The 112,628-nt window shown below is 67.9% G+C and carries 99 protein-coding genes and 1 pseudogene (1 of these 100 running past the window's edge); 44 read left to right on the top strand and 56 right to left on the bottom strand.

Going from position 1 to position 112,628, the window contains the following annotated elements:
• Positions 1-73 carry the beginning of an arsenical resistance protein ArsH gene (gene arsH, locus AC5P5X_RS11950; RefSeq protein WP_111189276.1) on the bottom strand. It extends 656 nt beyond the left edge of the window, so the window shows 73 of its 729 coding nt (coding positions 1-73); it begins with the start codon at positions 71-73; its stop codon lies off the left edge, out of view.
• 17 nt (positions 74-90) lie between these two features.
• Here arsH and AC5P5X_RS11945 point away from each other — a divergent pair, with 17 nt between their 5' ends.
• The 5 genes and pseudogenes from AC5P5X_RS11945 to AC5P5X_RS11925 all read left to right on the top strand — a co-directional run bounded on the left by AC5P5X_RS11945 (position 91) and on the right by AC5P5X_RS11925 (position 3,291).
• Entirely contained in the window at positions 91-420 is a 330-nt protein-coding gene (locus AC5P5X_RS11945; protein WP_111189277.1) for an ArsR/SmtB family transcription factor, read from the top strand.
• A gap of 1 nt (position 421) precedes the next feature.
• Positions 422-841, top strand: a pseudogene (locus AC5P5X_RS11940) (GNAT family N-acetyltransferase); the annotation flags it as partial.
• A 36-nt stretch (positions 842-877) separates the two neighbouring features.
• Positions 878-1,381 carry an arsenate reductase ArsC gene (locus AC5P5X_RS11935; protein ID WP_239502340.1) on the top strand — a complete coding sequence of 168 codons (504 nt, stop codon included), beginning with the start codon at positions 878-880 and terminating at the stop codon, positions 1,379-1,381.
• Between the two features lie 13 nt (positions 1,382-1,394).
• Positions 1,395-2,426: an ACR3 family arsenite efflux transporter gene (arsB, locus tag AC5P5X_RS11930; protein ID WP_111189279.1), complete on the top strand. Its 1,032-nt coding sequence runs from the start codon at positions 1,395-1,397 to the stop codon at positions 2,424-2,426.
• Positions 2,427-2,916: 490 nt separating this feature from the next.
• Positions 2,917-3,291, top strand: a complete 375-nt coding sequence (locus AC5P5X_RS11925; RefSeq protein ID WP_081113750.1) for a hypothetical protein — start codon at positions 2,917-2,919, stop codon at positions 3,289-3,291.
• Between the two features lie 60 nt (positions 3,292-3,351).
• On the opposite strand, the gene AC5P5X_RS11920 is transcribed toward AC5P5X_RS11925, so the two are convergent.
• Positions 3,352-4,026 carry an Ivy family c-type lysozyme inhibitor gene (locus AC5P5X_RS11920; protein WP_062606380.1) on the bottom strand — a complete coding sequence of 225 codons (675 nt, stop codon included), beginning with the start codon at positions 4,024-4,026 and terminating at the stop codon, positions 3,352-3,354.
• 136 nt (positions 4,027-4,162) lie between these two features.
• On the opposite strand from AC5P5X_RS11920, the gene AC5P5X_RS11915 reads away from it, so the two are divergent.
• Entirely contained in the window at positions 4,163-4,618 is a 456-nt protein-coding gene (locus AC5P5X_RS11915; protein ID WP_043034939.1) for a YybH family protein, read from the top strand.
• 149 nt (positions 4,619-4,767) lie between these two features.
• Here AC5P5X_RS11915 and AC5P5X_RS11910 read toward each other — a convergent pair whose 3' ends face one another.
• The 5 genes from AC5P5X_RS11910 to AC5P5X_RS11890 form a co-directional block, all read right to left on the bottom strand.
• The gene (locus AC5P5X_RS11910) at positions 4,768-5,793 is read right to left on the bottom strand and encodes an NAD(P)H-dependent glycerol-3-phosphate dehydrogenase (protein WP_005407597.1); all 1,026 of its coding nucleotides are present in this window, start codon (positions 5,791-5,793) and stop codon (positions 4,768-4,770) included.
• 20 nt (positions 5,794-5,813) lie between these two features.
• On the bottom strand, positions 5,814-6,332 hold the full coding sequence (gene secB / locus AC5P5X_RS11905) for a protein-export chaperone SecB (RefSeq protein WP_005407596.1): 519 nt from the start codon (positions 6,330-6,332) through the stop codon (positions 5,814-5,816).
• A 99-nt stretch (positions 6,333-6,431) separates the two neighbouring features.
• A complete protein-coding gene (locus AC5P5X_RS11900) occupies positions 6,432-6,869 on the bottom strand; it encodes a rhodanese-like domain-containing protein (protein ID WP_004153552.1) in 438 nt (145 codons plus the stop codon).
• 57 nt (positions 6,870-6,926) lie between these two features.
• Positions 6,927-7,352, bottom strand: a complete 426-nt coding sequence (locus AC5P5X_RS11895) for a hypothetical protein (RefSeq protein ID WP_005407594.1) — start codon at positions 7,350-7,352, stop codon at positions 6,927-6,929.
• A gap of 32 nt (positions 7,353-7,384) precedes the next feature.
• Entirely contained in the window at positions 7,385-7,852 is a 468-nt protein-coding gene (locus tag AC5P5X_RS11890; RefSeq protein WP_111189280.1) for a YiiD C-terminal domain-containing protein, read from the bottom strand.
• Between the two features lie 35 nt (positions 7,853-7,887).
• On the opposite strand from AC5P5X_RS11890, the gene AC5P5X_RS11885 reads away from it, so the two are divergent.
• From AC5P5X_RS11885 to AC5P5X_RS11875, 3 genes are all read left to right on the top strand, one after another.
• Positions 7,888-8,697: a uroporphyrinogen-III synthase gene (locus AC5P5X_RS11885; RefSeq protein ID WP_133050869.1), complete on the top strand. Its 810-nt coding sequence runs from the start codon at positions 7,888-7,890 to the stop codon at positions 8,695-8,697.
• Between the two features lie 104 nt (positions 8,698-8,801).
• On the top strand, positions 8,802-9,779 hold the full coding sequence (locus AC5P5X_RS11880) for a uroporphyrinogen-III C-methyltransferase (protein ID WP_111189282.1): 978 nt from the start codon (positions 8,802-8,804) through the stop codon (positions 9,777-9,779).
• Between the two features lie 6 nt (positions 9,780-9,785).
• The gene (locus tag AC5P5X_RS11875; RefSeq protein WP_012478739.1) at positions 9,786-11,081 is read left to right on the top strand and encodes a heme biosynthesis HemY N-terminal domain-containing protein; all 1,296 of its coding nucleotides are present in this window, start codon (positions 9,786-9,788) and stop codon (positions 11,079-11,081) included.
• A gap of 109 nt (positions 11,082-11,190) precedes the next feature.
• Here AC5P5X_RS11875 and AC5P5X_RS11870 read toward each other — a convergent pair whose 3' ends face one another.
• Positions 11,191-12,486, bottom strand: coding sequence for an acetyl-CoA C-acetyltransferase (locus AC5P5X_RS11870; RefSeq protein ID WP_111193964.1), 1,296 nt, complete (start codon positions 12,484-12,486; stop codon positions 11,191-11,193).
• Between the two features lie 93 nt (positions 12,487-12,579).
• Between AC5P5X_RS11870 and AC5P5X_RS11865 the strand changes: the two genes are divergently transcribed.
• Complete coding sequence (locus AC5P5X_RS11865) at positions 12,580-13,467, top strand: hypothetical protein (RefSeq protein ID WP_005407588.1); 888 nt, start codon at positions 12,580-12,582, stop codon at positions 13,465-13,467.
• A gap of 98 nt (positions 13,468-13,565) precedes the next feature.
• Positions 13,566-14,633, top strand: coding sequence for a TonB family protein (locus AC5P5X_RS11860; protein ID WP_231098212.1), 1,068 nt, complete (start codon positions 13,566-13,568; stop codon positions 14,631-14,633).
• A 100-nt stretch (positions 14,634-14,733) separates the two neighbouring features.
• Here the strand turns inward: AC5P5X_RS11860 and AC5P5X_RS11855 are convergent, their stop codons facing one another.
• The 12 genes from AC5P5X_RS11855 to glnA all read right to left on the bottom strand — a co-directional run bounded on the left by AC5P5X_RS11855 (position 14,734) and on the right by glnA (position 27,588).
• Positions 14,734-15,360, bottom strand: coding sequence for a superoxide dismutase family protein (locus AC5P5X_RS11855; RefSeq protein WP_005411864.1), 627 nt, complete (start codon positions 15,358-15,360; stop codon positions 14,734-14,736).
• Positions 15,361-15,391: 31 nt separating this feature from the next.
• Positions 15,392-15,961 (bottom strand): superoxide dismutase family protein, encoded by a 570-nt coding sequence (locus AC5P5X_RS11850; RefSeq protein WP_062606388.1) that lies wholly within the window; start codon positions 15,959-15,961, stop codon positions 15,392-15,394.
• Positions 15,962-16,054: 93 nt separating this feature from the next.
• Complete coding sequence (gene ntrC / locus AC5P5X_RS11845) at positions 16,055-17,503, bottom strand: nitrogen regulation protein NR(I) (RefSeq protein ID WP_012478733.1); 1,449 nt, start codon at positions 17,501-17,503, stop codon at positions 16,055-16,057.
• Positions 17,496-18,557, bottom strand: coding sequence for a two-component system sensor histidine kinase NtrB (locus tag AC5P5X_RS11840; protein ID WP_005411862.1), 1,062 nt, complete (start codon positions 18,555-18,557; stop codon positions 17,496-17,498). The genes ntrC and AC5P5X_RS11840 overlap by 8 nt, the downstream gene beginning before the upstream one ends.
• Before the next feature lie 114 nt (positions 18,558-18,671).
• Positions 18,672-20,717, bottom strand: coding sequence for a TonB-dependent receptor (locus AC5P5X_RS11835; RefSeq protein WP_111189284.1), 2,046 nt, complete (start codon positions 20,715-20,717; stop codon positions 18,672-18,674).
• 107 nt (positions 20,718-20,824) lie between these two features.
• Positions 20,825-21,139 carry a hypothetical protein gene (locus tag AC5P5X_RS11830; protein WP_005407555.1) on the bottom strand — a complete coding sequence of 105 codons (315 nt, stop codon included), beginning with the start codon at positions 21,137-21,139 and terminating at the stop codon, positions 20,825-20,827.
• Positions 21,140-21,248: 109 nt separating this feature from the next.
• On the bottom strand, positions 21,249-22,415 hold the full coding sequence (gene mltA, locus AC5P5X_RS11825) for a murein transglycosylase A (protein ID WP_111189285.1): 1,167 nt from the start codon (positions 22,413-22,415) through the stop codon (positions 21,249-21,251).
• A 58-nt stretch (positions 22,416-22,473) separates the two neighbouring features.
• Entirely contained in the window at positions 22,474-22,962 is a 489-nt protein-coding gene (locus AC5P5X_RS11820; protein ID WP_049459772.1) for a cytochrome b, read from the bottom strand.
• Between the two features lie 125 nt (positions 22,963-23,087).
• Positions 23,088-23,834: an N-acetylmuramoyl-L-alanine amidase gene (locus tag AC5P5X_RS11815; RefSeq protein WP_005407552.1), complete on the bottom strand. Its 747-nt coding sequence runs from the start codon at positions 23,832-23,834 to the stop codon at positions 23,088-23,090.
• A 230-nt stretch (positions 23,835-24,064) separates the two neighbouring features.
• The gene (locus tag AC5P5X_RS11810) at positions 24,065-25,495 is read right to left on the bottom strand and encodes an ammonium transporter (protein WP_099561715.1); all 1,431 of its coding nucleotides are present in this window, start codon (positions 25,493-25,495) and stop codon (positions 24,065-24,067) included.
• 21 nt (positions 25,496-25,516) lie between these two features.
• On the bottom strand, positions 25,517-25,855 hold the full coding sequence (locus AC5P5X_RS11805; RefSeq protein ID WP_004134334.1) for a P-II family nitrogen regulator: 339 nt from the start codon (positions 25,853-25,855) through the stop codon (positions 25,517-25,519).
• A 323-nt stretch (positions 25,856-26,178) separates the two neighbouring features.
• On the bottom strand, positions 26,179-27,588 hold the full coding sequence (gene glnA / locus AC5P5X_RS11800; protein ID WP_005407550.1) for a type I glutamate--ammonia ligase: 1,410 nt from the start codon (positions 27,586-27,588) through the stop codon (positions 26,179-26,181).
• Between the two features lie 223 nt (positions 27,589-27,811).
• Between glnA and AC5P5X_RS11795 the strand changes: the two genes are divergently transcribed.
• The 3 genes from AC5P5X_RS11795 (at position 27,812) to AC5P5X_RS11785 (ending at position 30,180) form a co-directional block, all read left to right on the top strand.
• Positions 27,812-28,606: an undecaprenyl-diphosphate phosphatase gene (locus AC5P5X_RS11795; RefSeq protein ID WP_111189286.1), complete on the top strand. Its 795-nt coding sequence runs from the start codon at positions 27,812-27,814 to the stop codon at positions 28,604-28,606.
• 73 nt (positions 28,607-28,679) lie between these two features.
• A complete protein-coding gene (locus AC5P5X_RS11790; protein ID WP_111189287.1) occupies positions 28,680-29,507 on the top strand; it encodes an META and DUF4377 domain-containing protein in 828 nt (275 codons plus the stop codon).
• A gap of 142 nt (positions 29,508-29,649) precedes the next feature.
• Entirely contained in the window at positions 29,650-30,180 is a 531-nt protein-coding gene (locus AC5P5X_RS11785; RefSeq protein WP_495215987.1) for an META domain-containing protein, read from the top strand.
• Positions 30,181-30,265: 85 nt separating this feature from the next.
• Here AC5P5X_RS11785 and AC5P5X_RS11780 read toward each other — a convergent pair whose 3' ends face one another.
• The 9 genes from AC5P5X_RS11780 to AC5P5X_RS11740 form a co-directional block, all read right to left on the bottom strand.
• A complete protein-coding gene (locus tag AC5P5X_RS11780) occupies positions 30,266-30,877 on the bottom strand; it encodes a YbhB/YbcL family Raf kinase inhibitor-like protein (RefSeq protein ID WP_005407546.1) in 612 nt (203 codons plus the stop codon).
• A gap of 10 nt (positions 30,878-30,887) precedes the next feature.
• Positions 30,888-32,957: a tetratricopeptide repeat protein gene (locus tag AC5P5X_RS11775; RefSeq protein ID WP_012478722.1), complete on the bottom strand. Its 2,070-nt coding sequence runs from the start codon at positions 32,955-32,957 to the stop codon at positions 30,888-30,890.
• Between the two features lie 56 nt (positions 32,958-33,013).
• Positions 33,014-34,003, bottom strand: coding sequence for a YheT family hydrolase (locus AC5P5X_RS11770; RefSeq protein WP_032965474.1), 990 nt, complete (start codon positions 34,001-34,003; stop codon positions 33,014-33,016).
• 52 nt (positions 34,004-34,055) lie between these two features.
• Positions 34,056-34,847 carry a lysophospholipid acyltransferase family protein gene (locus AC5P5X_RS11765; protein WP_024956258.1) on the bottom strand — a complete coding sequence of 264 codons (792 nt, stop codon included), beginning with the start codon at positions 34,845-34,847 and terminating at the stop codon, positions 34,056-34,058.
• 120 nt (positions 34,848-34,967) lie between these two features.
• Complete coding sequence (locus AC5P5X_RS11760) at positions 34,968-35,402, bottom strand: hotdog fold thioesterase (RefSeq protein WP_005407542.1); 435 nt, start codon at positions 35,400-35,402, stop codon at positions 34,968-34,970.
• A gap of 10 nt (positions 35,403-35,412) precedes the next feature.
• Positions 35,413-37,461: a phospholipase D family protein gene (locus AC5P5X_RS11755; RefSeq protein WP_099472833.1), complete on the bottom strand. Its 2,049-nt coding sequence runs from the start codon at positions 37,459-37,461 to the stop codon at positions 35,413-35,415.
• Entirely contained in the window at positions 37,458-38,075 is a 618-nt protein-coding gene (locus tag AC5P5X_RS11750) for a YceI family protein (protein WP_005407540.1), read from the bottom strand. The genes AC5P5X_RS11755 and AC5P5X_RS11750 overlap by 4 nt, the downstream gene beginning before the upstream one ends.
• Positions 38,076-38,079: 4 nt before the next feature.
• Entirely contained in the window at positions 38,080-38,556 is a 477-nt protein-coding gene (locus AC5P5X_RS11745) for a SixA phosphatase family protein (RefSeq protein ID WP_005407539.1), read from the bottom strand.
• A gap of 49 nt (positions 38,557-38,605) precedes the next feature.
• Positions 38,606-39,235 (bottom strand): nucleotide-binding protein, encoded by a 630-nt coding sequence (locus tag AC5P5X_RS11740; protein ID WP_005407538.1) that lies wholly within the window; start codon positions 39,233-39,235, stop codon positions 38,606-38,608.
• 123 nt (positions 39,236-39,358) lie between these two features.
• Here AC5P5X_RS11740 and AC5P5X_RS11735 point away from each other — a divergent pair, with 123 nt between their 5' ends.
• Positions 39,359-40,843, top strand: coding sequence for an AAA family ATPase (locus AC5P5X_RS11735; protein ID WP_005411847.1), 1,485 nt, complete (start codon positions 39,359-39,361; stop codon positions 40,841-40,843).
• 122 nt (positions 40,844-40,965) lie between these two features.
• Here AC5P5X_RS11735 and AC5P5X_RS11730 read toward each other — a convergent pair whose 3' ends face one another.
• Positions 40,966-41,601 (bottom strand): tetratricopeptide repeat protein, encoded by a 636-nt coding sequence (locus AC5P5X_RS11730; RefSeq protein ID WP_005407536.1) that lies wholly within the window; start codon positions 41,599-41,601, stop codon positions 40,966-40,968.
• Between the two features lie 171 nt (positions 41,602-41,772).
• Here AC5P5X_RS11730 and AC5P5X_RS11725 point away from each other — a divergent pair, with 171 nt between their 5' ends.
• The 3 genes from AC5P5X_RS11725 (at position 41,773) to AC5P5X_RS11715 (ending at position 47,204) form a co-directional block, all read left to right on the top strand.
• The gene (locus AC5P5X_RS11725) at positions 41,773-45,459 is read left to right on the top strand and encodes an indolepyruvate ferredoxin oxidoreductase family protein (RefSeq protein WP_111189289.1); all 3,687 of its coding nucleotides are present in this window, start codon (positions 41,773-41,775) and stop codon (positions 45,457-45,459) included.
• Positions 45,460-45,620: 161 nt separating this feature from the next.
• Entirely contained in the window at positions 45,621-45,878 is a 258-nt protein-coding gene (locus tag AC5P5X_RS11720; RefSeq protein WP_005407534.1) for a helix-turn-helix domain-containing protein, read from the top strand.
• Between the two features lie 3 nt (positions 45,879-45,881).
• Positions 45,882-47,204, top strand: a complete 1,323-nt coding sequence (locus tag AC5P5X_RS11715) for a type II toxin-antitoxin system HipA family toxin (protein WP_111189290.1) — start codon at positions 45,882-45,884, stop codon at positions 47,202-47,204.
• Here AC5P5X_RS11715 and AC5P5X_RS11710 read toward each other — a convergent pair whose 3' ends face one another.
• On the bottom strand, positions 47,205-47,819 hold the full coding sequence (locus tag AC5P5X_RS11710; protein ID WP_049397989.1) for a DUF938 domain-containing protein: 615 nt from the start codon (positions 47,817-47,819) through the stop codon (positions 47,205-47,207).
• Positions 47,820-48,507: 688 nt separating this feature from the next.
• Here AC5P5X_RS11710 and AC5P5X_RS11705 point away from each other — a divergent pair.
• From AC5P5X_RS11705 to AC5P5X_RS11665, 9 genes are read left to right on the top strand one after another with little or no spacing between them, the layout of a single operon-like run.
• A complete protein-coding gene (locus AC5P5X_RS11705; RefSeq protein ID WP_181453874.1) occupies positions 48,508-50,139 on the top strand; it encodes a TldD/PmbA family protein in 1,632 nt (543 codons plus the stop codon).
• Positions 50,140-50,169: 30 nt separating this feature from the next.
• Positions 50,170-51,804 carry a TldD/PmbA family protein gene (locus AC5P5X_RS11700; protein ID WP_005407530.1) on the top strand — a complete coding sequence of 545 codons (1,635 nt, stop codon included), beginning with the start codon at positions 50,170-50,172 and terminating at the stop codon, positions 51,802-51,804.
• A gap of 21 nt (positions 51,805-51,825) precedes the next feature.
• Positions 51,826-53,160 (top strand): TldD/PmbA family protein, encoded by a 1,335-nt coding sequence (locus tag AC5P5X_RS11695; RefSeq protein ID WP_049460822.1) that lies wholly within the window; start codon positions 51,826-51,828, stop codon positions 53,158-53,160.
• Positions 53,160-53,867 carry a DUF4159 domain-containing protein gene (locus AC5P5X_RS11690; protein WP_005411842.1) on the top strand — a complete coding sequence of 236 codons (708 nt, stop codon included), beginning with the start codon at positions 53,160-53,162 and terminating at the stop codon, positions 53,865-53,867. The genes AC5P5X_RS11695 and AC5P5X_RS11690 overlap by 1 nt, the downstream gene beginning before the upstream one ends.
• A gap of 16 nt (positions 53,868-53,883) precedes the next feature.
• Positions 53,884-54,867, top strand: a complete 984-nt coding sequence (locus AC5P5X_RS11685) for an AAA family ATPase (protein WP_005407527.1) — start codon at positions 53,884-53,886, stop codon at positions 54,865-54,867.
• A 7-nt stretch (positions 54,868-54,874) separates the two neighbouring features.
• Positions 54,875-55,771, top strand: a complete 897-nt coding sequence (locus AC5P5X_RS11680) for a DUF58 domain-containing protein (protein WP_111174262.1) — start codon at positions 54,875-54,877, stop codon at positions 55,769-55,771.
• Positions 55,768-56,889 (top strand): BatA domain-containing protein, encoded by a 1,122-nt coding sequence (locus AC5P5X_RS11675; protein ID WP_099479081.1) that lies wholly within the window; start codon positions 55,768-55,770, stop codon positions 56,887-56,889. The genes AC5P5X_RS11680 and AC5P5X_RS11675 overlap by 4 nt, the downstream gene beginning before the upstream one ends.
• The gene (locus AC5P5X_RS11670; RefSeq protein ID WP_111189531.1) at positions 56,886-59,051 is read left to right on the top strand and encodes a hypothetical protein; all 2,166 of its coding nucleotides are present in this window, start codon (positions 56,886-56,888) and stop codon (positions 59,049-59,051) included. Before AC5P5X_RS11675 ends, AC5P5X_RS11670 begins: the two co-directional genes overlap by 4 nt.
• Positions 59,048-60,856: a hypothetical protein gene (locus tag AC5P5X_RS11665; RefSeq protein WP_111189532.1), complete on the top strand. Its 1,809-nt coding sequence runs from the start codon at positions 59,048-59,050 to the stop codon at positions 60,854-60,856. The genes AC5P5X_RS11670 and AC5P5X_RS11665 overlap by 4 nt, the downstream gene beginning before the upstream one ends.
• Before the next feature lie 60 nt (positions 60,857-60,916).
• On the opposite strand, the gene AC5P5X_RS11660 is transcribed toward AC5P5X_RS11665, so the two are convergent.
• Positions 60,917-61,591 carry a hypothetical protein gene (locus tag AC5P5X_RS11660; RefSeq protein WP_111189533.1) on the bottom strand — a complete coding sequence of 225 codons (675 nt, stop codon included), beginning with the start codon at positions 61,589-61,591 and terminating at the stop codon, positions 60,917-60,919.
• Between the two features lie 40 nt (positions 61,592-61,631).
• Positions 61,632-62,150 carry a hypothetical protein gene (locus tag AC5P5X_RS11655; protein WP_062606887.1) on the bottom strand — a complete coding sequence of 173 codons (519 nt, stop codon included), beginning with the start codon at positions 62,148-62,150 and terminating at the stop codon, positions 61,632-61,634.
• Positions 62,151-62,361: 211 nt separating this feature from the next.
• Between AC5P5X_RS11655 and AC5P5X_RS11650 the strand changes: the two genes are divergently transcribed.
• The 3 genes from AC5P5X_RS11650 to AC5P5X_RS11640 all read left to right on the top strand — a co-directional run bounded on the left by AC5P5X_RS11650 (position 62,362) and on the right by AC5P5X_RS11640 (position 66,251).
• The gene (locus tag AC5P5X_RS11650; protein WP_111189534.1) at positions 62,362-64,851 is read left to right on the top strand and encodes a DEAD/DEAH box helicase; all 2,490 of its coding nucleotides are present in this window, start codon (positions 62,362-62,364) and stop codon (positions 64,849-64,851) included.
• A complete protein-coding gene (locus tag AC5P5X_RS11645; RefSeq protein WP_049460837.1) occupies positions 64,848-65,870 on the top strand; it encodes a ribonuclease H-like domain-containing protein in 1,023 nt (340 codons plus the stop codon). Before AC5P5X_RS11650 ends, AC5P5X_RS11645 begins: the two co-directional genes overlap by 4 nt.
• A gap of 66 nt (positions 65,871-65,936) precedes the next feature.
• Positions 65,937-66,251 carry an I78 family peptidase inhibitor gene (locus tag AC5P5X_RS11640; protein WP_065183486.1) on the top strand — a complete coding sequence of 105 codons (315 nt, stop codon included), beginning with the start codon at positions 65,937-65,939 and terminating at the stop codon, positions 66,249-66,251.
• Positions 66,252-66,317: 66 nt separating this feature from the next.
• Here the strand turns inward: AC5P5X_RS11640 and AC5P5X_RS11635 are convergent, their stop codons facing one another.
• Together AC5P5X_RS11635 and AC5P5X_RS11630 are read right to left on the bottom strand one after the other, a co-directional pair.
• Positions 66,318-68,306 carry a M56 family metallopeptidase gene (locus tag AC5P5X_RS11635; protein WP_111189535.1) on the bottom strand — a complete coding sequence of 663 codons (1,989 nt, stop codon included), beginning with the start codon at positions 68,304-68,306 and terminating at the stop codon, positions 66,318-66,320.
• A 3-nt stretch (positions 68,307-68,309) separates the two neighbouring features.
• Positions 68,310-68,696 (bottom strand): BlaI/MecI/CopY family transcriptional regulator, encoded by a 387-nt coding sequence (locus tag AC5P5X_RS11630; protein WP_005407516.1) that lies wholly within the window; start codon positions 68,694-68,696, stop codon positions 68,310-68,312.
• 191 nt (positions 68,697-68,887) lie between these two features.
• Between AC5P5X_RS11630 and AC5P5X_RS11625 the strand changes: the two genes are divergently transcribed.
• Positions 68,888-69,985 (top strand): serine hydrolase domain-containing protein, encoded by a 1,098-nt coding sequence (locus AC5P5X_RS11625; protein WP_111117922.1) that lies wholly within the window; start codon positions 68,888-68,890, stop codon positions 69,983-69,985.
• On the opposite strand, the gene AC5P5X_RS11620 is transcribed toward AC5P5X_RS11625, so the two are convergent.
• The 3 genes from AC5P5X_RS11620 to AC5P5X_RS11610 all read right to left on the bottom strand — a co-directional run bounded on the left by AC5P5X_RS11620 (position 69,944) and on the right by AC5P5X_RS11610 (position 73,417).
• Positions 69,944-70,594 carry a hypothetical protein gene (locus AC5P5X_RS11620; RefSeq protein WP_258391104.1) on the bottom strand — a complete coding sequence of 217 codons (651 nt, stop codon included), beginning with the start codon at positions 70,592-70,594 and terminating at the stop codon, positions 69,944-69,946. The genes AC5P5X_RS11625 and AC5P5X_RS11620 overlap by 42 nt on opposite strands.
• Positions 70,595-70,759: 165 nt before the next feature.
• Positions 70,760-72,175, bottom strand: coding sequence for an XVIPCD domain-containing protein (locus tag AC5P5X_RS11615; RefSeq protein ID WP_060380427.1), 1,416 nt, complete (start codon positions 72,173-72,175; stop codon positions 70,760-70,762).
• A gap of 123 nt (positions 72,176-72,298) precedes the next feature.
• On the bottom strand, positions 72,299-73,417 hold the full coding sequence (locus tag AC5P5X_RS11610; RefSeq protein WP_005411829.1) for an SDR family oxidoreductase: 1,119 nt from the start codon (positions 73,415-73,417) through the stop codon (positions 72,299-72,301).
• A gap of 215 nt (positions 73,418-73,632) precedes the next feature.
• Here AC5P5X_RS11610 and AC5P5X_RS11605 point away from each other — a divergent pair, with 215 nt between their 5' ends.
• Entirely contained in the window at positions 73,633-73,941 is a 309-nt protein-coding gene (locus AC5P5X_RS11605; protein ID WP_005407511.1) for a putative periplasmic lipoprotein, read from the top strand.
• Here the strand turns inward: AC5P5X_RS11605 and AC5P5X_RS11600 are convergent.
• On the bottom strand, positions 73,919-74,974 hold the full coding sequence (locus AC5P5X_RS11600; protein ID WP_005407510.1) for a DNA topoisomerase IB: 1,056 nt from the start codon (positions 74,972-74,974) through the stop codon (positions 73,919-73,921). The genes AC5P5X_RS11605 and AC5P5X_RS11600 overlap by 23 nt on opposite strands.
• A gap of 111 nt (positions 74,975-75,085) precedes the next feature.
• Here AC5P5X_RS11600 and AC5P5X_RS11595 point away from each other — a divergent pair, with 111 nt between their 5' ends.
• The 3 genes from AC5P5X_RS11595 (at position 75,086) to AC5P5X_RS11585 (ending at position 81,634) form a co-directional block, all read left to right on the top strand.
• Positions 75,086-75,475 (top strand): I78 family peptidase inhibitor, encoded by a 390-nt coding sequence (locus AC5P5X_RS11595; protein ID WP_005407509.1) that lies wholly within the window; start codon positions 75,086-75,088, stop codon positions 75,473-75,475.
• A 174-nt stretch (positions 75,476-75,649) separates the two neighbouring features.
• Positions 75,650-80,104: a glutamate synthase large subunit gene (gltB, locus tag AC5P5X_RS11590; protein ID WP_111189537.1), complete on the top strand. Its 4,455-nt coding sequence runs from the start codon at positions 75,650-75,652 to the stop codon at positions 80,102-80,104.
• Positions 80,105-80,188: 84 nt separating this feature from the next.
• Positions 80,189-81,634 (top strand): FAD-dependent oxidoreductase, encoded by a 1,446-nt coding sequence (locus tag AC5P5X_RS11585; protein ID WP_012478696.1) that lies wholly within the window; start codon positions 80,189-80,191, stop codon positions 81,632-81,634.
• Here the strand turns inward: AC5P5X_RS11585 and AC5P5X_RS11580 are convergent.
• Positions 81,620-84,028, bottom strand: coding sequence for an ATP-binding protein (locus AC5P5X_RS11580; RefSeq protein ID WP_044571112.1), 2,409 nt, complete (start codon positions 84,026-84,028; stop codon positions 81,620-81,622). The two genes, AC5P5X_RS11585 and AC5P5X_RS11580, sit on opposite strands and share 15 nt — an antisense overlap.
• 167 nt (positions 84,029-84,195) lie before the next feature.
• On the opposite strand from AC5P5X_RS11580, the gene AC5P5X_RS11575 reads away from it, so the two are divergent.
• The gene (locus AC5P5X_RS11575; RefSeq protein WP_049449746.1) at positions 84,196-85,062 is read left to right on the top strand and encodes a methylglyoxal synthase; all 867 of its coding nucleotides are present in this window, start codon (positions 84,196-84,198) and stop codon (positions 85,060-85,062) included.
• Between the two features lie 412 nt (positions 85,063-85,474).
• Here the strand turns inward: AC5P5X_RS11575 and AC5P5X_RS11570 are convergent, their stop codons facing one another.
• The 3 genes from AC5P5X_RS11570 to ttcA are packed head-to-tail and all read right to left on the bottom strand — an operon-like array spanning position 85,475 to position 88,176.
• Complete coding sequence (locus AC5P5X_RS11570; protein WP_032128692.1) at positions 85,475-86,254, bottom strand: M48 family metallopeptidase; 780 nt, start codon at positions 86,252-86,254, stop codon at positions 85,475-85,477.
• 59 nt (positions 86,255-86,313) lie between these two features.
• Entirely contained in the window at positions 86,314-87,219 is a 906-nt protein-coding gene (locus AC5P5X_RS11565; protein ID WP_005411825.1) for a recombination-associated protein RdgC, read from the bottom strand.
• A 36-nt stretch (positions 87,220-87,255) separates the two neighbouring features.
• Positions 87,256-88,176 (bottom strand): tRNA 2-thiocytidine(32) synthetase TtcA, encoded by a 921-nt coding sequence (gene ttcA / locus AC5P5X_RS11560; protein WP_171956739.1) that lies wholly within the window; start codon positions 88,174-88,176, stop codon positions 87,256-87,258.
• A 90-nt stretch (positions 88,177-88,266) separates the two neighbouring features.
• Between ttcA and AC5P5X_RS11555 the strand changes: the two genes are divergently transcribed.
• Positions 88,267-88,470 carry a YdcH family protein gene (locus AC5P5X_RS11555; RefSeq protein ID WP_005407501.1) on the top strand — a complete coding sequence of 68 codons (204 nt, stop codon included), beginning with the start codon at positions 88,267-88,269 and terminating at the stop codon, positions 88,468-88,470.
• Positions 88,471-88,558: 88 nt separating this feature from the next.
• On the opposite strand, the gene plsB is transcribed toward AC5P5X_RS11555, so the two are convergent.
• The 4 genes from plsB to AC5P5X_RS11535 form a co-directional block, all read right to left on the bottom strand.
• Positions 88,559-91,195, bottom strand: coding sequence for a glycerol-3-phosphate 1-O-acyltransferase PlsB (gene plsB, locus AC5P5X_RS11550; protein WP_044569309.1), 2,637 nt, complete (start codon positions 91,193-91,195; stop codon positions 88,559-88,561).
• The gene (locus tag AC5P5X_RS11545) at positions 91,195-92,148 is read right to left on the bottom strand and encodes a hypothetical protein (protein ID WP_012478691.1); all 954 of its coding nucleotides are present in this window, start codon (positions 92,146-92,148) and stop codon (positions 91,195-91,197) included. Before AC5P5X_RS11545 ends, plsB begins: the two co-directional genes overlap by 1 nt.
• A gap of 424 nt (positions 92,149-92,572) precedes the next feature.
• Positions 92,573-93,298 carry an orotidine-5'-phosphate decarboxylase gene (gene pyrF, locus AC5P5X_RS11540; protein ID WP_005411820.1) on the bottom strand — a complete coding sequence of 242 codons (726 nt, stop codon included), beginning with the start codon at positions 93,296-93,298 and terminating at the stop codon, positions 92,573-92,575.
• Positions 93,295-94,218, bottom strand: a complete 924-nt coding sequence (locus tag AC5P5X_RS11535) for a 5'-nucleotidase, lipoprotein e(P4) family (RefSeq protein WP_021202272.1) — start codon at positions 94,216-94,218, stop codon at positions 93,295-93,297. Before AC5P5X_RS11535 ends, pyrF begins: the two co-directional genes overlap by 4 nt.
• Before the next feature lie 101 nt (positions 94,219-94,319).
• Here AC5P5X_RS11535 and AC5P5X_RS11530 point away from each other — a divergent pair, with 101 nt between their 5' ends.
• Complete coding sequence (locus tag AC5P5X_RS11530) at positions 94,320-94,973, top strand: YceH family protein (protein ID WP_012478689.1); 654 nt, start codon at positions 94,320-94,322, stop codon at positions 94,971-94,973.
• Positions 94,974-95,050: 77 nt separating this feature from the next.
• On the opposite strand, the gene AC5P5X_RS11525 is transcribed toward AC5P5X_RS11530, so the two are convergent.
• Together AC5P5X_RS11525 and AC5P5X_RS11520 are read right to left on the bottom strand one after the other, a co-directional pair.
• A complete protein-coding gene (locus AC5P5X_RS11525) occupies positions 95,051-95,575 on the bottom strand; it encodes a GNAT family N-acetyltransferase (RefSeq protein WP_099526870.1) in 525 nt (174 codons plus the stop codon).
• A gap of 260 nt (positions 95,576-95,835) precedes the next feature.
• Positions 95,836-97,812, bottom strand: a complete 1,977-nt coding sequence (locus AC5P5X_RS11520) for a UvrD-helicase domain-containing protein (protein ID WP_012478687.1) — start codon at positions 97,810-97,812, stop codon at positions 95,836-95,838.
• A 99-nt stretch (positions 97,813-97,911) separates the two neighbouring features.
• Between AC5P5X_RS11520 and AC5P5X_RS11515 the strand changes: the two genes are divergently transcribed.
• The 3 genes from AC5P5X_RS11515 to AC5P5X_RS11505 are packed head-to-tail and all read left to right on the top strand — an operon-like array spanning position 97,912 to position 99,626.
• On the top strand, positions 97,912-98,640 hold the full coding sequence (locus tag AC5P5X_RS11515) for an SEL1-like repeat protein (RefSeq protein WP_049418736.1): 729 nt from the start codon (positions 97,912-97,914) through the stop codon (positions 98,638-98,640).
• A 38-nt stretch (positions 98,641-98,678) separates the two neighbouring features.
• Complete coding sequence (locus tag AC5P5X_RS11510) at positions 98,679-98,996, top strand: hypothetical protein (protein ID WP_043035300.1); 318 nt, start codon at positions 98,679-98,681, stop codon at positions 98,994-98,996.
• A gap of 9 nt (positions 98,997-99,005) precedes the next feature.
• Positions 99,006-99,626: a thymidine kinase gene (locus tag AC5P5X_RS11505; protein ID WP_005411814.1), complete on the top strand. Its 621-nt coding sequence runs from the start codon at positions 99,006-99,008 to the stop codon at positions 99,624-99,626.
• A 542-nt stretch (positions 99,627-100,168) separates the two neighbouring features.
• Here the strand turns inward: AC5P5X_RS11505 and AC5P5X_RS11500 are convergent.
• The 4 genes from AC5P5X_RS11500 to AC5P5X_RS11485 all read right to left on the bottom strand — a co-directional run bounded on the left by AC5P5X_RS11500 (position 100,169) and on the right by AC5P5X_RS11485 (position 104,243).
• Positions 100,169-101,773, bottom strand: coding sequence for an OpgD/OpgG family glucan biosynthesis protein (locus tag AC5P5X_RS11500; protein ID WP_032965460.1), 1,605 nt, complete (start codon positions 101,771-101,773; stop codon positions 100,169-100,171).
• A 106-nt stretch (positions 101,774-101,879) separates the two neighbouring features.
• Positions 101,880-102,692, bottom strand: a complete 813-nt coding sequence (mutM, locus tag AC5P5X_RS11495; protein WP_005407488.1) for a bifunctional DNA-formamidopyrimidine glycosylase/DNA-(apurinic or apyrimidinic site) lyase — start codon at positions 102,690-102,692, stop codon at positions 101,880-101,882.
• Positions 102,693-102,711: 19 nt separating this feature from the next.
• The gene (locus tag AC5P5X_RS11490; protein WP_005407487.1) at positions 102,712-103,044 is read right to left on the bottom strand and encodes an EF-hand domain-containing protein; all 333 of its coding nucleotides are present in this window, start codon (positions 103,042-103,044) and stop codon (positions 102,712-102,714) included.
• On the bottom strand, positions 103,041-104,243 hold the full coding sequence (locus AC5P5X_RS11485; protein ID WP_044569304.1) for a DesA family fatty acid desaturase: 1,203 nt from the start codon (positions 104,241-104,243) through the stop codon (positions 103,041-103,043). Before AC5P5X_RS11485 ends, AC5P5X_RS11490 begins: the two co-directional genes overlap by 4 nt.
• Before the next feature lie 151 nt (positions 104,244-104,394).
• On the opposite strand from AC5P5X_RS11485, the gene AC5P5X_RS11480 reads away from it, so the two are divergent.
• Positions 104,395-105,216 carry an ABC transporter ATP-binding protein gene (locus tag AC5P5X_RS11480; RefSeq protein WP_012478682.1) on the top strand — a complete coding sequence of 274 codons (822 nt, stop codon included), beginning with the start codon at positions 104,395-104,397 and terminating at the stop codon, positions 105,214-105,216.
• A 183-nt stretch (positions 105,217-105,399) separates the two neighbouring features.
• Here the strand turns inward: AC5P5X_RS11480 and AC5P5X_RS11475 are convergent, their stop codons facing one another.
• Both AC5P5X_RS11475 and AC5P5X_RS11470 read right to left on the bottom strand, forming a co-directional pair.
• Positions 105,400-106,602 (bottom strand): DUF4785 domain-containing protein, encoded by a 1,203-nt coding sequence (locus tag AC5P5X_RS11475; protein WP_012478681.1) that lies wholly within the window; start codon positions 106,600-106,602, stop codon positions 105,400-105,402.
• Between the two features lie 11 nt (positions 106,603-106,613).
• Complete coding sequence (locus AC5P5X_RS11470; protein ID WP_005407483.1) at positions 106,614-107,492, bottom strand: lipase family protein; 879 nt, start codon at positions 107,490-107,492, stop codon at positions 106,614-106,616.
• A 263-nt stretch (positions 107,493-107,755) separates the two neighbouring features.
• Here AC5P5X_RS11470 and AC5P5X_RS11465 point away from each other — a divergent pair, with 263 nt between their 5' ends.
• Entirely contained in the window at positions 107,756-108,595 is an 840-nt protein-coding gene (locus tag AC5P5X_RS11465) for an acid phosphatase (RefSeq protein ID WP_005411807.1), read from the top strand.
• Between the two features lie 111 nt (positions 108,596-108,706).
• Here AC5P5X_RS11465 and AC5P5X_RS11460 read toward each other — a convergent pair whose 3' ends face one another.
• Positions 108,707-110,977, bottom strand: coding sequence for a TonB-dependent receptor (locus AC5P5X_RS11460; protein WP_111189809.1), 2,271 nt, complete (start codon positions 110,975-110,977; stop codon positions 108,707-108,709).
• Between the two features lie 158 nt (positions 110,978-111,135).
• Here AC5P5X_RS11460 and AC5P5X_RS11455 point away from each other — a divergent pair, with 158 nt between their 5' ends.
• Entirely contained in the window at positions 111,136-112,152 is a 1,017-nt protein-coding gene (locus AC5P5X_RS11455; protein ID WP_111189810.1) for a TIGR00266 family protein, read from the top strand.
• The last annotated feature ends 476 nt before the right edge of the window (positions 112,153-112,628 follow it).

Here is a 112,628-nt window from a genome sequence, read left to right as displayed (position 1 = left end):
GGTGATGATTGGGCTGGGGCAATGACGATTCCACCAGATTGGGCAGGTCAGGGCTTGTGATTGGCTTATTCATTCGATTATTCTAGAAATATGGAAACGTTAAATGCAATCACCGCCCTCACCGCGCTCGGTCATGCCACCCGCCTGGCTGCCTTCCGCCTGCTGGTGGAGGCTGGCCCGGCAGGGCGCATGGCGGGCGACATCGCCACGGCCCTGCAGGTGCCCCCAGCCACGCTCAGCTTCCACCTGAAGGAGCTGGTGCAGGCCGGGCTGGTGGAGAGCGAAAGCCAAGGCCGCCACGTCTGCTACCGCGCCAACTTCGATGCGATGAACAGCTTGATCCAGTACCTGACGCACAACTGCTGCGCGGGCTCCCCGGATGAGCGGTGCGCGGTGAGCGAACCGGCATGCGGGTGCTGAGATGAAACCCGACCCTGTGATTCGTGCCGGCACGCGCGACGACCTGGACTCCATCCGAGACCTTCTGCAGCAGGGGCAGTTGCCCGTGGCCGACCTGGAAAGCAGCGAGGTGGTGTTTCTCGTCGCAGACCTCGATGGCGTTCCCGTGGGCGCCGTTGGATTGCAGATCTTCGGCGCCTCGGCCCTGCTGCGCTCTCTGGTGGTGTCCGATGACCGGCGCAGTAACGGCCTTGGGCGCGCACTGCTGTCAGCGGCCGAAAACATGGCCCGCCGCATGCAGGTCAGGGAACTGGTGCTGCTGACAACGTCGGCAGGTCCGTGGTTAGCGCGGCACGGTTATGCCGGATGCGATCGCGCCCACGTTGCGGCGCCGATCCGCAGCTCTGCCGAGTTCACCCGTCTCTGCCCGGCCAGCGCGCTTTGCATGTCCAAGCCGCTCACTGATCATGGAAGCCACATGAAGCGCAATGTCCTGTTCCTCTGCACCGGCAACAGCGCCCGCAGCGTGCTTGCCGAAGCCACTTTGCGTGCCTGGGACAGTGATCGCTTCACCGCGTTCAGTGCCGGCAGCCAGCCTACCGGCCAGGTCAATCCGTTCGCGCTGGTGCAACTGCAGGCCGAAGGCATGCCGATCGATGGGCTGCACAGCAAATCGTGGGATGAGTTCGTGGACGCGGCCCCGATGGACCTGGTCATCACCGTATGCGATTCGGCGGCCGCCGAAGCTTGCCCAGTGGTGTTCGGTGACTTCATCCGCAGCCACTGGGGTCTGCCCGATCCGGCGGCCGTCGCGGGTAGCGATGCCGACAAGGCCGCAGCATTCGCGCAGGCCCATGCCATCGTGAAGCTGCGACTGCGTGCATTGCTCGCGCTGCCCGAATCGTTGTGGTCCGACCGCACGGCGCTGCAGCACGCGCTGGACCGGATCGGCCGGCTGCTGCCGACCGACGGCGCGCAGTGACGGTGCCACTGCCATGAGCCTGTTCGAGCGACACCTGACGCTGTGGGTTGTGCTGTGCATTGCGATGGGCACGCTGCTGGGCCATCTCCTGCCCGATGCCTTCGCGGTGCTGGCCTCCGCCGAAGTGGCCAAGGTCAACCTGCCGGTTGCACTGCTGATCTGGCTGATGATCATCCCGATGCTGCTGAAGGTCGACTTCACTGCGATGCGCCAGTTGCAGCAGCACTGGAAGGGCATCGGCGTAACGCTGTTCATCAACTGGGCGGTGAAGCCATTCTCGATGGCACTGCTGGGCTGGCTGTTCCTGCGCCACGCCTTCGGCGACTGGTTGCCCGCAGCACAGATCGACAGCTACATCGCCGGGCTGATCCTGCTGGCGGCCGCGCCCTGCACCGCCATGGTGTTCGTGTGGAGCAACCTGTGCCGTGGCGATGCCAACTTCACCCTGAGCCAGGTGGCGTTGAACGACGCGATCATGGTGGTTGCCTACGCGCCGGTGGTTGCACTGCTGCTGGGCCTGTCGGCGATCACCGTGCCCTGGGATACGCTGCTGCTGTCGGTGGGCCTCTACATCGTGGTGCCGGTGCTGGTGGCGGCGTTGCTGCGGCACTGGATCCTGTTGCATCGTGGCGAGGCGGCGTTGCAGCGGGTGCTTCGCAAGCTGGCGCCCGTCTCGCTGTGCGCGCTGCTGCTCACACTGGTCCTGCTGTTCGGCTTCCAGGGCCGACAGATCGTGGAGCAGCCGCTGGTGATCGCACTGATTGCGGTGCCGATCCTGATCCAGGTCTATTTCACTTCCGGCCTGGCCTACCTGCTCAATCGTCGCCTGGGTGTGGCGCATTGCGTGGCCGGCCCTTCGGCGTTGATTGGTGCCAGCAATTTCTTCGAACTGGCGGTAGCCACCGCGGTGGGACTGTTCGGCGTGCATTCGGGGGCTGCGCTGGCGACGGTGGTGGGTGTACTGATCGAGGTGCCGGTCATGTTGTCTGTGGTGCGGATCGTGAACCGTACTCAAGCCTGGTACGAGAGACGCGAAGAGCACTGACACACCGGAGTGCGCCGAAGTCGATTTACGTTCTTCGCCCCGCACTGTCGTCATCGGCCTGGTGGAGTGCCCGTACGCCACGTCATCAACTTCGACCCATGTCGCATATTCCCCATGCCGCTACGGACGTTGCGGCGCCTGCGTCTGCCACGGCTTAACAGCATGCAAAAATGCCAAAAGCGTCTTTGATCCAGCGTTGAATGCAACTCTTCTGATTGGCGTTGCGCAGCGACGGCGGTACAGATGGTGGGCCGCCGGAAAATGGGTGGCCGGGCCTCGAAAACCCGTTAGATCACGAACGTTGTTTGCGCTTGCCAGCCGGCGTCACCCCGCGTGGCGCCGGCTGGCATTCCGTCTGCCGGCTATGGCGGGCGGAGCGTGGAGGCCTTGCGCCTGCCGGTCTTGTTCGTGATCTCCCGGTTTTCGAGCCACGTCTCCGCCCGCCACCTCTATGTGGCGGTTACCGTCTGTCCTGCACGGAGCCCTTGCCATGAGCACACCCGAATCCTCCCGCCTGCGCGCGCAGTACGTGCCCGCCAACGCGGACGCACCCTCGGAAGCACTGCACCCGCACGATCCGCACGGTTTCATCGCCACGCTCGACCGCATCGGCAAGGGCGCCGCCGCCGACGGCCAGCCCTGGCCGGAACGTCATCAGATGCCCGGCCGCCGCATGGCCTTGGCCGACGCGGATTGCGCATTGACCGGCCTGCGAGTGGCGCTGGAAATGCTGCTGGCTGCCGAGCGCGTGCGCCAGAACGGACCCGACGAGGAGTACGTGGGCGACCGGGTGATGGAGGGCCTGATGATGGTCAGTCTGTCGCTGACAGCACAGGTCAGCGCACGCATGCGGCCGGAAGGGTGATACGGGGAACAACGCTCACTGCAACGCCGGGCACGGCCCGGCGCTGCGGCGCGCGCCACATCACTCGCAGAGTGCGCTGTCTTCCTTCAACGCGGCATCCTGCAGTGGCTGGCGCTGTTCGATCTGCGCACGTTGTTCCGCCGTCGGCTCGCCCAGCCACCATACACGGCAGCGCGCGGTAAGACGGCCAACTATCTTCGACTGATCGGGCGAATACAGCATCGCCAACGCGGTGCCGGGGCAGTCGTGGGCCTGGCAGGCGGTATAGAACCACCACGGCTCACCCTGCAGCACTACCAGTTCGCCAGGACCGCTGGGCCCGCTCAACAGGCGTTCGCGCAGCGATGGAATCTCCTTGTCAGCGGATTCGGCTGCGGCCGTGTTCTTCATCAGGGCGTTGAACGCGGCCAGCACCTTCGGATCCTTGCGGCCGCAGTCGTCCACGGTATTGCCGCCCACCAGGGTGAAGAAATGCGTCGCCAGCGGGTTGTCCGCGCAGGTGAGTTCCCCGCCGGCGCTCGGGTCTTCCGGTTCGCCTTCGTTGTCCCACACCGAGGGGTCCACACCGTCTTCGGCGGACGGTTCCTTCTCGACCACCGTCGCTACGGCGGCCGGTGCTTCGGTGGTCGGCGCTGGCGCCACAGCAGGTGCAGTCTCGCCAGTCTTTTCCGGTGCCTGTCCGCAGGCTGCCAGCAGCGCGGCCATCATCGCCATCCCTGTGATTCGCATCTTCATTCCGTGTCCTTGTCTAATCTGCGCTGCATCCACCAAATCGGCGGCCGCGTGATTCTAACCAGCGGCGCGCTAGGATGCGTCTGAAGCCTTCCCATCATCGCCAGGGCCTGGACGCATGCGCCGCACACGACTCGCCATGATCTTCTGCAGTGCCCTGCTGATGGCATCGCCGGCAATTGCCCACGATGCCGAAGGCGCGAAGCCCGCACAGCCGCTTCCCGATATCGCGCTGCCCGCACCGCTGGACCGTGTACTGCGCGACTACGAGCAGGCGTGGCGCACGGGTGATGCCAAGGCATTGGGTGCGCTGTTCGCCGAGGATGGCTTTGTGCTGCAGAGCAACCAGCCGCCGGTGCGCGGCCGCAGTGCGATCGAGGCCGCGTATGCCGGCCAGGGCAGCAGTCCGTTGCGGCTGCGTGCCTTGGCGTATGCGGTGGAGGGGAATACGGGCTACATCATTGGTGCGTACAGCTACGGCAACAACGTGGGCGATACCGGCAAGTTCACGCTCACGTTGAAGCGCGTGGGGGATGGGCCGTGGCTGATCTTTTCGGACATGGACAACACCAGCGCGCCGCCGCGGGCGCGGTGATCGGCGTTGCAGTAGATCCACGCCATGCGTGGATATGCAGCGCGCGTGATGCCAAGCAAGCTTGGCACCCACCAAAGCCTGTCTCCCGTCCGGCACCCGCGTGTACTCCCTGATGAAAAAACCCCGGCACGTAGCCGGGGTTTTTCGATTCACTTGAACAGCGTGTCCGGGTATTCCGGTTTCTGTTCCCGCGCCAGCAATGCGCGCAGGCCTTCTTCCGGCGTCTGCTCGCCATGCAGCACGGCACGCACGCGGTCGGAGATCGGCAGGTCGATGCCATGGCGGCGCGCCTGTCGCATCACTTCGTCGGCGGTCTGCACCGATTCGACCACCTGGCCGATTTCGCGCACGGCATCCTGCAGCGTCTGGCCACGGCCCAGGGCCAGGCCCAGGCGGCGGTTGCGCGACAGGTCGCCGGTACAGGTCAGCACCAGATCGCCCAGGCCCGCCAGGCCCATCAGCGTTTCCGGCTTGGCACCGATGGCAGCGGCCAGGCGCAGCATCTCGTTGAGGCCACGGGTGATCAGGCCGGCACGGGCGTTGAGGCCCAGCTGCATGCCATCGGCCACGCCGGTGGCCACGGCCAGCACGTTCTTCATCGCACCGCCCAGCTCGGCACCGACCATGTCGTCGCCGGTGTAGGCGCGGAACGCCGGGCCATGCATCGCCTCGGCCACCGTCTGCGCGAACTCGGGCACGTCGCCGTGCACGGTGATCGCGGTCGGCAGGCCCTGGGTCACTTCCTTGGCGAACGACGGCCCGGTGACAACGGCCAGCGGCACGTCCTCACCCAGCACTTCGCGCGCCACTTCATGCAGGAAGCGGCCCGAACCGGGTTCGAAGCCCTTGGTGGCCCAGGCCACGCCGGCACCGGCAGGACGCAGCGGCGCCAGCGCACGCACGGTTTCGCCGAAGGCATGCGAGGGGGTCACCACCAGGATCCAGGCCGCGCCCTCCACCGCCGACGCCAGATCGGTGGTGGCACGCAGGCTGTCCGGCAGCGGGATGCCCGGCAGGTAACGCGGGTTCTCGTGGCGCTGGTCGATGGCTTCGACCACGGCAGCATCGCGCCCCCACAGCACGGTCGGATGACCGTGCCGTGCGAGCAGGCTGGCCAGCGCGGTTCCCCAGGAACCGGCGCCAAGCACGGCGATCTTGTCAGCGGTAGTGCTCATCCGTGACGTCGCGGCAGGAATCAGGCGTTGCCAGCCGGCTCGGAGTCAGCCAGCGACGGTGCGTCGCCCTGCTCCTGGCGCTGGCGCAGGGTTTCTGCGTACAGGCCTTCGAAGTTGATCGGCTGCAGGAAGAACGGCGGGAAGCCGCCGGCCTGGATCAGGTCGCTGATCAGCTGGCGCACGTACGGGAACAGGATATTCGGGCACTGGGTGCCGAGCAGCACGTCGATCGACTGCGGGTCCAGGCCGACCAGGCCGAACACGCCGGCCTGCTTCACTTCGGCCACGTAGGCGGTGCGCTCACCGGCCTGGCAGGTCAGGGTCACGGCCAGCACGACTTCGAAGGCGTTCTCACCCAGGCGCTGCACCTGCTGGTTCAGGTTCAGCTGCAGCTCCGGCTGCACCTGGTCATTGAAGATGGTCGGGGCGTTCGGCGACTCGAAGGAGACGTCCTTGACGTAGATCTTCTCGACGGTGAAAGCGGGGCCGGTGGCGGCATCGACCGGCGCAGCAGCGCCGTTGGTGATCTCTTCGGACATTTCCAGTAACTCCAATGAATGCAATGAAAACGATGGTCGAATTACTGCGATGGGGGCGGGATCAGGCCCATACAAGGCCGGATCCGCCACCTGCGGCAATCAGTTGCGGCCCTTGACCAGCGGCAGCTCGGCCTGCTGCCAGGCGGGAATGCCGCCGTCGAGCACGTAGACCTTCTCGAAGCCGGCCTTCTTCAGCGCCTTGGCGGCGGTTTCCGAGGCGTTGCCGCTGCGGCACACCAGCACCACCGGCGACTGCTTGGCGTTGGCCACCAGCTTGTTGTCCGGGCCGAAGGCACTGGCCTGGGCGTTGCGGCTGCCGGCAATGTGGCCCTTCTCGAAGTCACCGCTGGCCGACAGGTCGACCACCACCGTGCCGCCCGCGTTCATCAGCTGGGTCAGTTCGGCGGGCTTGATGCCCTTGAAGCCCCGGAACAGGCGGCGGATCTCGGTGACGATGATGGCCACGGTCAGGCCGACCAGGGCCGCGGACAGCATCGGGTTTCGGCCTGCAAAGGCCAGCAACTCTTCGTAATTCACTCAGGTCACGGGTCGATTAAGCGGGCGCCGATTGTCGCACAAGCCGGACGCGGCCCGTCACTGCCCCTTCCACAGGTCCGGCAGGCCGGCGGTCTGCCACCAGCGCTTGGCCTCCGGATCCCAGCGCCAGCGCTCGACCACCATCACGGTGCGTTCGGCCTGCGTGTTCTGGTTGATCACCCCGATTTCGACCCGGCGCTCGACCAGGCCGCCTTCCAGCGCCGCGCTGCTGCGCTCGCGGTAGGACGACACGCGCAGCTGCGCGTAGCGGTTGAGCTCGAACTCGGTGGGCGGCTTCTCCTTGCGCAGCTTGGGGTCCAGATAGCCGATGGCATCGTCCATGCTGCCCCAGCGGATGGTGGCGCCGTAGGCGATCTGGGTCTCTTCCAGCAGCTTGCGCTGCTTGCGGCTCAGGTCGTCGGCCGAAGCCACGGCGCTGACCAGCAGCAGGGAACACATCAGGAACTGGATGAGGCGGCGCATCGGTGGTTTCCCCAGAACGTCAGCCTGCCATCCTACCCTTTGGCGAAGGCAACAAAGCGACCGCTGAACTCGGCGGCCGGCTTGCCATCGGTGCCGGGCTGGGTGGCGATGATGCTGATGCGGGCCTTGCGGCGCTGGCGGAAGGTATTCAGGAAGGCATCCCAGCCGCTGGCTTCGGCCGCTTCGGCATGGGCATGCAGGTCTTCGTAGACCGGGGCCAGGTAGCGCAGGTTACTGTCGGCCACGTAGACCTCGGCATCGTGGCCGGCCAGGCGCAGGCGCAGGCTGACCAGTGCCCAGCCCGACAGGGTCAGCACCGAGGCCAGGCTGCCACCGAAGGCGTTGCCCTTGTCGTTGACGTTGGCGGCCAGCGGCGCGGTGATGCGCAGCACGCCGTCGGCATAGCCGTCGAGCTGGATCTGCATGGCGCGGACCGCCGGCATGCAGTCCAGCACATCCTGCAGGGCGGCCAACGAGGAAGTCAGGGCATCAACGGACATCGGAGCAGCGACCACGACAACGAAGGGCCCGCATAATGCAGGCAATGGCCGACCATACGATACCCACTGGCGCTGCCGGTTCCGAGGCGGGCTGGACCTTCATTTCGCTGCGCCCACGAGGCCAGAATGCGGCGCTGCGCCGCGCCGTCGCTGGGCTGGGCGGGCATGTCGTGGCCCTGCCGCCCTGGCGCTTGCAACGCCTGCAGGGCACGCCAGTGGTGCGCCAGCTGCAACGCGCGCTGAACTGCGATCGGGTGGTGTTCACCAGCCCGGCCGCCGTGACCGCGGCCGCCACCCTGCTGCCACTGGCCGAGGTGCAACGCAGCCCGTGGCTGACCGTGGGCGAAGGCACCGCGCGCGCGCTGCGGGCGCAGGGCGTCGGCGAGGTGCATGCACCGCAGCGGATGGACAGCGAGGGCCTGCTGGCGCTGCCGGTGCTGGCCGAGGCGCGGGGCCTGCGCATCGGCCTGGTCACCGCGCCCGGCGGACGCGGGCTGATTACTGCACACCTGCAGGCCGCAGGCGCCACGATCGAACGTGCCGATGTCTATCAGCGCCGCCTGCTGCGCCTGTCGCCCCGCACGCTGGCTCGATTGGCGCATTCAGCGCAGCCGTGGGTGTTGGCGGTGAGCAGTGGTGAGGCGTTGCTGCATTTCTGGCAGCAGCTTCCGCCGGCATTGCAGCAACGCCTGCAGGCCCAGGCCACCGTCGTCGTGGCCAGCGAACGGCTGGGCGATCAGGCGCATGCACTGGGGCTGCAGCGCGTGGTGCGCGCGGCCGGGCCCACCACGGCGCAGCTGGTGGCCGCTGCACACGCCACGCTCACCGTCCCGGCAGCGACCTGAACAGGGACGTGGGTCACGCTTGCCGCTGTGGTCGGCAACAGTGATGCTGTGCACAACGCGGCCTGCCGGATCCTGACCGGCGACGTTGCCGACAAGGAAGCCCCATGAACGAGACTCCGCCCGTTTCCCCGCCCCGTCGACCCGTGCGCTGGCTGCTGCCGCTGGCCGGGGTGGTCGTGCTTGGCGTGGGCGGCTATGCCGGCTGGTACGTCTGGCAGCAGCAACAGCACGAACAGGAAGCGAAGGCACAGACCATGGCCGTGCAGCTGCAGGGCCTGGAGGCGACGCTGGATGCACTGCGCCGCGACCAGCGCGCGACCAGCCAGCGGCTGCAGGATGCGGCGACCACCAACCGCGTGCTGCGCGACGAGATGCTGGGCCTTTCGCAGCGCAGTGCGCTGCTGGAAGAGAACCTGGCCAAGCTGGCCGACAGCGCCAACCAGGGCCGCCAGGCGGTACAGCGCGATGAGGCCGAACTGCTGCTGACCCAGGCGGCGCAGCGGCTGAATTATGCCGACGATGTGGAAGGCGCGCGCCGCCTGTATGCACAGGCCGCCACCGCGCTGGCCGATCTGCCCGACAGCGATGGCCTGAACCTGCGCCAGGCATTGGTGCAGGAGCGCGATGCACTCGATGCGCTGGGCGCCGGCCCGCGCGTGCAGTCGCTGCAGCGGCTGGATGCCTTGGCCAGGGCACTGCAGGGGCTGCCGTCGCAAGTGACTGGCAACGCTGCGACCGACACCGCAAAACCGTGGTGGCAATCGACGCTGGCCCCGTTCGTGGACATCACCCCGAGCCGCCAGAATGGCCCGCTGACCGCCGCGGAACGTCGCAATGCCGACGACGCCCTGCAGCTGGAACTGACCCTGGCGCGCGCCGCGATCGAACGCGGCGACCGCACGGGCCGAGATACCGCACTGGAACGCGTGGAGCACTGGGCACAGCGGCGCTGGCCGGATTCACCGGCCCTGCGCGCGCAACGTGCTGAACTGAAGGCCTTGCGCGAGCTTCCGCTGCAGGCCAGCAACACCGTGCTTGGCAGCACCCTGCAGCAACTGCGCACCCAGACCGACCGGAGGTAGTCCCGCATGAAACCCCTGCAATCCCTGGTTGTGCTGTTGCTGGCGGTGGCCATCGGCGTGGTGGCCGCGCAATGGCTGGGCGCCGATGACCTCAACCGTTTCGGTGAAGTAACCCTGCGCTACGGCGGTTACGACTACCACAGCAACCTGCCGAAGGTGGCGCTGCTGTCGGTGATCGCAGTGCTGGTGCTGTGGCTGCTGTGGAGCCTGATTGCCGCACCGTTCCGCGCCTGGGGCCGCTACCGCCGCAAGCAGGGCCGGGTGCGCCTGATCGACGGCCTGCAGGCCTACGAGCACGGCCAGTGGCAGCGTGCCGAGAAGCTGCTGGATGGCGCTGCCAAGGACCCGGAAGTGAGCGCGGTGGCGCTGGCCAATGCCGTGCGCAGCGCACAGGCACGTGCCGACGGCCCCGCCGGTGAAGCGCTGCTGCAGCGTCTTGGCGAGAGCGATGCCACCCTGCAGGCGCTGCTGCGCGCCGAACAGCTGCTGGCGCGCGATCTGCCGGTGGATGCGATCAACGCATTGGACGTGGCGGCGATCCAGCCGCTGCCGCCGCGCGGCCTGTGGCTGCGTACCGAAGCGCTGGCGCGTGCCGGCCGCGCACACGAGGCCTATGGCCAGCTGGGTGCGCTGCGCCAGAGCAAGGTACTGCCGGCCGAATCAAACAGCGAACTGGAAGCCCGCCTGGCCGCACAGGCGCTGCTGGAAGCGGCCGACGTCAACGCATTGGCCGCACAGTGGGAAGCCACGCCGAAGGCGCTGCGGCCGACCCCGGACGTGGTGGGCGCCTATGCCAGCCGTGCGGTGGCCCTGAACTGGGATGAGCCGGCGCTGCTGGCGCTGGAACAGGCGCTGGACCAGCGCTGGGACGACGAACTGGTGGCGCTGTACGGCCGCCTGCCGGCCGAGCGCCTGGCCACCCGCCAGGCCAACCTGGCGCGCTGGCGCAATGTGCATGATGGCTCGGCCGCACTGCATCTGGCGCAGGGCCGCGTGGCCCTGGCCCAGCAGCAGTGGGATGCCGCCGATACGTTCCTGCACGAGGCCATCGCCGCCGGCGCCGGTGCCCCGGCGTGGGAGGCACTGGGTGAACTGTTCGCGCAGCGTGGCGAGCACGCGCTGGCCGCGCAGTGCCTGGCCAATGCGCTGCGACTGCAGCGCGGCGAGGACAGCGTGGCGCTGGTGCGCGGCAGCGAGGCGCCACTGCGTGCCACGGTGGAAGAGCAGCCGATCGCGGTGCAGCCCCCGGTATATGACGCCAATGAAGAGCGCGACGAGTTCGGCAACCCGCGGTTGCCGTGAGGCGTGCCGACCAACGGTCGGCACCCACCGGAGCAACAAAAAAACGCCGCCCAATGGGCGGCGTTTTCGTACCAGCGCTGCCGGCCAGCGGCCGGCACTACCGTGATGCTCAGCGTTCGACGATCGCCACCACGCCCATGCCGCCGGCGGTGCAGATCGACACCAGCGCGCGGCCGCCGCCACGTTCGGCCAGCTGCTTGGCTGCGGTAGCGATCACGCGGGCGCCGGTGGCGGCGAACGGGTGGCCGGTAGCCAGCGACGAGCCCAGCAGGTTGATCCTGTCCGGGTCGATACGGCCCATCGGCGCATCCAGGCCTAGGCGGTTGCGGCAGTAATCCTCGCTCTCCCACGCACGCAGGGTGCACAGCACCTGTGCAGCGAAGGCCTCGTGGATCTCGTAGATGTCGAAGTCCTGCAGGGTCAGGCCGTTGCGCTTGAGCATCTCCGGCACGGCCACGGTCGGTGCCATCAGCAGGCCTTCGCCATGCACGAAGTCCACCGCAGAGACGTGCGCATCGCGCAGGTACGCCTGCGGCTCATGGCCGTGCGCACGCGCCCACTCTTCACTGGCCAGCAGCACCGCGGCGGCGCCATCGGTCAGCGGCGTGGAGTTGGCGGCGGTCAGGGTGCCACGGCCGGAGACCTTGTCGAAGGCCGGCTTCAGCGTGGCCAGCTTTTCCAGCGAGGTATCCGGACGCAGGATGTTGTCGCGCTCGACGCCACGGAACGGTGCGATCAGATCGTTGAAGAAACCGCGCTCATAGGCAGCGGCCAGCTTCTTGTGCGAGGACACCGCCCACTCGTCCTGCGAGTCGCGCGAGATGTTCCATTCCTTGGCCATGTCCTCGCAGTGGTCGCCCATGCTCTTGCCGGTGCGCGGCTCGGCCACGCCCGGGAACTCGGGCTTGAGCTCGGAGAACTTGAAGCCGGAAGTGAGCGCGCGGATCTTGTCGCCAGTGCTCTTGGCACGGTTGGCGGCCAGCAGGCGCGCGCGCAGCTTCTTGCCGTAGACGATCGGCACATCGGAGGTGGTGTCCGAACCGCCGCCGATGCCCGATTCAATCTGGCCCAGCGCGATCTTGTTGGCGACAGTGATGATGCTGTCCAGCGAGGTGCCACAGGCGCGCTGCAGGGTGATGCCCGGGGTCAGCGGCGACAGGCCGGACGACAGCGTGGCTTCACGGCCCAGGTTCCAGTCGCTGGAGTGCTTGATCACCGCACCCATCGCCACTTCACCCAGCTGCTGGCCGTGCAGGCCGAACCGTTCGACCAGCGCGCCCAGCGTACGGACCGACATGCCGAGGTTGCCGACATCCGAATACGCGGTGTTCTGGCGGCAGAACGGAATGCGGACGCCACCGAGGATGGCGACGGGACGAGCGTTGGGCATGGAGATACCTGGCATGGATGAGGGTGTCTGCAACATGGCCTGCACGGCGGAGCAGGCATAATGGAGCCAAGTGTAGCTGCCGCCCTGTGATGGGCCAACCGTGGAACCATGAGCAAACCCGACCCCGCGATGAATGCCCTTGGCGTGCTGGCCCTGGAACTGGCCGGCGGTGAAATCCCCCGCCAGGCGGTACTCAGCGCCGAACAGGCCGGTGAACTGGCCGATCGCGTCGGCCGCGACCTGTCCAAGCTGGTGCCGCAGGTGGCCGAGCTGGACCTGGTGTTCGCCGCCGCCCATTTCGACCCGGCCGAAGTGCTGCGCCCGGGCTGGCCGATCCACCGCCGCCTGGAAGAACTGCAGATGCGTGCCCCGGGCCGCAACCAGGGCCCGCGCCTGCTGGCCTTTGGTACCGACGCCCAGGGCGACGTGCCGCTACCGTTCCAGGCCGACGCCAGCCTGGTGGGCGGCGGCCTGCGCGTGGTGCCGTTCCTGCTGACCGGCAGCGACGTGGCGACGACCAATGCGGTGGCCGAGGCGCTGGAAGACACGCTGCTGGCCAACGGCATGGCCCATGCCGACACCGCGTTGATGGCGCAGAACACCTTCGGTGCCCGCATCGAGCACGCGCGGTATTTCACTGTGAATGATCTGGCCGCGATGATGTCGATGCAGTACGACAACCAGGGCCTGGCCGCACTGTGGCCGCTGATCGAGACCGCGATCATGGCCCCCGGTGAAGACGAATGGCTCAACGCCGCGCCCGAGCCGCTGCTGCGTTACACGCATGGCGAAGCACGCATGGCGCTGTTCGATCCGGCCGGCTGGTGCGCGCACTACGATCACGGCAAGAACGATTGCGACCGCCTGAAGGGCATCTACGAGCAGTTCCTGATGCGCCAGCGGCAGATGGCCGCGGTGCTGGAAGCACATGGCGTGCCGGTACTGTTCGTGCACTGCGAGGCCGGCCAGGACGCGCGCGAACTGCTGGCGCGCTGATCAAGCCGCACCACGCGCCGCCAACCGGTTCGGCGGCGCGATGTGCCACCATTGCGGGCTAGTGCATGGATACTCATGCGCGATCAAGGACGAACTGCATGCTGTGTAGACTTCAATGCGCAGGGCTGACCCTGCTTGCCGCAGCCGTCTGTGGCCTTCCGATCATGGCCCAAGCAGCGGTACCGGTTGCCGCGACACCCACCTGCACAGTTGCGCCGGCCTTCGCTGCTGCCGTGGCGGAGCCCGAGGTCTATGACAGCCATATCAGCTTCAGCAACACGGTCAAGGTGCAGGTCAACGTCGATGCGCAGGGCCGCGCCCACGATGCGCGCGTGCTGAACGGCTCCCGCAACCGGGTGCTGGATGATGCAGCCCGGCAGGCGGCCCTCAGCTGGAAGTATCAGTGCACGGGCCCGGGCGGCATCGCGCAACCGGTCGTGCCTGTTCCGGAACCGGCTTGCCGGCTGGACCGCCTGAGCTGGGCGGACAACGAACCCAGGTTCTCCAGCGCAGTGCGGTCCAGCGGTTTGCGCGGCTCGGCGGAAGTCTGGTTGCGCCCGGTGGCCGGCGATCCGGCAAAAACGGAGGTGAAGATCGGCCGGAGCAGCGGGGATGCACGCATTGATGACACGCTGCTCAACGCCGCACGGAACTGGCGGCTGACCTGCCCTCCGGACGCGCCCGTGAAGCACCCCTGGATCAGCTTCACCCAGTCATTCAACTTCGAACCGCGGCGCCAGCCAGCGGCCACGGAGGCATCAGAGCCGGAGCCAGATGATGTGGTGATTGCAAATGATGCCCTGCTGGAATTCGGCACCGTCGCCGGCTTCGTCGAAGCGCTGCCGAAGATGAAGGGTGTAGATCTTGCGCCGGATCAGTCGAGTCAGCCGGGGATGACGCTCTACAACACCAGTCTTGGCGCGATCATGCGGGAAATCGAGATGACCGAGGGACGGTTGAAGCCGGTGACCATGACCCACTGGCTGGTGATGGTGCCGCCCCACCGCACGGCACCGGCCGTGGTGCGCACCTTCAAGCGCGAAGTGATCGATGCCAAGACGGGCAAGGCCCACATGCAGACCGATATCTCGATCCTGTGTGAAAGCGGCCCTGCCGAATGCGCTGAACTGCGGCAGCGACGCGACACATTGCTGCGATCCCCCTGACCGCAGCAAAGGCAGCCGAGCATTGGCTCGGCTCTACAGGAAGGGATGCAAGAAAAACGCCGGCTTGCGCCGGCGTTTTCCATTTCCAGCAGGAGCGCGCTTACGGCGCCTTCTGGATCACCGCACACGCCAGGCGCGCGCCGGCATTGCCGGTCGGCTGGGTCTTGTAGTCATCCGCATCGGCGTGGACGATCAGGCCACGGCCGATGATGTCGAAGTCATCACCCTTGCCGATGTTGACGTTGCTCGACACCGGGCCGTCGATGGTGGCCACGCCCTTGTCGTCGGCCTTGATGTTGGGCATGTCGCCGCCGTGGTGCGGATCGGTGGCGACATTGCCGTGATCCTGCTTGCCCGGGTTGAAGTGGCCACCGGCACTCATGCCGTCCGGGGCGCTGCAGTCGCCCTTCTCGTGAATGTGGAAGCCGTGCTCGCTGCCCGGCTTCAGGCCGCTGATCTGGCCGGTCACGTGGACCTTGCCATCGACCACCTTGAAGGTGACGCTGCCCTTGGTCTCGTTGCCCTGGGTCGGTGCCAGCTCGGCGCTGGCCGTAGCATCGGCAGCCGGTGCAGCCGCCGGGGCCGGCGTTGCAGCCGGTTCGGTGGTGGCACCGTCGGCCGGCGCGGCCGGAGGGGTTTCAGCCTGCGGCGCGGCCGGCTGCTGGTTGCAGGCCGCCAGGCCCAGCGCAGCAATGGCTGCGAACAGCGAAGTGTGGATCAAGCGCATGGAATCTCTCCCTGGATGATGCCTGCAGTGATCAGCGGACAACCCGGATCACGCCACAGGCGATGCGGACGCCGGCATTGCCGGCGGGCTGGCTGCGATAGTCGTCGGCGTTGGCATGCACGACCAGTGCACGTCCGGCGATATCGGTGGCGGCGCCTCCGCCAAGGGTAACGCCCTTGAGGTGGATATCGACGTTGGCGCGGCCCTGGGCGTCGGCACGCAGATTGTCCATGTCGCCCAGGTGGTGCTTGCCGGTGCCGGCGCGGCCATGCGCGGCGCCACTGGGGTTGAAGTGGTTGCCGGCACTGCTGGCATCCACCGCACTGCAGTCGCCGCGCTCGTGGATGTGGAAGCCCGCCTGCTGCATCGGCTGCAGGCCACCGATCAGGCCGGTGATGTGGATACCGCCGGGCTCCACCATCAGTGCGATGCGGCCACTGACAATGCTGGCCGAGGCCGGCGCAAGATTGGCCTCGCCCTGCTTCGCTGCGCTGACCACGGTCGGCGGTGGCGGAGTAGGTTCGGTCTTTTTCGGCGCACTGCCGCAGGCAGACAGCAGCACGGCGGCGGACAACGGCAGGATGGCATAGGACAGACGCATCAAAGACTCCTTGCAGATGACACTAAGCGTTGCATCGTCCATGAACGATCAACAGTTCGGCAAGCGGGCGCGAGGATCGCGTGCAGGGGCCGTTCAATGGCCCCCGCGGCGGCGTCCGGCGCCCAGCTTGCGGGTAAGGGTATTGCGGCCAAGGCCGAGGCGGGCAGCGGCTTCGGCACGGCGGCCGTGGGTGATCTGCAGCGCGGCCTCCAGCAGGGCATGGTCGACCCGCTCGCGCACCTGCGCGTGCAGCCCTTCCACGCCTTCGGCCAGCTGACGGCGTGCCCATTCGGCCAGCAGCGCTTCCCACTGCCCCGGATCGGCGCTGGTGGTGCTGCTGCGACGACCGCGCGTACGGTTGAGCGCGGTATCGACGTCGGCCACGCCGATGGTGTCGGCGGCCGCCAACGCCGCCATCCGCCAGCACACGTTTTCCAGTTCGCGCACGTTGCCCGGCCAGTCGTGTTCGCGCAGCGCCTGCAGTGCGGCCGCGGTCAGGCGCTTCGGCGGTGTATCCAGCTTGCGCGCGGCGGCGGCCAGGAACGTACTGGCCAGCTGTGCGATGTCCTCGCGGCGCTCGCGCAGCGGTGGCAGCTGCAGGCGCACCACGTCCAGGCGGTGCAGCAGGTCGGCGCGGAACTTTCCTTGTGCAACCAGCCCTTCCAGGTCCTGGTGGGTGGCGGCAACCACCCGCACGTCGACGCGGATCAGTTCACGGCCACCGACGCGGAAGAACTCGCCCTGCGCCAGCACGCGCAGCAGCCGGGTCTGCAACGGCAGCGGCATGTCGCCGATCTCATCCAGGAAAAGTGTGCCGCCATCGGCCTGCTCGAAGCGGCCGATATGGCGGCGCTGCGCGCCGGTGAAGGCGCCGGCTTCGTGGCCGAACAACTCGCTTTCCAGCAGCTCGGACGGGATCGCAGCGGTATTGAGCGCGACGAAGGGCCCCTGCGCGCGCGGCGATTCGCGATGCAGCGCATTGGCCACCAGCTCCTTGCCGGTGCCGGTCTCGCCGGTGATCAGCACCGCCAGCGGTGCCTGCGCCAGGCGACCGATGGCGCGGAACAGCGCGCGCATCGGCGGGGTATCGCCCACCAGTTGCGGCGGTTGGTCGCTATGCGCTTCGGCCGCAGGTGTGGCCGCCGCCAATGCCGGTGCGACGGCCGGCAGCACCCGTTGCGCCAGTGCCACCGCATCGTCCAGATCGAACGGCTTGGACAGGAATTCATGCGCGCCACCGCGGAACGCGCCGGCCGTGCTGGCTACATCGGTATAGGCCGACATCACCACCACCGGCAGCTGCGGCAGCGCGGCCTTGAGCTTGTCCAGCAGCACCAGGCCATCGTCGCCGGGCATGCGCACATCGGTGAACAGCAGCGCCGGTGGCGGGCCTTCGCTCAACGCCTGCAGGGCGGGTGCGGCGCTGTCGAAATCGACGACCTGGTAGCCCGCCTCGCGCAGCGCGGTGCACAGCACGAAGCGCACGGCCCGATCGTCATCGACCACCCAGATGCGCTGCGGGGACGAAGAGGACTCAGACATCGCGCGGGGCCTCCTCGGCCGGGGCAGCGCCGCTGACGATCGGCAGCAGCAGAGTGAACACGGTATGGCCCGGGCGCGAGCGGTAGGTCAGCGTGCCGCGATGCTCGCGCGCCACCTGCTGGGCCAGCGCCAGGCCCAGGCCAGTGCCTTCGGCACGGCCACTGACCAAGGGCAGGAACAGGTGTTCAGCCAGTTCCTCGGGAACGCCACGGCCGTCGTCGGCGATTTCCAGGCGCAACGCCAGCGTGTGCAGCTGCTCGGCAATGCGCACGCCATGCTCCACGCGGGTACGCAGGGTGATGTTGCCGGCGCCGGCCTGGATCGCGTTGCGCACCAGGTTCCAGACCGCCTGGGTGAGGCGGTCGGCGTCACCATGGAATTCGGGGATGCTGGGGTCGTAGTCACGCTGCAGGCGCACCGCCCAGCCGGCTTCGCTCTCGGCCAGGCGCAGCACGCGTTCCAGCGCGGCATGGATGTTCAGTTCGGCATGCGGCGCGGCCGGGGCCGGCGACAGCAGCTGGTCGAGCAGGCCGTTGAGGCGCTCGATCTCCGAGCCGATCAGTTCGATCAGCTCACGTTCGCTGGCGTCGCGCTGCGCCGCACGCCGGGCAAGCAGCTGGGCCGCGCCCTTCAGTCCGGCCAGCGGGTTGCGCAGCTCGTGGGCCAGGCCCTTCAGCGCCGCACTGAGCGCGCTGGGCAGCGCCTGGGTGGGATCGAGTCCTGGGAACTCATCGACCGGATGCGCCTCCAGCAGCCAGCCGCCATCGTCGCGGCGGCTCATCCAGCCCTCGGCGAAGCGCGGCGCCTCGCCGGGCACCGCCAGCGCCAGCCGGTTCAGGCGCAGGCTGTCGCGCTCGTCGCGGGCCAGGAAATGGGCCAACGCCTCGCCCTGCACTTCCAGGGCGGCCAATGGCCGACCCAGCAGGCGCCGGACGCTGACGCCCAGCCAGCGGGCGAAGGCCGGATTGCAGCCGGCAATGCAGCCATCGGCCCCGGCCCAGGCCAGCGGCGTGCCCAGGGCATCGAGGGACGGCGGGGGTGCGGGGTCGGACATTGCACCAATGTAGTGCAAAACGGGGGTCCGGGGTCGGATCCCTTTCCGTGAGGAAAGGGCTCTGACCCCTGCCGCAGGTCGAGCAAGCTCGACCACTACCAGATGCGTGGCCGGTTACAGCTTCATGTTCAGGCCGACGAACACGCTGCGGCCCGGGGCCGGCGAGAACATCGGGCGGGCGCTGTTCCAGAAGAAGCTGTCGTACCAGACGTAGGCGTACTGGCGGCCGGTGACGTTCTTCAGCTGCAGGTCCACGCTGAAACGCGGGGTGAGCTGATAGGCAGCACTGAGGTCGAGCACGGCGAAGCCACCGAACTTGCCGGCCACGTTGCGTTCTTCCAGATAGTAATCGCCCTGTGCACGCGCCTGCAGGCCGAGGCGCAGCGCGTCGCTGGCGCGGTAATCCACACCCAGATTGCTGATATGGCGCGGGGTGGCAGCCACTTCGCGGCCCTGCAGGGAAATGCCGGCATCGCGGTCGTCGCGGGTGATCTTCGCTTCCTGGTAGGCGTGCGAAGCCCATACCGTCCAGTCGTCGCCCAGTTGCAGGCTCAACTGCGCATCCACGCCTCGTCGGCGGGTCTTGCCCAGGGTGACCGTGGTGCCAGTGGCCGGCATGTTGGATACCTCGTTTTCCGCGTCCTGCTGCCACACCGCCAGGCGCGCCTGGGCGCCCTGGAACGGCTGGAACTTCAGGCCCAGCTCCATGCCGGTGTTGGTGGACGGCTGCATCGGTGCCTGCCCGGGGGTGAGGTAGGCCGGCGCGGTGGACCCGGTCAGTACCTGGAAGGTGCGGCCCCAGTTCGCGTAGACGTGGGTGGTCTGGCCCAGGCTGTGGATGATGCTCAGCTTGGGCTGACCGATGCTGCCGTAATCCTGCAGCCGAGCGGTGATGCCGTTCATCAGGTGCGTGCGGCCACTGAAACGGTCCACGCGGTAGGCCGGCACGATCTTCCAGGCCTCGACCGGCTGGTAGACGGCCTGCACGTAGGCACCCCAGTTGTCGAAGCTGTGGCGATCGTTGTTCTGCACCCGCGCCGGCGGCTGGCTGAAATCGGTGGGTTCGGCGTAGGCGTAGCGCTCGCGGATGTAGCCGTTGTCCTGCTGCTCGTAGTTCAGGCCGCCCTCGACAGTAAGCGCGGGGCTGGCCTGCCAGGTCAGCGTGCTGAGCAGGCCATGCTGCCGCTCGTCCCACACGCGGCGCTGGCGCGGCAGGTTGCCGGTGGGCAGGTTGCTGAAGGTCACGCGGCGGTCGTCTTCGTAGCGGTTGTAGTACAGCCGCGTGCCGAAGGTGAGTGCGTCGGACAGCTTCATATCCAGGTGCGCGGCAAGCTGGCGCATGTCGCGGTCATCACCGTCGTTGCCGTTGCGCAGCTCGCTGCCACGGCGGTGCGTGCGCAGTTCCTCGGCGGTCATGAAGCCCGGTTCGTCGGCCTCATGGTGGTAGGCGCGCGCGGTCAGGCCCACGCGCAGCCCTTCGTCCAGCGTGCCGAAGAACCACTTGCCACCCAGCGAGTACTTCCTGGAGGTGTCGTGGTCGCGATAACCATCGCTGGCCTGGGTGCCGACGAAATAGTTCTGCGCGAAGCCATTGGCTTCGCGGCCAACCGCCAGCTGTGCATCACGGGTGTTGTAGCTGCCGTAGGCCAGGCGCGCATCGGTGTAGCTGCCACCCTGGCGCGTACCGAAGTTCACGTTGCCGCCGATGTTGTGCAGGCCATAGCGCGGATCGTTGGTACCGCGCACTACTTCGATGTAGCTGATGTCCAGCGGAAACAGCATGTCGATGAAGCGCTGGTTGCCGCTGTTGACGTTGCTGGGGATGCCATCGATCAGCGTCTTGATGGCATTGAGGTAGCCCTCGCCGTTGAAGGCGCGGAAGCTGACCTTGCCCGATTCGGCACCCTGCCGCGTTTCGGTGAGCTGGATGCCGGGCATCTGCCCCAGCAGCTCCCAGCTGTGCGAGACGTTGCGGTCTTCGATCTGGTCCGCGCCGAGCACGTCCACCGAAGTCAGCACCTGGTGCGCGCTGAGCTGGCCTTCGCCATGCTGGTGCACCTGCACCTTGCCGAGGGTGAGCGCGGCATCGGCGGACTGTGCGAAAGCTTCAGGGGCGAGCGGCGCGGCCGCCAGGGCGGCCACAAGGGTGGGAGTCTTCATGGGAAGGGGCGGCTGCGGTGAAACGTAATCATATAACATTTCACATGCCCGCTTTTGCAGCGTCGAGCAAGGCTCGGCGCTACAAGGGCGGGTGCCGGGGGCTGGGATTACACCGGGTAGCCGGTGGCTTCCCGTGCCTTCTTCCAGGCGGCTTCGAATTCACGCGCGGAGATTTCGTCGTCCTCGTCGAAATCCAGGAACGACACTGGCTGGTCGGCCAGCAGGAAGCGGTCGTCGCTGTGGGCATGCTCGTCGGCCCAGACCATCTTGGTGCCGTAGATTTCCACCTGGCGCACGATCTTCTCGCCACGGGCTTCCATCAGCACGTTGCCCTTGCCCAGGCCCGATTCGGCCCAGTGCTTGTAGTACTTCTTTGCGGCGGATTTCGCGCCGGGTTTTGCGTTGTGCTTTGCGTAGGTCATTGCAGGGGTCCTGGCCGCAGGCGCGGCCGGAAAGTTCGGAATGGCGCCATTATCAGGCATCCGGGGTCAGAGCCCTTCCCTTTGGAAAGGGATCCGACCCCCTGCTGGTTCAGTTCGGCAGGGGCACGCCCTTCGGCCACAGCATCCAGATATTGCCCTTCTGCTTCATGTCGCCGGCCAGCTTGCCGGCGGCATCCCCGCTGCCCCAGTACAGGTCGGCGCGCACCTCACCGGCGATGGCGCCGCCGGTGTCCTGCGCGGCCACCGGGCGCACCACCGGGGTGCCGTCCGGGCGCGTGGTGGAGAGCCACAGCAGGCTGCCCAGCGGCACCACGCTGCGGTCCACCGCCACGCTGTAGCCGGCGGTAAGCGGCACGTTCAGCGAACCACGCGGGCCTTCCGGGCTGTCCGGGTTGCGCACGAAGAACACGTAGCTGGGGTTGCTGCGCAGCAGTTCCGGCACGCGCGCGGGATTGGCCCGTGCCCAGGCGCGGATGGCGTCCATGGTGACGTCTTCCTTCTTCAGCTGGCCCTGGTCCACCAGCCAGCGCCCGATGGCGCGGTAGGGGTGGCCATTCTGTTCCGCATAGGCCAGCCGCACCTGCTTGCCATCGGCCAGGCGCACGCGGCCGGACCCCTGGATCTGCAGCAGCTGCAGGTCCATCGGGTCGGTCAGCCAGGCCAGCACCGGGGCGTTGGCGCCCTTGGACGCGATGGTGCCGGCGTCGTCATAGGGCTTGAGCACCTTGCCTTCGACGCGACCGCGCAGGCGCCTGCCCTTCAATTCCGGGTAGAGGCTCTCCAGCTGCACCACCACCAGATCATCCGGCGTACCGTAGACCGGCACCGTCGCCTTGTCGGTGCGGGTCAGGCTGCCGGCATAGATCGGCTCGTAGTAGCCGGTAATCAGTCCGTCGGCCTGGTGGCCACCGGCACGCAGCGCGTAGACATCAAGGTCGCGCTGCAGGAACTGGCGGATCGCGGCCGGGTCCTTGTCTGACACCGCTGCGGCCGTGGCGCAGGGTTTGGCCCAGACGGCATCGTTCTTCAGGCGGGTGCAGCTGCTGCGCCAGGCAACGAAGCCCGCCTGCAGATCGGTATCGGAGACCGGGGGCAATGCGCTCCATGCAGCCTTGGCATAGGTGGCCGCGGGCGGCGTGACCGGCGTCGGCACTTCAGATCCGGTGCGGGGGGCGGTGGTGGCGCAACCGGCGAGCACGGCCGCTGCCAGCAGGATGCAGTGCCTGCGCTTGAAGAAGGTGGCGGAATCGATCATGCCGCCATGGTGGCGGGCCGGCCGCTGGCGAGCAAGCCATGCCAGGAGTCCGCGTTCATCACCAACGCATCCGGCCCAGCACCGGATTGCCCGCCAGGTGATGCCGGGCGACGGCCGCCACGTGCAGTGCAACCAGGCCCGCCAGCACCATGCAGGCGTATTTGTGGGTGGCGTTGAATGCAGCGGTGGCCACGGGTTCGGAGAGCGGCGCGGGGATCACGACAAGATGGAACACGTCGATGTCCCGTTCCATCATCAGCACACCGGTTACCAACACGACGGTGGTTACCGCGTAGAGGGCCCAGTGCGCGATTCGTGCCACCGCCTCGCCAGGATTGTGGCGACGGCCGCCGGCGATCGCCAGGCACAGGCGCAGCACGAAGAACGGAATCAGCACCGTGGTGAGCGAGACATTGATGAAGCCGATGCCCTGCTTGAGGCCGGCCGGGGCATCGGCGAATGCCACGTAGAAGCCACTGAACGTAGCCCACAGGATAATGGCGGCAGAAAACCAGTGCAGCAGCACCTGTGTTCTGGAATAAGGCATGGCGTGTCGCTCCGGCAATCAAGCGCAGCGACCTTAGACGTTTGCCGACGCGTACTGAATCAGACACCTTGCAAATGCAGGCCGCACCGCTGCAATTCCCAACGCAGGTCACGCCCTGCCGGCGATCACGGCGTCTGCAGCAGAAGCGAATGCAGGATGCGGGCGTCCTCTGCGTCCAGCGTCATCGGCAGGTCGTCGCGGCCACGGAAGCGGCGGTGGAAGGCGGCGACGGTGGCTTCGCGGTTGTCCAGTGGATAGCCGAAGCGGGCCAGCGCATTCCACGCGTCGAAGCCTTCCGGTGCCGCGCCGTCGGCGGCGCGCGGCCACACCCCGAAGCCGGCCTCGGCCAGCTGCTGCCAAGGGAAGAAGCGGCTCGGATCCTGCTTGCGCGTCGGCGCCAGGTCGGCATGGGCGATGACCTGACGCGGCGGGATGTTCAGGCGGGTGGTGAGATCGCGCAGCAGCAAGATCAATGATTCGATCTGCGCCTGGCTGAACGGGCTGCGGCCATCGTTGTCGAGCTCGATGCCGATCGAGGCCGAGTTGAGATCGGTGATGGTGCCCCAGCGCCCGGCACCGGCGTGCCATGCACGGCGCTCATCGGCGACCAGCTGGTAACGTCGGCCATCGGCGCCGATCAGGTAGTGCGCACTGACCGGCCCACCGCTGTTGGCGGTACGCAGCGTATGCAGGCTCTGCTGCACCGACTTCTGCTCGGTGTGGTGGATGACGATGATGACCGGCGTGCGCGCGTTCTGGTTGGGTGATGGCACCCAGGTGGCGAGCGGGTTGCGGGTTTCCTGCGGCGCGGAGGCACAGGCAGCCAGCAGCAGGCAGGCCGAGAGCATCAGGACAGTGCGGATCGGGTGCATGGCCTGATTGTGCGCGATCAGGCGCGATGATGCATGTCACAAGGAAGATTCTGTAGGTCCACGCCAGGCGTGGATGCGCCACTCCGGCTGTGCCGACCAACGGTCGGCACCCACCAGAGCAGACCCAGACCCCGTGCCAAGCAAGCTTGGCACCTACCAGAACGAGGACAGTGGAAGTGCCGACCAACGGTCGGCACCCACAACATCAATGCAATAGCTCTGCCGCTACTTCAGGCCTCGTAGGCGGATTCGCCGTGCGAAGTCACATCCAGGCCGGTGCGTTCGGCCTCTTCGGTCACGCGCAGGCCGACCACGACCTTGACCACCAACAAGATGACCGCGGTCACCACCGCCGACCACACCACGGTGAGGCCGACGCTGACCACCTGCACCCAGACCTGGTGCGCGATATCCAGATCCGCCTTGGTACCACCCAGCGACTGTGCACTGAACACACCGGTAAGGATCGCGCCGACGATGCCGCCGACACCATGCACACCGAACACGTCGGCGGTGTCGTCCACTTTCAGCAGGCGCTTGAGGCCCGTGACGCCCCAGACGCAGACCACGCCGGCCACGAAACCAATCAAGATCGCGCCGAGCGGACCGACGGTACCGCAGGCCGGGGTGATGCCGACCAGGCCGGCCACCGCACCCGAAGCAGCGCCCAGTGCCGATGGCTTGCCCTTGCTGATTGCTTCCACCAGCGTCCAGCCGAGCACCGCTGCGGCGGTGGCCAGCACGGTATTGAGGAAGGCCAGCGAAGCCACGGTGTCGGCGGCGGCGGCGGAACCGGCATTGAAGCCGAACCAGCCCACCCACAGCAGCATCGCGCCGATGTAGGTGAACGGCACGTTGTGCGGCTTCAGCGCGGTCTGGCCATAGCCCAGCCGCTTGCCGACGAACCACGCGGCGACCAGGCCGGCGACGCCCGCATTGATGTGGACCACGGTGCCGCCGGCGAAATCGATCGCGCCCAGCTCGCCCAGGTAACCGCCACCCCAGACGATGTGGGCCATCGGGATGTAGCTGAGGGTGAACCACAGCGCCGAGAACAGCAGCACCGCGCGGAACTTGATGCGCTCGGCGAAGGCACCGACGATCAGCGCGGTGGTGATGCCGGCAAAGGTCGACTGGAACGCGACGAACAGATAGTCCGGCAGGCCCTTGATCGGTGTGTTGCCGACCGACTCGGGGGTGAAGCCCTTGAGGAAGGCGAACTCGGTGAACGACCCGAAGAACGGATTGCCCGCGCTGAACACCGCGCTGTAGCCGTAGGCCACCCACAGCAGCAGCACCAGCGAGAACACCACCAGGATCTGGCTGAGTACCGACAGCACGTTCTTCGAACGCACCAGGCCACCGTAGAACAGGGCCAGGCCCGGCACAACCATCAGCAGCACCAGCAGGGTGGAGGTGAGCATCCAGGCCACGTCGCCATGATCATAGGCGGCGGCCGCTTCGGCCACGGCCGGCGCAGCGGCTGCAGCTGCAGGGTCCTGCAGCGGTTCAACGGCCACGCTTTCGCTCGGCAGCGGCGACACCTGCGCCTGGGCGTGGGCATTGCCTGGCCAGGCACCCGCGGCCAGCGCACTCAGCAGCATCAACAGGCACACGATATGGAACCGGGCTTGCCACCCGGTGAGAAGGCGCATCTTCATGGGGGAGTCTCCGGAAGGGGGTTACAGCGCGTCGGCACCGATTTCGCCGGTGCGGATGCGGATGACCTGTTCGACGGCGGTGACGAAGATCTTGCCGTCACCGATCTTGCCGGTGCCTGCCGACGATTGGATCGCTTCGATCACCGCATCGGCACGCTCGTCGGTGACTACGGTTTCGATCTTGATCTTGGGCAGGAAATCGACGACGTACTCGGCGCCGCGATACAGCTCGGTGTGGCCCTTCTGGCGGCCGAAGCCTTTCACTTCGGTCACGGTAATGCCCGACACGCCTGCGTCGGACAAGGCCTCGCGGACCTCGTCGAGCTTGAACGGCCGGATGATGGCGGAGATCAGTTTCATGCGCATGTCCCGATGGTGGATGGGGCCAGCGCGCCAGCGCGCGTTGGCATCAGGCAACCACGGGTCATCAGGATGATGACCGTGGCTGTTGCACCGGACACGTACAGGGCCGGGACGGCCGTGCCTCTCTCCTTGCACGACCGACGCGGGAGGGAGGGCGGCCCTGGTCGCGTATCCGGTCTCTCTCTTGCCCCTGGATCAGGGGTCAGAGCCCATTCGTAAACGAACGGGATCCGACCCCGATCTGACCGCGGCTCCCCAGCCGCGAAAACGGAAGCGATGGCGGCAGGTGGGAGGGGGAAGCCCACCGCCATCGCATCCGGTCAGCTGGCGTAGTACAGCTGGTATTCCAGCGGGTGGGTGGCCGCGCGGAACTTGGTCACTTCCTGCATCTTCAGCGCGATGTAGCCGTCGATGAAGTCATCGCTCATCACGCCACCGGCCTTCAGGAACTCGCGGTCCTTGTCCAGCGCTTCCAGCGCCTGGTCCAGCGAGGAGCAGACCTGCGGGATCAGCTTCTCTTCTTCCGGCGGCAGGTCGTACAGGTCCTTGTCGCTCGGTGCGCCCGGGTCGATCTGGTTCTTGATGCCGTCCAGGCCGGCCATCATCAGCGCAGTGAAGGTGAGGTAGCCGGACTGGATCGGGTCCGGGAAGCGCATTTCGATACGGCGCGCCTTCGGGTTGGAGACCCACGGAATGCGGCACGATGCCGAACGGTTGCGGGCCGAATAGGCCAGCATCACCGGCGCTTCGAAGCCCGGCACCAGGCGCTTGTAGCTGTTGGTGCCCGAGTTGGCGAAGGCATTGATGGCCTTGGCGTGCTTGAAGATGCCGCCGATGTACCACAGCGCCAGCTGGCTCAGGCCGCCGTAGCCGTCACCGGAGAACAGGTTGGTGCCGCCCTTGGACAGCGACTGGTGCACGTGCATGCCGCTGCCGTTGTCGCCGACGATCGGCTTGGGCATGAAGGTGACGGTCTTGCCGTTGCGGTGCGCGACGTTCTTGATCACGTACTTCATGCGCAGCAGTTCGTCGGCCTTCTGCACCAGGGTGCTGAACTTGGTGCCGATCTCGCACTGGCCGGCGGTGGCCACTTCGTGGTGCTGCACTTCCACTTCGATGCCGACCTGTTCCAGGGTCTTGCACATCTCGGCGCGCAGGTCGTGCAGGGTGTCGGTCGGCGGAACCGGGAAATAGCCGCCCTTCACGCCCGGACGGTAACCGCTGTTGGCGCCGTCGTACTTGGCGCCGCTGTTCCAGGCGGCTTCTTCGGAATCGACCTTGAAGAAAGTGTTGCCCATTTCATTGGCGAAACGGACCGAGTCGAAGATGAAGAATTCCGGCTCCGGGCCGAAGAACGCGGTTTCGGCAATGCCGGAGGACTTCAGGTAGGCCTCGGCGCGCTTGGCGATGCCGCGCGGGCAACGGCCATACGGCTGCATGGTGGCCGGGTCGAGGATGTCGCAGCTGATCACGATGGTCGGATCGGCGTAGAACGGGTCGACGTAGGCGCTGGCGGTATCCGGCAGCAGCACCATGTCCGACTCGTTGATGCCCTTCCAGCCGGCGATCGAGCTGCCATCGAACATCTTGCCTTCTTCGAACAGCGACGGTTCGACGATGCTGACCGGGAAGGTCACGTGCTGCTCGACACCACGCATGTCGACAAAGCGCAGATCGACGAATTCGATCTGGTTGTCCTTGATCAGCTTCTCAACGTTTTCCACGGACATCGGTACGACCTCGGATGGGGATGAATGCCTGCTGAGGTAGAGCAACGACCGTGCCAACTTTTCAGATGCCGCAAGTCATTGATTTCATGAAGGCCGCCCCGTGCGGGTGCAGAACGCGGCGCACCAAACGAGTGCACCGACCACCAGACGCACCCGTTTGGTGCAGCGCGGATCGTCTATCCTCTCGCCCTTCTTCCTTCCGCCGCGCGTGCACGCACCGTCCATGTCCGACCTGCTCTCCGCCCTGCTGCTGGGCATCCTCGAAGGCTTGACCGAGTTCCTGCCGATCTCCAGCACCGGCCACCTGCTCATCGCCCAGCACTGGCTGGGTGCCCGTTCGGACTTCTTCAACATCGTCATCCAGGCCGGCGCCATCGTGGCCGTGGTACTGGTGTTCCGCCAGCGCCTGCTGCAGCTGGCCACCGGCTTCAACCAGCGCGGGAACCGCGAGTACGTGTTCAAGCTGGGCGCGGCGTTCCTGGTCACCGCGGTGGTCGGCCTGGTGGTACGCAAGGCCGGCTGGTCGCTGCCGGAAACGGTCAGCCCGGTGGCCTGGGCGCTGATCATCGGTGGCGTCTGGATGCTGCTGGTGGAGGCCTACACCGCGCGCCTGCCCGACCGCGACCAGGTGACCTGGACGGTGGCGATCGGCGTCGGCCTGGCGCAGGTCGTGGCCGGCGTGTTCCCCGGCACCTCGCGCTCGGCCTCGGCCATCTTCCTGGCCATGCTGCTGGGCCTGAGCCGCCGCGCGGCCGCCGCCGAGTTCGTGTTCCTGGTCGGCATTCCCACCATGTTCGCCGCCAGCGCCTACACCTTCCTGGAAATGGCCAAGGCTGGGCAGCTGGGCAGCGAGAACTGGACCGACGTGGGCGTGGCCTTCCTTGCCGCGGCCATCACCGGCTTCGTCGTAGTGAAGTGGCTGATGGGCTACATCAAGTCGCACAGGTTCACCGCCTTCGCCATCTACCGCATCGCGCTGGGCGCGGCGCTGCTGCTGTGGCTGCCGTCCGGCAGCTGAACAGCACCGGGGCATGGCAACCCCGTTGCCGGCCCTACCCCGTTTCCCCCACGGTTCCCCAAGGAGAATCACCATGAACCGCAAGCTCACCCTGCTCCTCCCGCTGGCCCTGATGGCCGCCTGCAGCCAGACCCCGGCACCGGCCGGCACCGGCGGCGACGACGTGGCCCCGGCCGCGGCCAAGGCAGCAGACCAGCAGACGCTGGCGCACCTGGATGCGCAGCGCCTGCAGAGCCAGCACTGGCTGCTGCAGCAGGCCACCGGCGCCGACGGCAAGCGCATCGACGCGCTGTTCGCGCGCGAAGACAAGCCGGTCACCCTGGACTTCGCTGATGGCCGCCTGTCGGTCAGCAACACCTGCAACCGCATGGGCGGCGGCTATACCTTCGACGCTGGCAAGCTGAGCGTCAGTGCGATGGCCTCGACCATGATGGCCTGCACCGACAAGGCGCTGGTGGCGCTGGACGAGGCCGTGTCGAGCCGCCTGCAGGGCGAGCTGAAGGCCGAGCAGGATGCCGATGGCAAGCTGACCCTGACCAACGCCAAGGGCGACAAGCTGGTCTTCACCCCGGAACCGACGGCTGAAACCCGCTACGGTGGCGCCGGCGAAACCGTGTTCCTGGAAGTGGCCGCCAAGACCGAGAAGTGCTCGCACCCGCTGATCCCGGACTACCAGTGCCTGCAGGTGCGTGAGGTCAAGTTCGACGACAAGGGCCTGAAGCAGGGTGAGCCGGGCAAGTTCGAGAACTTCTACGGCAACATCGAGGGCTACACCCACGAAGACGGCGTGCGCAACGTGGTGCGCGTGAAGCGCTACGAGGTGAAGAACCCGCCGGCCGATGCGCCGTCGCAGACGTACGTGCTGGACATGGTGGTCGAGTCGGCCATCGAGAAGAAATAAAACAATGGAAGGGCGGCCGAGAGGCCGCCCTTCTTCATGGTCGGTAGTGCCGGCCGCTGGCCGGCTGCCCTGCGCGGCACTGCCAACACACGGATGCTGCCGGCCAGCGGCCGGCACTACCCGGATGCATCGGGAGATCGGCATGAAGCACGTCCCCGCCCTCATCATTGCTGCGCTGCTGGCCATGTCCGCGAATGTGGCCGCTGCCAGCACGCCCGGTACGCCCGGTACGCCCAGCACGCCCAGCACGCCCAGCACGCCCAGCACGCCCAGCACGCCCAGCACCGATCAGCTTGAAGCACACCTGTGGCAACTGGTGCGTGCCACCAACGCGCAAGGAAAGCGCATCGACGCGTTGTTCGTCCGCGGTCGCGCGCCCTACACACTGCGCTTCCAGTCCGGTTTCATGAGCGAGTTGAACCTGTGCAACCACGTCAGCAACGAGTACCGGCTGCAGGGCAACCTGCTGATCCTGCGCAACAGCGTGCAGACCACAGCGCTATGCGTCGATCAGAGACTGCCCACGCAGCAGAAGCTCGCCGGAAAGCTGATGCACGGCGAAGGCTCGGCACCGACGCTTGCGCTTGACGACCGCGGCGCGCTGGTGCTGCGCAACGCGAGAGGCGACACCGCAGTGTTCGAACCGGCGGCGCTGCAAGCGGATGGAAGGTAGGGCCGGCCGCTGGCCGGCATCTTCCCTGTGTTGCCGCCGTTGCCTGCAGCAGCCGGCCCGCGGCCGGCTCTACCCTGTGTGCTGCTCAGCCCAGCGCCGGGTTCAACGTGTAGGTGCCGTGCAGTGCGGCTTCGGCCAGCACGTGGCCGTGCATGGCGCGGTACGCGTCGGCGGCGGTGAAGCGCTGCGGCAGGTCCAGCGACGCCACGTCCAGCGCGAATACCCGGAAGAAATAGCGGTGCATGCGCTCGTCGTTGAACGGCGGATACGGGCCGTCATAGCCCAGGTAATCACCGGCCATGTCCGGGTTGCCCGCGAACCAGCCGGTGAAGTCGTTCAGGCCTTGGCGGCTGCCGGCCGGGCCGGCGGGTGCGGGCTTGCCCTTCACCACGAAGCCGTCGCTGCAGCTGCCAGCGGCGATCTCCTGCACCGTGGCCGGGATATCGGCCATCACCCAGTGCACGAAATCGCAGCGCGGCTGGTCGCGCGGCACGCTCATGTCGCTGCGGCCAACCGTCTCCGGCACGGTCGGTACGTCCGGGTCCACGCATACCAGCAGGAACGAACGGGTGCCGGCCGGCGCCCCGCTCCAGGCCAGGTGCGGGTTGCGGTCCGGGGCGAAACCGTTGGCGTCGCCCGCGGCGAACTCACGATCGATCGGTGCGCCGTTGGTCAGGCTGTGGCTGGTCAACTGCATCGGACTCTCCTCACTCTTCCGGGTAACCCAGGCGCACCGCAACCGGGGTGAGCTGGGCGAAGGCGGCGCTCATCACGTCGCGGTAGTTGCGCCAGTGGCCGGCCGGCAGGCGCGGGGCTCCCAGCTGTGCCGCCGGCGGCATCGGCCGCTCGAACAGGCGGCCCAGCAGTTCGGCCATCGCCTGCGGATCGTTGCCGATCTGGTCGATGCGCAGCAGCACGTGCGGGTACAGGTCGTCCTCATGCAGCGTGGCGATCTGGGTCAGCGCGCGGGTCAGCCATTCACTGGCTTCGGCCAGCGACGTCATCGCCAGCGGCGCGGCGGCACCGTAGGCCACCCAGTCCAGCAGCATGTCGCGCGGGTCGCGCAGCACCAGCACCAGGCGGCCCTGCGGCAGCTGCGGGCGCAGCGCCCACAGCAGGGCGTTGTCCCACCACAGCAGCCAGTCGATCACGGTGTCGCTCTGCAGGCCACGTGCCGGCAGCTGTTCACGCCAGCGCTGCACCAGCCGCTCCGGCGTCAGCACGCCTGAGGCCAAGTCCTGCAATGTGTTGTAGTTCTGGAACGCATCATCGGGCGGCGTGTTGGTGTAGCGGTCGCTGCGCAGCACCGGGCTGGCAGCAGCCAGGCCGGTCGCCACCCGCTCAACGCCCGAACCCGGCGGGCCCCAGAGGAAGATCGGCGCGGAGCTGGCATCGCCGTCGATGCTGCCCTTGTCCGGCCAGCTCGGCGGGGACTTGGCCTGTGGCGGCAGTGGCAAGCGCTGCGGCGCCTGGTCAGCCTGCAGCGACAGCCAGGTGCGCAGGGCGTCCTGCGGCTGCCCGGCGCGGTCCTGGATCTCGCCCATCCACGTCCGCAGGTCGGCGCGATGCTCTTCCGGCGCCAGCTCGATCAGCGCCTGCACGCGGGCCACGGCGGCGGCGGGATCGCGCTGCAGCAGGCCTTCGACCAGCCGGGTCTCGCCGCTGACGCGGCCCGGTTCCAGGCTGACGATGCGTTCGGCGATCGCTTCGGCCTGAGCATGTTCGCCGGCCATGTCATGCAGGCGCAGGCGCGCCTCCAGGGCCGGCAGATGCGCGGGCATCGCCGCCATCCAGCGCTCGACCGCGGTCACGGCGCTTTCGCTGCCCACCTGCTCGATGGCCAGCCGTGCCAGCCACACATCGTGCAGCTGGTCATCGGTATCCAGTACCGCATCCAGGCGTGCACGCGCTTCATCCTCGCGCCCCAGGCGCTGCCATGACATCAGCAGCAGCTGCAGCACCTGGCGGTCTTCCGGCTGCGTCTCCAGCAGCGGCAGCAGGTAGTCCAGGGCCTGCAGCGGCTGGCCATTGCGCAGCGACAGTTCACCCGCCAGGCGGCGCATCGACGGTACGTCCATCTCCGGCTGCTGCAGGGCCACCTGCATGGCTTCGGCGGCGGCAGGTACGTTGCCCTGGCGCAGTGCCAGCTGCACCACCAGCCCATGCAGCGAGGACAGCGACGGATTGAGTTCCAGCACGCGGCGGAACGACTGCTCTGCAAACGCCAGCATGTCCTTGCCCAGGTAGGCAAAGCCCAGTGCGTACAGCACGCGGGTATCGTCCGGCAGTGCCTTGCTGGCAGCCGACAGCAGCGCCAGTGCACGGTCGGCGTCACCGCGGCGCAGTGCAACCATGCCGTCGATGGTCAGCAGTTCCGGATGATCCGGCTCCACGCGCGCGGCCAGGGTGGAGATGCGCTGCGCTTCGTCGAAGTCATTGCGGCCGATTGCCAAGTGCGCCTGCATCAGATAGGCGGAGAACGAGTTCGGATCGAGGCCGGTGGTGCGCACCAGTGCTTCGTCGGCACCCTCGAACTGGCGCAATGCCAGCAGCAGGCCGGCATGTTGCAGGTGCAGCTGGGCGTCGTCCGGGGCCAGCCGCAGCGCCTGCTGCAGGGCCTCCATCGCCTCCTCGGCGTTGCCCTGCTGCTGCAGCGCAAGCGCCAGCCAGCGGTGGGCGTTGGCCTGGCCGGGTTCGTCACGGGTCCACGCCTGGGCCAGCTGCACGGCCTGGTCGGCCTGGTTCTGGCGCAACGCTTGGATGATCTGGTCTTGCATGGCAGTCCGGTTCAAGTGCAAAGCCGCATTGTAGCGGGCTGCGCGCTGTCGCCGGTTCAGGCCTGCAGGACCCGCTGCAGGCGCTGGGCGACCCAGCGCTCGGAGAAGCCGTCGCCGCGCCAGTTTTCGATGAACCCGCAGTGGCCACCCCAGCAGGCGGTTTCCAGGCGCGCCTGGCCTGGCAGCTGCCAGTTGCTGAAGGTCGCGTAAGGAATCACCGGGTCGTCCTGCGCCATCAGGATGTCGGCCGGTACCTGCAGGGTCGACAGGCGGTCGCCGGCGATCGAGTAGCCGTCGAAATAGGCCTGCAGCGAACCGAAGCTGGTGTGGCGCTCGACCAGCCAGGCGGTCAGCGCGCGGATGTCCAGCTTCAACACGCGGTCGTCGCAGTCGCTCAGCTCGGGGAACAGATCGCGCTTGCGGCGCAGCGAGCCGGCCCACTTGCGGCGGAAGTACCAGTCGTACATCGCCGGGCCGTTCTCGATGCTCTCCATCGTCAGCGCCGGGTCCAGCACCGGGCACACCGAGGCAACGCGCAGCAGCGGCACGCCGGCCGCCGGCGCGCGCAGGGCCAGGCGCAGCACGAAGTTGCCACCCAGCGAATAACCGGCGGCCACCAGCGGCAGCTGCGGCCAGCGCTGGGCGATATCGCCCGCGGCGTGCACCACTTCATCGATGAGATTGGAGTGGAAGATGCCGGGGTTCAGGTGATGGGTGTTGCCGTGGTCGCGGAAGTTCAGCCGCACCACGTCGAAGCCCTGCTCGATCATGCGCGCGGCGGCCATGCGCATGTAGCTGGATTCGGCACTGCCTTCCCAGCCATGCAGCAGCAGCGCGATGCCCTTGGGCTCGCGGCCTTCGACATGGCTGTGCCAGCCCTGCAGGCGCACGCCATCACCACCATCGAGGATCAGCTCTTCGCTGACCGCACCGGTGGCCGCCAGCAGCAGCAGGCCGCGCTGCAGGCGCATGCGGCTGGAGCTGAGCATCGACTGCAGGTGCGGATTGCGCAGCCAGCGCGGCGGCTGATAGTCAGCCGCATGCAGCGTCGGCGTACCGGCGTCCAGGACAGGTGGCGGGATCAGGGCCACCGCAGCCTCACCCGGCGCTCATGGCCGCCACGATGCGCGCGCGCGAGGTTTCCGCGATGCGCCGACGGCCTTCCAGGTCCTGTGCACCGATCGGCGCCAGGAAGTGCACTTCGGCACGTCGCGCCGGCTCGCCGAGCAGGCGCAGGAAATTGGCAAAGAAGCTCTCGTTCGGACCGAACGCGACGATGGTCTGCGCGTCGCCCTTCGCCCCGTACACCAGGGCCACCGGCTGCACCGGCACGCCGGTCTCGACCGCGGCCTGGAAGATGCGGGCGTGGAACGGGCCCACTTCGTGACCGCCGCGGGTCCGCCCTTCCGGGAACACGCCCACGGCCTTGCCCTCGCGCAGGCGGTCGGCCATCACCTGCATCACGCCACCGAGCGATTCGGTGTTGCCACGCTGGTGGAAGATGGTCTGGCCACGCGCGGCCAGCCAACCCACCAGCGGCCAGCTGGCGATCTCGCGCTTGGCGACGAAGCCCATCATGCGCTGGCTGTGCAGGATGCAGATATCCACCCAGCTGACATGGTTGGCCACGAACAGCACGGCACCGGGCAGCGGCGCGCCGACCTGCACCAGGCGGAAGCCGAAGATCCACATCAGCCCGCCCTGCCACCAGTTGACCACCTTGGCGCCGAAGGTCGCCTCGCCCACGCGCAGTTCGCCCCACGGCGGAAGCATGCCGATCAGGATGAGCGGCAGGAACACGATGATGTGGACCAACAGCAGCGGTACGCGGTACAGGTAACGGCACACACGCGCCACGCCGCCACGGGGGGCCGGAGTGGGGGAAGTCATCCGCGCACGATACCGGAGGGCCGTCATCGCTGCCAGCCGATTTAGGCCATAACCGCCATCGACCGGGGCAATCGGCGGGGAACGCTGGGTTCCGCTGCCGTCAACGAGCCCCAGGGGGGCTCAGCCGTGACCGGCAGCCACCACCGCCAGGGTCAGCCGCGAGATGCATACCAGGCGGCCCTGCTCGTCCTCGATGCGGATCTCCCACAGCTGGGTGCTGCGGCCGACGTGCAGCGCGCGGGCGGTGCCGGTGACCGTGCCCGAGCGCACGGCACGCACGTGGTTGGCATTGATCTCCAGGCCCACGCAGACCTGCTTGCCGGTATCCACGCACAGGTTGCCGGCGCTGCTGCCCAGGGTCTCGGCCAGCACCACCGAGGCACCGCCGTGCAGGATGCCGTAGGGCTGGCGGGTGCGCTCATCCACCGGCATGGTGGCCTGCAGCCAGTCCTCGCCGGCGGCACTGAAGACGATGCCCAGGGATTCAATCGCCGTGTTGCGGCTGAGCGCGTTGAGCTGCTCGATGGAAACGGCTTCGCGGAACACCTGGGCCATGCGGGTACCTTCAGAGGATGGGAACGAGACCGGCGCCGAATGCGGTCAGCATGCGCACCAGCAGCCACTTCGGGCCGACGTTGACTTCGGGGAAGTCGCCGACGGCGACGTAGCAGCGATGGAAATCAGGATCCTGCCGCGGCAGCGGCTGCGGGCACTCCGGGCCGGGCTTGAACTCGTAGTCGGTGGCGTAGCGCCAGGGCCAGAAATCAAGGATGGGCAGCGCTTCGGAGGCCTTGCCGACGCTGTAGTTCAGCCCCGACAGCACCGGTGGCTTGGCCCGTGGCGCCACCGTCCAGGAGTTCTGTGGGTGGGTGTCACGCAGGATGCTCTGCGCCAGTTCCTCGGCAAAAACCGGGTCGTCGATGATCACCGCGCCTTCGGTGTTGTAGTTCTCGCTGCGCGGATCGAAGTTGTGGGTGCCGACCACGCCGATGCGGCGGTCGACCACCAGCGACTTGGCGTGCAGGCCCATGCGCGCGCCCTTGCGGGTGACCGGCAACGGCTTGTTGACCGCCTTGCTGCCCAGGAACGACGGCCGCGTCTCGGTGCGCAGCAGGCGCGTTTCCACCTCGCTGCCGGCGGCGCGACGGCGTGCGCGTGCGTTGTCGTAGGCACCATCGCTGTGGCGATTCAACGGGCCCTGCCTGCTGCCGGCATCCGAACCACTGCTGCTGCCACCGCGTGCGTTGCTGCCGGCAGCACTGCCACCGATCAGCGGATTGCGACCGCCCTCGTCTCCCCCCCCGGGCGCAGCGATCGGGTCGGGCAGCAGGTTGCGGTAGTCAACCGGCGCGTCCAGCGGGAACGGCTTGTATTCGAAGATGTTGAAGCCCAGTTCGCGCATGTTGCGCCGCTTGTACTTGTACGACAACGCATACACGATCGGGTTGTCGGTCGCCGCCAGGCTGTTGCTGGACACCACCACGCGCGGTGGCTGCGGGCGCTTGCGCAGTTCACGGAACAGCTTCTGCGCCGGCTTGGACAGCACCAGGTACGGCGTCTGCAGGATCACTTCCTTCTGCGCACTGGCGATCAGCGCATCCAGCTGGGGCTCGGTCACATGCTGGCCGGCCAGCGGTGCATCGGCCTTCTCGCGGCGATGCTTGCGTGGCAGGTCGGCCACGTAGCGCACCGAAGCCACCGGTAGCGCGGTATCGACGAAGGAACGGGTGACGAACTCGGTGTCGTTGGCTTCGGCACTGACCCGCTGTACCCGTTCCGGGCGGCGGAAGCTGGCCGGCGGCAGCGTTGGCACGCCCTCGCGCAGCAACGTGCGGCCCACGTCGTTGAGGCGCTCGGCCGGCACGCTGCGGTGTGCGCGCCAGAACGCGTCGAAGTTGGCCGCCATCGCACGTGCTTCCGGGCCGGCGATGAGTACATCGCGGTCGCGGAAGTTGTACTCGCGGTCCCAGTCGTAATAGTCGTCCTGGTAGTTGCGGCCACCGACCACGCCGATCGCATCGTCGATCACCAGCAGCTTGTTGTGCATGCGCTGGTTGAACCGGCGGAAGCAGCACAGCACGCTGCCGGCATAGTCGAAGTAGTTCAGCCGGGCCTTGCCGAAGGTCGGGTTGTAGACCCGCAGCTGGAAGTTCTGGTGGGCGCCGGACAGGGCGCCGAGGATCTGCAGGTCGGAGATCGCCGAGAGCTGGTCGATCAGCAGCCGCACCTTCACCCCGCGCCGCGATGCGGCCAGCAGTTCGTCGATGACCAGACGGGCGCTGTCGTCCTTGTCGAAGATGTAGGTCTGCAGGTCGATGCTGCGGGTGGCGCTGCGCAGCAGGTTCAGGCGTGCGACCAGGGCGCCCTCGCCCTCATCGAGCAGGGTGGCGTAGTGGCGCGGTCGTTCCGGGGTGGATTCGGTGAACGCCCGGCCGGCCAGCGCCCGCAGCGGCGAATCCTGTGCACAGCGGTCTGCACGCTGGCAGTCGACCACGGTCGAACGTGCCTGCACGGCGATCGCCTCGGCGCGGTCGCGCTCGGCATTCGACAGCGATGCACAACCGCTGCCCAGCAACACGGTTGCCAGCGCCAGTACACGCAGCAGGAGGTTCACGGTTTCGGCGCCTCGCTCAGGCGCGCACGCAGTACGAAAGTCACTCGGTCACTCAAGGCAAGCTGCCAGCTGTCCATGCCATACCGGCCTCGCTGCACGGTACCGCGGCTGACGACGTCGCAATCATAGCCGGGTCGGGCGCACTCCGCCTTCTCGACCTTCAGTGTCTCGGGGTGGCTGATCCCGCGCAGGGTCAGCCGGCCGTTGATGTCGCCACCGCTCTCCACGGTTTCCGGCCAGTACGGCAGCGAGTCGAACTCGACCACCGGATGGCGGCCGGCATCAAAGAACTCCTCGCCGCGCATCCACCCGGTATAGCGCGCCTTGCCGGGGATCTCGACCGAGCGCGTGAACATCTTCAGGTGCACCTGGTGGCGGCCGTCGGAGAGGATCTCGATGCGTCCTTCGAAGTGCGGGAACAGGCCTTCGATACGCTGCCCGAAACGGGTGCGCACCTCGAAGCCGATCTGCGAACGCTGGGTATCCAGGCGCATTACCCGGTGCGCTTCGGCGACCACCGGTGGCAGGGTGGTCGGCGTGGGCACGGCCGCCCAGGCCGGGCCGAGTGCCAGCAGCGCGGGCAGCAGATAGCGGCTGCGCCGCGCCAGGCTCATCGGATCACGGCCACCAGAATGCGTTCAGGCTGGCCACGCCTGGCTCGATCGAGGCCTCGCGCGGGAAGCCGAGCACGGCGATGCCGGCCGGCGGCATGCCGCGGTAGTCGCTGCTGGTGCCCTCGGTCATCAACGCCACCAGCCGCTCCAGGCCCGGGTTGTGGCCGACGATCAGCACCCGGTCGAGATCACGGCGGTCGTCCACCAATGCCGCCAGGGTGCCGGGGGTGGCTTCGTAGATGCGGTCTTCCAGGCGCTTTTCCACGTAACCGATGGTGCCGAGCACGGCTTCCAGGGTTTCGCGGGTACGCCGCGCCGGTGAGCACAGCACGCAGTCCGGCAGCAGGTTGTTCTCCTTCAGCCACTTGCCGGCGGCTTCGGCTTCGGCGAGCCCCACCGGCGACAACGGCCGGTCGAGGTCGGCCTGGCCGGGGGTAGCCGGTTCGGCATGGGCATGGCGCAGCAGGATCAGTTCACGCATCGCGGGTTTCCATGAAGAAGAGGATGCAGCAGGAAGAGTGACGCAGGCATCAAAGCTTGAGCCAGGACAGCAGCGGCTCCCAGTCGGCCTGATGCTCCCGCACCTGGGCCGAGCGGTAGTCGAACAGGCTGCGGCCGAGGCCGGTCATGACCACGTAGCTCTGGCTGTCACGCAGCTGCGCGACCACCGGGTACGGCCATTCGGCCAGCATCTGCAACGCCTGCTGCGAGGTCTGGGTCCAGGGCTTGGTGCGGTTGAGGACCAGCCCCACCGGCAGCTTGCGGCTGTGCACCCGCGGGTTCTGGGCCAGGCTGTTGAGGAAGCCGACGATGGCTTCGATGTCCAGCGCCGAGGGCAGCACCGGCACCACCACCGCGTCGGCAGCGTCAAGGAAATGGGGGATATCGTCAGCCAACGCGCCCGCCGGTGCGTCGATGATGACGGTTTCGGTGCCATCGGGCAGCTTCTGCGCCCATTGCTTCTTCCGATACACATCAATGGGGAGCACCGCGCTTTCCAGCCCGGCCCGCCGTTGCGCCCAGCGGGTGCTGGAGCCCTGAGGGTCGGCGTCGGCGATCACCGTGGCCCTGCCCTGCAATGCCGCGTACGCGGCCAGGTGGGTGGCGACGGTGGTCTTGCCCACCCCGCCCTTGGAACCGGCCACCAGGATCGTCTTCATGCCAGCCTCGCTTCCGGGTACGTGCCCCGAGCGTACACCGGCGGTGGTGACGGGAGGTAGCACCGCGCTGAACCTGCGGCCATCGCCTTTGCTATCGTGGCGCCCCCGAAGGATCGAACCGGCATGAGCGAGCTGCAGGACCTGAGCGCACTGATCCGCGCCAACACCCCCCTGATCGTGATCGAGACCCAGGACGAGGGTCGCATCGTCGACCTGTTCCGGCAGACGCTGATGCACGTCTGGCGGGCGCTGCACCGGTGGTCGATCACCGAGGGCCTGCGCCGCATCGACCTGGACAGCGAAGATCCGCCGGCCGGGCCACCCGACGCCAGCGCGGCCCTGCAGATGATCCGCCAGGCCGGGCAGCGCGGGGTCTACCTGCTGCTCGATTTCCACCCCTACCTGGGCTATGCCAGCCACCAGCGCGCCCTGCGCGACCTGATCCAGCGCCGCCACAGCGAACCGCACGTGCTGGTGCTGATCGGCGCCAAGGTCGAACTGCCGGCCGAGCTGGAAGCGCTGGCGGTACGCTTCAACCCGCGCCTGCCCGATGCCAACGCCCTGCTGAAGATGCTGCGCGAGGAGGCCGATGCCTACGCCCGCGAACACGGCGGCCGCCGCGTCGAAGTCGACAGCGAGGCGGTGAAGAAAATCCTGAAGAACCTGCAGGGCCTGAGCCTGGTGGATGCCCGGCGCATCGCCCGGCAGCTGATCTACGCCGACGGCGCGCTGCGCGACGACGACCTGCCGCAGCTGGCACGGCTGAAGTTCGAGCTGCTCAACCGCAGCGGCCACCTGTTCTTCGAGCATGACAGCGCGCGGTTCGGCGACGTGGCCGGCGCCAACCGGCTCAAGCGCTGGATCAACCAGCGGCGTGTGGCGTTCATCGCTGGCTCCGCACCGGCCGGGCTGGACCCACCGCGCGGCATGCTGCTGCTGGGCGTGCAGGGTTGCGGCAAGTCGATGCTGGCCAAGGCCACCGCCGCCGGTTTCGGCGTACCGCTGCTGCGCCTGGACGTGGGCGCGCTGTACAACAAATACCACGGCGAGACCGAGGCCAACCTGCGCCAGGCCTTGGCCTCGGCCGAGCAGCTGGCGCCCTGCGTGCTGTGGATGGATGAAATCGAGAAGGGCCTGGCCAGCGGTGGCGAGGACGGTGGCGTGTCACGCCGCGTGCTGGGCCATCTGCTGACCTGGATGGCCGAGCGCAAGGCACCGGTGTTCATCGTGGCCACTGCCAACCAGGTGCACGAGCTGCCTGCCGAGCTGCTGCGCAAGGGCCGCTTCGACGAGATCTTCTTCGTTGACCTGCCTTCGCCGGAGGTGCGCGTGGAACTGCTGCGACTGCATCTGGGTCGGCGCCAGCTCAATGCCGACGACTTCGCGCTGCCGGCGCTGGCGGCCGCGGCGAATGGTTTCTCAGGTGCGGAGATCGAGCAGGCGATCGTGGCCGGGCTGTATGCGGCGCACGCCGAAGGCCGGCCACTGGATACCGAGCTGCTGATGAACGAGATCCGTGCGACGCGGCCGCTGTCGGTACTGATGGCCGAGCAGGTCGAGGCGCTGCGGGCGTGGGCATCGGGGCGGACGGTTTCCGCGGACGATTGAGGGGTTTCCAGCGAACGGCGCAGCCCCTCGTGGCGGCTGGTTGCCTGTGAACATCAAAAGCCACGCTTGGCCGGGCGGGGTGGATTCGCGGGGGACGCCGTGAACCCGGCCGAACCCCTCCCTCAGGGCCACGCAGGCGGGGCCGCCGCCCAGGCCTGCTGCACTTCGGCCAACGACGCGCGCTCATCCTCGCGCCACTGCGGCAGCAGCTGCGCGTAATTGGCACTGGTGCTCCATTGCGACGGCTCGGTACGCACTGCTGCGGCATACCACTGCACGGCCTCCTGCTTCTGCCCCATCCGCCATAGGGCCAGCGCGTACGTGGGTGGCACCCAGCTGGGCTTGCTGCGCGCATTGCCGGCCGACGACAACCATTGCTCCAGCGCCGCCTCCGGCTTGCCCTGGCGCAGCAGGTCCCAGCCATAGTTCCAACGCACGCTGCGGCCCGCGCTGCTCTGTGCCGGCGCCTCCTTCAGGGCCTCGCCATACAGCTGGTCGGCCAGCTCGGCACGGCCCTGGGTGCTGGCCACCGAAGCCAGCTGCACGGTGGCTTCCACCGCGCGCCGGCCGCGCTCGCGCAGCCTCACCAGCTGGGTGACCAGCTCATCGCCTTCGCCCTGCATCGCCACCATCGGTGCCGCCGCCAGGTCGCTGTCGAAGTAGAACTCCTGTGGTGCCGGCATGGCCGGCGCGGCCCACGCCGTGGCCGCTCCCGAGGCCAGCAGCACGCTGGCCAGGATCTTTCCTGGAACTGACATCCCTTCTCCCCAGGCTGCACAACCGCAGCCTCCCTCTCTCGCCCCGATCCTAACCCCAGCAGCGGCGCGGGCGCGAGTGCCGGGCCCACCACGGCCCCGCTGCTACAATTCGCGCCTTTCCCGCCGCGTGCCTGCACGCGGCCGGTGCCAGCCGATCCTACCGGGCCAGCCATGACCAGTACCGCGCAACTCACCTCGCCCTCTTCCGCCGACCTGCTCGACCGTGATTACACGCTCGACCACAAGTACACCCGCAACGAGGGGCGGATCTACCTGAGTGGCGTGCAGGCACTGGTGCGGCTGCCGCTGATGCAGCGCCTGCGCGATGCCGCCGAAGGCATCGACAGCGCTGGCTTCGTCAGTGGCTACCGTGGCAGCCCGCTGGGTGGCTTCGACCTGGAACTGTGGCGCGCGCGCAAGCATCTGGAAGCGGCCAAGGTGAAGTTCACCCCCGGCCTGAACGAGGACCTGGGCGCCACCATGGTATGGGGCACCCAGCAGACCAACCTGTTCCCCGGCGCCAACGTGCAGGGCGTGTTCGGCATGTGGTACGGCAAGGGACCGGGCGTGGACCGCTGCGGCGACGTGTTCAAGCATGCCAATGCGGCCGGCACCTCGCGCTATGGTGGCGTGCTGGCACTGGCCGCCGATGACCATGCCTGCCGCAGTTCGACCCTGCCGCATGGCAGCGAGGACGAGTTCGTCAGCGCGATGATGCCGGTGCTGAACCCGGCCGGCGTGCAGGACATCCTCGACATGGGCCTGCTGGGCTGGGCGATGAGCCGCTATACCGGCCGCTGGGTCGGCTTCAAGACGATCGCCGAGACGGTGGAATCGTCGGCGTCGGTGCAGGTCGATCCGATGGCGCGCCGCATCGTGCTGCCGGAAGACTTCGAGATGCCGTCGGGTGGCCTCAACATCCGCTGGCCGGACCCGCCGCTGGACCAGGAAATGCGCCTGCACCGCTATGCGGTGAAGGCCGCGCAGGCCTTTGCCCGCGCCAACGGCATCGACAAGGTGGTGATGGATGCGCCGCGCGCGCGGCTGGGCATCGTCACCACCGGCAAGAGCTACCTGGACGTGCTGCAGGCGCTGGAGTACCTGGGCCTGGACGAAGCCGCGTGCGCCGACATCGGCATCCGCGTGTACAAGGTCGGCATGACCTGGCCGCTGGAACCGCAGGGCATCGCGCGCTTCGCGCAGGGCCTGGAAGACATCATCGTGGTGGAGGAGAAGCGTGCCTTCATCGAGCGCCAGATGAAGGAACAGTTCTTCAATTGGCCGGCCAGCTGGGGCCAGCGCCCGTCCATCGTCGGCAAGTACGACGAGAGTGGCGAATGGATCCTGCCGTCCACCGGCGAACTGACCCCGGCCACCATCGCCGGCGTGATCGGCCGCCGCATCCAGAAGTTCTTCAACAACGAATCCATTGAACAACGCCTGCAGTGGATGCAGCAGAAGGAAGCCGAGCTTGCGTTGCCGCGCGCCAGCTTCCCGCGCGTGCCGCACTACTGCTCCGGTTGCCCGCACAACACCTCCACCCAGGTGCCGGAAGGCTCGCGGGCACTGGCCGGCATCGGTTGCCATTACATGGTGACCTGGATGGACCGCAGCACCGACACCTTCACCCACATGGGCGGCGAAGGCGTGACCTGGGCCGGGCAGGCGCCGTTCACCGATACCCCGCACGTGTTCCAGAACCTGGGCGACGGCACCTATTTCCACAGCGGCTCGCTGGCGATCCGCCAGGCGGTCGCGGCCGGCGTCAACATCACCTACAAGATCCTCTACAACGACGCGGTGGCGATGACCGGCGGCCAGCCGGTGGACGGCCCGCTGAGCGTGCCCGACATCGCACGGCAGATGCGCGCCGAAGGCATCCACACCATCGTGGTGCTGTCGGACAACATCGGCAAGTGGACCGGCCAGCGCGAGCACTTCCCCAGCGACGTGGAGTTCCACGACCGCAGCGAACTGGAGGAGGTGCAGAAGCGCCTGCGCGAAGTGAAGGGTGTTTCGATCCTGATCTACGAACAGACCTGCGCCACCGAGAAGCGTCGCCGCCGCAAGCGCGGCAAGCTGGAAGATCCGCAGAAGCGGGTGCTGATCAATTCGCTGGTCTGCGAGGGTTGCGGCGACTGCGGCAAGAAGAGCTTCTGCGTGTCGGTGCTGCCGAAGGAAACCGAGTTCGGGCGCAAGCGCGAGATCGACCAGTCCAACTGCAACAAGGACTATTCGTGCGTGAACGGGTTCTGCCCGAGCTTCGTCACCGTACACGGTGGCCAGCCGCGCAAGGGCAGCAAGCGCGATGCCTCCACGCTGCTGGACAACCTGCCGGCACCAACCATCCGCGGCACGCTGGAACAACCCTGGAACATCCTGATCACCGGCGTCGGCGGTACCGGAGTGGTGACCATCGGTGCACTGCTGGGCATGGCCGGCCACCTGGAAGGCAAGGGCGCGACCGTGCTCGACCAGACCGGCCTGGCGCAGAAGGGTGGCGCGGTGACCACGCACATCCGCATCGCACGCCGCCCGGATGACATCCACGCCGTGCGCATCGCCGCCGGTGAAGCCGACCTGGTGCTGGGCTGCGACATGGTGGTGGTCAACGACTACTGGGCGCTTTCGAAGGTGCGCGCCGGCCGTTCGCAGGTGGTGCTGAACACCTACGAAGCGATGCCGGGCACGTTCACCACCCGTCCGGACATGCAGTTCCCCGCCGCCGACATCATCGCCGGTGTGCGCGTAGCCCTGGGCGGCCAGGAGCCGCTGCTGCTCGATGCCACCCAGCTGGCCACCGCGCTGCTGGGCGATGCCATCGCCGCCAACCTGTTCATCCTCGGCTACGCCTGGCAGCAGGGCCTGGTGCCGCTGTCGTTCGAGTCGCTGATGCGCGCCATCGAACTCAATGGCGCCGCCGTGGCGATGAACCAGCAGGCCTTCGCCTGGGGCCGCCTGGCCGTGGTCGACCCGCAGGCCGTGCAGCAGGCCGCCGGCCTGGTGCGTAACCGCCACACCGATACCGAGTCCACCCCCGGCCCGCTGCACCCGCTGCCGCCGGGCGAGTGGGAAGGCAATGAATGGGGTGCGACCGCGGCACCGCGCAACACCGGCGACGAACGCGAGCTGCGTGGCCTGCCCTCGCACGGTGGCGACGTGGCGTTCCTGCCGCTGGACGACGCACGCCTGTCGCGCTCGCTGGACGAAATGATCGAGCGTCGCGCCGCCTTCCTGGTCGATTACCAGGACGCTGCCTATGCCAACCGCTACCGTGATCTGGTGGCACGCGTGCGCGCCACCGAGGCCGAGCGCATCGGCGGTTCCACCGCGCTGACCGAGACCGTCGCCCGCTACCTGTTCAAGCTGATGGCCTACAAGGACGAGTACGAAGTGGCCCGCCTGTACACCAGCGGTGACTTCCAGCGCCGCCTGCAGCAGCAGTTCGAGGGTGACTACCAGCTGCGCTTCCACCTGGCGCCGCCGCTGTTCGCGAAGAAGGACGAGCAGGGCCGGCTGCTGAAGAAGGAGTACGGCCCGTGGATGTTCAAGGCGTTCGGCCTGCTGGCCAAGCTGAAGTTCCTGCGTGGCGGCCGCCTGGATGTATTCGGCCGTACTGAAGAGCGGCGCATGGAGCGCCAGCTGATCGCCGATTACGAAGCCACCGTGCAGCTGCTGCTGGATGGCCTGGAGGACGGCCGCCTGGCCCTGGCGGTGGAGATCGCCAGCGTGCCCGAGCACATCCGCGGCTTCGGCCACGTCAAGGAAGCGCACTACGAACAGGCCAAGGCGCGCGAGGCTGCCCTGCTGGCGCAGTGGCGCAACCCGAAGGCGCTGCATATCGTGCAGGTGGCTTGACGCGGCGCTGCGTCATGGAACGGCAACCTATAGGTTGCATAGCGATATAGCAATCGATAGGTTGCCTCCTCAGCGAGAAAGCGATAGGTTGCTTGTCGTAAAGCAACCTATCCTTTGCGTACGCGTTGGCGTACGGTCATCTTTCCTTGAGGACTGCCGGTATGGACAGGCCGCTGCACACAGTGAGGACAGCCCAACAACTTGCGCCCCTGATGCGTGCTTTCCGGCGCCAGGCGGGCCTGAGCCAGGCTCAGCTGGCGGAGCGACTCGGGATCAGCCGCCAGGCAGTGGGCGCGCTGGAACGCGACCCTGCATCGGCAAGTTTTGAACGCCTGATGCGGATCTGGGCGGTGCTGGGTCTGGAGGTCAGCCTCCAGCAACGAAGTCCCCAGGAGAACACGTCGTCATTGGAGTGGTGAGCCATGGGTACGCTGCAGGTCTGGATGAATGGTGTGGAAGTCGCACTTTGGGATGATGTCCGGAACGGGTCATCCCGGTTGTCGTATGTCAGCCAGTGGATCAGCTCGCCCCAGTCCCGACCGTTGTCGCTCTCTCTACCCCTGCTCCCAGATGGCGAGAGCCATCGGGGCAACGTCGTCAACGACTACTTCGATAACCTTCTTCCCGATAACGTCGTCATACGCAACCGGATCCGCGACCGGTTCGCCACGCGCGGCAGCGATACGTTCGATCTTCTTGAAGCCATTGGACGGGATTGTGTCGGCGCAGTGCAGCTGTTGCCGCCAGCGCATCCACCCGAAGACATCCAGCAGATCACGTGCGAGGTGTTGGACGAAGCAGGTGTCGCTACGATCCTGCGTCAGGTGACGACAGGGAACCTGCCTGGCGCACCCAGCCGTGATGATGCATTCCGCATTTCCATCGCCGGTGCGCAGGAAAAGACCGGTCTTCTGCTGCATGCTGGCAAATGGTGCATTCCTACCGGCAACACACCATCCACTCACATCTTCAAGCTGCCGCTTGGCATTGTTGGCAACATGCGGGCAGACATGCATCAGTCCGTGGAGAATGAATGGCTGTGCATGCATCTGCTTTCCGCCTTTGATATCCCCGTGGCCGAGACGCAGATGGGCCGCTTCAACGACCAACGTGCTCTCATTGTCGAGCGGTTTGACCGTCGCCTGTCTGCCGACCGCCGGTGGTGGCTGCGACTGCCACAGGAAGACATGTGTCAGGTCTTTGGTCTGCCGGCTGCCAGAAAGTATGAATCCGATGGCGGCCCCGGTATCGTTCCGATCATGGATCTGCTTCGACAGTCCGAACACCCCGAGGATCGCGCGATCTTCTTCAAGACGCAGATTCTTTTCTGGATGCTGGCCGCAACCGACGGCCATGCCAAGAATTTCAGTGTTCACCTGGAAGCCGGTGGACGCTTCCGCCTGACGCCCGTCTACGACGTGCTGTCGGTATATCCCATCCTCGGCAGGGGACCCAATCAACTCGATCCACGAAACGCACAGCTCGCCATGGCCGTACATGGCAAGAACCGCCACCGGAAACTGCACCTTGTGCGACGGCGGCACTGGAATGAAACCGCGCGCGCCTGCGGCGTTGCCGATGGTGCAGAACCATGGATCAAGACATTGATCGCGGCCGTCGAGCCCGCCATCCAGCAGGTCACCCGTCAGCTCCCGGATGACTTCCCCTCAAACGTGTCCGAACCGATTTTCAACGGACTTCGTGCTGCGGCAGCACGCCTTTCCAGCATGGCCCCCGAGGCTTGATCACCCCAACCGCCACAGCAGGAGGCGGTTGTTGGCCGGCATCACCACGTCGCGCAGGCGGGTGAAGCCGTTGTCCTCGGCCAGCGCCTGCACGGCTTCCACATCGCGTATGCCGCTGCGCGGGTCACGTGCCTTCAGCCACGCATCGAACTGCGCGTTGCTGTCGCTGGTGTAGCGGCCGCCGTAGTTGAACGGGCCGTAGACCGCCAGCAGCGCACCGTGGCGCAGCAGCGGCGGCAGCGCGGCAAACAACGCCTGCACGTGCTCCCAGCCCATGATGTGCAGGGTATTGGCAGTGAACGCCGCATCGAACGTGCTGCCCTGTGGCAGGCTGAGCCCGGGCGCCGGTGGCAGTTCCACCTGCAGCGCCGCCGGCGGCAGCAGGTTCAGCAGCGCCGCCTCGGCGCGCCAGGCCTCGATGCCGGGCAGATGGTCCGGGTGATCGCTGGGCTGCCAACGCAGCCACGGCCAGCGCTCGGCGAAGAAGGCCGCATGCTGGCCGGTGCCACTGCCGATCTCCAGCACCCGATGGCGGTCGCCCATCCACGGGTCGAGTGCGGTGGCGATGGGTTCGCGGTTGCGCTCGCAGGCTTCTGAATACGGCTTGCTCGACATCAGGACGGGGTCCGGGCGGGGTCGACCCCATTGTGCACGAGGGGGTGTTGCTCGGCAGGGCTTGCAGCCCTGCACCTGCTTCAAGCCACAGCAACGGCAACAGCCACGTCAAATTCAAAAGCGGGCTTTCCGTGGGATGGCGGGGTGGGTTCGATTGAGGGGGACGCTGCAAGTACGTCCATGTAAGCTCGGTCGCCGCATCCATGCGGCTCACGCCCCCTCAACCGGACCCACCCCGCCTTCGACAGATTTCCGCGATCTGCCGGAACGGCGTACGGCCTTGGTGGGTGCCGACCGTTGGTCGGCACGGATGAGTTCATTCGATATCTGACAGATGTGCCGACCAACGGTCGGCACCCACCAACAGCCACCGGCCAGCTGTCAGAGGTGGGGCGGTGTGGGTGGGCAGGACCGTTGGCGCCATGGATGGCGCCATCGAGCCCCCAGGGACGGGTTTACGGCGTGTCCTGCCCACCCACACCGCCCCGCCATCCCACGGAATGCCGCTCTGGCTCTGGCTTTGGCCGTTGCCGTTGCTCTGAGCAGGTGCAGGGCGCAGCCCTGCCGAAACACCCCCAACCATGACTGCAGTCACTTGTCCCCACGCCCCGCGCTGGCGAAAGTCGAGGAGTTGACGTGATCGGTCCGGCCCATTGCCAACCGCACGCAAGCGAGAGAGAGAAACGCTGTGCAACGACGTGAGTTCCTGGCTTTTTCCGGTCTGGGCCTGGCGGGCCTGCTGCTGCCGCATTCCCGTGCCATCGCCGTCGAGCAGCTGCTCGCCCCGGTCGATACCGCCCAGCGCAGGCGCTTGGCGGACGTGGCGCTGGCCGCCGCACGCACCGCCAAGGCCAGCTACTGCGATGTCCGCATCGGCCGCTATCTCAACCAGTCGGTCATCACCCGCGAACACCAGGTCGGCAATGTGACCAACCGCGAATCGTCCGGCGTGGGCGTGCGCGTGATCGTCAACGGCGCCTGGGGCTTCGCTGCAACCCATCAGCAGACCGAGGCCGCCGTGCGCGCTGCGGTCGAGCAGGCGGCGGCGATCGCCCGTGCCAACGCCAGCATCCAGACCCGGCCGGTGCAGCTGGCGCCAACGCCGTCGGTCGGCGAGGTGCACTGGAAGACCCCGATCCGCAGGAACGCGATGGCGGTGCCGATCCAGGACAAGGTCAAGCTGCTGCTGGCACTCAATGCCGCTGCGCTGAATGCGGGCGCCGACTACATCAATTCCACCCTGTTCCTGGTCAACGAACAGAAGTACTTCGCCTCCAGCGACGGCTCGTTCATCGACCAGGACATCCATCGCATCTGGCTGCCGTTCACCGCCACCGCCATCGACAAGGCCAGCGGCAGGTTCCGCACCCGCGCCGGCCTGTCCTCGCCGATGGGCATGGGCTACGAGTTCCTCGATGGCGATGCGCGCGGCAAGGTGCAGCTGCCCGGCGGCATCACCGCTTACCGCGATTCCTACGACCCGGTCGAGGACGCCATCGCAGCTGCCCGCCACGCGCGCGAGAAATTGAAGGCGCCGTCGGTGAAGCCCGGCAAGTACGACCTGGTGCTGGACCCGTCCAACCTGTTCCTGACCATCCACGAGAACGTCGGCCACCCGCTGGAGCTGGACCGCGTGCTCGGCTACGAAGCCAACTACGCCGGCACCAGCTTCGCCACGCTGGACAAGCGCGATGCCGGTTTCCGCTGGGGCAGCGACATCGTCACCTTCTTCGCCGACAAGACCCAGCCGGGTAGCCTCGGTGCGGTCGGCTACGACGACGAAGGCGTCAAGACGCAGCGTTGGGACCTGGTGCGCGACGGCATCCTGGTTGACTACCAGGCCACCCGCGACGAGGCCCATATCCTCGGCCGCGATGCATCGCATGGCTGCAGCTATGCCGATTCCTGGTCCAGCGTGCAGTTCCAGCGCATGGCCAATGTCTCACTGGCACCGGGCAAGCAGCCGCTCAGCGTCGAGGACATGATCAAGGACGTGGAGAACGGCATCTGGATCCACGGCCGCGGTTCGTATTCGATCGACCAGCAGCGCTACAACGCGCAGTTCGGCGGCCAGCTGTACTACCAGATCAAGGACGGAAAGATCGCCGGCATGGTCGAGGATGCGGCCTACCAGATCCGAACGCCGGAATTCTGGAATGCCTGCACCGCCATCTGCGATGAACGCGACTTCCGCCTGGGCGGTTCGTTCTTCGACGGCAAGGGCCAGCCCGGCCAGGTCTCGGCGGTCTCGCACGGTTCGTCCACCACCCGCTTCAACGGCATCAACATCATCAACACCGCGCGCAGTCTCGGCGCTTGAGCCACCCATCCTTCGACATGGAGAGCAGCCTTGCAAAGACGTGACTTCCTGGCCCTGACCGGGCTTACCGCGGGCGGGCTGATCGTGCCCTCCTTCTTCGGCAAGGTGATCGCCGCCGAACAGCTGCAGAGCTCGCTGGACCTGGGGCTGAAGAAGCGCCTGGCCGATGCGGCGCTGGCCGCCGCCCGCCAGGCCGGTGCCACCTACTGCGACGTGCGCATCGGCCGCTACCTGCGGCAGTTCGTGATCACCCGCGAGGACAAGGTGCAGAACGTGGTGAACACCGAGTCCACCGGCGTGGGCATCCGCGTGATCGTCAACGGTGCCTGGGGCTTTGCCGCCACCAATGCGCTGGGTACGGCCGATGTGGCCAAGGCCGCGCAGCAGGCGGCGGCGATCGCCAAGGCCAACGCCGGTGTGCAGACCGCGCCGGTGCAGCTGGCCAAGGCGCCTGGCGTGGGCGAGGTGAGCTGGCGCACGCCGATCCGCAAGAACGCGATGGAGGTGCCGATCAAGGACAAGGTCGGCCTGCTGCTGGACGTCAACGCCGCCGCAATGGGCGCCGGTGCCAGCTTCGTCAACTCGATGCTGTTCCTGGTCAACGAGCAGAAGTACTTTGCCTCCACCGACGGCTCCTACATCGACCAGGACGTGCACCGTATCTGGGCGCCGATGACGGTCACCGCCATCGACAAGTCCAGCGGCAAGTTCCGCACCCGTTCGGGCCTGTCCTCGCCGATGGGCCTGGGCTACGAGTACCTGGATGGCGCCGCCGCAGGCAAGGTGGTCGGCCCCAATGGCGTGGTCAACTACAGTTCTTCCTACGACATGAAGGAAGACGCCATCGCCGCTGCCAGGCAGGCGCAGGAAAAGCTGAAGGCACCGTCGGTGAAGCCGGGCAAGTACGACCTGGTGCTCGACCCGTCGCATACCTGGCTGACCATCCACGAATCGATCGGCCATCCGCTGGAACTGGACCGCGTGCTCGGCTACGAAGCCAACTACGCCGGCACCAGCTTCGCCACCCTGGACAAGCGCGAACAGCATTTCCAGTACGGCAGCGAACTGGTCAACATCTTCGCCGACAAGACCCAGCCGGGCAGCCTCGGCGCGGTGGCGTACGACGATGAAGGCGTGAAGTGCAAGCGCTGGGACCTGATCAGCAACGGCAAGCTGGTGGACTACCAGACTATCCGCGACCAGGCCCACATCCTCGGCAAGACCGAGTCCGACGGCTGCTGCTATGCCGACTCGTGGTCCAGCGTGCAGTTCCAGCGCATGGCCAACGTGTCGATGGCACCGGGCAAGAAGCCATTGAGCGTGCCGGACCTGATCAAGGACGTGGAGAACGGCATCTACATCATCGGTGATGGTTCGTTCTCGATCGACCAGCAGCGCTACAACGCGCAGTTCGGCGGCCAGCTGTTCTACGAGATCAAGAACGGCCAGATCACCCGCATGCTGGAAGACGTGGCCTACCAGATCCGCACGCCGGAGTTCTGGAACGCCTGCACCGCCGTGGCCGACGAGCGTGACTACCGCCTGGGCGGTTCGTTCTTCGACGGCAAGGGCCAGCCGGGCCAGGTCTCGGCGGTCTCGCACGGTTCGTCCACCGCGCGCTTCAACGGCATCAACGTCATCAACACCGCACGCAGCCTCGGCTGATCGGTCAGGAGCCCTTACACCATGAGTATCTTCACCGAAGCCCAGGCCAAGGCCATCCTCGACAAGGTCATCGCCCTGTCCAAGGCCGACGAATGCACCGCCGTGCTGGCCGGCGCGATCGACGGCAACATCCGTTTCGCACTGAACAATGTCTCCACCAGCGGCATCGTCGACAACACCGAACTGGCGGTCACCGTTGCCTTCGGCAAGCGCGTCGGCACGGCCTCGATCAACGAGTTCGACGATGCCGCGCTGGAACGCGTGGTGCGCCGTGCCGAAGACCTGGCCCGCCTGGCCCCGGAAAACCCGGAGTTCATGCCGGCCATCGGCAAGCAGAGCTACCGCGCCAGCCCCACCTTCAGCGAATCCACTGCCGCGATCGATCCGGCTTTCCGTGCCAAGGTTGCCGCAGATTCAATCGCGCCGTGCCGTGGCCATGGCCTGATCGCCGCCGGCTTCCTCGAAGACGGCCAGGGCTTCCAGGCTACCGCCAACAGCAACGGCAACTTCGCCTACCAGCGCACCACCAACTTCAACTACACCTGCACCGTGCGCACCGAGGATGGCCGTGGTTCGGGCTGGGTCGGCCGCAACCTGAAGGATGCGGCTGACTTCAAGGCGGACCAGGACATCCGCATCGCCATGCGCAAGGCCACCGAGTCGGCCGAAGCCAAAGCGCTGGAACCGGGCAAGTACACGGTGATCCTGGAGCCGGCTGCGGCGGCCGGCCTGATCAGCTTCATGATGAACTTCTTCAGCGCACGCTCGGCCGATGAAGGCCGCAGCTTCCTGTCCAAGAAGGGCGGCGGCAACAAGCTGGGCGAGCAGGTCTACGACCCGCGCGTGACCATGATCGCCGACCCGTGGCACCCGGACGCACCGGTGCTGCCCTGGGACAACGAGGGCCTGCCCCGCGAGCGCATGGCCATCATCGAGAACGGCAGGATCGCCAACCTGGACTACTCGCGCTTCTGGGCGCAGAAGCAGGGCAAGACCGCCAAGGCGTCGCCGGGCAACCTGCTGATGAGCGGTGGCGACAAGAGCACCGCCGAACTGGTTCGCGGCACCCAGAAGGGCATCCTGGTTACCCGCACCTGGTACATCCGCATGGTGGATCCGCAGACCGTGCTGCTGACCGGCCTGACCCGCGACGGCACCTTCTACATCGAGAACGGCCAGATCAAGCATCCGGTGAAGAACTTCCGCTTCAACGAATCGCCGGTGATCATGCTCAACAACATCGAAGAGCTGGGCAAGCCGGTGCGCGTGGCCGGTGATGAATCCAGCTACGTGATGATGATCCCGCCGATGAAGCTGCGCGATTTCACCTTCACTTCGCTGTCCGACGCGGTCTGATGGATCGCCGGGCCTGCCTGCGCTGGTTGGCCGCTGCCGCTTCGGCGGCGGCGCTGCCAGCCTGGGCACAGGCAGGCCCGCGCAGTTCGCGCTACGACTTCTGGTTCACCCGCCTTCAGTACGACTCCGGTGACTGGGACGTGGACGCGCGCATGCCGTCCAACCTGATCACCTCGCTGATCGACTACACCTCGCTGCGCGTGGACCCGCAGGAACACGTGGTGGCGCTGGCCGACCCACGCATGCTGGAAGCGCCGTTCTGCTACCTGGCCGGGCACACGCTGGTGGAGTTCAACGCCGCCGAACGGCAGAACTTCGTGCGCTACGTGCGCAATGGCGGCTTCGTCTTCGTCGACGACTGCAACCACGATATCGACGGCCTGTTCGCTACCTCGTTCGAGGCGCAGATGGGTCGCCTGTTCGGGCCCAGGGCATTGCAGAAGCTGCCCAACAGCCACCCGCTGTACCGCAGTTTCTTCCGCTTCCCGGATGGCCCGCCTGCCACCAGCTTCGAACTCAACGGCTGGGGCGACGACCTGGTGCACGACTACCTGAAAGGCATCGAGGTCGACGGCCGCCTGGGCCTGCTGTACAGCAACAAGGACTACGGCTGCGAGTGGGACTACGACTGGCGCAACAAGCGCTTCCTGGCCGAAGACAACACCCGCTTCGGCGTCAACATCGTGATGTACGCGTTGAACAACTGATAGGACCTGCACGCCCATGACCTCCCCCGACCTCGATTCCCTGCTGCCGCGCCTGGATGAGCTGCGCGCCGCGCTCGCACGCGCAGTAGTGGGCCAGAACACCGTGGTCGAGCAGCTGCTGATCGGCCTGCTGGCCGGCGGCCACTGCCTGCTGGAAGGCGCACCCGGGCTCGGCAAGACCCTGCTGGTGCGCTCGCTCGGCCAGGCACTGGAGCTGCAGTTCCGGCGCGTGCAGTTCACCCCCGACCTGATGCCCAGCGACATCCTCGGCACCGAGCTGCTGGAGGAAGACCACGGCACCGGCCATCGCCACTTCCGCTTCCAGCAGGGCCCGATCTTCACCCACCTGCTGCTGGCCGACGAACTCAACCGCACCCCGCCCAAGACCCAGGCCGCACTGCTGGAAGCGATGCAGGAGCGCACGGTCAGTTACGCCGGTACCACCTACGCGCTGCCCGCGCCGTTCTTCGTGCTGGCCACGCAGAACCCGATCGAGCAGGCCGGAACCTACCCGCTGCCGGAAGCGCAGCTGGACCGCTTCCTGCTGCACGTGCTGGTGGATTACCCCAGCGAAGACGAGGAGCGGCAGATCCTGGAACAGACCACCGGCGGTGCCACCGACGCGGTGCCGAAGGTGATGGATGCCGACGCGGTGATCGCGCTGCAGGCCGCGGTGCGCCAGGTGCATGTCAGCCCGGATGTGCTCGCCTGGATCACCCGCCTGGTGCGCGCCAGCCGGCCCGGCGACGGTGCTCCGGCGGCGATCAACCAATGGGTGAAGTGGGGCGCCGGCCCGCGTGCCGGCCAGTCGCTGGTGCTGGCAGCGAAGGCACGCGCACTGCTGCAGGGCCGTTTCGCCGCCACCCGCGAGGACGTGCAGGCGCTGGCCGCGCCGGTGATGCGCCATCGCCTGCTGCTGTCGTTCGCGGCCGAGGCCGAGCAGAAGCGTGCCGACGACGTGGTCGCCGCGCTGCTGCAGGCCGTGCCCTTCCCGGGTTGAGCCACGCGTGAACGCAGGTACGCCGTTGACCCTGCCGCCCGAACTGCGTGCGCGCCTGCGCATGTTGCGGCTGCGGCCGCGCCTGGCCAGCGGTGCCAGTGGCATCGGCCAGCACGCCAGCCGCAGCCGCGGTGCCGGCCTCGAATTCGCCCAGTACCGTGCCTATGAGCCTGGTGACGAACTCCGCCAGATCGACTGGAAGCTGTATGCACGCTCGGACCGCTTCTTCGTGCGCGAGTCCGAACGCGAAAGCCCGATCACGGTCTGGCTGCTGCTCGATGCCACCGCCTCGGCCGGCCAGGCGGATCGCGCGGCACCGCAGCACTCGCGTCTGGACCATATGCGCGGCGTGGCCGCGTGCGTGATTGAGCTGGCCTTGCAGCAGGGTGACCGTTTCGGCCTGCTGGCGATCAATGGCGATGGCCTGCAGCTGGTCCCCGCGGCGAACGGCGCGCGCCAGCGTGATCGCGTGCATCTGCAACTGCACGCCCTGCAGGCGCGCGGCGCCTGGCCTGCGGCCGATCGCCTTCGGCCGCTGTGGGAGCGCGTGCGCCCGGGCGACCTGCTGCTGGCAATCGGTGATGGCTTCGACGACGCCGGCATCGTGCTGCTGGAACAACTGGCCAGCGCGCGCCGCGAAGTGGCACTGCTGCAGATCCTCACCGCCGACGAGCGCGACTTCCCATTCGACGTCGGCCACCGCTTCCGCGACCCGGAGACCGGCGAGGAACTGCTGGGCGATGGTGCGGCGATCCGCGCTGACTACCTGCAGCGCTTCGCCGACGCACGCAGCGCATTGCATGCGCGCCTGCAGGCCAACGGGATTGCCAGTGCCACCGGCTGGCTGGACCAGCCGCTGGACCAGGCGCTGCAGGCGCTGTTTGGCCGTGGGGGCGATGCATGACCCTGCTGTTCCCGCTCGGCCTGGCCGCGCTCGCCGCAGGGTTGCTGCCGCTGCTGATCCACCTGGCCCGCCGCCATCCGTACACGCCACTGGATTTCGCCGCGCTGCGCTGGCTGCGCGCGCAGATACGGCCACGCCAGCGCATCCGCTTCGATGACTGGCCGTTGCTGCTGGTGCGCCTGCTGTTGCTGGCCGCACTGGCCCTGCTGCTGGCACGACCTGTGTTGACTGGCCCGACGGCGCCTCCCGCTGCATGGACCGTGGTAGCGCCGGGACTGGATGCTACGACCCTGCGTGGAACGGCCGAGGATGGCAACTGGCACTGGCTGGCACCCGGCTTCCCCGCCATTGATCAGGCACCCCCTGCAGCCACCGCCTCCCTGCCCAGCCTGCTGCGCGAACTGGACGCGCAGCTGCCCGTCGGCACCGCATTGACCGTGCACGTTCCCGATCCCCTGCCCGGCCTGGATGGTGCCCGCCTGCAGCTGTCGCGCGACGTGCAGTGGCACACGCAGCCGATGCCGGTCACTGCGCAACCGAGTGCCGCGACGTCGCCGCGCCTGCGCGTGCACAGCGATGCTTCGGCCACTGCCCAGCGCTGGTTGAACGCACTGCAGCGCGCGTGGGGCGTGCAGTCACCGCTTGCTCCGCTGCCGGCGGATGCCCTGCCGGAGCGCGGTGAGATCGGCGTGTGGAGCCGCAGCGATGCACTGCCGGCGAACTGGCAGGCGTGGCTGCGCGGCGGCGGTCGTGTCATGACTGCCGGCAAGCCTGCTGCCAGCGCCCGCATCCTGCTGCGCGATGCCGAGGGCGCACCGCTGCTGTGGCAGCAACGCATCGGCCACGGCTATCTGCTGGCGCTGCCGGGTGGCTGGAATGCCGCCAGCAACCCTGCGCTGCGCGATCCGCGCCTGCCACGTGCCCTGCTGCTGGCGCTGCAGCCGCCTACGGCCCCGCGCCTGGGCGATGCACGTGACCAGGCACCGCAGCGGACCGCATTGCCTGCTGCAACACCACCGCTGCGTGAGCCCACGCCTTGGCTGTTGCTGGCCGTCGTGCTGCTGTTCGCGCTGGAACGCTGGATGGCCAGCAGCGCCCGGCGCAGGGTGGGCGCATGAATGCCCTGCAACACGCCTGGCAACGCGCGCGCCGCCGCCGTGCGCTCATCACCCTGCTGCTGTGCCTGCCGTGGGCGCTGGCCGCAACGATACTGGCCCTGCGTCTGGCAGGCTTCGATATCGCCTGCGTCGTCGGCACGATCAGCCTGCTCGCGTGTGCGGCCTTCGCCACTGCACGTGCCCGCCAACTGGACCGGCAGTGGCTGCAGCGCCAGCTCGATGGCAGTGGTGCCAGCGAGGACAGTGCCGATCTGCTGTTCGCCGATGCCGCCACGCTCAATCCGCTGCAGCAGCGCCAGCGTGTGCATGTGCTGGCCATGCTGGAACGCGCGATGCCGGAGCTGCGTCCGCGCTGGCCGCGTGGGGCACTGGCGCTGTACTGGATCGCAGGCCTGGCCATTGTTGTGCTGGCATTCGGCTGGCCACGTTCCAGCCCCGGCTCCGTGCCTGTCCGCACGCCGACGCCTGGCAGCGCTGCTGCTGCGGGCCCGCTGCGGCTGCAGTCCACCCGCCTGCGCATCGACGCGCCGGCCTATACCGGCCAGGCCACGCTCACCCAGAATGCGCTGGATGCGAAGGTTGCCGCCGACAGCCGGCTGTCCTGGTCCCTGCGCTTCGACCGCGCCCCGGACAAGGCATGGCTGCAGTTCCACGATGGTCGCCGGTTGCCACTGAGCGAGCGCGAAGGACAGTGGCAGGCGCAGGATGTGGCACGTATGCCGCTGCTGTACCGCGTGGTGAGCGAACCGGCACTGGCAGAGACCCGCCTGCATCGGCTGGATGTGGTGGCCGACCGTGCACCCAGCGTGCGCGTACTGGAGCCCACGGCCAGCCTGGTGCTGGGCACGCCGGGGCAACGGCAGTGGGCACTGCGCTTCGAGGCCAGCGACGATTACGGTGTCGCGGCGCAGGCAACGCTGTCGATCACCACTACCCAGGGCAGCGGTGAGAACATCACCTTCGTGAAGCGCAGCGTCACACTTGCCGGCAGCGGCGAAGCCACCGCGCGGCGTTTCGCCCACACCCTTGATCTGGCTGCGCTGGGCGCGCAGCCTGGCAACGATGTGATCGCCCAGCTGGAGGTACGCGACAATCATGCACCCACGCCGCAGACCGGGCGCAGCAGCAGCGTGATCCTGCGCCTGCCCAGCGCCGAAGTCGCGCTCGGTGCAGAGCTCGAGGGCCGCATCAAGAAGACCCTGCCTGCGTACTTCCGCAGCCAGCGGCAGATCATCATCGATGCCGAAGCGCTGATCCGGCAGCGACCCAGCCTGGCCGCCGAGGACTTCGTGAAGCGCAGCGATGCGATCGGTGTCGACCAGCGCATCCTGCGCCTGCGCTACGGCCAGTTCCTGGGCGAGGAAAGCGAAGGTGCGCCGAAGCCGCCGCCGACCAGCGACCTGCCCACCAGCGATGCGCCGACCGCAGACGGCCACAACGACGATCACGAACACGACCATGGCGCGCAGGCCGGCGCGCAAGACGACCATGGCCACGATCATGGCAGTACAGCCAACGCAGATATCCCGCCGGTGTTCGGCAGCGAGACCGACGTGCTTTCCGAATACGGGCACACACATGACCACGCCGAGGCGACCACCCTGCTCGATCCGCAGACCCGCGCCACGTTGAAGGCCGCGCTGGATCAGATGTGGTCGGCCGAAGGCGAGCTGCGCCAGGGCCGCCCGGAGCAGGCGCTGCCATTTGCCTACAAGGCGCTGGGCTTCATCAAGCAGGTGCAGCAGGCCGAGCGCATCTACCTGGCCCGGGTCGGGCCGGAGCTGCCACCCATCGATGAAAGCCGCCGGCTGGGCGGTGATCGCGCCGGACTGGCCAGTCGTGAACTGCCGTTGGCCGCGCGAACCCCGCCGGACCCGGCCATCGTTGAAGCCTGGCAACGCCTCGGTGATGACAACGGCGCACCGAATCTCGATGCGCTGGCGGCCTGGCAGCAGCGCAACGCCGCCTACCTGCCCGATGCACTCGATCTGGCTGCGGCCATCGAGCAGCTGCGCATCGAGCCCGACTGCGGCGACTGCCGCCAGCGCCTGCGCGCACAGTTGTGGCGGGCGCTGCAGCGTCCGCTGCCACAGGCGATGCGGCGCAGTGCCGCCGATGCGATGGGCCAGCGCTACCTCGACGCGCTGGAGGCGCAGCCATGAATGCCTCCGCTGTGAACCTGTGGATTGCACCGGCACTCGCCCTGATCGTGGTCATCGCCAGCGTGCGCCAGCTGCGTGCGGACACTGCGCACCCCGGCCACCGGTGGGTCGTGATCGCACTGCAGATCATCGTCGCCACGCTGCTGTATTTCTGCCTGGCGCCCCCCACCCGCCAGCAACCCGCAGGTGGGCTGGTCGTGCTTGGCGTCGATGCCGGCAAGGCCGGCGCACTCCCGGCCAGCGAAGGCCCGCTGTTGCTGTTGCCGGAAGCTGCCGATGTGCCCGGCGCACAGCGCGTACCCGACCTGGCCACCGCGCTGCGCCAGCATCCGGCCGCCACGCTGACGCTGGTCGGTGCGGGCCTGGTCGCACGTGACCGCGACGCGGTGCTGCCGCCGGATGTGCGTTGGCAGGCTGCACCGGAGCCGCGCGGCTGGATCGCGCTGCAGCCGCCGGCCGATGTCGCACCCGGTGCCCGCTTCGACGTGCTGGCGCAGGCGCGTGGCGCGGCCAAGGCGAAGGCCGAACTGCTCGACCCGGCCGACAGCGTGGTCGATCGCACGGACGTTGCCGACGACGGTCGCGTGCAGCTGAGTGGCATCGCCCGCGCCGAAGGCCGCAGCGTGTTCCAGCTGCGCCTGCTCGATGCCGACGGCCATGTGGTGGACAGCGTACCGGTGCCGCAGCAGACCCTGCCGTCCGCACCGCTGCGCCTGCTGGTGCGCGCCGGCGCGCCGGGTCCAGAGCTGAAGTACCTGCGGCGCTGGGCAGCCGATGCAGGCATCCGTGTGCAGGTGCAGGCGGATACCGGGGCCGGACTCAGCATCGGCGATGGCGCGGTGTCGATCGATGCAGCATCGCTCACGCGCAGCGATCTGTTGCTGCTGGACGAGCGCAGCCTGGCGGCATTGAGTGCGGGCCAGCTGGCCGCCGTGCGCCAGGCGCTGCGCGATGGACTGGGCGTGCTGGTGCGCAGTGCGGGCGCACCTTCGGCCAGCGCGCGGCAACGCCTTCGCGATCTGGGCCTGCCAGTGCAGGGTGATGGCAGCAGCCACCCCCTCGAACTTCCCGGCGATGGCGAAAGCGCGATCCTCGCCGCACGCCGTGGCCCGCTCGCCGCTGGCACATTGCCGACCGGCTACGGCGAGGAGGCCGACCGCAGCTCGCACAGTGCCGCGCTGCCTTCGCTGGAAGCACTGGCGTTGCAGGCGCCGGGCAGCAACGCGCTGCTGCACGATCGGGGCGGCCAGGCCGTCGGCGGCTGGCGCGCGGTCGGCAAGGGCCGCATCGGCCTGCTGCCGCTGACCGACAGCTGGCGCTGGGTGCTGGCAGGCCGCGATGACCGCCACGGCGAACTGTGGAGCGACGTGGTTGCCACGCTGGCACGCGCGCAGGGCAGCGGTGATGCGCTGTGGTCACCACAGCCGATCAGCTGGGCAGGCGAACGGCAGGCGCTGTGCGGCGTGCAGGCGCCGCTGCAGGCCTTCAACCCGCGTGGCGACAGCGTGCCGCTGATCGCCGATGGTGCAACGTCGGCGCTGCGCTGCGCCGGCTGGTGGCCCCGTGAGGCAGGCTGGCAGCGCCTGCGGCATGGCGACAGTATCGTCTGGCGCTATGTGTTCGACCCGAAGGACGCACCTGCACTGCATCGGCAGGCGATGATCGATGCGACCACGCAGGCGTTGGCCTCCAGCACGTCGGCGAACGCGTCGGTGATGCAGCCCGTGCCGGGCTCACGCTGGCCGTGGTGGCTGGCGTTCGTGTTGTGCGCATCGCTGCTGTGGTGGCTGGAACGGCGGCGCTGACCCCGGGGTCGGATCCCTTTCGCCCGCGGAAGGGCTCTGCCCCCCTCCGTCAGGCGTCCTTCAACCCTTGCCCGCGCGCCGGTACACGCCGTTGAAGCGCACGTTCATGCCACCGCATTCGCTGTTGTCGGCCACGATCAGCACCTCGCCCAGCGAATGCACGCGTACCTTGCAGGTATCCTCGACGAACTCGACGTCGGCACCGCGCGGCGCGGCGCGCGCTTCCACCTGGCCCATGTTCGGTCCGTAGGGACGCTGCTCCGGCGTGGGGTTGGCGGAGGGCCAGTAGGCGTCCCCCTCCACATGCAGTTGCCCACCCTGCACGGTGATGCGCAGGCCGTTGTCGCCGTCCTTCCAGTTGCCCGCCCAGTCCTGCAGCGACGGCACGGCCACCGGCAATGGCTGCAGCTTGCTGCGGTCCACCCAGCCGGCACTGCCACCCACCCTGTTCGGGAAGAACGCGCAGCGATAAGCGCCCAGGTCGCGCCCGGTCACCACCGTATCGCCGTTGACCACATAGCTGCGCTGTCGGCAGGCCGGTTCGCCCTTGGCCGGGCAGCCGTCCATGTCGCCAAGCAGGTACAGGCGCGGAGCATCGACCACCCGTGCCAGTGCGAACCGGCTCTGTTCGGACGGGAACGCGCCATTGCGGCAGGCGCCGTCATCGGCGATGCCGGAAGCGAAGGCGGAGGCCGGCAGCAACGCGGCCATCAGGCAGATCGAACGCAGGAACATAGCAGCACTATTGGTGGGGAAGCCGGCAGGATATACCGGCCTACTTCACCGGCGGCGCGTCGCCAGCATTCTGTTCCTGGGAGAACAGCAGCGCGCGCCGCTGCTGTTCCGCACTGAGTTCCGGCGGCGGCCGCGCCACGGCGGCCTGGATCTGCGAAGGTCCACCCGTGAGCTTGTTCACGCCCTTGGCCGCCGCCATCACACCCTTGACCACGCCCATCATGATGTAGCCGCCGCCCATGCTCACCTGCTCCGGCGATGGCGGTTCGCTCCAGTCACGGCTGAAGCGGTTGTCACCGAACTTCACCGGGTTCTTGAAGCGGTAGAGATCCAGCGGCTCGTCTTCCGGCTTGAGCGCACGCACTTCGCCGAGGGTGGTGACGTTGTCCTGCGGCAGAGCGGTGGAGATCGGTGCGGTGGTTGCCGCCGAAGCATCCACCGGGGGAACGGGCGCAGGATCGGGCACCGCCACCGGCGTGGCCTGCTGCGCCTGCGCGATGCCGGCCAGCAGCATGCCGGCCAGGAGGGCTCCCTGCGTTCCACGTCGTGCCACAGCCATCCACCTGTTGGTTGCGTCCAGCGCCCAAGGATACGGATGCCGGCTTCAGATTTCGTTGCTGCACTGGCAGCTGTTCAGCCAGGGGAGATGCGGCGACGCCACGGGACGCGGGCACTGAACGGTTCACGCCCTCCGTGTGCGGTGTCTCACATCCTGAGACGTGAGTGTGGTGCCATGTGACCCCTCGCAATCCGTCCCGGCTCCATCTTCCATGGCCTACGAACTCGCCAAGCGCACCGCCGATGCCGAGCAGAAGCTCGCCACGCGCGACGGCCTGCCCGCCCGCGACGGCGCCCTGCTCAGCGCGCGCCTGCAGCGCCGCTACCAGGACCGCATCACCGGCAGCTTTGCCATTCCCGGCCGCGAAGGCCGCTATGCGCCCATTCCCGATTCAGTTCCGCCTGCCCTGGCCGCTGCGCTGAAGGCGCGTGGCATCGAACAGCTCTACAGCCACCAGGCCGAAGCCTGGGAGGCCAGCCAGCGCGGCGAGCACGTGGCCATCGTCACCCCCACCGCCAGCGGCAAGTCGCTGTGCTACACCCTGCCGGTGGTCAGCGCGGCAATGCAGGACAAGGCCAAGGCGCTGTACCTGTTCCCGACCAAGGCACTGGCCCAGGACCAGGTGGCCGAGCTGCTGGAACTCAACCGCGCCGGCGATCTGGGCGTAAAGGCTTTCACCTTCGATGGCGACACGCCCGGCGATGCACGACAGGCCATCCGCCTGCACGGCGACATCGTGGTGTCCAACCCGGACATGCTGCACCAGGCCATCCTGCCGCATCACACCAAGTGGGCGCAGTTCTTCGAGAACCTGCGCTACATCGTCATCGACGAAGTGCATACCTATCGCGGCGTGTTCGGCAGCCACGTCACCAACGTGCTGCGCCGGCTCAAGCGCATCTGCGCGTTCTACGGCGTGCAACCGCAGTTCATCCTGTGCTCGGCCACCATCGGCAACCCACAGGCGCATGCCGAGGCGCTGATCGAGGCCCCGGTGACTGCCATCACTGAATCCGGTGCGCCCAGCGGGCCGAAACAGGTGCTGCTGTGGAACCCGCCGGTGATCAATCCGGACCTGGGCCTGCGCGCCTCGGCGCGCTCACAGAGCAACCGCATCGCGCGCATCGCGATCAAGTCCGGGCTGAAGACCCTGGTGTTCGCGCAGACACGTTTGATGGTGGAAGTGCTGACCAAGTACCTGAAGGACATCTTCGACCACGACCCGCGCAAACCGCCGCGCATCCGCGCCTACCGCGGTGGCTACCTGCCCACCGAGCGGCGCGAGACCGAGCGCGCGATGCGTGCCGGCAACATCGACGGCATCGTCAGCACGTCGGCACTGGAACTGGGCGTGGATATCGGCAGCCTGGACGTGGTCATCCTCAACGGCTACCCCGGCAGCGTGGCCGCCACCTGGCAGCGCTTCGGCCGCGCCGGCCGCCGCCAGCAACCCGCACTGGGAGTGATGGTGGCCAGCTCGCAGCCGCTGGACCAGTATGTGGTTCGCCACCCGGACTTCTTCGCCGAGGCCTCGCCCGAGCACGCGCGCATCGCGCCGGACCAGCCGCTGATCCTGTTCGACCATATCCGCTGCGCGGCCTTCGAGCTGCCGTTCCGGGTCGGCGATGGCTTCGGCCCGATCGATCCGGAGGTATTCCTGGAAGCGCTGGCAGAGACAGAAGTGATCCACCGCGAAGGCGAGCGCTGGGAATGGATCGCCGACAGCTATCCAGCCAACGCGGTCAGCCTGCGTGCGGTGGCCGACGGCAACTTCGTGGTGGTCGACCGCAGCGATGGCCGCCAGCAGATCATCGCCGAGGTCGATTACTCCGCCGCCGCGCTCACCCTGTACGAGGGCGCCATCCACATGGTGCAGTCCACCCCGTACCAGGTGGAGACGCTGGACTGGGAGGGGCGCAAGGCCTACGTCACCCGCACCCACGTGGACTACTACACCGACAGCATCGACTTCACCAAGCTCAAGGTGCTGGACCGTTTCGATGGCGGCGTGGCCGGCCGTGGCGATTCGCATCATGGCGAAGTGCACGTGGTGCGCCGCGTGGCCGGCTACAAGAAGATCCGCTATTACACCCACGAGAACATCGGCTACGGGCCGGTGAACCTGCCCGACCAGGAACTGCACACCACTGCGGTGTGGTGGCAGCTGCCGCAGGCGCTGCTGCTGCGCGCGTTCGCCAGCAAGCAGGATGCGCTGGATGGCTTCCTCGGCGCCGCGTATGCACTGCACATCGTCGCCACCGTGGCGGTGATGGCCGATGCGCGCGACCTGCAGAAGTCGGTGGGCAACGGCGATGGTTCCTGGTTCGCGATCGCCGACCAGCGCGGCCGCGGCCAGCTGCGCGGCAGCGAGGGCGATCCCGGTGGGGTGGAGCTGCTGCAGGAGTTCGTGCCCACCGTTTACCTGTACGACAACTTCCCCGGCGGCGTCGGCCTCAGCGAACCGCTGTGGCAGCGCCAGGCCGAACTGGTGCAGCGCGCGCGCGAACTGGTGCAGCGCTGCGACTGCAGGGCCGGCTGCCCGGCCTGCGTGGGCCCGGTGCTGGCCGCGAAGGAAGACGATGAGACTTCGCCGCGCGCGCTGGCGCTGCGCGTGCTCGACCTGTTCGATGCCGACGCCTGCCAGCACGTGCCCGACGTGGTGGTGACCACGCGCGACCCGATGGAGCTGCTGGCACCGTGAGCCTGAGCCTGGACAAGCTGCGCCTGCTGCGGCGGCAGGCCGGCGACCCGAAGGCGAGCACACCGGCCGCGCCGGACGTGCCCCCTGCGCCACCGGCACCCGTGGCCGCGAACGATGCGCGGCAACCACCGGCCGAACGTTCGGTGTTCGCCTGGGTCGAACAGGAGATCCGCCACAAGCCGACCGGCGCTGCGGTCTCCACACCGGCACCCGCACCGCTGCGTCGGCCGGAAGTGGGCGGTCTGCATCGCCTGCTCGGCCTGCGTTCGCGCGGTGGAGCCGCGCCGGCACGCGCCAGTGCACAGGATCGTCAGCTGCCCGGCGAGGAGATCGCGCCGGGCCTGTTCCTGATTGAATCGCTGCAGCCGCAACCAATCCCGACCGCCCCGCTGTCATTGGCCTTCGCCAAGCGCGAGGACCAGCACGTAGCTGCGCGCGACCTGCTGTTCTTCGATACCGAGACCACCGGCTTGGCCGGTGGCACCGGCACGCGTGCCTTCATGATCGGCGCGGCCGACTGGCACGTGTGCCCGCAGCGTGGCGAAGGCCTGCGCATCCGCCAGCTGCTGATGTCCACCATGGCTGCGGAAGAAGCGATGCTGGCCACCTTCGCCAGCTGGCTGCAGCCCTCCACCGTGTTCTGCAGCTACAACGGCCGCAGCTACGATGCGCCGCTGCTGAAGGCGCGCTACCGGCTGGCGCGACAACGCGATCCGATCACCGCGCTGGACCATGTGGACCTGCTCTACCCCACCCGTCGCCGCTATCGCGGCACCTGGGAGAACTGCAGGCTGTCCACCATCGAGCGCCAGCTGCTGCGCGTGGTGCGCGAGGACGACCTGCCCGGCTCGGAAGCGCCGGGCGCATGGCTGCGCTTCCTGCGCGGCGGCGACGCGGTGAACCTGCGCCGGGTGGCCGACCACAACCATCAGGATGTGGTGACGCTGGCCCTGCTGCTGCAACGATTGGTGCACGAGGAGCAGCGCGAGCGCGAGACGCTGGCGCTGGTCGGGCAATAGGCCTTGACGCGGCCTGACGGTGGCAGCGGCGACACTGCCGCCACCATCCACGCCTGGAGCCCGACGATGCACCTCAATCCCCTGGTCCTGCTCGCCATCCTGCCCTTGGCCGCCTGCAGTCATGCCGGCAGCAGCACCTCCCATGATCCCGCGCCAGCGCCCGTGGCCGATGCCGCGCACGAATGCAAACCGGAGGCGCTGGACGCCTTCACCGGCAGGACCGCCGACGAAGCCACGATCAAGAAACTGGTGGCTGACAGCGGTGCGCGCAATGCACGGGTGGTCAAGCCGGGTATGGCGGTGACCATGGACTTCCGCCAGGACCGCGTGACCGTGCAGGTGGATGCGCAGAACCGCATCGAGCGCGCCAGCTGCGGTTGATGTTCCCAGGGTAGTGCCGGCGCTGGCCGGCACCCCCCATTGCCGGCCAGCGGCCGGCACTACCGATCAGAGTCGCTCGGCCTTGCCACTGGCCAGTGCGCGCGCGATCACCTGCTGCGCCTGCTGCGATGCCTGCGCGTGCACGCGTGCCTGGCGCTCGCCCAACGCGGCCTGTTGGCTGCCCAGCGCCGCCTGGCGGCTGGCCAGTTCAGACTGCTGGCTGGCCAGGCGCTGCATGGCGCGGGTGCGGCTGGCACGCGCGGTTTCGTTGTCCACTTCCTGCATCGCACGACGCGCCTCGGCGGCAGCCTCACGTGCGGCCTCACGTGCAACCGCCGCGTCGTTGGTCGCGCCCCGCGCCGCCTTCGCCGCTTCGGCCGCCGCTTCGCGGTTGATGTCATGCGCGGCCATCGCACTGCGCGCGGCCTCCGCTGCGGCCAGTGCCAGGCGGCGCGCCTCTTCACCCTGCAGACGCCCTATCTCACCCATCTGCTTGCCCAGGTCGCCCTGCTGGCGGCCCAGCGCACTCTGCTGGCGGCCCAGTTCGCTCTGCTGGCGACCAAGGTCCGCCGCACCGGCATAGGCGCGCTGCAGCGACTGGATCAACATCGGGTCGCGCACCACATAGCGCTTGTCGCCCTGGCGGAACCACAGCGCCGGGCCCTTGCCGAGCTGCCTGCGGGCCACCATCACGTCGTCCATGCCGCCGTTGGCGAAGGTCGAATCACCATCGACCAGCACGAAGGCCTCCCGGGGCGACTTGCCCAGATCGAGGCGACCGTAGGTCGTGATGGAGGAGGTGGTGGTCGTGCCGTCATGGTCCTCATCCATGCCAGCGGCATCGTCGACATCGGCCACATCGGCATCGTCAGGACCGGAGGGTTCTTCCATATCGGCCGGTTCTGCGGGCGGTGCGGGAGCCACCGGCTCGGCCGGAACGCGCGCGGCCGAGGCTGGTGCGGGCGGGGCTTCCGGAGCCTTCGGCGGGGGCGGCACCACAGCCTTCGGGGCGGCCGGAGGTGCGGGCGGGGCCGGCGGCACCGGCGCTGCGACCAGCCGCATCGGTGCCACGCCCACCACCACCACCACAGCGGTCAGCGCCACCGCCAGCAGACGCGGGCAGGACCGGTGCGACTGCAGCGAAAGCAGGCGACGCTTGAGGCTGGTGGTGCTCGGTGCGGCGCTGGCCACGCCCAGATGCGGCTGCGGGGCCACGCCCAGCTGCAGCAACAGGCGGCCATAGGCCTGGCGGCTGGCGCCATGCTGGCCGACCACCGCCGCATCCACGGCTTCCTCGCGGGCCTGCGCGTATTCGCGCACCGACAGGCGCAGCAGCGGGTGGAAGAAGAACAGGTGCTGGGCCAGCGCGGGCAGCAGGCCCCATTGCAGGTCACGGCGCTGCAGGTGCTGCAGTTCGTGGGTCAGTGCCAGGTCCAGCGCATCGCCCTGCAGGACGTTGTCGCCGGCCGGCAGCAGCAGCACCGGGCGGAACGGCCCGACCAGCTGCGGTGCGTCCACCTGCGTGCTCATCCACAGCCGCGGCGCACGGCGCACGCCGTGGGCATCGGAGGCCAGCTGCAGGGCCTGCACCAGCGCTTCGTCCTCGCAGGGATACGCCGCAGCCAGCAGTGCGCGGCAGCGGCGCCACTCACCGAAGGTGCGCAGCGCCATCACCAGCACGCCGGACAGCCACAGCGCGGACAGTGCGACCGCCCACCACGCAACTGCCGGTACTTCGGCCGCGGGCAGCGGCATCGCGGCCAGCAACTGTGCAGAGGCCTCCGGGGCCAGGGGGTAGACGATGTCAGCGGCCACGTCGGTCGCGGTCATCGCCACCGCCTGCGGCGCCGGCAGCCAGGCCAACTGCAACGGCTGGCTCCAGAACAGGCCGAGCACGGCCTGCAGCGAGACCAGCCACCACAGACGGCAGCGGGTCGCCGCCGACAGCGACGGCAGCGCGCGGCACAGGCCGTACACCAGCGCCACCAGCAGCACGGTCTGCAGGCTGGTCCAGCCCAACCGTTCCAGCATCGGAATCAGCATCGTGGTGTCCATGGCTCAGCCCTCGTGGCGACGCGATTGGAGTTGGGCGACCAGCGCTTCCAGCTCGGCCAGTTCGTTGTCGCTGACCTGCTGGCGCTGCGACAGGTAGGCCACGAACGGCGACACCGAGCCCTGCAGGGTGTTGTCGACGAACTGGGCCACGGCACCCTGCAGCACGCTCTGCGGGCCACGGGTGGCCTGGTAGCGGTAGACGCCGTCCTGCTGCCGGCGCTGAAGATACCCCTTCGCCCGCAGCCGCTCCATCATCGTCAGCACGGTGGAACGGGCCAGGCCGCGGGCCTCGCCGTAGCCACTGGCGACCTCGCCGACCGTGGCCGGCGCATGTTCATCGATGTACTGCAGCAGGGCCAGTTCCTGGTCCCCGATGGTCTTGCCACGCATGACACCACTCCCTTGACTACACGTGTCGTCACTGTCAGCTTGACGACAACTGTAGTCAACCCCCCGGAAGTCATGGGCCGACGAACGGTAGGCACCACCGAGCGCTTAAACCTTTGACCCGCCCGCTGCATCCGATCCGCAACGCCCCGCTGGAATTCCGCATGTCCCGCCCAATGCTCCGAGTCCTGCTCATGCTCATCAGTGCACTGCCCTTCGCCGCCGTCTCTGCCAGCCAGGACCAGGCCAACGACCAGACCCGTCGCCTGATCCGCCAGATCATGCTGGAGCAGCGCATCCCGGGATTGCAGATCGCGGTGGTCAAGGACGGGCAGACGGTGTTGTCCGAGGCCTACGGGCTGGCCAACGTGGAGAACGGTGTGCTTGCCTCGCGCGACACCCGTTTCCCGCTCAATTCGGCCACCAAGGCGTTCACCGGCGTGGCCGCCGCGCAGCTGGCCCAGCAGGGGCAGCTGGATCTGGACGCGCCGGCCTCGCGCTACCTGGATGATCTTCCGCCAGCGTGGAGCGACGTACGCGTACACCAGCTGCTGGCGCATACCTCCGGCCTTCCGGACATCCTTGATGCGAAGGGACTGCTGGGCGGTGGCTCAGAAGCGCAGGCGTGGGCGGCCGTCACTGCGCAGCCGCTCGAAGCCGAACCCGGGCAGCGCTTCGCCTACAACCAGACCAACTACGTACTGCTGGCACGGATCATCGCAAAGCAATCCGGCATGCCCTACGAACGTTTCCTCGCCACCGGCCAGTTCAGCAGCGCGCGCATGGCCCGCACCACCTTCGGCGACAGCTACGACCTGATTCCGGATGCGGCGACGATGTACAGCCTGGCCCCGCGTGCCACCGACGCTGCGGATGCACCGTCCCGCCTGTCGCACTGGTTCTACGACATACCGCCTTCGCTGTGGGCCGGTGGCGGCATCCTCACCACCGCCGACGACACCGCGCGCTGGCTGGTCGCGCTGACCGAAGGTCGCCTGCTGCCGGAGACCGCCCTGCGGCGGATGTGGAGCGCAGAGCGCCTGGCGGATGGCCGTGCCGGCCCGTGGGCGGGGGGCTGGCCGGTACTGCGCGCATCGCCCGACCTTCAAGTGGCCGGTATCGGCGGTGCGCGCTCGGCGTTCGTGGTCTATCCCGAGCGCGGCGTGGCGGTGGTGGTGCTGACCAATCTTGTCGGTGCCAATCCGCAGCAGTTCATTCCACGCATTGCCGATTTCTATGCGCGCGATGTCTCAACGCCCAGTCACGAACGGGTCGCCCCTGCACGGCAATAGCGGGCTGTCATCGCAGGGCCATAGCCCGGCCGGCACGGTCCTGTCCACTTCGAAGTGATCCTGGTTCCAGCGCAGGAAACCGCCGTGGATGGCATTGCCATGGTCGAAGCTGCGCGCAGCGTCGGCCAATGGCTGCTCGGGGTCGGCTTCGGCCACCCAGCGCACCACCGGCACCTTGTCCAGCTGCCCGATGAAGGCGAACAGATCGCCCGCGCCCCTGTCCTGGTAAGCCGTCATCGTCGCCGCATCAGGCAGCTCGGCCTGCGCCAGCAACGACGCGGTGACATCCTGCAGCGGTGCGGCTCCCTGCGCGATGTAGGCGCGCATGCCCGTGGTGGTTGCTGGGCAGTCCTGCAGCTGCACGAGATACCCGGTGGTACCGCCACTGCTGGAGAACGAGCGCATCCAGTAGCGGAAACGCGGTCCGCTGCGATCGGTGACCATGAAATCCTGCTGGCCACCCTGCGCGGGAATGGAAAGCACCTGCGCATTGCCGGCACTCTCCACGTTGCACTTCAACTGCGCCAGCACCCGCCTGGCCGGTTCGGGCAGCGCAGCGTAGCGGCCGCCGGAATGGGCGCTGCCGGAAGCTTCCGGTAACGCAGGCAATCCGCGTTCAGTGGGTCCTGCCTGCGCAGGCAAGGTCTCCGGTTTCGCCTCAGGCTTCGCAGCGGGTGCGACCGGCACGGTGTGCTCCCCGGCGGGTGCGCATGCGCTGCACGCCAGCAGCAACACCCACGGCAAACCGGACATCAAGGGTAGACGGACCATCCTTCAACGTCCTCCCATCGCGGGTGCTTCGTGCTGCTGTGCCGGCGCGGGCACGGGTGCACCCTGTTCGCGCGCTTGCTGCTGCAGCTGGCGCAGGCTGGTTTCCACCGCAGTCTCGCGCACCTCGGCTGCGTTGACGCCTGCGCGCACGGCCGCCGGATCGCCCGGATTGCCCTGCACCAGGAACAGTGTCTCACCCGCAGCGCGGCCGCCACTGGGATTGCTGGCCACGATCTGGTCGACCCGGGTGATGCCTGCGGCCTTCGCTTCGCGCAGCAAGACCAGACTGTAGTCATCGGCATGCTCGGCGTAGCGCCCGCCCAAGGCCTGCAGGTGCGTGCTGATCTGCTGCTGCAGGGCATGGTCGCGATGCTGCGGCTGCCGGGGATCGTCATTGGCCGCGAGCGGCGTGTCCTGTCCCAGCCCGCGCGCCTGGCCCGGCGCAACCGAGGTCAGCACATACTGCCAGCGGTTCTGCCCGGGGGTGCCGCGTACCGTCGCCACGAAGTCGTCGTACTCACCGCCGCCGATGGTCTGGCAGCCCGCCGAATCGGTATTGGACCGGCTGCCACGATGGATCTTGAAGGTGTCGTTGAGGTGCTGCACGCCCTGGGTATCGCGCGCATCGAACCAGCCATCGCCATTGCTGTCGCGCTCCACCCGTCCAGCGCCGGCGGTGATCGCCGCCTGCGAAGGGCGCAACGCGAACTCATCGGGATGGCCGTTGCGCGGATGCGTGGTCGCGCGCATCTCGGTGGTGCCTTCGCCCAACCGTCCAAGATCCTTGACCCGGTCGCCATTGACGTCCTCGCCCTCGGTCTTGGTACGCGGCGCCACGTTGCCGAAGCCAGGGCTGCGTGGCGTGGTCTTGGCGTGTCCGTCGTACTGGGCGGTCGGTTCTGTCGTGGCCTGGTTGAACTCGCGCACATGGCCGTGGCCCTGCGCATCCTTCCACAGCACCACGATGCGGTCGTCGTAGACACCACGTCCTCGCGCCTCGGTGGTGCGGTTCTCGTCGCGCAGCCCCAGCACCACGCGATCCTGCGTGGCCATCGCATCGTTCGCCGCGGCGTTGCCGCGCTGGGCCACGATACTGCCATACACGTCGTACTGCTGGGCCTGGCTCAGGCCCGCAGTCTCCGCGGCGTCGGGCATGCGCGGTGGGCGCGTCGCGTCGCTCAGGCGATCCAGCATCGGCTTGACCGTGGCCGCGTCGGTGGCGGATACGCCACCGCTCCGTCGCAGCGCCTCAAGCTCGGTGGCGCCCCGCGCCGCGATGTAGCGATCCAGCGATTCCTGCACCACCGCACGCTGGCCGTTGTGCAGGGCCTCCAGGCGGGCGGCCGCGCCACGGGCATCGTTCTGCCGCAACAGGGCGACGACTTCATCGGCCGCTGCGCTGATATCCATCTCCGGCATGATCTTTCCCTGAACGTGATCGGTATGGGAGTCCAGCCTACCCCACCGCACCGGCGCAGCCGTTGACACACGCCACACACCTGCGCGAAGCCCCGTTCAGCAGACGCCACGCCGTAGTGCTGTTCACCCGCGTGGCCCGCCCATCACCGGCAGGATCACCCCGCTGATGTAACTGGCACAGGCCGGCGAGGCCAGGAACACGTAGGCCGGCGACAGTTCCTCGGGCTGTGCAGGCCGGCCCATGTCGCTGTCCTTGCCAAATTCCGCCACGTCCTGCGCCGGCTTGTCGGCCGGGTTGAGCGGCGTCCATACCGGCCCCGGCGCCACGCAGTTGACCCGGATGCCGCGCGGCAGCAGCTGGCTGGCCAGCGATTTGGTGAACGCGTGGATCGCACCCTTGGTCGCCGAGTAATCGATCAGCGCCTTGCTGCCGAAGATTCCCGTTTCCGAACCGGTGTTGATGATGCTGGCGCCCTCGCCCAGATGCGGCAGCACCGCGCGCGCCATCTGGATGTACCCGCCGATGTTGGTCTGCAGGGTCTCCTGCAGGTGCGCGTCTTCCAGGTCTTCCAGCCGCTCGCAGTGCAGCTGGAACGCGGCGTTGTTGACCAGGATATCGATGCCGCCGAACGCCTTGGCCACCTGCTTCACCGCTTTGTCGCAGAAGCGCGGATCGCGCACGTCACCGGCGATCACCACGCAGCGACCGCCTTCGCGCTCCACGTGCTGGCGGGTGATGTCCGCGTCCTCGGCCTCGTCCAGGTGCAGCACGGCCACGTCGGCACCTTCGCGTGCGAACAGCACCGCCACCGCGCGGCCGATGCCGGAATCGCCACCGGTGACGATCGCACGCATGCCCTGCAGTTTGCCGCTGCCGGTGTAGTCGGGTGCAAGGAAACGCGGCGCCAGCTCCAGTTCGTGTTCGTGCCCGGGCTTGGCCAGCTGCTGCGCCGGCATCGCCTCCGGCTGGCGTCGTGCTCCGGCCTGGGTCGCGGTCTTCTTTGTTGCCTTCTTGGTTGCCTTCTTGGCCGCGCGGGCGTCCTTGGCCTTCTCCTGGTCCTGCAGGCGCCGCTGCCGTGCCGCAACGCGGGCGGCGCGGGGATCGCTGGCGGCGGCCTTGCGGGTTGCAGTCTTCACCACGCGCGGGCGATCGGGGTCGGCGATGGTCCTGGTTGCAGTGCTGCCTTTGCGCACCTTGGGTGAGGCTTTGCGGCGGGCGGGGGTTTTCCTGGTGGTGGCCATGCAGGTCTCCTCGGGGGGAATGGGATTGCCGGCCAGCGGCCGGCACTACCGGGCGCATGCGCCGCAGTACCGGGGGCGGCATCCGCCGCTCCTGCAGTGTCTCCACCCCTGCTGTTGGCGGCAGTGAGCGCGCCGTGTCCATGATGTGCACGGCATTCATTCCGCCACCACGTGCGCCGTCGCACCCTGCACGCAATCACACAAGGAACGCCTCCATGAAACACGCCATCGCCACCGCCGCCGTCTGCTTTGCCCTCGCCGCCTGCAGCAGCACACCGGTGGCCCAGGTACAGCCGATCGACGGTGTGATTTCCGGCCAGTGCCACAGCGACAGGGTGCGCGGCGCACTTGGCCTGGCCGCGTCGGACGCCACCGTCGCACGCGCACGGGTGGACAGCGACAGCCTGCACGTACGGGTACTGCGCCACGACGGCCCGCGGGTGCCGCCGGCCAGCGAAGGCGGCGACCGCCTGACCATCGAAAAGGGCCGCACCAACAACATCACCGCGATCTACTGCGGCTGAGCCGGCGCGCCCTGCGCAGCACGCGCAGGGTCGCCTGTTCCCACTGGCGCGGCCCACGCAGGCCGGCCAGCGTGGCCAGTTCGCCGCGCTCCCAGCCGGCGAACACGCAGGGGTCGATATAGGCCTTGCGGCACACCGCCGGGGTATTGCCCAACAGCGACGCCACTTCGCACACCACCGCGCGCTGCGCCTGCGCCAGTGCGCGCTGGCTGGCCGGTTCCGGCAGTTCGGTGGCGGCAAACGCCTGCACCGCCGCAACCGTCCCGCCCCAGGTGCGGAAATCCTTGGCAGTGAAGTCCTCGCCCATCACCTCGCGCAGGTAGTCGTTCACCGCGCCGGAGTCGACCGGCTGCAGCGCACCGTCGTCATCGCGGTACTGGAACAGGGCCTGCCCCGGCAGCTGCTGCAGGCGCCGCACCAGCAGCCCCAGCCTGCGGTCGCCCACGGTGACCTCCTGCAGCTGCCCGGACTTGCCGCGGAAGCGCATGCGCACGCGGCCACCGCGCAGCAGCTCCAGATGCCGGTTTCGCAGTGTGGTCAGTCCGAACGAACGGTTCTGCTGCGCATAGGTCTCATTGCCGACCCGCACCAGCGTGTCCGCCAACAGTGCGACCACCATGGCCAGCACCTTCTCCTTCGGGAAACCGGGGCGCTTGAGATCCCGCGACAGCCGCCGCCGCAGAGTAGGCAATGCCTCGCCAAAGGCGATGATGCGATCGAACTTGCCGGCATCGCGCTCCCTGGCCCAATCGGGGTGGTAACGGTACTGCTTGCGACCGCGCGCATCACGACCGGTGGCCTGCAGGTGGCCGTTGGCATGGGCGCAGATCCACACCGCGGTGTAGGCCGGTGGGATCGCCAGTGCGCGGATGCGTTGCAGGGTGGTGGCGTCGCGTATCGCGTGGCCATCAGCATCGCGGTAGCTGAAGCCCTTGCCGGCGCGGCGCCGGCTGATGCCCGGCTGGGTGTCGTCGACATAGCGCAGGCCGGCCGCGCGCGCTGCCTGTCGTTCGGGGGTGGAGGGAGTTGGCATGTCTCCAGTGTCGCCGTCGCCATGCCGCGATCCTGTCGATAACACAAGACAAACACGTGAGGGCCGGTTCGCCGCTATGCTCGGGTCTTCACAACCCCTTCCGGAGTCATGATGTCGTTCCCGATTCGCGCCCGTTCGCTCTCCGCCCTGTTGCTGCCGGCCGTGCTGGCCCTGACCGCCTGCCAGGCACCGGCGCTGGATGAACAGGATTCGGCCACCGCCCACGCCCAGCAGGCCGCCGAAGCAGCCAAGGCGCCGGCCGACGACGCCGGCAAGGCCACCGAGGCTCCGCCGGTCGGCACCTGCGATGCCAGCCAGGTACAGAGCCTGGTCGGCCAGGCCTACACCGATGCCCTCGGCAAGCAGGCACAGGAAGATGCAGGCGCCAGCCAGGTGCGCGTACTCAAGCCCAATGATGTGGCCACGATGGAGTTCCTCGGCGACCGCCTGAACATCGAAGTGGACGACAAGGGCGCCGTCAGCGGCGTGCGTTGCGGCTGAGTCCCGCCCCGCGCCGGCACTGGGTTGCCGGCGCGTTCCGTTGCACCTGCAACCGTGTATTGCGGCGTTGCAGCAACCTGTGATCTAGTCGAGGCATCCGGTGGCCTCACGATGCGCTCCAGGGAATGAGCGGGGACGAGTGTCGCCGCCAACCCTATACGCATCGAGGTAGAGATGGCCCCCCGCAACCGCCAAGGGCTTTACGACCCGCGCTCCGAGCGCGATGCCTGTGGCTTTGGCATGGTCGCCCAGCTCGACGATCAACCATCGCGCCTGTTGGTTGATACCGCCATCGCCGCGCTTTCGCGCATGACCCACCGTGGCGGTGTCGCCGCCGATGGCCTGACCGGTGATGGCTGCGGCCTGCTGCTGCGCCGCCCCGATGCGTTCCTGAAACTGCTGGCCAGCGAAGCCGGCATCACCACCGCCGCGCGTTTCGCCGCCGGCCTGGTATTCCTGCCGCATGACGCCGACGCTGCGCAGGCCTGCCGCGCGCAGCTGCAGGCGCAGGTGGAAGCGGTGGGCTGCAAGGTCGCTGGCTGGCGCGAGGTACCGACCGACGACAGCGTCTGCGGCCAACTGGCGCGCGACACGCTGCCGCGCATCGAGCAGGTGTTCGTCGATGCCGGGGTTGGCCAGGATGATGCCGGCTTCGCACTGGCGCTGTTCCTGGCCCGTCGCCGCAGCGAACAGCAGCTGCGCGAACACGCCGACTTCTACGTCACCACCCTCACCCCGGATGCGATCAGCTACAAGGGCATGGTGCTGCCGGACAAGCTCAGCCGCTTCTTCCCGGACCTGCAGCGCCGCGAGCTGGCCTCCAGCGCGATCGTGTTCCACCAGCGCTTCTCGACCAACACGCTGCCGCGCTGGCCGCTCGCCCACCCGTTCCGCATGCTCGCCCACAACGGCGAGATCAACACCATCGAGGGCAATCGTCGCTGGGCGCAGGCGCGCAGCAAGGTGTGGAAGACGCCGCGCTTCGATATTGGTGAATTCGACCCGGTCATCTCCATGCACGGTTCGGATTCGCAGAGCCTGGACAACATGCTGGAGCTGATGGTCGCCGGTGGCATGGAGCTGATCCAGGCGCTGCGCATCCTGGTGCCGCCCGCCACCCAGTCGCTGGAGTTCAAGGACCCGGACCTGGCCGCGTTCTACGAGTTCCACGGCCTGAACAGCGAGCCGTGGGATGGCCCGGCCGGCATCGTCGCCTGCGACAGCCGCTATGCGGTGTGTACGCTGGACCGCAACGGCCTGCGCCCGGCGCGCTGGATGCTGACCGCCGACCGCCACTTCCTGGTCGCCTCCGAGGCCGGCGTCTGGGAAGTGCCGACCGAGCGCGTGGTGCGCAAGGGCAAGCTCGGCCCCGGCGAGATGATCGCGATCGACCTCAAGCGCGGCGACCTGCTCGACTCCGACGCGGTCGACCGCATCAACCGTGGCCGTGCGCCGTACAAGCAGTGGCTGCAGCAGGGCGTGACCTACCTGCAGACCGAACTGATCGACCCGTCGCTGGTGGAGGAACCCTTCGACGAAGGCACCCTGCGCAGCTACCACAAGCTCTACCAGCTCAGCAGCGAGGAAGTGGAGCAGGTGCTGCGTCCGCTGGCCGAGACCGAGCAGGAAGCCACTGGCTCGATGGGCGATGACACGCCGATGGCGGTGCTGAGCCAGCGCAGCCGCCCGCTGTACGACTATTTCCGCCAGGCCTTCGCGCAGGTCACCAACCCGCCGATCGATCCGCTGCGCGAAGACTGCGCGATGTCCCTGTCCACCCAGCTCGGCAAGGAGACCAACATCTTCCATGCTGGCCCGGAGACGGTGAACCACGTCATCCTCAATTCGCCGGTGCTGAGCCAGCGCAAGCTGCGCCAGCTGCTGAAGATGGAGCAGTACGTGCAGGCCAACCGCCTGCTCGATCTGTCCTACAGCGAAGACGAGGGCCTGCGCGCCGGCATCGAGCGCATCTGTGCCGAGGCCGAACAGGCCGCGCGCGATGGCATGGTGATGCTGCTGCTGTCCGACCGCTACCCGGTGGCCGGACGCCCGATGGTGCATGCCCTGCTCGCCACCAGCGCCATCCACCACCACCTGTCGCGGCTGGGCCTGCGCTGCGACGTCAACCTGATCGTCGAGACCGGCACTGCGCGCGATCCGCACCACATGGCCTGCCTGCTCGGCTTCGGTGCCACCGCGGTGTACCCGTACCTGGCCTATCAGACCCTGTTCGACCTCGGCCGTCGCGGCATCCTCAAGCTCAGCAAGGGCGGTGAGCAGTCGCAGATCGGCCGCCGCTACCGCAAGGGCGTCTACAAGGGCCTGTCGAAGATCATCTCGAAGATGGGCATCTGCACCGTGGCCAGCTACCGCGGCGCGCAGCTGTTCGAGATCATCGGCCTGGAACCGGAAGTGGTGGACCTGTGCTTCCCGGATACGGCCTCGCGCATCGGTGGCGCTGGCTTCGCGCGCCTGGATGCCGACGCACGCGAGCTGTGCGCGCAGGCCTGGGACGCGCAGCAGGACGTGGACGTAGGCGGCCTGCTGAAGTACGTGCACGGCGGCGAGTACCACATGTACAACCCGGACGTGGTCACCACCCTGCAGCGCGCGGCGCGCAGCGGTGACCCGCGTGCCTGGCAGCAGTACTGCGATGCCGTGCATGCACGGCCGCCGTCGGCGTTGCGCGACCTGCTGGAACTGGTGCCGGCGGCCACGCCGGTAGCGCTGGACGAGGTGGCTCCGGCCAGTACCCTGTTCCCGCGCTTCGATACCGCGGCGATCAGCCTGGGCGCACTGTCGCCGGAAGCACATGAAGCATTGGCCATTGCCATGAACCGCCTCGGCGGCCGCAGCAATTCCGGCGAAGGCGGTGAGGATCCCGCCCGCTATGGCACCGCAAAGCGCAGCAAGATCAAGCAGGTCGCCTCGGGCCGCTTCGGCGTCACCGCTGAGTACCTGGTCAACGCCGAAGTGCTGCAGATCAAGGTCGCGCAGGGCGCCAAGCCCGGCGAGGGCGGCCAGCTGCCGGGCCACAAGGTGAACGAACTGATCGCGCGCCTGCGCTATGCCCGGCCTGGGATCGGCCTGATCTCGCCGCCGCCGCACCACGACATCTATTCGATCGAAGACCTGGCGCAGCTGATCTACGACCTCAAGCAGGTCAACCCGACCGCGCTGGTGTCGGTGAAGCTGGTCAGCCATGCCGGCGTGGGTACGATCGCCGCCGGCGTGGTCAAGGCCGGTGCCGACCTGATCACCATCTCCGGCCACGACGGCGGGACCGGTGCTTCGCCGGTCAGCTCGATCCGCTACGCCGGCGTGCCGTGGGAACTGGGCGTGGCCGAAGCGCACCAGGCGCTGCTGGCCAACGACCTGCGCGGGCGCACCCTGCTGCAGACCGATGGTGGCCTGAAGACCGGCCTGGACGTGGTCAAGGCCGCGCTGCTCGGCGCGGACAGCTTCGGCTTCGGCACCGCGCCGATGATCGTGCTGGGCTGCAAGTACCTGCGTATCTGCCACCTCAACAACTGCGCCACCGGCGTGGCCACCCAGGACGAGCGCCTGCGCGAGAACCACTTCACCGGCCAGCCCGAACGCGTGGAGAACTTCTTCCGCCTGCTGGCCGAGGAAGTGCGCGGCTGGCTGGCGTACCTGGGTGCACGTTCGCTGGAAGAGATCGTCGGCCGTACCGACCTGCTGCGGCAGATCGAGGCCGCGCCGCGTGACGGCGTGCGCGTGGACCTGTCGCGCCTGCTGGCCGATGCCCGCTACGAAGGCAGCCACTGCGCCGCCCAGCGCCTGTACGAATCGCCGGACGGCCTGGCCACGCAGATGGATGGCCTGCTGGCGCCGGCCATCGAACACAAGCGCGGTGGCGAGCATCGCTTCCTGATCCACAACACCGACCGCAGCATCGGCACGCGCCTGGCCGGTGCGGTGGCGCGCGCGCACGGCAACCAGGGCATGGCCGAGGCACCGCTGGAACTGCGCTTCCGTGGCAGCGCCGGGCAGAGCTTTGGTGCCTTCAATGTCGGTGGCCTGCACCTGGAAGTGGACGGTGAAGCCAACGACTACGTCGGCAAGGGCATGGCCGGCGGCCGCCTGGTGGTGCGCCCGCCGCGTGGCGCGCGCTTTGAAGCGCGCAGCACCGCGATCATCGGCAACACCTGCCTGTACGGCGCCACCGGTGGCGAGCTGTTCGCCGCTGGCCGCGCCGGCGAGCGTTTCGCGGTACGCAATTCCGGCGCGCTGGCGGTGGTGGAAGGTGCCGGTGACCACTGCTGCGAGTACATGACCGATGGCGTGGTGCTGGTACTGGGCAAGGTCGGCCTGAACTTCGGTGCCGGCTTCACCGGTGGCCTGGCCTACGTGCTGGACGTCGACCGCGATTTCGTCGACCGCTACAACCACGAGCTGATCGACATCCATCGCGTCTCCGCCGAGGGCTTCGAGAACTACCGCCAGCACCTGCACCGCCTGATCGGCCGCCACCGCGAGCTGACCGGCAGCATCTGGGCGCAGCAGATCCTGGACGAGTTCCGCGATTACATCGGCAAGTTCTGGCTGGTCAAACCGAAGGCCGCCAGCATCGAGTCGCTGACCGAAACCCTGCGACGCGCCGCGTAACGGTAGTGCCGGCCGCTGCCGGCAACCCAGGACCACGTAGTGCCGGCCGCTGGCCGGCGACCGCAAAACACCACAGAGCCCGCCATGAGCCGCAAGCACGCCTTCCAGTTCCTCGACCTGCCCCGCACCATGCCGCAGCGCATTCCGGTGGAACTGCGCACGTCCGGCGACTGGGGTGAGTTGTACGGCAAGTTCGGTAAGGAAGATGCCCAGTACCAGGCCGGTCGCTGCCTGGACTGCGGCAACCCCTACTGCAGCTGGAAGTGCCCGGTGCACAACGCCATTCCACAGTGGCTGCAGCTGGTGCAGGAAAACCGCATCCACGAAGCGGCCACGCTGTGCCACAGCACCAACCCGCTGCCGGAAGTGTGCGGCCGGGTCTGCCCGCAGGACCGGCTGTGCGAGGGCAGCTGCACGCTGGAAGAGTTCGGTGCGGTCACCATCGGCGCGGTCGAGAAGTACATCGTTGATACCGCGCTGGCCACGGGCTGGCGCCCGGACCTGGGCGCGGTGCAGCCGACCGGCCGCAGCGTGGCTGTGATCGGCGCCGGCCCGGCCGGGCTGGCCTGTGCCGACCGTCTGGCGCGCGCCGGCATTGCCGCCGTGGTCTACGACCGCTATGAGCAGATCGGCGGCCTGCTGCAGTTCGGCATTCCCAGCTTCAAGCTGGACAAGGATGTGATCCACCGCCGCCGCGAAGTGCTCGAGGGCATGGGCGTGCAGTTCCGCCTCGGTGTGGAGATCGGCCGTGACCTCAGCGTGCAGCAGCTGCTGGACAGCCACGATGCGGTGTTCGTCGGTACCGGCGCCTACCGCTATACCGACGGTGGCCTCGACGGCCAGGACCTGAAGGGCGTGCTGCCGGCACTGCCGTTCCTGGTGCAGAACAGCCGCATCGTCGGCGGCGATGATCCGAAGGGCCGGCCGATTGCCGGCTGGGAAGACAGCATCGCCCTGCCCGACCTCAACGGCAAGCGCGTGGTGGTGCTGGGCGGCGGTGATACCGGCATGGACTGCGTGCGCAGCGCGGTGCGGCTGGGCGCGGCCAAGGTCACCTGTGCCTACCGCCGCGACGAAGCCAACATGCCCGGCAGCGCGCGCGAAGTGGCCAATGCGCGCGAGGAAGGCGTGCGCTTCCTGTTCAACCGCCAGCCGCTGTCGATCGAAGCCGGCGCCGACGATGAGGTGATCGGCGTGACCGTGGTCGAAACCCGGCTGGGTGAGCCCGATGCCAATGGCCGCCAGAATGCGGTGCCGATCGAAGGCAGCGAATCGCTGCTGGAGGCCGACGTGGTGATCATCGCCTTCGGCTTCTCGCCAACCGTGCCGGCGTGGCTGGCCGAGCACGGCGTGGAAGGCCGGTCCAACGGCCGCATCGTGGCTGGCGGCAAGGACCGCCTGCCATTCCAGACCGCGCACCCGCGCCTGTTCGCCGGCGGTGACGCAGTGCGTGGCGCCGACCTGGTGGTGACCGCCGTGGCCGAAGGCCGCGACGCCGCCGCCAGCATCATCCGCCTACTGGCGCATTGATTCCGGCGCCAGCAGCACGGCCAGCAAGCCCCGCAGTTCCTGCGCCGCCACCGGCTTGGCCAGGAAATGATCGATGCCCGCTTCGCGGCAGGCCTCGCGGGTGCGACCCAGCGCGCTGGCCGTGAGCGCGATGATCGGGACCTGCGCGCGAACCGCGCAGGCGTCGGCGCGGATGGCCCGTGCCAAGGCAAAGCCATCCATGTGCGGCATGTGGCAGTCGGTGATGACCAGGTCGAACGCCCGCGCCTGCCAGGCCTCGAAGGCCTGGCGACCATCGGTGCAGGCGTGCACCTGCAGACCCAGATCATGCAGGCGCTGCTCCAGCAGGTGCAGGTTGGTGGGGTGATCTTCAGCTACTAGCACCCGGGCCGACGACAGTGGCCGCGCCGCCTCTGCCGGAAGCGGCAATGCCTCGGCAGGCAACTCACAGGCGTCCAGATCCAGTTCCAGCCACACGGTGGTGCCCTTGCCTGGCGCGCTGCGCAGGCACAGTTCTGCTTCCATCGATGCAGCCAGTTCACGGCAGATCGCCAGGCCCAGGCCGCTGCCGCCGAAACGGCGCGTTGTCGATGCCTCGGCCTGGGTGTAGGCAGCGAACACCGCCTGTTGCCGTTCCGGGCTGATGCCCACCCCGCTGTCACTGACCTGCAGGCGAAGACGTTGGCCGCGATCGTGCTGCTGCAGCACCTGCACCTGCAGATCCACGCCGCCATGCTCGGTGAACTTGAGCGCGTTGCCGGCAAGGTTGAACAGGATCTGGCGCAGGCGCAGGCCGTCGGCCAGCGATCCGGCCTGCAATTCCGGATCAAGTTGGATACGCAGATGCAGGCCCCGGCTGGCCGCCACCGGCATCAGCAACTGCTGCACCGCGCGCACCAGTGCCGCCACGCTCGTGGGTCGCAGCTGCGGCGGCAGTGCCTGCAGCCGTTGGCTGTGCAGCACGTCGTCCAGGATCTGCCGCAGCATCTGGGCAGCATCACCCACGGTCACCAGCACCTGTTGCTGGCGATGATCCAGATCGCTGCCCTCCAACCGCTCGAGCATGCCCAGCAGGGTGCTCATCGGCGTGCGGATCTCGTGGCTCATGGTCGCCAGGAAGTGGGCCTTGGCCAGCGCTGCCTGCTCGGCCGCACGGCGCGCCTCGGCCAGCGCATGGGTGCGCGCCTGCACTCCGCTTACGTCGATCCAGTAGCCACTCCACTCGACGTCGCCGCTGTCCAGGGACAGCGGCCGTCCATGCGAGTGGACCCAGCGCCAGCCTTGTGGCGAGCGCGTGCGGAAGGTGACATCGATCGGGCCCCGCGCCAGGGCAGCGGCGTCGACGGTGTCCATCAGCCGCGAGCGATCGTCGGGATGAACCGCTGCCAGCAGGCGCTGATGATCGATCAGGGCGGTTTCCACGCTGATTCCGAACAACGCCTGCACGTCGCCTGCGATCTGGGGAAAGCTGTAGTGGCCGGTGGCAGAGCGACGCACCTGATAGACCACCGCTGGCAGGTTCGAGGTCACCTCCTGCAGGCGTTGCGCAGCCACGCGGCGACGCTCGCTCTCGCGATGCACGCGCCAGTAGCCGAAGGCGTACACCAGCATGAGCGCCAGCAGGGTCAGCGAGGCCGGCACCAGCCAGCGCAGGGGGGACGCAGAGGGCGGGTGTCGCGGCTGGTTCGGCAGCCAGGCCGTGCGGATCGCCTCGCGTTCGTTCGCGGTCAGCTGCGACACGGCCCGCTCGAACACCGGGATGACGTCGGCGCAGGCGGGCACGGTGGCCAGCACCGGCGCGTCGTCGATTCCGGCGGGCGCAGCGATTACCAGCGGCTCGCCCTGATAGTGGCGCAACGCGGCCTCGACCTCTCCAAGATTGGCGACCACGGCATCGACCAGGCCCGTGCCCAGCAGTGACAGGGCGTCGTCGATGGGGGCGGGGGGCAACAGCTGCACGCCAGACGCCTGTTCCGTCAGCGCCCCGACCAGCGACAGCGGGTCGGGACTGGCCACGGTGCCTCCGCGCAACGCCTCCAGGCCCAGCACCGGCGATGCATCCCGGCGCCGCACAATGACCTGTGGCAGCTGCACGTAGGGCGCACTGGCCACCCACCCCGTCGGCAACTGCGAGCGCGACCAGCCCAGCAGCGCCTGGACGTCGGGCGGCACCGTTCCCTCGGCGATGGCGGCGGTTGGCAATGGCTGCATCTGCAGTGGTCGCTGCGCGCCCAGCAGCTTCAGGTACTGCGCGCTGAGCCCGCGCGGCTGGCCCTGCTCGCTGGAGGACAACGGCGCGCGGTCGGCGGGCCAGGCAATGCGCAGCGGCGTCCTGCAATCCGCAGCGGCGGCCAGGGCAGGCAACAGCAGGCCGGCCACGACCGCGGTGGCGGCACGCAGGCCAGCGGCGTTCACGATGGGCATCCTCTTCTGGCGGGCGGAATGAACGGCCGCGCAGCGGTACCGCTGCCTCTTACGCTAGCGGCGCGTGGACGAAGCGCAATGAAGAAAGTTGTAAAAACACCAAGATAGGTGAATGGCGACATACACTGCCGCTTTCACCCGTATCTGCGGAGCATTCGATGCGCATCGGCCTGGCTGCCAACCGTCTCCATCACCACGACGCGCGCGCCGCCCTGTTCCGCTGGCTGCGCGTCAGCGAACCCGGCCTGCGCGAGCTGGGCGTGTCGCTGCACGCGGTCGGCCGCACCCATGACGCGATACAGCGTCAGGGCTTCCTGACCGGATACGCGGGCCTGCATCGCTACCCCTATGGTCGCGAGGGTGGCTTGATGAAGCTGGTGGCCGAGGTGGTTGGCATGGGGCCGGATCGGACACTGGATGGCGCGGTCTACCTGATCGATCCGGTCGATCCATCCTCGGTGTTTCCGGAAGCCACGGCGCTGAAGCGGCAGTGCGTGATCCACGGCAAGCCTTTCATTTCCACCGTGGCCACCGCGCGCGACTGGATCGAGGTGGAACGCATCCATGCCGGACTGGCTGCCGATGCTGGCGCCGACGACCTGCATGCGTTCGAAGGACAGACGCTGGCGCTGATCGCGCACGACGCGATGAAGCCGGCGATGCTGGCCTTCGCCGATGAGCACTTCGATGTGCTGGCGCGGTTCGGTGAGCGGGTGGCAACCGGAACCACCGGCCAGCGCTTGAACGAGCTGGCGTGGAGCCGTGGCTGGCCCAGCGATACGCCCTGGGTGACGCGCTACCAGAGCGGCCCGATGGGCGGCGATGCGCAGATTGCCGACCGGGTACTGGAAGGGCGCTGCCAGCGCGCGATCTTCTTCGAGGATCCGCACGTAGCGCGCCAGCATGAGGCGGATATCCAGCTGCTGGAGCGCGCGGTGACGACGGTGACCGACCAGGCGGTGTGCATTACGGCGCCGCGGGTGGCGGCGCGCTGGGCGGCGGCGGCGGCGTTGCGGGCGAGGTGAGGATTTCGGCCAACGGCTGAGCCCCTCGTGGTGGGTGGTATCCGTAGGCAAAGCCGTGCTTGGCCGGGCGGGGTGGATTGCGCAAGGGTCGCTGCAAGTACGTCCTTGTAAGCTCGGTTGCCGCATCCATGCGGCTCACGCCCCTGCGCAACCCACCCCGCCCGGCCACGGACAGATTCCGCTGTGCCCACCACGGAAGAAAGAAAAGAAGAGCAGGAGCGGGTCGCGCGCTGCGCGCGCTCATGGCGCGTTGCCAGGGCGGGGAATGCTCATCCTCTGCGCAGACCCTGTGCAGCGTCGAGCCTGCCCGACTGACCGGCCCACTCTCTGGAGGAAAGCCCCTTCTGTTGAAGGGGCGCGCCGAAGGCGGGGGTAGAGGAAGAATACGTGGGCAACTGCTGTAGCGCTGGCGCTACAGCAGTTGCCGCAGCATCGCCTTCAGTCGGCGGCCTTCCAGCTGGAAGTAGTCGCGCTGTTCGCGCCAGGCGGGGAAGCGTTGTTCCACTTCGTGCCAGAACGCGGGCGAGTGGTTGGGCTGGATCAGGTGGCAGAGCTCGTGCACCAGCACGTACTCGAACGCTTCCGAACGACCGAGCACGAGGGCCAGGTCCAGTGCCATGCTGCCATCGGGGGCGAGCGAGCCCCATTGCGAGGACATCACCTTCAATCGCAGGCGGCTGGGTGCGCGCGGCAGCGTGGGCAGGTACTTCGGCAGCCAGCGGCCGACGTCGGCGCGGGTCTGTGCTTCGTAGAACTCGCGCAGCAGGCGACGCAGGGTGGCGTCACCACCACGTGTCGGCCACTGCACGCAGGCACCATGCGCGTCGATCTCCAGGCGCGCGTAGCGGCCTTCCTGCCAGCGCAGCGGCAACAGTTCGCCGCGCAGCGGCAGCACGCCGTCTTCGCCGGGCTGCAGCGGTGCCGGCAGGCCCTGGCCCTGGTACTGGCGCAGCTGCAGTGCCAGCCAGTCGCGGTGCTGTTCCAGGAAGCGTTCGCCCATCACCAGGCTTGCGCGCGGCGGCAGGGTCAGGCGCGCGCCGCGCTCGTCCACGCTCAGCTTGATCCGGCGCGCACGTGGATCGCGCACGCGCAGTACCTCGATCTCGGCATCCTCCAGGCGCAGGCGAACGGTGTCGCGCTGTACGGTGGCGGGCGGGGTCGGGCTGATCAGGCGGCGCAGCAGACGGCTCATGCGCCCAGCATAGCGCCGCTTCGGGCCGCCGGATGACCGGCGGCCGTCGGGCTGCCTGTTCAGTCAGCCTTGCTGAGCTTGAAGGCTTCTTCCAGCAACAGGAACAGACGGCGGATCTCGGCGCTCTGCAGGGCGAAGCGGGCGTCGAACTCGGCGCGGCGGCCGTCTTCGTCGGCATGCTCCAGCTGGTCCAGGGCACCGTCGAGGAACTTCAGCTTGCGCACGATCAGGTCGTCGCCGATGACGAAGGACAGGTTGTCCTCGAAGATCAGCGCCAGCTTGGTCACCTGCTTGCCGGCATCCAGGTGCTTGTCGATCTCATCGCAGCGCAGTTCCTGGTGCTGGCACTTGACCACCGCGCCGCCTTCCACCGGGTCCTTCATCTCGCACTCTTCGCCCAGGCTCAGCCCGGTCGGCAGCGGCTCGCCGGCGATCCAGCCGGTCAGGATCGAACGCGGCGCGACTTCGGCGTTCAGCGGCATCGCCGGGAAGCTGCCGAGCAGGCCGCGGATGTCGGACATGAAGTACTCGCCGGTCTTGCGGCTGGAGGTATCCACCGCGACGTAGCCGTGCTGCAGGTCGATGAAGGCGTCGTTGCGCGAGGACTTCACGAAGGCGCGCGGCAGCAGTTCATGCAGCAGGTCGTCCTTCATCCGCTTGCGTTCGCGGCCACCCGGGCGGCGGCCTTCCTTCTCCTCGATCTCCTCCAGCTTGCGCTCGAGCAGGTCGTTGACCACCGCCGCCGGCAGGATCTTGTCCTCGCCGCCCACGGTCAGCCACAGGTGTTCGGCGATGCGGTGGGAGAGCAGTTCCTTCTCCTCGCGGCCGAACGGCGAGATGAAGCCGCGCGAATTCATTTCCAGTGCGCCGACCGGCTTCAGCAGGGCGTGCGGCAGCAGCGTGTCGACTTCGGAAAAATCGGTGGTGGTCGGGAAACGGAAGAACGTCAGGTTGCGAAAGAACATGGAATTCCGGATGGCAAAGAGGAAGGGCGACCGACCTTAAACGGTGGGCGTCTCGGGATCTGCGTCGGCGTCGGCCGGGGAACCGGCCAGCCAGGCATGGGCGTCGGGCAGCGGCGCGTCGTCGCGACGGCCCAGCGCCATGAAGTCGAACAGGGTGGTGTCGGCCAGCTGCGAGGGCCGGACTTCGCCCATGGCGCGCGCGATCTGCTCGATGCGGCCCGGGTGGTCCTTCTCCCACTGCTTCAGCATCAGGCCGACCTGGCGGCGCTGCAGGTTCTCCTGGCTGCCGCACAGGTTGCAGGGAATGATCGGGAACTGGCGTGCCTGCGCGTAGTCGACGATGTCGCTCTCGCGCACGTAGGCCAGCGGCCGGATCACCACATGCTTGCCGTCATCGCTGCGCAGCTTCGGCGGCATGCCCGACAGCTTGGCGTGGTGGAACAGGTTCATGAAGAACGTGGCCACCATGTCGTCGCGGTGGTGGCCCAGCGCGATCTTGGTGAAGCCGTGGGTCTCGGCGTAGTTGTACAGCGCGCCACGACGCAGGCGCGAGCACAGCGAACACATGGTCTTGCCTTCCGGGATGACCCGGCTGACCACCGAATAGGTGTCCTGCTCGATGATGTGGTACGGCACGCCCAGCCCGGCCAGGTACTCCGGCAGCACGTGCTCGGGGAAGTCCGGCTGCTTCTGGTCCAGGTTCACCGCCACCAGCTCGAACGGCACCGGCGCCTTCTTCTGCAGCTGCAGCAGCACGTCCAGCAGGGTGTAGCTGTCCTTGCCGCCGGACAGGCAGACCATCACCTTGTCGCCGGCCTCGATCATGCCGAAGTCGGCAATCGCCTCGCCGACCTGGCGGCGCAGGCGCTTGGCCAGCTTGTGCTGCTCGCGCTCGGCCACGCGCGGATCGCGGGCGGCGCGTGGCTGGGGATCAGGGAGGGAAATCACGGCACTCATGGGCTCCATTCTAACGGCTCGGAGCGGCCACGGCCGGGGGTCGGGATTCCCCTCTCCCGGCGGTCATCATCGCTGTGTATCCTCGAAGCCGTGGATACCTACGACCCCGCCGAGATTGTCGAACGCCTCGCCGCCCTGCGCGCCGAGCACCGCCTGCTGGATGAACAGATCACCCGCATGGCCGCCAACGGCGAGGACGAGCTGGAAGCCAAGCGCCTGAAGCGGCGCAAGCTGCAGTTGAAGGACTGCATTGCCAGGCTGGAAAGCCTGCAGATTCCCGACGAACCGGCCTAAGGACCGTCCTGGTGGGTGCCAACCCTGGTTGGCACGGCTGGAAGGTGTGGACCAAGGTCCACACCCACCGCATGGCCCGGCGCTGCCTTCAATCCTGCGGCGCCGGCTCGTCCGGGCGCGCTGCTTCCGGGCTGACCCGTTCGATGGTGTGGCGCAGCTCGCGGCCGAGGATGAACTTGGCGTCCTTGGCCCAGGCATCCAGGCGCTCGTCGAACAGCAGCTTGCTGTTCTCGTCCGGCCACACCAGGCGCAGTTCGCGCAGCTTCTGGATGAAGCCGCGGAACAGGGTGCGGTCGAAGAACTCCGGCGCGGCCGGTGCATAGAGCAGACTCAGACGCTGCGCCGCCTGCTGGCACAGGCTTTCCAGCTCGGCCGCGCCCAGCACGCCCGGGCCGTTCTTCACCAGCACCGAAATGGCGATGTAGTAGCGCTCGAAGGCCTGCTGCAGCGAGTGGCCGATCGCACGCAGGCGGAACACCTCGTCGGTCTGCCCGGTGTTGCGCGCCAAGATGCCGCCGTCGTCGTCATTGACGTTCTGCAGCAGGCCCTCACGCACGAACACGTTGATGGTCTGGTCGATGCGCTGTGCGAATTCGTCCTCGCTCCACGGCAGGAACAGCTCGGCCTGCAGGAACGGGTACACCGTGCGGCCCAGCTGGACCAGGCCGGTACGGCTCATGCGGCGGTTGTTCTGGAAGCAGCAGGCCACCCACGACGAGGCGGTGAACAGGTGCAGCACGTTGTTGCGGAAGTAGCTCAGCAGCACCGCGGTATCGCCGCTGACGCTGAGCACGTCGCCCAGCGGGTGCTTGATGCGGGTGAGGACGTTGATTTCCTCGGCGTGGGCGATGATCCGCTCCGGCGAGTGCGGGGTCACCGTCACCCGGTCCGAATACGGCATCTCGACCAGCAGCGTCTTGCACAGCTCGATCTGCGCGATCAGGTCGGCCTCGCCCATCGCGTGCTTCGGCGTGGACAGCAGGGCCAGCGCCAGCAGGTTGATCGGATTGACGTCAGCTGCGCCGTTGATGCGCACCTGGATGCGTTCGGCCAGCGTGTCCACCGTGGTCGACAGCCAGGCTGGCTTCTCGTCCTCGGACACCGCCTCGCCCTTCCACTCCGGCGCCTTCTCGGCCAGTACGTCGTTCAGTGCGATCGGTTCGCCGAAGTTCACCACCACCTGGCCGTAGTTCTGCTTGAGCACCTTCGGGATGCCCCACAGCAGCGACCAGATCGATTCCTTTTCCTTCGGCCGGCCGGACAGTTCGTCCAGGTAGCTGCCGCCTTCCATCAGCTTCTCGTAGCCGATGTAGATGGGCTGGAACAGCACCGGCTTGCGCGGCTGGCGCAGGAACGCACGCAGCGTCATCGAGATCATGCCGCCCTTGGGCTGCAGCAGTCGGCCGGTACGCGAGCGGCCGCCTTCGACGAAGTACTCCAGCGAGTAGCCGCCGGCCACCAGCTGCGCGACGTACTCACTGAGCACGGCCGAGTACAGCGCGTTGCCACGGATCGAGCGGCGGATGAAGAACGCACCGCCCTTGCGCAGCAGGGTGCCGACCACCGGCAGGTTCAGGTTGATGCCGGCCACGATGTGCGGCGGCACGATGCCACGGTCGTACAGCAGGTAGGACAGCAGCAGGTAGTCCATGTGGCTGCGGTGGCTGGGCACGTAGACCACTTCGTGACCCGGCGCGGCGGCCTTGAACTTGTCCAGATGGTGCACCAGCACGCCCGCATAGATGCGGTTCCACACGTGGCTGAGCATGAAGCTGGCCGAGCGCACCACCGGGCTGGAATAGTCCGCGGCGATTTCCCAGGCGTAGGCGTGTGCCTTCTTCCAGGCATCGGCCGTCTTCGAATTGTCGCGCTTGGCCTGCGCGGCGATCGCTTCGCGCACCGGTTCGGCGGCCAGCACCTGGTCCACCAGCAGGCGACGGGTCGACAGGTCGGGGCCGATCACCGATTCACGGATGCGGCGGAAATGGGTGCGCAGCACGCGCTGCAGCTTGCGTACCGTGCGTTCCGGCTCCAGGCCTTCGTCGATGATGGAACGCAGCGAGATCGGCGGCGCGAAGCGGACGATGGTGCTGCGGCCATTGAGCAGCACCGCCAGCAGGCGGCGGAAGCGGCCGACCAGCGCCCAGTTTTCCGAGAACAGCACCGCGAACCAGCCGCTCTGCTTGTCCGGCGCGCGGCCGACGAAGATCGACACCGGCACCAGGTGCACGTCCAGGTCATCGCGCACGCGATGTGCCTGCAGGACCTTGGCCAGCGAGTCGGAATGGGTCTTGGCACCGCGCTGCTCGGGGATCAGCGAATTGCTGGAGCTGCGCCGCGACAGCGCCAGGTAGGCGCGCTTGCGGCCGGTCGGGTCACCGGCCAGCGGCACCAGCGGCGACGGCAGGCCGGCCTGGCGGCAGGCCTTGTCCAGGATCAGCGCGTTGGACAGGCCGTAGTCTTCCAGCACGTACATGACCGGGCGGCCATCGTTGTACTGGCCCGGGTCTTCCGGCTCGATCTTCAGCGACAGCCACGGCTCGACCAGGCGGCCCAGCAACCGTGCCCACAGTGGGCGTCGGCCGGCCGGACGCGCGTGCACGGGCGGCGGTACCGGGTTCGGGCCGGTACCGGTCGAGGGGGACGCCGGCACCGTATCGGCGGGCGTCGACTGGGATTCTTCGCCGGGGAACGGCAGCGGGTTCTGTTTCGACATCGGCGCCATTATGGCTTAGGCGGCGGCGTTGCCGCTTCCCCACCCTCGGCGGGGGCTTCAGCCGGCGACGGCGACGCAGCGGCGCGGGCCGCCTCGGCCTTGCGCAGCAGCGCGTCGGTGTCGGCCAGGGTGCGGGTCAGGTACCAGTGGCCTTCGCGGCGGCTCAGCGGCAGCTGCAGGCTCATCTCGCGACCGGCGAGGTCGTAGCGCAGGCGTACCAGGGCGTTGTCACCTTCCACCGACAGCAGTTCGCCGCGCACGCTGCGCAACGCGTCGTCCACGCCCAGCCCGTAGCTGCCCAGCACCGCCTTGAGGGTGTGGATGAACGGCGCCAGCTGCGCCAGGCTGCCTTCCATGCCCGCGGCCTGCAGGCCGGCTTCGTCGTCGAAGCCGACCTTGTTGGCGGCGCCGACCAGCGCGGCGATGGTGCTGCGTGCGCGGGCCCGGTCACTGATCGGGGCACCCTGCGCCCAGCTGGCCAGGGTTTCGACCAGGGCGATGTAATGCGCCTGTTGCCCAGGCGTATAGCCCTTCTGGTGGCGAAGGTACTGCACACCGAAGTTGCCCATCGATTGCGCGGCCTGGCGAACCGCGCCGGCCTGTCCGGCCAGCTGGCGATCGAAGCTGCGCTGCAGTTCGGCGCTGGCATTGGGCTTGCGCAGTGCGGCCAGCATCGGCAGCAGCTGGTCACCCAGCGGCAGTTCGGTCAGCGGCCACTGGCTGTGGCCTTCGGTCCAGGCCTGTTGCAGGCGCTGGTACTGGCTGGGCGGTACCGACAGCTTTGCATAGCCGACCAGATCGTCCTCGGCCAGGCGCAGCGCCATGGCCTGCACCGCCGCGACCGGCTCGGCCGCCGGCTTGGCCGGGTCCTGGGCCGATTCACGACACGCCGCCACGGCCAGCAGCAGCATGGCTGCCAGCCCCCATCCACGCGCAGACCTTCCTCGCACTGCCACGCTCATGCACTCGGACTCCCCGGACCGGTCCGCATCTTGCGGCCTGTGACGTGACAGCGGCAAGCCGGGACGTCACGGTTTCCGCTGTTGCTTGTGCAAGTCACTGATGGGAATAAAAAAAGAGCCGGGATCACGGGGATCACAGGCTCTTCAAACCGGCGCAGGGCCGGTGGACAGTGTTGTGGCACATGTCCGGCCCGAGGACCGGATGGCGGCGATCCTACGCTGCCGCTCAAGTTAAGGCAACACTTCACGTAGTGCGGCCTAAATTATTGATTTTATTGATCGTCCTGATGCCTGGCATGGAGGCCATGAAATCTACGGCAGGTTTTGCGGCGATTCGGGCACAACCGCTCGGTGGACGGATGCAGAAACGCCATCCCGCGCGGGTCGGGATGGCGTTCGGGCCTGCAGCCTGCGCAACGGAATCTCAGCGCGCAGCCAGCGCCGACGCGATTTCCTGCTGGATGGCCCGCGCCGCGGCCTGCGGATCGGTGGCCAGGCGGATCGGGCGACCAACCACGATGGCATCGGCGCCATCGGCAAAGGCCTGGGCCACGCCAACGGTACGCTTCTGGTCATCGCCGACCGGGCCACCGGGGCGGATGCCCGGGCAGACGATCGAGAACCCGGCGCCGGTAGCGGCGCGGATCGGGCCGGCTTCCTGGCCCGAGGCGATCACGCCATCGATACCGGCCGCCTGCGCGGCCAGCGCGCGTTCGACCACTACGTCCACCGGTTCACGGTCGATGCCCATCTGCGCCAGGTCCGGGCGGCCCATCGAGGTCAGCACGGTCACCGCCAGCAGGCGCATGTCGCTGCTGTTGGCGGCGGCGCAGGCTTCCATCATCGCCGGGTGCCAGCCGTGGATGGTGGCGTAGCTGACCGGCCACTGCGACAGGCGCTTGATCACCGCCGCGGCAGTGGCCGGGATATCGAAGAACTTCAGGTCGACGAACACGCGCTTGTCGCGGCGGGCCAGCTCGTCCAGCACCTGGAAGTACTCGCCCGACGCCAGCAGTTCCATGCCGATCTTGTAGAACGCCACGCTGTCGCCGAGGCGGTCGACCCACTCCAGCGCCTGCGCGCGATCAGGCACGTCCAGCGCGAAGATCAGGCGCTCGTCATCGCGCAGCGGCAGCGGCGCGCGGCTCACGGCGCGTAGTCCAGGGCAGCGCGCTTGGCGTCGTGGCGGGCCTGGCGCGACTGGCTGTAGTCATTGTTGAACTGCGCCGGCTCGAAACCGCCGTAGGTCGGGTTCGGCAGCATCCACCAGCGCTCGCCGAACCAGTCGTGGTACTGCTGCAGCAGGGCGTCACGGCCTTCGTTGGTGTTGGCGGTCACTTCCACGAAGTCGCCCAGCTGGTCGCCGAACTGCATCAGCACGCGGTACTTCTGCCCGGCCAGGCGGCGGCGGCAGTTCTTCTCGCTGCCGGCCTGCTCGCAGCCTTCGACCACGGTGCCCAGGCCCAGGAACACGCTGTCATCGGCCACCGGCAGGCCCTGCTCGCGCAGGTTGGCCAGGGTCGCGTCCTTAAGGTGCACGGCGCGGTTGGAGATGTACAGCAGGGTTACGCCCTTGGCGTTGGCGGCCTTGGCGAAATCGACCACGCCCGGAATGGCCTTGGCCTTCTTTTCGGCCACCCACTGGTCCCAGCTCAGCTCGTCGTATTCCTTGCCGTCGCGCACCAGGCGCGCCTGGTAGGGCGAGTTGTCCAGCACGGTCTCATCCACGTCCAGCACCACGGCCGGCTTCAGGCCCTTGGCCTCGTTGCCGCGTTCCTCCGGCACCAGCGCATCCCAGTGCGCTTCCTTCAGCGCGGCGTCCAGGTGGTCGGCGGCGGCGCGGTAGGTCTGCTCGGTGATTGCCTTGTACTCCTGCGCGCGCTGCATCCACAGCACGGCGTTGAGATTGTCGTTGGCGGTCGCATCAAGCGCGCCATCAGCCTTGGCAGCGGCGGCCGGGGCCTCCGGGGCAGCGGCTTCGGCAGCAGGCGCATCCACGCGCTTGCAGGCGGACAGGCCCAGCGCCGCAGTGGCGAGCAGGGTCAGGGACAGGGAAACGGGACGACGCATGGATTCACCGGCAATCAGATATACCGGCGCATTTTACCGGCAAAGGCGGCCCCGGGACGGCTATGCTTGGCGGTTGACCCGTTGCCCTTCCGGAGGCCGCCATGACCGATTCCGTCCAGACCCCCGACGTCCCCCTGCTCGACGCCGTGCAGGCCCGCCTGCTGGGTTGCCTGGTGGAAAAGGAGGCGACCACGCCGGACACCTATCCACTGACGGTCAATGCCGCCCAATCGGCTGCCAACCAGAAGACTGCCCGCGAGCCGGTGATGAACATCGACGCCGGCAGCGTGCAGCACGCGCTGCGCCAGCTGGAGGCGTTGGGCCTGGCCCGCCAGCACTTTTCCTCGCGCGCGGACCGCTACGAGCACCGCCTGCAGGCCGCGCTGGACCTGACCCGGCAGCAGACCGTGCTGCTGGCGCTGCTGTTGCTGCGTGGGCCGCAGACGCTGGGCGAACTGATCACGCGCAGCGAGCGCCTGCACCGCTTCGCCGACACCGACGAAGCCCGCCACGCCATCGAGCGCCTGCAGCAGCGCGCGCTGCTGGTGGTGCTGCCGCGTGCCAGTGGGCAGCGCGAAGACCGCTACATGCACCTGCTGTGCGGGGAAGTGGACGGTGCGGCGCTGGCGGCCAGGTACGCCAGCAGCGGCGGTGGCAGCAGCGATGCAGCCGACCCGGGCCTGGCCGAGCGCGTGGCCCAGCTGGAAGCGGCCGTGGCCGAACTGCAGGCACAGCTGGCCGAACTGCGCGGCTGAGGGGTGGGTGCCGACCGTTGGTCGGCACTGCATCTGAATCGTGCCGACCAACGGTCGGCACCTACCAACATCAGGGGTCAGATCTGCGCCGCACCCGGCGTGGCATACAACCGGCTCGGGCTGTCCACGCCCGGCAGCTGGATCACCCCGCGCTCCTGCATGCCCAACCCCAGCAGGATCTTCCCGGACACCACGTTGTCCAGATCGGTGATGCCATACAGATCCTGCAGGCCCAGCCCAGCGCGCGCATGCGCGAACACTGCCCGCGCCGCCTCACCGGCATAGCCCTGCCCGGCGAATTCCGACAGCACCGCATAGCCGATGTCCGGACCCGGCAGCCCATCACGCCGTACCAGTCCGGCATTGCCCAGCCAGGCACCATCGGACAACCGCTCGATGGCATACATGCCAAAGCCATTCAACGCATAGCTGTGCAGCACACGCAGCGCGATGTAGTCCCGCGCCTGCTCCTCACTGCGCACATTGCGGTCGCCAATGAAGCGCACGAAGCCCGGATCATTCAACAGCGCCAGCATCGGCGCCGCATCGCGATCAGGCTCGATGGCACGCAGGCGCAGGCGTTCACTCTCGATCGGTTGCACAGGTGGACCTCCAGCCGAAACCCCGATTCTGCCTCAACCCCGGCTGCTGCTTTTGATTTTCTTTGCATTGCCGTGGAAGGAAGCGCCCGGCATCTGTCAGAGGCCGATCGGGGTGGGTTCGCGGGGGTATCCGCGCCATGGATGGCGCGGCTAAGCCCCCAGGGACGGGTTCACGGCGTCCCCCGCGAACCCACCCCGATCGGCCACACTGCGGAACCAACGCGTGCTCCACCACGGAGGGGCGGCGCCGTTGGAGCGCCCTAGTCGAACAACGCCTCGATCGCCGCCAACCCCGCACTCGCCCGTTCCTTCTTGCGCGCCGCATCGGCCACCGGATCAGCGCCATCACGCTGGATCTCCTCCGCCGGGATCTCATCGAAGAACCGGCTCGGCTTCAGCCGCACATGCTCACCGAACTTGCGCGTCAGCTTGCTGTAACTCATCCACAGCTGGATCTTGGCGCGGGTGATGCCCACGTACAGCAGCCGCCGCTCTTCCTGCAGGTTGCCCTCGTCCAGGCTGACCTGGTGGGGCAGCACGCCATCCTCGCAGCCCACGATGAACACGTACGGGAATTCCAGGCCCTTGGAGGCGTGCATGGTCATCATGCGCACCTGGTTGCCGCCCTCGTCCTTGTCGCTGCGTGACAGCAGCGCCAGCTGGCCGGCCAGGTCGGCCGCGGTGGCACCGCGCGGGCCGCCCTCGAACCACTGTGCCAGTTCCTCGATGTTGTTGGCACGGCGCTGGTAGCTGGCTTCTTCCTTGGCCTGCTGGCGCAGTTCGCTGAGCAGGCCCGATTCCTTGGCGACCTTGCGGATCATGTCGCCCGAGGTGACCTGACGCATCTGCGCGCGCAGGTCGCGCAGGATGTCGGTGAAGCGCGCCAGGCTGTTGGCGGCGCGCGGCGGCAGCTGCTGCAGGGCGCCGATCGCCTCGGCAGCCTGTGCCATCGGCATGTCCTTTTCCTGCGCCAGCTCGGCCAGCCTGGCCAGCGTGCCGGCACCGACATCACGCTTGGGCGACTGCACCGCACGCATGAACGCGGTGTCGTCGTCCGGATTCACCAGCAGCCGCAACCAGGCCAGCGTGTCCTTCACTTCCTGACGCTCCAGGAACATGGTGCCGCCGGTCAGGTGGTAAGGGATGCGCAGCAGCTGCATCGCCTTTTCCAGCGGCCGTGACTGGAAGTTGCCGCGGAACAGGATGCAGAAATCACTCCAAGGCACGTTGCGCGACTGCGCCACGAAGGCGATCTCGGCCGCGACCTTTTCCGCTTCGTGCTCGCTGTTGCGGCATTCCCATACGCGGATGCGTTCACCGTCGGCCTGGTCGCTCCACAGCTTCTTCAGGTGCTCATGCGGGTTGTTGGCGATCAGCGCATTGGCGGCGCGCAGCACGCGGTTGGAGCAGCGGTAGTTCTGCTCCAGCTTGATGATTTCCAGCGCAGGGTAGTCGCGCCCCATCTGCTGCAGGTTTTCCGGGTTGGCACCGCGCCAGGCGTAGATCGACTGGTCATCGTCACCCACGCAGGTGAAGTTGCCCTTGTCACCGGCCAGCTGCTTGAGCAGGCGGTACTGCGCGTCGTTGGTATCCTGGCATTCGTCCACCAGCAGGTAGCCGATGCGCTCGCGCCAGGCCAGCGCGATCTCCGGATTTTCCTCCAGGATCTGCACCGGCAAACGGATCAGGTCATCGAAGTCGACCGCGTTGAACGCCGTCAGGCGCAGCTGGTAGCGCTCGTAGACGCTGGCCGCTTCCTTCTCGCGGTTGCTGCGCGCGGCGGCCATCGCCTGCTCGGGCGACAGGCCGGCGTTCTTGGCGCGCGACACCAGGTTCTTCATGTCCTCGATGTCGTCGGGCTTGGCCCCGTACATCAGGTCCTTGATCTGCGCAGCGGCATCATCGGCATCGAAGATCGAGAAGCCACGCTTCAGGCCCACGGCCGCGTGTTCGATCTGCAGGAACTTCAGGCCCAGCGCATGGAAGGTGCAGATGGTCACCTCGTCGGCGTCCTGCTCGCGCAGGCGCTTGGCCACACGCTCGCGCATTTCCTTGGCCGACTTGTTGGTGAAGGTGATCGCTGCGATGCGGCGTGCCGGGTAGCGGCCGCTGCCGATCAGGTGGGCGATCTTTTCCACGATCACGCGCGTCTTCCCGCTGCCCGCGCCGGCGAGCACCAGCAACGGACCTTCGATGTGCAGGACGGCGGCGGCTTGGGGGGGATTGAGACCGTGCATGGGAATGGGATTGTAGCGGGGCCGCAGCGGGCGGACCTGACTTGCATGCACGCCGTTCCTAAGCTATTGATTCGCCACCGGAGCACTGGAGCCAGGTGCATGCGCCCGACCGCCTCTGCCGCCCTGCTGGGCACCCTGCTGTTGCTGCTGGCGCCGTTGGCTGCCCGCAGTGCGGACTGCGCGCCCGATGCTGGCGCGTCGTTGCGGTCGGCGCTGATGACCCCGGGCTTCCTGCAGGCTCATCCTGACCTGCACTGGCGCGAGCTGGGCCTGCAGTCGTGGCGCCAGGGCCGGCCCGATCATGCGCTGGTGCGTTTCAAGCGGGCGGCCGCGCACGCCGACAAGCTGTCGCAGTCGCTGGTCGCGCGCATGTACCAGGAAGGCACGGGTACCGCCCCTGATCCGGTGCTGGCCTACATCTGGATGGACCTGGCCGCCGAACGCGGCTACCGCGACCTGCTGCTGGAGCGCGAGCGCTACTGGAACCGCCTGGATGCCGCGCAGCGGCAACGGGTGCTCGCCGAAGGGCCGGCGCTGTATGCGGCCTACGGCGATGCCACGGCCAAGCCGCGCATGGAGGCTGCCATGCGCGTGGACCGCAGCGGCATGACCGGCAGCCGTACCGGCTGGGTCAGCTCGATGCTGCAGGTGGAACTGTCCGACGGCCCGGAAGCCGGCTGGCCCACCCGTGGCGATGACTACTATCGCGATGCCTACTGGGACCCTGCAGCGTACTGGTGCATGCAGGACCGCATCTGGGAACAGGAGTTCCGCGGCCGCAGCGTCGAGGTCGGCCCACTCAGCCCCGTGGAAGGCGCGGGGCGCTGACGTTCGTATTCCATGGTCATTGCCAGGAGGGCGATCATATGAAAGCGAAGCAAGCTCCACGCTTCTGCCTGCTGCTGGGCCTGTCGATGGCCGCTGCCGTGACCGCCAGGGAATGCCCGGTGGAGGCCCCGCGGCAGATCCCGCCTACCGTCCTGACCGGAGGCTTCTTCGATGCCCATCCGGACCTGTTCTGGCGCAGCATCGTGACGCCGGGCAGCATCGTCTACGACAACGACTACTGGCGCGCCGCCGACTACTGGTGCCTGCAGGACAACTACTGGCGCCCCGCGCTGACCCCCAGCGTCGAGATAGGACGGCCGGACGCGGTCCGCGACGACAAGGCGGTGGACGACTAGAATTGGCCGATGGCCAAGCTCTATTTCTACTATTCGGCGATGAACGCCGGCAAGACCACGACCCTGCTGCAGAGTGCGCACAACTACCGCGAACGCGGCATGCGGGTGGCGATCCTGACCCCGCGCCTGGATGATCGTGCCGGCGCCGGCGTGGTGGCCTCGCGTATCGGCCTGCGTGCGGACGGCATGGCCTTCGACCGTGACACCGACCTGCAGCACTGGGTCGAACAGGACCTGGCCGCCAACGGCCCGATGGGCTGCGTGCTGGTGGATGAAGCGCAGTTCCTCACGCGCACCCAGGTCTGGCAGCTCAGCGAGGTGGTCGACCAGCTGCGCATTCCGGTGCTGTGCTACGGCCTGCGCACCGATTTCCGCGGCGAGCTGTTCGAGGGCAGCCAGTACCTGCTGGCCTGGGCCGACGAGATGCAGGAGATCAAGACCATCTGCCACAGCGGGAAGAAGGCGACGATGACCGTGCGCGTGGACGAACATGGCCATGCAGTGAAGGATGGCCCGCAGGTGGAGATCGGTGGCAACGACCGCTACGTGTCGGTCAGCCGTGCCGAGTTCAAGAAGATCACCCGCGGGGAAGGGCGGATCGATCCGGCGCAGGCACCCCTGCCGCTGTAAGGGGGGTCTTGTGCAGGGCTTACAGCCCTGCACCCGCGGTAGTGCCGGCCGCTGGCCGGCAACAGCAACAGCTAGAGCTGGCATTGCGTGGGATGGCGGGCCGGTGTGGGTGGGCAGGACACGCCGTAAACCCGTCCCTGGGGGCTCGATGGCGCCATCCATGGCGCCAACGGTCCTGCCCACCCACACCGCCCCACCTCTGACAGTTTCACGCGGCTGTTGGTGGGTGCCGACCGTTGGTCGGCACATCTGTCAGATATCGAAATTCATCTATCGAAATTCATCTGGGGTCAGAGCCCGTTGCGCAGCAACGGGATCCGACCCCGTGCTCCGACAGATCGCGGAGGTCTGTCGAAGGCGGGGTGGGTCCGGTGGCGGGAGTGTCCGCGGCATGGATGCCGCGGCCAAGCCCCCATGGACGGGTTTACGGCGTCTCCCGCCACCGGACCCACCCCGCCTCCCCACAGGAAACCAGCTTCTGCCGTTGCTTCGGCTCTGGCCTCTGCAGGTGCAGGGCTGCAAGCCCTGCAATCCCAAACCACTCAGTACAGCGTGCGCTCCGGCGCACCGGCCGGCGGCGGGGTGTACTGGTACAGCCAGGTCTCGGTCAGGGTCTTGCCGCCACTGCGCAGGAACAGGCGGATGTCGATCTGCTCGGTACTGCCCTCCGGCGGCACCAGGTCGAACATCGCGCGGTAGCCATTGATCTCGCGCAGCGGACGCGCCGACACGATCTCGACCCGGCCGCGGCTGGCTTCCACCACCGCCTCGACCTCGCCCTTGTCGATCAGCCTGGCCAGCTCGCCACCTTCGAAGTCCACCGCGAAGCGCCAGCTGAAGTACTCGCGCTTCTTGCCGACCACGCCACCCAGGCCGGTGCGGCTGGCCACGCAGTGCGCCAGCGGCGGCCGTGCCGGTGGTTCGGCACCCCAGTACAGGCGGTAGCCAACCAGCAGTTCCTGGCCCGGCTGCGGTTTTTCCTTGGGGTTCCAGAACGCCACGATGTTGTCGAAGGTCTCGTCCACGGTGGGGATCTCCACCAGCTGCACCGAGCCCTCGCCCCATTCGCCCTTCGGCTCCACCCACAGGCACGGGCGCTTCTCGTAGAACACGCCGTCGTCCTGGTAATGGTCGAAGTTGCGGTCGCGCTGCAGCAGGCCGAAGCCGCGGGGGTTGCGGTCCACGAACATGTTGAAGCGCAGGTTGCGCGGGTTCAGCAGCGGCCTCCAGATCCATTCGCCGGCACCGGTCCACAGCGACAGGCCGTCGGTGTCGTGGATCTCCGGGCGCCAGTCCCAGGCCATGCGGCGGTCGTTCTCACCCACCTGGTACATGCTGGTGCACGGAGCGATGCCCAACCGCTCGATCGCCTTGCGCGGGTACAGCGCACTGTCGATGTCCATCAGCAGCACATCGCCATTGGTGATCGCGAAGCGATAGGCGCCGGCCACGCTGGGCGAATCCAGCAGGCCATACACCACGATCGTTTCCGAATCGGCCGACGGCTGTTCCAGGTAATAGGCGATGAAGTCCGGGAATTCCTCCGGCTTGCCCATGCCGGTATCGATTGCCAGGCCACGCGCGGACTGGCCGTACTGGCCTTCCTTGCCGACCGCGCGGAAGTAGCTGGCGCCGAGGAAGGCGGCGAAATCGCGATCGGTGTCCTTGCGGGTGTTCAGGCGGAAACCGGCGAAGCCGAGATCGGCCGGCAGCTCGCCGTCCTTGATGCCGCTCTTGCCGTAGTTGAAGGCCGCGCCGTCATAGGCCAGCTCCTGCGCCTTGCCGTCGACCACGTCGAACATGCGCACCGGCGAATGGAAGTACAGGCCCAGGTGGAAGAACTTGGCCTGGAACTTGCCCGGCTGGTCGGCCCACAGCGCATGGTCCTGGCGGTAACCGATCGACTGGTACTGGTCCCAGTCCAGCCCTTCCAGGCGGCCCGGCAGCACCCGCTTGTGGCTCTTGTAGGGCGCCTGTGCCAGCGCGCGCGCCTGGCCCTTCAGGGTGGCGAAGTCGAACGGCTGCGGTTGGCCGAGGCGGCGCAGGCCCATCTGGCCGCTCCTGCTGGCCGCGCACGCGGGCAGGGACGGCAGGCCGAATGCAGCCAGGGCGAGGGAGGCATTGCGGATGAAGTCGCGTCGTTGCATGCAGGCGCGTCAGGCACAGAGCGGAAGGTCGGCCATCATAGGCAGACAAACGTTAACGGGCAGCGGAGACGTGCCCTGCCCGTTCAGCTGCCGCTGGCCACCTGCCTCAGCGCTGGCAGTGGCTGCACCAGACGCTGGCGCGCTGGCCGATGGTGGCGTGCTTCAACGCGCGGCCACAGTTCGGGCAGGGCAGCCCGTCACGGCCGTACACCAGCAGTTCCTGCTCGAAGTAGCCCGGCGCGCCATCGGGGCTGATGAAGTCACGCAGGGTGGTGCCACCACGGGTGATGGCGTAGCCGAGGATCTCCTTCACCGCATCGGCCAGCCGCTGGTAGCGCTCGCGCGAGATTTTCCCGGCCTCGCGCAGCGGACTGATGCCGGCCTTGAACAGGCTCTCGGCGGCGTAGATGTTGCCCACGCCCACCACCACCGCCTGGTCCATCAGGAAGGTCTTCACCGGCGCGCTGCGGCCACGGCTGCGGGCGAACAGGTAGTCCCCGTCGAAGGCATCGTCCAGCGGCTCCGGGCCCAGCCCCTGCAGCAGCGGGTGGACTTCGCCGGCCGGCTGCCACAGCAGGCTGCCGAAGCGGCGCGGGTCGTTGAAGCGCAACAGGCGGCCGTTGTCCAGGCTGATATCCACATGGTCGTGCGCGCGCAGCGGGGTATCGCCGGGCAGCACACGCAGGCTGCCGGACATGCCCAGGTGCAGCACGGCGCTGCCGATGGCGGTGTCCAGCAGCAAGTACTTGGCGCGACGGCGGATGTCCTCGATGCGCTGCCCCGGCAGCAGCTCGGCCACTTCCGGCGGAATCGGCCAGCGCAGGTCGGCGCGGCGCAGGATCACGCCATGCACGCGGCGGCCCTGCAGGTGCGGCGCCAGGCCGCGGCGGGTGGTTTCGACTTCGGGCAGTTCAGGCATGAACCGATTCTACGCCCGCTCAGCGTGGCGGCGCCGCCAGTTCACGGGCATCCAGGACGCCATCACCGTTGGCATCCTGCTTATGGAAGCGCTGCACGATCACCTGCCGCTGCTGCTCGCGGCGGATCGCCCTGCCCTTGCCACCGGGCAGCTCCTCGGCGCTCAGCACGCCATCGCCATTGCGGTCCATGCGGTCGAAGGCATACAGCATCCACTGCACGTACTCGGCCTCGCTGACCTTGCCGTCGCCATCGCTGTCCATCCGCTGCAGGTAGCTGGCGGTATCGGTGACCTGGGCCAGCGCCGCACCCGGCAGCAGCACCGCCAGCAGAACGCCGTACCCTGCCCTCACGCGCCCACCAGGCTGTAGCCCTTCAATCGCGCAGCGTAGGCCTGCAGCGCCGCGATTCCGCTTTCCTCGGCCTCGCGGCACCAGGCCTGCAGCTGGTGCAGGCGCTCGGCGGCATCGTGGCCGCGGGCCTCGAGCAGCGCCGCCAACCGCGCGCGGTACTCGACCAGGGTGCGGATGCGCGGGCGCTGTGCCACCCATTCGCTGAGCTGGGCACGACTGTCCGGCTTCAGCCAGCGGCCATCGTTGACCAGGCCACGGCGCAGCCGGCGCGGCAGCAGGCGCCGCAGCTTGGCCCCAGCGTGGGCGGCTTCCTCGCGCAGGGCCGGCATGAACACGTTGCGCTGGTAGTCGGTCATCGCCTGGAAGCGGTGCGAGAGCAGCGCCTTCAGGGTCTCGGCATCGGGCACGGCGATGTTCGGGCGTACGTCCATGGCCGGTGCAACGCGAAGCACCTTGGCCAGGCGCAGCGCCTGCAGCAGGCGGATCGCACTCCAGCCGATGTCGAACTCCCAGCGCCGCATCGCGAAGCGCGCCGAGCTGGGGAAGGCATGATGGTTGTTGTGCAGCTCCTCACCACCGATCCAGAACCCCCACGGCGTCAGGTTCGTGGAGGTATCGGCCGATTCGTAGTTGCGGTAGCCCCACCAGTGGCCCAGGCCATTGACCACGCCGGCCGCCCAGAACGGGATCCATGCCATCTGGATCGCCCACAGGGCCACGCCGGGCAGGCCGAACAGCACGCTGTTGATCGCCAGCAGCAGCACCGGGCCCAGCGTGGCGTGCGGGGTATACAGGTGGCGCTCGATCGCATCATCCGGGGTGCCGCGCCCGTACTGCTCGATGTCCGCGCGCATGCCGCGTGCCTCCCGGTACAGCTCCACGCCATGCCAGAACACCGTGCCGATGCCGCGGGTGACCGGGCTGTGCGGGTCGTCCTCGGTCTCCACCTTGGCGTGGTGCTTGCGGTGGATGGCCACCCATTCGCGGGTGATCATCGAGGTGGTCAGCCAGAGCCAGAAACGGAACACGTGGGCCAGCGCCGGGTGGAAATCGACGCCGCGATGGGCCTGGCTGCGGTGCAGGTACAGGGTCACCGAGAAGATGGTGATCTGGGTGAAGACCAGCAGCACGCCCAGCATGGCCCACCAGCCGAGGCCGAGCACACCACCGGTCAACAGGGACATCAGGGCATCGGGCATGGCGGCTCTCCGTATCGACGCGGGGATGGCAGACATCATGGGCGCTTGCGTTGCAAACTGCATCCCTGCGGCGGTGATTGCCACCGTCATCCGTGGCACCGTTCACAGTTGGGGACCTGAGTTGTCGAGCCTTGATCCACGCGCCAGCACCATGACTGCCGCCCCGTCCGTTGCGGAGCTGCCCCCCTTGATCGAACTGGACCGCGCCACCGTGGTGCGCGGCCAGGTGAAGGTGCTGCACGGGCTCAGCCTGCGCATCGCGCAGGGCCAGCACACCGCCCTGCTCGGCCCCAACGGCTGCGGCAAGTCGACCTTCATCAAGCTGATCACCCGCGAACTGTATCCCCTTGCACAGGGAGACGGCTCGGTGGCGGTGAAGGTGCTGGGCCAGAACCGCTGGCAGGTGGACCGGCTGCGTTCGCAGCTGGGCATCGTCACCGGCGACCTCAGCAGCAATCTGGCCGACATGCCCGGGCTGACCGTGGAACAGGCGGTGCTGTCCGGCTTCTTCGCCAGCTACGTGGTGCCGGCCTTCCGCGAAGTGACCGCCGACATGCGCACGCGCGTCGGCGAGACACTGGCGATGACCGGCGCCCTGTCCCTGCGCGAACGCGCCTATGCCGAGCTGTCGGCCGGCGAGACCCGCCGCGTGCTGATCGCCCGCGCGCTGGTCAATCGGCCGCAGGCACTGCTGCTGGACGAACCCTCCACCGGGCTGGACCTGGTCGCCCGCGAGCAGCTGGTGGCGACCATGCGGGTGCTGGCGCAGCAGGGCATCACCCTGGTGCTGGTGACCCACCACATCGAAGAGATCATTCCCGAGATCGAACGCGTGGTGCTGCTGCGCGACGGCCGTGTGCTGGCTGATGGCACCCGCGCCGAACTGCTGCGCAGCGCGCCGCTGTCGGCGGTGTTCGGTGGCCCGATCACCGTGTGCGAGCAGGAAGGCCGGCTGACCGCGTACGCGGGGTGAGGCGGAGCCCTCGGGGGAAACAAGGAGCCTGGAAACCGACAGGCCTGGGAGACCGACTCTACCCCGTCGTGGTGTCATTCCCGTCGTGATGTCATTCCCGCCGTCACGCCATTCCCGTCGCGATGCCATTCCGTCGCCATGCCGGTGCAGCGGGCCGGATGTTCCGGCCCGCCACCGCCTTGCTCAGAACCTCAACGCCAGCGCGCGTGACTCGATCGGTGCCATCCGGCTCTGATCCTGCAGCTGCAGGTCGCGCAGCTCATACGGCGCACCGAAACCGGCCGGCAATGCGGCCTGGTCGAACGGCAGCACCAGCTGGCCACGCCCCGGACCATCGAACCACGCGGCCGCATGCGCCTGCGCGACCGGCTTCAGCTGGCCATCGCGGCCGGTGGCATACAGCGTGCCACGCGCCTCGTAGCGGCCAGCGGCGGCTACCTGCAATGGCAGTGCGACCTGTCGACTGGCCGGGTCCGGCGCCGCCTGGCCACTGAAGCGCGCGGTCGGACGCGCCACCGCGAAGGCGACCTTGCCATCGCGCAACACACCATCGGCCTGGGCGAACACCTGCAGCTCCCACAACCCCTGCGCGTTGCCGACATCAGCCGGAATCCGCACCTGCGCACGCAGGGCACCATCGGTGGTGCGCAGCAGGCGCTGCGGCCAGCTGCGGCCGTCCGGCGCAACCAGCAACGCTTCACCGCCCAGGCTGCTGCGGCGTGAGGCCAGCGTTGCGGGAGTAGCGCCGTCTTCCAGCAGGCGCGCCTGCAGCTGCAGGTTGCCACCGGCCAGCACCTGCCCTTGGTTGGCCTGCACCTCCAGCCGCAGCGGACTGTTCGGCTCCAGTACCTGCACCACGTAGCGGCCCTGTGCCTGCGCGCTCTGCAGCGTGTACGCACCGGCCGCACTGGTCGCGCCGGTACGCAGCATGCTGCTGCCATCACTCACCGGCATACCGGCCTCCTGCAGCGCGCGCGCGTCGACACTGCGGGCCACGCTGCTGCGGCCTGCCGGGTCGCGCACCTGCAGCGAGTTGGCCGGCACTGCACGCGCGCCTTCTGCCGGGCTCAGCTGGATCACCGCATCGGCGGCCGTCAGCGGTAGATCGAGGCCGCGCTGCAGTTGCGTGCCATCGACCTGCTGCCAGTAGCTGCGGCTGACCGAGGCATACGGAGTCGCCGCCTGCAACGATTGCGCCGGGTCCAAGGCCCAGGCGAAGGACAGCGGTGCGCGTTCGCTGTCATCGGCCGGCAACGGCGCGGCAACCAGCGCCGCGGGCACCTGGTCGCCTGCGCGGGCGGCCTGCAGCGGCTGCGCGGCCTGCGCTGCGGAAAGGGACAGTGCTGCCAGCACGGCGCCGGCCAGCAGGGTGGATTGAATCGTCATGGTCGTCTCCCTCACTGGGTCAGGTCGTTGCGCAGCAGGGTGCCGAGGCCGAAGCACTCGCGGCGGCTCTGGTTGTGGCTGAGCGGTTCTGCGCCCTGGGTACGCGCCTTGTCGGTGAACCAGGTGGTGCCGGCGGCCTTCTGGCTGCTGCACTCCAGGAAGCCATCGGAGCAGGACGACAGCCAGTTCTGGGTGAACTCCAGGCCGACGTTGGCGGCATAGCCGCCGCAGTAACTGTTGCTGTCCCACACCGCCGATTCCACGTCGCTACCGACCACCGCGCGGAACGGCTTGGGCAGCGCTGGGCGACCGGCCGTGCCATACAGGTTCTGCGCGTTGTAGGTGGCCATGCTCGCCACCTGCTGCTGGCGCACCGCGTCGTTCTTGTAGCCCAGCAGCCAGCCCAGCGAGGTTTCAAAGGTGTTGCCGTTGAGTACCGCATCGGCCAACGGCGTACCCGCCGAGGAAGGTGCCAGCGCGGTGACCTTGCGCACCGTGCGGATGATCTTCGGATAGCGGCTGTCGTAGGTCGGGTTGGACAGGATCCAGCGCACCACATTGCCGCCGTTGGAATGGGTGATCACCACCAGCTGGGTGATGCCACGGCTGTCGATGAAGCTGGTCAGCTGGTTGGCCAGGCAACCGGCAGCTTCGGGCTTCCACATGTACTGGGTGAAGTCACAGTTGATGACCACGTAGTTGCTGCTGTTCGGCAGGCCCTGGCGCACGGTGTCGATGATCGCCGGCTGCCAGTAGTCCTGGGTGGCGTTGGTCTGCGCGCCGGTGCCATGCACGAAGGCCACGCCGACCACGTCGGCGGCCTGCGCCGGCGCTGTTGCAAGCCCGAGGAGCAGGGCCAGGACGGTACTTCCTGTTGCGGTGCTGCGCATCGCTTCTCTCCCTCTGTCTTCGGATCCCCCCCGACCCGGCTGGAACTGGACGGCCCTGGCGCTTGCCGTTGTGCCGATGCTCGCGGTGCAGCGGCGTGAAAGTCCGTGCGCTGCGCCCGGAATCAGGAGACTGACGTCAAACGATGACGCTTTTCATATCGCGACAATGACCATGCCGGGTCTGGCCGTATGACCGATGGCCACTGCAGTGTCGTATGGGGGCTGCGATCATGGCGCGTTGTTTTCTCTCCCGGAGCCTGTCCATGTCGCTGATTTCCCACCCTGCCCGCCCGCTGCTCGGCCTTGCCGTCGTCGCGGCCCTGGCCGGTTGTGCCGCCACCGCCACCAAGCCGACCGCCGTCGAAGCCAACATCACCACCAAGGCGGTGGGCTATCTGGACAAGAGCGCGGTTCCGGCCAGCCTCGACCTGGTACCGGCACCACCGGTGGCCGGTTCGGCCGCGCTCGCCCTGGACGAGCAGGTCAGCCGTGAAGCCCGCGCGCTGCGTGGCAGCCCGCGCTTCGCCCAGGCCGGTGTCGATGCGGAACTCGGTTTCCCCGAAGGCGCCAACCACTTCTCCTGCGCCGCCGACATCGACGTCGATGCGGTGAAGACCCCGGCGCTGTATCGCCTGCTGGAGCGCAGCCGGATCGACGCCAGTGCGGCGACCAAGGCGGCCAAGAACCACTACCAGCGCCCGCGCCCGTTCATGGTCAATGGTGAACCGACCTGCTCGCCGAAGGACGAGGAAGGCCTGCGCAAGAACGGTTCCTACCCGTCCGGCCACACCTCGATCGGTTGGGCCTGGGCACTGATCCTGTCCGAGATCGCGCCGGACCGCGCCGATGCCATCCAGGCCCGTGGCCGCAACTACGGCGAGAGCCGCCTGGTCTGCAACGTGCACTGGCAGAGCGACATCCTCGAAGGCCGCTTCATGGGCGCCGCCGCGGTGGCCCGCCTGCACGACAACGCTGCATTCAACAAGGACCTGCTGGCCGCACGCAAGGAAATCGCGGCCGCACGCAAGGCCGGCCTGCACTCCAGCCGCGATTGCACTACCGAGAACGCGGTGCTGAAGGTGCGCCCGCAGAGCGCGCTGTAAGCGCGCGCCGGATCACTCGTTGCCGGCCAGCGGCCGGCACTACAATGGGCGTAAGGAAAAAGGGCCGGCATTGCGCCGGCCCTTTTTCATTGCATCAACGCAGCCACCGCATCAGAACTTCGCGGTGAACTCCACGCCCCAGGTACGCGGCTCGTTGAGGAAGCCGGTCAGGTTGTTGAAGTCGATCGCGCCGACCACGCGGGTCTGGTTGGTCAGGTTGCGGCCGAACACGGCTACGTCGTACTGGCCGTAATCCCAGTTGTAGCCCAGGCGCAGGCCGCCTTCCAGCGAACTACGGCCGCGGAATTCCGGCGACTCGTAGATGAAGAAGTTCACCGCGCTGCGGTAGGCCCAGTCCGTGTAGGCATACAGCTCGCTGCCATCGCTGAGCGGGAAGCCCACGCGCAGGGTCGCGTTGTGGATCCACTTCGGCGCCTGCGGCAGCGGGTTGCCGTTCACCAGCGCATAGGTCTGGCCGTTGATCACCGTGGTCGGGTCGTTGATGGTGCAGCCACCGCCGCAGATCGCCACCGCCAGATCCTTGTCCTTGATCTCGGTGTCGTTGTAGCTGCTGCCGAAGGTCAGCAGGACGTTGTCGGCCAGGTAGGCTTCCAGGTCCAGTTCCACGCCCTGGCCGATGGTCTTGTCGGCGTTGAGCAGGGTGGCGATGTTGTTGCTGCCACCCACCGCGATCAGCTGCTGGCCATCGACGTTGTAGCGGAACACGCTCAGGCCCAGGCGCGCGCGGCGCTCGAACAGGTCGGCCTTGATGCCGGCTTCATACGAGATGACCTTCTCCGAGTCGGCCTGCGACAGGCCCGGCGCGAAAGCCAGGCGGCCCTGGATCGACGGTGCGCGGAAACCCTTGGCCACGCGGGCGTAGGCGTTGATGTCGTCGGTCAGCTTGTAGACGCCGCTGACATCCCAGCTGACGTCGTTGACGTCGGTGTTGGCCAGGTACGGGCCGCTGACCGGGGTGCCGAACGGAACGGCCTGCAGCACGCTGGCGCTGAAGTCCTTCTTGTCCTGGGTGTAGCGCACGCCGGCGCGCAGCTTGAAGCGATCGGTGACATCGAAGTCGCCCGAAGCGAACACCGCCCACGCCTTGTTGCGCTGGTTCTGCACCACGTGGCCGGTCTGCGGGTTGCCCGGGGTCAGCGAGTCGTAGTTGAAGTTGTTGATGGTCACGTCTTCATCGAAGTAGAAGACGCCGGCCTGCCAGTCGAAACGGCCCCATTCGTTGGACTCGATGCGGAATTCCTGCGTCCACTGGCGATGGTGCGGCAGGCCATCAGCCGACTCCGAGGAGAACGGAATCAGGCCCGGGCCGTAGTTGCCAGCACCGAGGAAGGCCGCACCGTAGCCGCCGTCGATGTCGCCACGGTTGAGCGATTCGGCGGTCTCGTAGCCGGTGATCGAATGCAACGTCACCGAGCCGAGGTTCCACTGCAGGCGCGCGCTGCCGCCCCAGGTTTCCAGGTCGGAGAAGTTGACGCCGTCGTTGGCCACCTTGTCGCGGTCGAAGTTCTCGACCAGCGAATTGCCACCCTTCTGGATGATGTTGGCGCGGAACAGGCGGGCGGTGCCGTTGAGCTTGCGCTTGTGCAGGTTGAACAGCGCTTCGAAGTCGTCGCCTTCGTACAGGAACTGCACGCGGCCGGCGGCTTCGTCATAGCCTTCGAAACCACTGTTGGGGGCACCGGCGCGGGTGTTGTCGACCCAGTCATCGCGGCGCTGGTAGATCGCCGAGACACGTGCCGACCAGCGGTCGGTCAGCGGGCCGCCGTAGGCGCCCTGAACGTTCCAGCTGTTGTAGCTGCCGTAGCCCACGCGCACGTAGCCGTCGGCATCCTGCGACGGTCGCGCCGAATCGAACTTGACCACGCCGGCCGGGGTGTTGCGGCCGAACAGCGTGCCCTGCGGGCCACGCAGCACTTCCACGTTGGCCAGGTCGAACAGCGGGAAGCCCTTCAGCAGCGGGCTTTCCTGCACCACGTCGTCATACACCAGCGACACCGGCTGCGAGGCATTGAGGTCGAAATCGGTGTTGCCCAGGCCACGGATGTAGAAGCGCGGGAAGGCTCGGCCGTAGGACGACTCGATGTTGAGGCTGGGCACGCGCGCGGCCAGGAAGCGGATGTCATCGCCGGCCGAGCCGAGCACATCCAGCTTCTCGCCCTGGATCGCGCTCAGTGCGACCGGTACGTCCTTGGCGTTCTCGACGCGGCGCTGCGCGGTCACCTGCAGGGCATCGAGGGCAACCGGATCCTTGGCGGCGGGGGTTTCCTGAGCGGCTGCTACCAGCGGCAGCAGGGCGGAAAGAGCGGCAACGAGGGGGCGCGCGACCGGAAGGCGGCCACGGGAAGTACGGGTCGGGGACATGGCGGTAGGCTGTGTTTGGAGGGGTGGTAAAACGGCGCTACCAGATAATTGTTGCAATACAGCACCTACGCCGCAAATGCCCGCCGTTCATGGCCCCGTCGCCGGCGCCCCCGGGCGCTCGCTAGACTCGGGGTTTCCAACGCGACGGACCCGCCGCCATGACCCAGTGGTACTTCCATGCCTCCGCCCAGGCCGAGCGCATCGGCCCGCTTGATGACGAGGCCGCGCGCCGCTACGCGCAGGCCAATCCGCGCGCGCTGGCCTGGTGCCAGGGCATGAGCGGGTGGACACCGATCGCCGAGGTGGCCGAGCTGCAGGCGGCGGCCCCGGGCATGCCCAACACCCCACCGCCGGTCCCCGCCGGCGCCAGCGGCCGCGCCGACGACATCGAGTTCCGCATCGTCGGCCATGAAATGCAGTTCGTGGAGATCGAGCTCGACCCCGGCGAGAGCGCCATCGCCGAGGCCGGTGCATTGATGTTCAAGGACGCCACGGTACAGATGGACACGGTGTTCGGCGCCGCCAACGGCGACCAGGGCGGCGGCTTCATGGGCAAGGTGATGGCCGCCGGCAAGCGCGTGCTGACCGGCGAGAGCCTGTTCGCCACCGTCTACACGCAGAGCGGGCACGGCAAGGGCAAGGTCGCCTTCGCCGCGCCCTACCCGGGCACGGTGCTGGCAATGAAACTGGACCAGCACGGCGGCCGCCTGATCTGCCAGAAGGACAGCTTCCTGGCCGGTGCGCGCGGCGTGCAGATCGGCGTGCAGTTCCAGCGCAAGATCATGACCGGCCTGTTCGGTGGTGAGGGTTTCATCATGCAGAAGCTGGAAGGCGACGGCTGGGTGTTCATCCACGCCGGCGGCTGCGTGGTGGAACGCGAGCTGGCTGCCGGCGAGCGCCTGGACGTGGATACCGGCTGCGTGGTGGCCTACCACCCGACCGTGGACATGGACGTGCGCCGTGTTGCGGGCATCAAGAGCATGCTGTTCGGCGGCGAGGGCGTGTTCCTGGCCACGCTGACCGGCCCAGGCAAGGTCTGGCTGCAGTCGCTGCCGTTCTCGCGCCTGGCCGGCCGCATGTGGATGGCCGCGCCGCAGGGCGGTGGCCAGAACCGCGGCGAGGGTTCGGTACTGGGCGGCCTGGGCCGGATACTGGACGGCGACAACCGCTTCTGACCGCCTCCGGTCGTGCCGGCCGCTGGCCGGCAACCCCATGGACCCTGGCACGCATCCCGGTAGTGCCGGCCGCTGGCCGGCAGCCCCATGGACCTTGGCGCGCATCCCGGTCGTGCCGGCCGCTGGCCGGCAACCCCATGGACCTTGGCACGCATCCCGGTAGTGTCGGCCGCTGGCCGGCAACCCCATGGACCTTGGCGCGCATCCCGGTAGTGCCGGCCGCTGGCCGGCAGCCCAATGGACCTTGGCACGCATCCCGGTAGTGCCGGCCGCTGGCCGGCAACCCCATGGACCTTGGCACGCATCCCGGTAGTGCCGGCCGCTGGCCGGCAGCCCCATGGACCTTGGCGCGCATCCCGGTAGTGCCGGCCGCTGGCCGGCAACCTCATGGACCTTGGCGCGCATCCCGGTAGTGCCGGCCGCTGGCCGGCAACCTCATGGACCTTGGCGCGCATCCCGGTAGTGCCGGCCGCTGG

The sequence above is a fragment of the Stenotrophomonas sp. YJH_SMC_91 genome (assembly GCF_059368495.1).
This window is presented reverse-complemented; position numbering and strand designations above follow the sequence as displayed.

Excerpts from the sequence above, each read along its gene's own strand:
- AC5P5X_RS11945 (WP_111189277.1), top strand. The coding sequence starts at position 91 with ATGGAAACGTTAAATGCAATCACCGCCCTCACCGCGCTCGGTCATGCC.
- AC5P5X_RS11935 (WP_239502340.1), top strand. The coding sequence starts at position 878 with ATGAAGCGCAATGTCCTGTTCCTCTGCACCGGCAACAGCGCCCGCAGC.
- arsB (WP_111189279.1), top strand. The coding sequence starts at position 1,395 with ATGAGCCTGTTCGAGCGACACCTGACGCTGTGGGTTGTGCTGTGCATT.
- AC5P5X_RS11925 (WP_081113750.1), top strand. The coding sequence starts at position 2,917 with ATGAGCACACCCGAATCCTCCCGCCTGCGCGCGCAGTACGTGCCCGCC.
- AC5P5X_RS11920 (WP_062606380.1), bottom strand. The coding sequence starts at position 4,026 with ATGAAGATGCGAATCACAGGGATGGCGATGATGGCCGCGCTGCTGGCA.
- AC5P5X_RS11915 (WP_043034939.1), top strand. The coding sequence starts at position 4,163 with ATGATCTTCTGCAGTGCCCTGCTGATGGCATCGCCGGCAATTGCCCAC.
- AC5P5X_RS11910 (WP_005407597.1), bottom strand. The coding sequence starts at position 5,793 with ATGAGCACTACCGCTGACAAGATCGCCGTGCTTGGCGCCGGTTCCTGG.
- secB (WP_005407596.1), bottom strand. The coding sequence starts at position 6,332 with ATGTCCGAAGAGATCACCAACGGCGCTGCTGCGCCGGTCGATGCCGCC.
- AC5P5X_RS11895 (WP_005407594.1), bottom strand. The coding sequence starts at position 7,352 with ATGCGCCGCCTCATCCAGTTCCTGATGTGTTCCCTGCTGCTGGTCAGC.
- AC5P5X_RS11890 (WP_111189280.1), bottom strand. The coding sequence starts at position 7,852 with ATGTCCGTTGATGCCCTGACTTCCTCGTTGGCCGCCCTGCAGGATGTG.
- AC5P5X_RS11885 (WP_133050869.1), top strand. The coding sequence starts at position 7,888 with ATGCAGGCAATGGCCGACCATACGATACCCACTGGCGCTGCCGGTTCC.
- AC5P5X_RS11880 (WP_111189282.1), top strand. The coding sequence starts at position 8,802 with ATGAACGAGACTCCGCCCGTTTCCCCGCCCCGTCGACCCGTGCGCTGG.
- AC5P5X_RS11875 (WP_012478739.1), top strand. The coding sequence starts at position 9,786 with ATGAAACCCCTGCAATCCCTGGTTGTGCTGTTGCTGGCGGTGGCCATC.
- AC5P5X_RS11870 (WP_111193964.1), bottom strand. The coding sequence starts at position 12,486 with ATGCCAGGTATCTCCATGCCCAACGCTCGTCCCGTCGCCATCCTCGGT.
- AC5P5X_RS11865 (WP_005407588.1), top strand. The coding sequence starts at position 12,580 with ATGAGCAAACCCGACCCCGCGATGAATGCCCTTGGCGTGCTGGCCCTG.
- AC5P5X_RS11860 (WP_231098212.1), top strand. The coding sequence starts at position 13,566 with ATGCTGTGTAGACTTCAATGCGCAGGGCTGACCCTGCTTGCCGCAGCC.
- AC5P5X_RS11855 (WP_005411864.1), bottom strand. The coding sequence starts at position 15,360 with ATGCGCTTGATCCACACTTCGCTGTTCGCAGCCATTGCTGCGCTGGGC.
- AC5P5X_RS11850 (WP_062606388.1), bottom strand. The coding sequence starts at position 15,961 with ATGCGTCTGTCCTATGCCATCCTGCCGTTGTCCGCCGCCGTGCTGCTG.
- ntrC (WP_012478733.1), bottom strand. The coding sequence starts at position 17,503 with ATGTCTGAGTCCTCTTCGTCCCCGCAGCGCATCTGGGTGGTCGATGAC.
- AC5P5X_RS11840 (WP_005411862.1), bottom strand. The coding sequence starts at position 18,557 with ATGTCCGACCCCGCACCCCCGCCGTCCCTCGATGCCCTGGGCACGCCG.
- AC5P5X_RS11835 (WP_111189284.1), bottom strand. The coding sequence starts at position 20,717 with ATGAAGACTCCCACCCTTGTGGCCGCCCTGGCGGCCGCGCCGCTCGCC.
- AC5P5X_RS11830 (WP_005407555.1), bottom strand. The coding sequence starts at position 21,139 with ATGACCTACGCAAAGCACAACGCAAAACCCGGCGCGAAATCCGCCGCA.
- mltA (WP_111189285.1), bottom strand. The coding sequence starts at position 22,415 with ATGATCGATTCCGCCACCTTCTTCAAGCGCAGGCACTGCATCCTGCTG.
- AC5P5X_RS11820 (WP_049459772.1), bottom strand. The coding sequence starts at position 22,962 with ATGCCTTATTCCAGAACACAGGTGCTGCTGCACTGGTTTTCTGCCGCC.
- AC5P5X_RS11815 (WP_005407552.1), bottom strand. The coding sequence starts at position 23,834 with ATGCACCCGATCCGCACTGTCCTGATGCTCTCGGCCTGCCTGCTGCTG.
- AC5P5X_RS11810 (WP_099561715.1), bottom strand. The coding sequence starts at position 25,495 with ATGAAGATGCGCCTTCTCACCGGGTGGCAAGCCCGGTTCCATATCGTG.
- AC5P5X_RS11805 (WP_004134334.1), bottom strand. The coding sequence starts at position 25,855 with ATGAAACTGATCTCCGCCATCATCCGGCCGTTCAAGCTCGACGAGGTC.
- glnA (WP_005407550.1), bottom strand. The coding sequence starts at position 27,588 with ATGTCCGTGGAAAACGTTGAGAAGCTGATCAAGGACAACCAGATCGAA.
- AC5P5X_RS11795 (WP_111189286.1), top strand. The coding sequence starts at position 27,812 with ATGTCCGACCTGCTCTCCGCCCTGCTGCTGGGCATCCTCGAAGGCTTG.
- AC5P5X_RS11790 (WP_111189287.1), top strand. The coding sequence starts at position 28,680 with ATGAACCGCAAGCTCACCCTGCTCCTCCCGCTGGCCCTGATGGCCGCC.
- AC5P5X_RS11785 (WP_495215987.1), top strand. The coding sequence starts at position 29,650 with ATGAAGCACGTCCCCGCCCTCATCATTGCTGCGCTGCTGGCCATGTCC.
- AC5P5X_RS11780 (WP_005407546.1), bottom strand. The coding sequence starts at position 30,877 with ATGCAGTTGACCAGCCACAGCCTGACCAACGGCGCACCGATCGATCGT.
- AC5P5X_RS11775 (WP_012478722.1), bottom strand. The coding sequence starts at position 32,957 with ATGCAAGACCAGATCATCCAAGCGTTGCGCCAGAACCAGGCCGACCAG.
- AC5P5X_RS11765 (WP_024956258.1), bottom strand. The coding sequence starts at position 34,847 with ATGACTTCCCCCACTCCGGCCCCCCGTGGCGGCGTGGCGCGTGTGTGC.
- AC5P5X_RS11760 (WP_005407542.1), bottom strand. The coding sequence starts at position 35,402 with ATGGCCCAGGTGTTCCGCGAAGCCGTTTCCATCGAGCAGCTCAACGCG.
- AC5P5X_RS11750 (WP_005407540.1), bottom strand. The coding sequence starts at position 38,075 with ATGAGCCTGGCGCGGCGCAGCCGCTATCTGCTGCCCGCGCTGCTGGCA.
- AC5P5X_RS11745 (WP_005407539.1), bottom strand. The coding sequence starts at position 38,556 with ATGCGTGAACTGATCCTGCTGCGCCATGCCCATGCCGAACCGGCTACC.
- AC5P5X_RS11740 (WP_005407538.1), bottom strand. The coding sequence starts at position 39,235 with ATGAAGACGATCCTGGTGGCCGGTTCCAAGGGCGGGGTGGGCAAGACC.
- AC5P5X_RS11735 (WP_005411847.1), top strand. The coding sequence starts at position 39,359 with ATGAGCGAGCTGCAGGACCTGAGCGCACTGATCCGCGCCAACACCCCC.
- AC5P5X_RS11730 (WP_005407536.1), bottom strand. The coding sequence starts at position 41,601 with ATGTCAGTTCCAGGAAAGATCCTGGCCAGCGTGCTGCTGGCCTCGGGA.
- AC5P5X_RS11725 (WP_111189289.1), top strand. The coding sequence starts at position 41,773 with ATGACCAGTACCGCGCAACTCACCTCGCCCTCTTCCGCCGACCTGCTC.
- AC5P5X_RS11720 (WP_005407534.1), top strand. The coding sequence starts at position 45,621 with ATGGACAGGCCGCTGCACACAGTGAGGACAGCCCAACAACTTGCGCCC.
- AC5P5X_RS11715 (WP_111189290.1), top strand. The coding sequence starts at position 45,882 with ATGGGTACGCTGCAGGTCTGGATGAATGGTGTGGAAGTCGCACTTTGG.
- AC5P5X_RS11710 (WP_049397989.1), bottom strand. The coding sequence starts at position 47,819 with ATGTCGAGCAAGCCGTATTCAGAAGCCTGCGAGCGCAACCGCGAACCC.
- AC5P5X_RS11695 (WP_049460822.1), top strand. The coding sequence starts at position 51,826 with ATGAGTATCTTCACCGAAGCCCAGGCCAAGGCCATCCTCGACAAGGTC.
- AC5P5X_RS11690 (WP_005411842.1), top strand. The coding sequence starts at position 53,160 with ATGGATCGCCGGGCCTGCCTGCGCTGGTTGGCCGCTGCCGCTTCGGCG.
- AC5P5X_RS11685 (WP_005407527.1), top strand. The coding sequence starts at position 53,884 with ATGACCTCCCCCGACCTCGATTCCCTGCTGCCGCGCCTGGATGAGCTG.
- AC5P5X_RS11675 (WP_099479081.1), top strand. The coding sequence starts at position 55,768 with ATGACCCTGCTGTTCCCGCTCGGCCTGGCCGCGCTCGCCGCAGGGTTG.
- AC5P5X_RS11670 (WP_111189531.1), top strand. The coding sequence starts at position 56,886 with ATGAATGCCCTGCAACACGCCTGGCAACGCGCGCGCCGCCGCCGTGCG.
- AC5P5X_RS11665 (WP_111189532.1), top strand. The coding sequence starts at position 59,048 with ATGAATGCCTCCGCTGTGAACCTGTGGATTGCACCGGCACTCGCCCTG.
- AC5P5X_RS11660 (WP_111189533.1), bottom strand. The coding sequence starts at position 61,591 with ATGTTCCTGCGTTCGATCTGCCTGATGGCCGCGTTGCTGCCGGCCTCC.
- AC5P5X_RS11655 (WP_062606887.1), bottom strand. The coding sequence starts at position 62,150 with ATGGCTGTGGCACGACGTGGAACGCAGGGAGCCCTCCTGGCCGGCATG.
- AC5P5X_RS11650 (WP_111189534.1), top strand. The coding sequence starts at position 62,362 with ATGGCCTACGAACTCGCCAAGCGCACCGCCGATGCCGAGCAGAAGCTC.
- AC5P5X_RS11640 (WP_065183486.1), top strand. The coding sequence starts at position 65,937 with ATGCACCTCAATCCCCTGGTCCTGCTCGCCATCCTGCCCTTGGCCGCC.
- AC5P5X_RS11635 (WP_111189535.1), bottom strand. The coding sequence starts at position 68,306 with ATGGACACCACGATGCTGATTCCGATGCTGGAACGGTTGGGCTGGACC.
- AC5P5X_RS11630 (WP_005407516.1), bottom strand. The coding sequence starts at position 68,696 with ATGCGTGGCAAGACCATCGGGGACCAGGAACTGGCCCTGCTGCAGTAC.
- AC5P5X_RS11625 (WP_111117922.1), top strand. The coding sequence starts at position 68,888 with ATGCTCATCAGTGCACTGCCCTTCGCCGCCGTCTCTGCCAGCCAGGAC.
- AC5P5X_RS11615 (WP_060380427.1), bottom strand. The coding sequence starts at position 72,175 with ATGCCGGAGATGGATATCAGCGCAGCGGCCGATGAAGTCGTCGCCCTG.
- AC5P5X_RS11610 (WP_005411829.1), bottom strand. The coding sequence starts at position 73,417 with ATGGCCACCACCAGGAAAACCCCCGCCCGCCGCAAAGCCTCACCCAAG.
- AC5P5X_RS11605 (WP_005407511.1), top strand. The coding sequence starts at position 73,633 with ATGAAACACGCCATCGCCACCGCCGCCGTCTGCTTTGCCCTCGCCGCC.
- AC5P5X_RS11600 (WP_005407510.1), bottom strand. The coding sequence starts at position 74,974 with ATGCCAACTCCCTCCACCCCCGAACGACAGGCAGCGCGCGCGGCCGGC.
- AC5P5X_RS11595 (WP_005407509.1), top strand. The coding sequence starts at position 75,086 with ATGTCGTTCCCGATTCGCGCCCGTTCGCTCTCCGCCCTGTTGCTGCCG.
- gltB (WP_111189537.1), top strand. The coding sequence starts at position 75,650 with ATGGCCCCCCGCAACCGCCAAGGGCTTTACGACCCGCGCTCCGAGCGC.
- AC5P5X_RS11585 (WP_012478696.1), top strand. The coding sequence starts at position 80,189 with ATGAGCCGCAAGCACGCCTTCCAGTTCCTCGACCTGCCCCGCACCATG.
- AC5P5X_RS11575 (WP_049449746.1), top strand. The coding sequence starts at position 84,196 with ATGCGCATCGGCCTGGCTGCCAACCGTCTCCATCACCACGACGCGCGC.
- AC5P5X_RS11570 (WP_032128692.1), bottom strand. The coding sequence starts at position 86,254 with ATGAGCCGTCTGCTGCGCCGCCTGATCAGCCCGACCCCGCCCGCCACC.
- AC5P5X_RS11565 (WP_005411825.1), bottom strand. The coding sequence starts at position 87,219 with ATGTTCTTTCGCAACCTGACGTTCTTCCGTTTCCCGACCACCACCGAT.
- ttcA (WP_171956739.1), bottom strand. The coding sequence starts at position 88,176 with ATGAGTGCCGTGATTTCCCTCCCTGATCCCCAGCCACGCGCCGCCCGC.
- plsB (WP_044569309.1), bottom strand. The coding sequence starts at position 91,195 with ATGGCGCCGATGTCGAAACAGAACCCGCTGCCGTTCCCCGGCGAAGAA.
- AC5P5X_RS11545 (WP_012478691.1), bottom strand. The coding sequence starts at position 92,148 with ATGAGCGTGGCAGTGCGAGGAAGGTCTGCGCGTGGATGGGGGCTGGCA.
- AC5P5X_RS11535 (WP_021202272.1), bottom strand. The coding sequence starts at position 94,218 with ATGCGTCGTCCCGTTTCCCTGTCCCTGACCCTGCTCGCCACTGCGGCG.
- AC5P5X_RS11530 (WP_012478689.1), top strand. The coding sequence starts at position 94,320 with ATGACCGATTCCGTCCAGACCCCCGACGTCCCCCTGCTCGACGCCGTG.
- AC5P5X_RS11520 (WP_012478687.1), bottom strand. The coding sequence starts at position 97,812 with ATGCACGGTCTCAATCCCCCCCAAGCCGCCGCCGTCCTGCACATCGAA.
- AC5P5X_RS11515 (WP_049418736.1), top strand. The coding sequence starts at position 97,912 with ATGCGCCCGACCGCCTCTGCCGCCCTGCTGGGCACCCTGCTGTTGCTG.
- AC5P5X_RS11510 (WP_043035300.1), top strand. The coding sequence starts at position 98,679 with ATGAAAGCGAAGCAAGCTCCACGCTTCTGCCTGCTGCTGGGCCTGTCG.
- AC5P5X_RS11505 (WP_005411814.1), top strand. The coding sequence starts at position 99,006 with ATGGCCAAGCTCTATTTCTACTATTCGGCGATGAACGCCGGCAAGACC.
- AC5P5X_RS11500 (WP_032965460.1), bottom strand. The coding sequence starts at position 101,773 with ATGCAACGACGCGACTTCATCCGCAATGCCTCCCTCGCCCTGGCTGCA.
- mutM (WP_005407488.1), bottom strand. The coding sequence starts at position 102,692 with ATGCCTGAACTGCCCGAAGTCGAAACCACCCGCCGCGGCCTGGCGCCG.
- AC5P5X_RS11485 (WP_044569304.1), bottom strand. The coding sequence starts at position 104,243 with ATGCCCGATGCCCTGATGTCCCTGTTGACCGGTGGTGTGCTCGGCCTC.
- AC5P5X_RS11480 (WP_012478682.1), top strand. The coding sequence starts at position 104,395 with ATGACTGCCGCCCCGTCCGTTGCGGAGCTGCCCCCCTTGATCGAACTG.
- AC5P5X_RS11475 (WP_012478681.1), bottom strand. The coding sequence starts at position 106,602 with ATGACGATTCAATCCACCCTGCTGGCCGGCGCCGTGCTGGCAGCACTG.
- AC5P5X_RS11470 (WP_005407483.1), bottom strand. The coding sequence starts at position 107,492 with ATGCGCAGCACCGCAACAGGAAGTACCGTCCTGGCCCTGCTCCTCGGG.
- AC5P5X_RS11465 (WP_005411807.1), top strand. The coding sequence starts at position 107,756 with ATGTCGCTGATTTCCCACCCTGCCCGCCCGCTGCTCGGCCTTGCCGTC.
- AC5P5X_RS11460 (WP_111189809.1), bottom strand. The coding sequence starts at position 110,977 with ATGTCCCCGACCCGTACTTCCCGTGGCCGCCTTCCGGTCGCGCGCCCC.
- AC5P5X_RS11455 (WP_111189810.1), top strand. The coding sequence starts at position 111,136 with ATGACCCAGTGGTACTTCCATGCCTCCGCCCAGGCCGAGCGCATCGGC.